We start from the raw sequence: 112,848 nt of genomic DNA, 5'->3' as shown, positions 1-112,848 counted from the left end.
GAGGCGGGGTGCGAGCTGCGTGGCGAAGGCCGCCACCACCAGGGCCACGGCGACCCGCGCGGCCGCGCGCTCGATGCCGCGGGTGACCTTGTCGAGGCCCTTCACCTCGATCTCGACGGTGACGCGACCCTGCTTCAGCCGCACCAGCATCAGGTGGATCAGGGTCGGCAGCTCCGAGGCGGCGCCGTAGAGGCCGACGCCCAGGGCCTCGGCCTTCTGCTTGAGGGCGGAGAGCGAGAACTGCGTCTGCATGCTCGCCCGGACTGTGGGACCGGCGGCGGCGAACAGGTCGAAATTCGGGTCGAGGTGGCGCATCACGCCGTCGGCGGTGACCAGTCCCTTGAACAGGATGGCGAGGTCGGTCGGCATCGCGAGGTCGTTCTCGCGGGCCATGTTCATGAAGTCGGTCAGCACCAGCCCGAGGTTCAGCGGGATCGACGAGTGGCTCTCCACGAAGGACTGGGCCGAGACCTGGAGGCGGGTGAGGTCCGGGTTGCTGGTGCCGGTCCAGTCGAGGAGCACGGCCATGAGGCCGTCGGCGTCCTGCTTGAGCATGGCGCCGATCAGCACGAGCAGCTGCGAGCGCCGCCGCTGCGACAGCCGCCCGATGATGCCGAAATCGATGAAGCCGATCTTGTTGCCGGGCAGGGCCAGCATGTTGCCGGGATGCGGGTCGGCGTGGAACACGCCCTCGATCAGCGCCATCTGCAGGAACGCGTCGGTTCCCTTCTGGGCGAGCAGCTTCTTGTCGATGCCCGCCGCGCGCAGGGCCGCCTCGTCGTTGGGCGGGATGCCGTGGATGAAGTCCTGCACCAGCACCCGCTCGGAGCAGTACTCCCAGTGGATCTTCGGGAAGACGATGTCGTCGCGGTCCTCGAAGATCTGGGCCAGCAGCTCGCAGTTGCGCGCCTCGTTGAGCAGGTCGAGCTCGCCGTTGAGGCCCTCCGCGAGGTGGCGCATCTGCTCCCGCGGCTGGTAGCGGGCCATGTCGGGCCACTCGTTCTCGACGATGCGGGCACCGTGCGCCATGAGGCGCAGATCCGCCTCGATGATCTTGCGCAGGTTCGGCCGCAGCACCTTGACGATGACGTCCTCGCCCGAGTGCAGCCGCGCCCGGTAGACCTGGGCGATCGACGCCGAGGCGATCGGGTTGGTGTCGAACTCGGCGAACACCTCCATGGGCGAGGCGCCGAGATCGAGCTCGAGCTGCGGGCCGATCTGCTCCCACGTCACCGGCACGACCTGGCTGTGGAGCTTCTGCAACTCCTCGGTCCAGGCCGGCGACAGGAGGTCCGGCCGGCTCGCCAGCACCTGCCCGAATTTGATGAAGGTCGGCCCGAGCGCCTCGATCGCCCGGCGCAGCCGCTCCGGCTCGGACAGGCGCGTGACGTCGACCCGGGGCTGGCGGCGCGGCAGGAGCGGCAGGTAGCGCAGGCCGAGCCGGTCCACGACGCGGGTGACGCCGAAGCCGATGAGGATCGTCGCGATCTCCGACAGCCGCTGGCGGTCGCGGGCGGCAACGAAGGCTGTCTTCAGCATGAATGGAGCGATCCGGTCGGACGGGATTGGGCGTCCGGACAGCACGAGCATAAGGACTTTTTTGCGGTCGCGAACCCCGGTCCCACCCCGCCGCTTCAACTTAAGCGGCGCAGAGCGGGGCCGGAATGCGCGCGGTCGGGGGCGTCGGCCGCCGTCAGTAGGCCGGCTCCAGCCCGCTGGTCCGATAGGCCTCGGCCGCCTGCGGCGTCGTCAGCCCGGCGAGGAATCGGGCCGCGCCGTCCCGGTCCGCCGCGCCGCGCAGGATCGCCGCCGCGAAGGTCGTCATCTCCTGCACCGGGTCGGGGAGGGGGCCGACGACCTCGATGCCGGGCACGACCATCAGCTCGCTGATCTGCTGGACGGCGATGTCGGCCTCCCCGGAGACCAGCTTCTCGGCCGTGAAGCCCTGCGGGATGATCGTCGCCCGGGCGTTCACCGCGTCGGCGAGGCCGAGCCGCGGCAGCAGGCCGGCGAAGTAGATCCCGCTGGCGCCGGTCCGCGAGTAGGCCACCGACCGCGCCTCCACCAGGGTGCGCTTCAGCGCCTCGACGGTCGCGATGTCCGGATGCGGAGCCCCGGCCTTGACGGCGATGCCGTAGCGCGAGCGCACCACGTCGACCCGGCTCTCGGGCTCGACGCGGTCCTCGGCGACGAGCCGATCCATGGCGTCCGACAGGACGAGCACCGCGTCGGCGGTCTCGCCCTCGGCGAGGGTCTTCATGATGACCGTGGTCGGCGCCCAGTGGATCGCCGTCCGGCCCCCCGCGGCCTCGAAGGCCGGGACGACGTGGGCGTCGAAGGCGCCGCGCACCACCAGGGCGCATTTGAGGCGTGTCTCGGGTCGCTCGCTCGGCATGGTGTGTCCAGTCTCTCGTCTCGGGAGGAGCGGTCGGGTGGCCGCGCCGAAGAAGCGGTCCGTCACCGCGGCGGCACGGCGCGGGAATAGTCGATCGCCGTGAACCCGCCGCCCTGGTAGCGCTCCACCACCGGGTTGCCGCTGGTCTTCCCCTCCAGCGCCGCCGCATGGGCATCGGCGCTGTCCTGCGGCGTCCAGCCGATGACGGCGCGGCCGTCCTTCCGCCACCAGGTCATGCGGCTGTTGTTCGAGGCGCCCCAGATCACCACCGAGCCCGTCGGGCCGAGGTCCGGGGCCAGGGTGGCGCGGGTGATCAGCCGGGTCAGGTCGGCGTAGGACAGCCACGTGGCGAGCATCCGCGCGTCAGTCGGCTCCGGGAAGCACGAGCCGATCCGCAGGAAAACGCTCTCGACCCCGTGCTTGTCGCGGTAGAGGCCGCCCATCAGCTCGCCGTAGGCCTTGGACAGGCCGTAATAGCCGTCGGGCGCGAGGCCGCAATCGTCGTCCAGCACCTCGGACCGCGGGTGGAAGCCGATCGCGTGGTTCGACGAGGCGAAGATCATCCGGGCGCCCTCGCGCCGGGCCGCCTCGTAGGCGTGGTAGAGGCCGCGGATGTTCGGGCCGATCACGGTCTCGAACGGGTGCTCCACCGAGATCCCCCCGAAGTGGAGGATCGTGCCGCAGCCCTCCGCCAGCCGGAGGATCGCCGGCCCGTCCTCCAGGTCGGCGACCTGGAAGCGCGCCCCCTCCGGCAACGGGTCGGGGAAGGGGACGCGGTCCGTGAGCCGGAGCGTCCAGCCCTGCGCGCCGAGCGCGCGGGTCAGGACGCGCCCGAGGGCGCCGGAGGCTCCGGTCAGGAGGACGGGTTTGGGCGGGACGGTCTCGGGGCTCATGGGACGCTGCTCCAGATTCCGGCGGACTTGATCGGACAGCCTCGGTCAGACGGGCTTGGCCGCGGCGAGGGGGCCGGCTTCCGCCGGGTTGCGCGGCCGCCGCACGAAGATCGCCATCGCGACGACGCCGGCCGCCGCGATCAGGGCGGCGATCACGAAGGCGCTGGCGTAGCCCCCGAGATACTGCACGGCCAGTCCCGTGGCAGTCGGCCCGATGATGCCCGAGATGTTGCTCAGGAGGTGGATGAAGCCGCTGACGCCGCCGACCCGGGCCTCGGGCACCAGCTCGTGGATCGTCGCCCAGCAGGATTGCACCGAGCTGGTCAGCATCAGCACGGCGAGCGCGATCAGCGCGACCGCCATGGCGGTGCTGGTCGCGGCGTTGACCATGATCAGGGCCACCCCCGCGATGGCGAGCGGCACGATCGTGGTGATCTTCCGCGCGGCGAGCTTGTCGCCCATGCGCGTGTAGACGAAGTCCGCCACCACGCCCCCGCCGACATAGCCGACGAAGCCGCAGGCCCAGGGGATCGACGCCACGAGCGCCATCTCCTTCACCGGCATGTGCAGCGCGTCGGTGAGGTAGCTCGGGAGCCACGAGAGGAAGATGTAGAGGGTGTAATTCACCGCGAACATGCCGAGCCCGAGCGACAGGGTGCTCGGCAGGAACAGGTACTCCTTCAGCGAGCGGGCATGGTCGGAGGGCGCGAGGTGCGTGACCGCCCGGCTGCGCTCCACGAGGGCGATCTCCTCCGGATGGACCCGCGGGTTGTCCTGCGGCCGGTCGGTCATCAGCATCCGCCACGCCACGACCCAGAGCAGGCCGACGGCGCCGATGGCCACGAACGCCACGCGCCAGCCGTACTGGATCGCCAGCAGGCCGACGACCGGCGCCGCGATGGCGCTGCCCACCGTCTGGCCCGAGAAGGTGAAGCCGATGGTCCGGGCGGTCTCCTCGCGGGGGAACCACGTGGTGATGGTGCGGTTCGTGGTGGAGTTCATCGGCCCCTCGGCGAAGCCGAACAGGGCGCGGACGATGAACATCTGGGCGAAGCCGGTCACCGCCCCTGTGAGCATGCACAGGACCGACCAGGAGGCCGCCGCCCAGCTGTAGACGCTGCGCGGCCCGTAACGGTCGGCGAGCTGCCCGCCCACGAAGGCGAACAGCGCGTAACCGAAGAAGAACGTGCTGAAGATCACCCCCAGCTCCGAGGGCGACAGGTTCAGGTCCTGCTTGACGAAGGGCGCGGCGACGCCGAGCGCCGCTCGGTCCATGTAGTTGATGATACCGGCGATGAACAGCAGGAACGCGATCAGGAACCTGTAACGCTTGGCGAACATGGGCATCCTCCAGAATATTTATGATTTTCTTTTCTTGTTTGCTTGGTGCGGCCCGGCGGTCAGAGGTCACGTCTCGACCGCCGCCGGTTCCGCCTCTCTTGCCCCTTCGAGGGGCATGGTCGGGCCCGCGCGCGGCGCGGGCCTGAACGCGTCGGCGCCTCCTACAGGAACGCGATCGTGCAGGGACTGAGGCTCGGGCGCGAACCGGTCCGAGTGAGGTCTCCGCTCTCGGGATCGATGGCGAAGGCGACGAGGCAGTCGCCCTGCTCGTTGGTGACGAGCAGGTGGCCTCCGTCCGGTGCCAGGACCATGAAGCGCGGGTCGCGGCCGCCGGAGGACGTCCAGCCCGCGGGTTCGAGGCGCCCGGCTGGGTCCGCCCGGAACCGCGCGATCCCGTCCTGTCCGCGGTTCGACGCGTAGACGAATCGTCCGTCGGGCGTGACCGCGATGGCCGCGGCGGTGCTCGCGCCGAAGAAGTCCGGCGGCAGGGTCGAGACGAGGTGCAGGGGCGTCAGTGCTCCGGCGTCCGCGTCCCACCGGCAGGTGGCGACGCCCGAGTCGAGCTCGTTGACCAGGAAGGCGAGTGGCTCGTGCGGGTGGAACGCGATGTGGCGCGGGCCGGCGCCGGGACGCATCGCGGTTTCCGAGGCGATGGCGAGCTGCTCATCCGCGAGTTTCAGGACGAAGACGCGGTCGAGGCCCTTGTCGGGAACGATGACGTGGCGACCGTCGGGTGACAGGACCACGTGGTGCGGGTGGGCGCAGGCCTGCTCGGTCCGGTGCGGGCCCGGCTCGCCCGGGAGCGGCAGCACTTGGCACGCGGGCTCCAGGCCGCCATCGGCGCGCACCGGCATGAGGGCGACCGATCCGCTGGCGTAGTTGGCCACGATCAGGAACCGACCCCCGGGGGCGAGGGCCTGGTGCACGCTGTTGGTTCCGCCGGTGGCGGCGCTGCCGAGGCCGCGCAGGGTGCCGTCGGGCTCCAGCGCGAAGGCGCTCGCCGCCTCGCCGTCGCCCTGGACCGTGTAGAGGATCGCGCGCGCCGGGTCGGTCACCAGGAAGGACGGGTTCGCCAGGTTCTCGACCCGGCCTAGATGCGTCCAGTCGCCGAGGTCGCGACCGGTCCGATAGATGTCGATGCCCCGGCCGCGCGCCCGGCGCCGCTCGGTGGTGAAGCAGCCCACGAAGGCGAGGCCGCGGGGGGCGGGGTCGGTCATGCGGAGCATCCGGATCGGGGACGGGGCTGCGGGGGCAGCCGGCGGGATCGACGGTGCGGGGATGCCGGGCGCCCGGGTGCGGCGGCCCCGGCGTCCCGGGCGGCTGTCCCGCTGCCGCTCGCCGGCGCGCCGCGCGTGTCCGGGAAGCCGATCATGGTCGATCCTCCCGCCATCGGCTCAGGCCCGCCGCGGGGTGCGGCGCAGGAAGTCGGGATTGAGTTCGGACAGGCGGTTCACCCCGATCAGCGCCATGTCGCGGTTGAGTTCCTCCCTGAGGATCCGCATCGCGTGCTCGACCCCCGCGGCGCCGCCGAGCGCCGCGGCGAACATGAAGGGCCGGCCGAGCAGGACGAAGTCTGCGCCCAGCGCCAGCGCCTTCATCACGTCGGTGCCCCGGCGGATGCCGCTGTCGACGATGATCTTCAGCCCGCCCTTCCGGGCGGCGATCTCCGGCAGCACGTCGAGGGGGGCGACGGCGTAGTCGAGCTGGCGGCCGCCGTGGGTCGAGAGGATCACGCCGTCGGCGCCGCAGTCCCGCGCGATGTCGACATCCTCCGGCGCCAGCAGGCCCTTCACCAGCAGGTTGCCGGACCAGCGCTTGCGGATCGCCTCCAGGTTCTTCCACGAGAGCTGGTCGCGGGCGATGGTGTTGCGCACCGCGCCCTGGGACATCATCGGCGGCCCGCGCTCGGCCTCGGTGTTCTCGAAGTGCGGGGCCCCGTGCTTGAGGAAGGTCCGGGCGACGGTTCCGAGCAGCCAGCGCGGGTGGGTGGCGCTCTGCCACGCCACCTTCGGCGTGACCTTGATCGGCATGGAGAAGCCGCTACGAATGTTGTGCTCGCGGTTGCCGAGGGTCGGCGTGTCGGCGGTGACCACGAAGGTCCGGTAGCCGGTGGCCTCGACCCGGTCGAGGAGGCGGTCGATCCGGTTCTGGTCGCCCGGCAGGTAGCCCTGGAACCAGGCCTGCGGGTTCTGGGCGTGGACGTCCTCCAACCTGATCAACGAGGAGGCGCTCAGGCACATCGGCAGGTTCATCCGCCGGGCCGCCTCGGCGAGCACGAGGTCGCCCCGGTAGGCGATGAAGGCGGCCCCGCCCAGCGGCCCGATCCCGAACGGCGCCGCGTAGGTCTGGCCGAACAGCGTGGTGGCGGTGTCCCGCGCCGAGGTGTCCCGCATCAGGCGGGGGACCAGGGCGTAGTCGGCGTAGGCGCCGCGGCTCTGCGCCAGGGCCGAGCCGGTCTCGACCCCGCCGGCCACGTACTGGAAGATCATCGGCGGCAGGAGCTTGCGGGCGCGCCGCTCGAAATCGTCGAGGGCCAGCAGGTCGCGGAACCGGTAGGGCGTGACCGCGTCGCTGCGCTTCAGGCTGGTGACGATGGCCTGCGGAGCCGCGATGCCCGGCGCCGCGGCGTCCGCGCCGCCGACTGTCGGCGCGGCGCGCTCTGGGGCTCCCAGTCCGGAGGCCGGCCGGTCGAGCGTCGCCATCGGATCCTCCTGTGGGCCGCCCGATCGAGCGACTTCTTGAAAGCGCTTTCAGATAGCCAGCGCCCGGGTAGGGTGTCAATATACTGCCGGTTCGGCCCGCTTCTGCTGGCCGGGCATCGCCGCGTCGCGTATCCGGGGCCGACGCGCTGCCCCGCGGGGCCGTTCGGGAGAGGGATCGATCTCAGTGCTGGACCTGCCGGAGGAGATCCTCGAGCCACCGACGCGCAGCCCGGTGGCCCGGGACGTCGCCCGCCGCGCCGGCGTCTCGACCGCGACGGTGTCCCGGGTGCTGAACGGCTCCGCCGGCGTCCGGGCCGACAAGCGCGCGGCGGTGATGCGGGCCGCGCAGGATCTCGGCTTCGTCGCCAACGGCGCGGCCCGGGCGCTCTCGACGCGCCGCTTCATGGCCGTCGGCGCCGTCGTGCCGAACATCGAGAACGAGGCCTTCGTGCGCGTCCTGTCGAGCTTCCAGGACCGGCTGCGGCAGGCGGGCTACACCCTGGTGGCGGCCAATGCCGGCTATGACCTGGAGGACGAGCTCCGCGAGGCGACCTTCCTGCTGGAACGCGGTGTCGACGGGCTGATGCTGGTCGGCGACATCCACCACCCGGACCTCCACGCCCGGATCGCCCGCGCCGGCATCCCGATGGTGCAGACCTTCAGCCTGTCCCGCGAGCGCCCCTGCGTGGGCTTCGACAACGCCGCCTCGGCGGCCCGGGCGGCCAACTACCTGATGGATCTCGGCCATCGCCGGATCGGGGTGATCTCGGGCCTGCGCAAGAACAACGACCGCGGCGGCGCCCGGGTGACGGGCATCGCGGCGGCGCTCGCGGCCCGCGGCCTGCAGCTCGCCCCGGAGCACGACGTGGAGATCTCCTACGGGATCGGCGGCGGCCGCGACGGGTTCCGCCAGATGCTGGCCGGCGGCCCGCCCCCGACCGCGATCATCTGCGGCACCGACCAGATCGCCTTCGGGGCGATGATCGAGGCGCGGACAAGGGGGCTCTCCATTCCCGGCGACCTGTCGGTGATCGGCCACAACGATTCCGACTTCGCGCCCTTCCTTGACCCGGCGCTGACGACGATCCGCATCCACTCCGCCGAGATCGGCCACGCCGCCGGCGACCACCTGATCGCCCGGATCCAGGGGCGGCCGATGGTCCGTCTCACCGAGATCGACGCCGAGCTGATCCTGCGCGCCAGCACGGCTCCGCCGCGGCGTGCCGACGCCTGACCTGCGCTATCTTGCCACCCAGTTGAAATCGCTTACAACATGCGGACCGGCCCCGTCCGGCTCCGTAGACTCTCCGGAACACAGCATGGCTCCCCGCATCGTCCTCCTGCACGCGACGCCGGTCGCCATGGCGCCGATCCAGGCCGCCTTCGCCGAGCGCTGGCCGGAGGCCGAGACCGTCAACCTGCTCGACGACGGCCTGTCCCTCGATCGGGCGAAGGAGCCGGGCGCGATCTCGGAGGCGATGATCGAGCGCTTCGTGCGGTTCGGCCGCTACGGCCACGACATGGGCGCCGACGGCATCCTGATCACCTGCTCGGCCTTCGGTCCGGCCATCGACCGGCTGATCGAGACCGTGCCGGTGCCGGTGCTCAAGCCCAACGAGGCGATGTTCCGCGCGGCGATCGCGCAGGGCGCGCGCATCGGCATGCTGGCGACCTTCGGGCCCTCGGTCGGCACGATGACGGACGAGTTCGAGGAGTTCGTCGCCGAGTCCGCGCGCCCGGCGAGCCTCCGGACGGTCCTGGTGGACGACGCGATGGCGCGGCTGCGCGCCGGCGACGCCGAGACCCACAACCGGCTGATCGCCGAGCGGGCGTCGGACCTGCGCGACTGCGACGCGATCATGCTCGCGCATTTCTCCACCTCGCGCGCGGCCGAGGGCGTGCGGAAGGCCGTCGACGTCCCGGTGCTGACCGCGCCCCACGCGGCGGTGGATCGGATGCGGGCGATGATCGAGACCGGCGGGAGCGCCTGACCCATGAAGCTCGGTGCCTACAAGGATCGTCTCAGCGGCCATTGCGGCTTCCTGTTCACGGAGCTGCCGCTGGCCGAGCGCTTCGCGGCGGCGGCCCGTGCCGGGTTCCGCGCGGTCGAGCATCCCAACCTGTTCGGGACGCCGGCCCGGGAGGTCGCGGGCTGGCTGGAGCGGGCGGGCGTGCCGCTGGTCCAGACCGGCTTCCCGGCAGGGGACGCCGCCAAGGGCGAGAAGGGCTTCGCGGCGCTGCCCGACCGGATCGATTACTTCCGCTCCACGATCGAGCCGACCCTGGACTACGTCGCGCAGCTCGGCTGCCGGATGGTCCACCCGATGGCGGGCGTCCGGCCCGCGGGAGTCGAGCGGGCGCGGCTCTGGGACACCTATCTCGACAACCTCGCCTTCGCGGCCGACGCCGCGGGCGCGCGCGGCATGACGGTGATCGTCGAGCCGATCGGTCCCGGCTCGATCGCCGACTACGCGATCGACGACCCGCTGCTGGCGGTCGAGGCGATCCGGACGATCGGCCGCGACAACGTCAAGCTGCTGTTCGACGCCTATCACTGCGTGTGTCTCGGCCATGACCCGGCGGCGCTGATCCGCGCGCACGCGCCGCTCATCGCCCATGTCCAGATCGCCGACGATCCCGGGCGGCACGAGCCGGGGACCGGCACGATCGCCTTCGACCCGATCTTCGCCGCCCTGGAGGAGGTCGGCTATTCCGGCTTCGTCGGCTGCGAGTACCATCCCGCGGCCGGCACCGAGGCGGGGCTCGGCTGGATGCGGGCGGCAGCGGCGTAGCGCCGGGGCCTCAGAACCGGGCGGCGACGCCGCCGATGATCGTGCGGGGCTGCCCCGGCGTCGCGTAGCGGTTCTGGAACGCGCGGTCGTAGAACGTCGCGTCGAACACGTTGTCGACGTTGAGGTAGATCCGCACGCCCGGCGCGATCTGGTAGTACGAGATCAGGTTGACCAGCGTGTATTGCGGCAGGTTGAAGGTCGCGAGTGCCGTCCCCGCGGCGCGTCGGCCGACGAAGTCGAGGCCGCCGCCCAGGCCGAGCCCCTTCAGGTCGCCGCTCTGGAACTCGTAGACGGTCTGGAACGCGAGGCTGTTGGCGGGCACGTTGGCGATGCGCGTGCCGACCGGCAGGGTGTTGTCGCGGGCGACGGCCGCGTCGACGCGCGTGTAGGTCCCGATCACGCGCCAGCCCGGGGCCAGGTAGCCGGCGGCGGTCAGGTCGAAGCCGCGGCTGCGCACCGTGCCGGTGGCCACGCTGAAGTTCGGGTCGACCGGATCGGTGCTGAGGACGTTGGAGCGCCGGATCTCGAACAGGGCGGCGGTGGCGTCGAGGCGCCCGTCGAGGAGGCTGACCTTCGCGCCGGCCTCGTAGCCCTCGCCCTCCTCGAACGCGAAGGGCCGGCCGCTGCGATCCGTGCCGATATTGGGCCGGAACGAGCGCGCGTAGTTGCCGTAGAGCGCGACCGTGTCGGTCAGGTCGTAGAGCAGGCCGAAGCGCGGCGTCGCCACCAGACCCTGTAGGCTGGTGATGCTCTTCGTGAGGTTGTTCGTCGAGACCAGCCCGAGGTCCTCGACCCGGACGCCCAGGAGAGCGTGGAGGCGGGGCGTGAGGTCGATCTGGTCCTGCACGTAGCCGGCGTAGCTCTCGGTCTTCTGTAGGAAGTTCGTGACCCGCGCGGTGATCGGCGGCAGCGGCTGGCCGTAGCGCGGCGCCAGCAGGTCGAGGAGGAACGGGTTCGTCGCGACGTTCGAGCGGTTGAACACCTCCCGGTAGCGGTAGCTGTCGTATTCCAGCCCGAGCAGGAGCGTGTGGCGGAACGGGCCGGTCTCGAACTTCCCCGCGAGATTCGCCTGCAGGTCGAGGTCGGACCACGTCAGGTCCCGCCATTCCAGGGTTCGCCGCTGGGTCCGGCCATCCGGCAGCAGGCCGATGGCGCCGACGCCGTAGCCCGACAGGTTCCCGCCGAGCACCTGGGCGCCGACGTTCAGCACCCAGTCCTGGTCGAACCGGTGCTCGACGCGCAGCTGGCCGAGGGCGTTGTCGACATGGGCCGGCGGCAGGCCCGGCTCGCCGATGAAGCGGCTGCGCGGCAGGGCGCGCACGTTGCCCCCCAGCGGGACGATGCCGCGGTCGAAGGTCTGCGCCGTGCTGACGAAGTCGCCCTCCAGGGTGACGGTCGTGTCCGTCGTCGGCTTCCAGGCGATGACCGGGGCGAGGGCGTAGCGGTCGCTGGTGACGAAGTCCCGGAAGCTGCCGTTGTCCTCGACGGCGCCGGTGACGCGGGCCAGCACCTGCCCGCTCTCGTCGAGGGCGCCGGTGGCGTCGAAGGTGCTCCGCTTGGCGCCGAAGCTGCCGTACTGCGTGCCGACCGTGAGGGAGCGCGCCGCCAGCGGCTGCTTGGTCACGATGTTGAAGGTGCCGCCGGGATCGCCGCGGCCGTACAGGAAGGCCGAGGGGCCCTTGAGGACCTCGATGCGCTCGATGGAGACGATGTCGGGGCTGTTGGGGTAGCCGCGGTTGATCGGGAACCCGTTGCGGTAATACTCGCCGGTCGCCACGCCGCGGATCGTGAACTCGGTCAGGCCGAGACCGCCGAAATTGTTGCCGCGGCCGACGCCCGCGAGGTCGAGGGCGCTGTCGATCCGCGTCGCCGCCGCGTCCTCCAGCACCGCCTGCGGCACCGCCACGATGGTCTGCGGCACCTCGCGGACGGGCGTGTCGGTCCGCGTGGCGCTCACCGCCCGCGTGGCCCGGTAACCGTCGACGCGGGACGTCCCGTCGCCGGTCCCCGCCACCGACAGCTCCTCCAGCTGGACTTCCTGGGAACTGTCAACGGCAAGTTGAGCCCAGCCCGGAGACGGGAGCAATACCGGAGTGAGGAAGAGGGAGATTCTGGCTGCGCGCCCGGAAACGCCGCGCGAAGCCCGCGTGCAAGACCTTGCACAGTTACGCCGTACCACGATGTCGACCATTCTGTTTCGAGTGGCGCCAGATACGGTGCGGAAACATTCACGGTCAAGCTCGATCGTCGGCGGAACATCCAGGCTAGATTTTGAATAACTATAATCTATGCGGGATCGACGGTCCGCCCACACGGGGCGCGCGAAGACCCCGTCGCCGCCCGTTCGACCGGTGAGGGAAGGGGAAGATCGCTCCGGCGCACGGGCTCTCAACACGCCGGGTCGCGGGGCATCTGCACAGACGACGCCTCTCACGTCGTCCGAGCGATCGTGACCGGTTCGCGCGCCGCCCAGACAGGGCGGAGCGGGACCTGTTCCCGGTCAGGCGCCGCCGAGCAGCCGCGCCCGGCGCTCGAGGACCGTGGGCCAGACCTCGGGATTGACGAGCCGCGGCGGCGTCTCGCCCCGGAGCAGGCCGACGATCTGCTCGGCCCCCCAGGCGGCCACGTTGCGCCGCGCCTCGTGGGTGACGCCGGCGGTGTGGTAGGTCGCCACCACGGTGTCGAGCTGCAGCAGGGCCGCGTCGAGGGACGGCGGTTCCGGCGACCAGACATCGAGGCCGGCGCCGGCGAGATGGCCGGCGGTGAGCGCGGCGGCGAGCGCCGCCTCGTCGTGGACCCCGCCCCGGGCGGTGGTGATGAACAGCGCCCCCGGCTTCATCGCCGCGAAGGACGCGGCGTCGAAGCTGCCCCGGGTGGTGTCGTCGAGCGGGCAGTGCAGGGATACGATGTCGGACTCGGCGAGCAGCCGCGCCCGGTCCACCGGCTCCGCGCCGCGGGCCCGGATCTCCGCGTCCGAGAGCAGGGGATCGTGGGCGAGGACCCGCATGTCGAAGCCGCGGGCCAGCTTGGCGACCTCCCGGCCGGTATGACCGATCCCGATGAGGCCCAGGGTCGCGCCGCCGATCTCGTGGCCCATCAGCGATTCGCGGGTGAAGCCGCGCGCGGTCCGGAGCAGGCGGTCGGAGACGCAGATCTTGCGCGAGACGGCGAGCATCAGGCCGATCGCCAGTTCCGCCACCGAGCGGGCATTGCCGCCCACTTGGTTCACCACCGCGACGCCGGCCCGGGTGCAGGCGGCGGCGTCCACCGTGTCGAAGCCCGCCCCGGCCGACGAGACCGCGAGCAGGTTGGGGCATTCGGCGAGCAGCGCGTCGGTCACGTGCCAGCGGCGCGGCAACTCGTCCCGCGCCGGCGAGACGTGGAGGACGTGGACCCGCGCCAGCAGCGCCGCGAGCGCGTCGTCCGGTCCCTGCAGGTCGCCGACCTGAAGGTCGATGTCGGGCTCGGCCCCCAGGCGCGCGTCGAAGACCGGATTGATCCAGACGTTGAATCGGCAGACGCGCTTGGGGGCCGACACCCGGTTCAGCCCTTCACCACCGCGTCGATCGCGTCGATGACGTGGTCGATGTTGTGGGTGTTGACGGCGGCGACGCAGATCCGGCCCGTCTCCAGGGCGTAGACCTCGTGGTCCTCGCGCAGGCGGGTGGCCTCGGCGGGGCTCAGGCCCGTGTAGGAGAACATGCCCTTCTGCGCCTTGATGGCGTCGAAGCCGCGCTCCGGGTGGCGCTGCTGCAGGCTGTCGGCCATCCGCTCGCGCATGGCGCGGATCCGGTCGCGCATCTCGCCGAGTTCCCGCTCCCAGTCGGCGCGCAGCTCCGAGTCGGTGAGCACGATCTCGACGATCGCCGCGCCGTGGGTGTGCGGGTTCGAGTAGCTCGCCCGGACGAGGCGCTTGGCGAAGGCCTCGACCTTGGCCTTCGCGGCCGGGTTCTCGGCCACGATGGTGAGCGCGCCGACGCGCTCGCCGTAGAGCGAGAACGACTTCGAGAACGAGGAGGCGACCAGGAATTCCTGGCCGGACTCGGCGAACAGGCGCACCGGCTCGGCGTCGGCGTCGAGGCCGTTGCCGAAGCCCTGGTAGGCGATGTCGAGGAACGGGATCAGGCCGCGCTCGGCCATCAGGGGCACGAGGTCCCGCCACTCGTCGAGGCCGAGATCGGCGCCGGTCGGGTTGTGGCAGCAGGCGTGCAGCACCACGATCGAGCCCTTCGGCAGATCCTGGAGATAGGCCTTCATGGCCGGGTAGTCGGCGCCGCCGGTCTCGGCCGAGAAGTAGGGATAGTCGACCACGGTGAAGCCGGCCTGGCCGAACAGCGCCTTGTGATTCTCCCAGCTCGGGTTGCTCACCGCCACGGTGGCGTTCGGGTAGAGCTTGGCCAGCAGGTCGGCGCCGGTCTTCAGCGCGCCGGTGCCGCCGATGCTCTGGAGCGTCGCGGCCCTGTTCTGGGACAGGATCGGCGCGCCCTTGCCGAACAGGAGTTCCTGGACCGCGTCGCGGAACGGCTTGGTGCCCTCGATCGGCCGGTAGGTCTTCGGCAGGCCCTTCTCGATCCAGCGCTTCTCGGCGGTCTGCACGGCGCGCAGGCGCGGCACCTTGCCGTCCGCGTCCGTGTACACGCCGACCACGAGGTTGAGCTTCTTGGGGCTCGGGTCGGCGTTGAAGGCCTCGAACAGGCGCATGATCGGGTCGAGCGGCGCGTCCTGGATGCCGGCGAACAGCGAGGTCATGATCGTCAATCGTCCCAGAGGGTCTCGGCCGGCGACGCGTGGAAGGGCGCCGGCACGCCCGGCGACGGGCCGGGCCGACGCCCTTATTCCGCACATCGCGCCCGCCCGCCAGCGCTTCCGCGCGCATCAGCGTCCCGATCCGCTCAACGATCTGCGCGACGGTGCGCCCGACGATAGTCTGGGCGATCCGGGGGCGGCGCCCTTCCGGTCGGGGCGGAGACGGTCCTAGAGTGCCGCCATGATCCGTCGCCTCCTCCCGTTCCTCGCCCTTCTCCTCGCGGCCGCCCCGGCCGTCGCGCAGGCACCGGTGCGGATCGGCCTGTCGGCGCCGCTGACCGGTCCGGATTCCGCCTTCGGCCAGGGGCTCCGGCAGGGCGCCGAACAGGCGGTGGCCGACCTCAACCGCGTCGCGGGCGGCCGCCCGCGCTGGGTCCTCGTCCCGGCCGACGACGGCGGCGACGCGCGGCAGGCCGTCGCCGTCGCGAAGAAGTTCGCCGCCGACGGCGTGCGCCTCGTCGTCGGGCCGCTCGAATCCGGGGCGGTCGCGGCCGCGGCGCCCGTGTACGAGGAGGCGGGCGCGGTCATGGTCGCGCCGGGGGCGGCCTACGGGCCGCTGACCGGGCGGGGCCTGTGGAACCTGTTCCGCCTCGGACCGAGCGACGCCCAGCAGGGTCGGGCGGCCGGGGCCTACCTGGCGAAGGCCTTCGCGGGGCGCCGGGTCGGGATCCTCAGCGACCGCTCGACCTTCGGCCGCGGCCTCGCCGACGCGGTGGCGGCGCGGCTGAAGGAGGCCGGCATGCCGGAGATGCTGTTCGACGGCTTCCCTCGGGGCACCCGCGACCTCGCGGACCTCGTCGCGCGGTTGAAGGCGGCGCGCCCCGACGCGGTGTATTTCGGCGGCCTCGCGCCCGAGGCCGCGACCCTGCTCCGCGCCATGCGCGAGGCCGGCCTCGGCGCGACGCTGGTGGCGAGCGACGGCATCCTCGACCCCGCCTTCGCCGCCGCGGCCGACGGGGACGGGGAGGGGACGGTCATGACCCTGGTTCCCGATCCGCCGCGCCTGCCCGAGATCCGCGGCGCCCGCCCGGCGCCGCGCTCGCCCGAGGCGGAGAGCGTCGCGGCCAACGCCTACGCGGCCGTGGAACTCCTGGCGCAGGCGACCGAGCGCGCCCGCGCCGCCGACCCGAGGACCGGCCGCATCGCGGACGGCCACAAGGTGGCCGAGGCCGTGCGGACGGGGCCGTCCCGGACGCTGCTCGGATCGGTGGCCTTCGACGCGCGGGGCGACCGCGCCGGAGCACCGATCGCCCTGCGGATCTGGCGCCGGACGCCGGACGGGCGCCTCGACTATGCCGGCAACGACGCGGAGCCCTGAGAGCCGGCGAATCGTGTCGATGACGGAACGTGTTCGGTGTCCGTGACTTGCGGCCGGTTCCCGCGGGGACTACATGCGGGCGGTGCTGCTGAGCTGGCGCGGGCGGTCCCCCGGATCGGATCCGCGCCCTGCGGCGTTTCCCGAGCTCGATGACAGCCGAACACGCATTGCCGGAACGCCTGCTGCCGGACGGTCCGACTGGAGAAGGTGCATGGCGAAAGAAGAATTGATGCAGTTCGATGGTCTCGTGATCGAGATCCTGCCGGATGCGCGCTACCGCGTGCAGCTCGACCAGGGCCACGAGATCGTGGCCTACACAGCCGGCAAGATGAAGAAGAACCGCATCAAGACGCTGGCGGGCGACCGGGTGACGGTCGAGATGTCGCCCTACGACCTCGAGAAGGGCCGCCTCGTGTTCCGCCACAAGGACGAGCGCTCGTCCGGACCCCGCCCGCCGGTGCGCGGCGGTCAGTTCCGCCGCCGTTGACGACCGGGCGCGCGCGCCGGGCTTCCCCGGCCGCGCCCGCCTACCTGCTCTTGACCGTCACGGCGCTGCTCTGGGCCGGCAACGCCGTCACCAGCCGCTGGGCGCCCGGTCACGTGTCGCCCCAGGTCATCACGACGCTCCGATGGGCGGTCGCCTGCCTGGTGCTCATGCCCTTCGCCGCGCGCCGGCTCGCCGCCGCGTGGCCGCTCCTGCGGCCGCACTGGCTGCGCATCCTGCTGATGGGCGGCCTCGGCTACACGGCCTTCAACTGCCTGTTCTACGCGGCCGGTGTGCATACCGGCGCGATCAACCTCGCCCTGTTCCAGGGGGCGATCCCCGTGCTGGTGATCGTCCTGAACCGGCTCGCCTACCGGGTGCCGGTCACGCCGGGGCAGGTCCTGGGCGTGGCGCTGACCCTGGTCGGCGCCGGCCTCGCCGCCACGCACGGCGACCTGTCCGTGCTCACGAACCTCGCCTTCAACCGCGGCGACGTGCTCGTCTTCGGCGCCTGCCTGCTCTACGCGGGCTACACGATCTTCCTGCCGACGCGCCCGAAGGTGCCGGCCCTGGTGTTCTTCGCCGCGATGGCGGTCGCGGCCTTCGTCACCTCGCTGCCGCCGCTCGCCGTCGAGTGGGCGACGGGCCACGCCGTCTGGCCCAACCGCGAGGGCTGGCTGATGGTCGCCTTCGTGGGCCTCGGGCCGTCGCTGCTGGCGCAGCTCTTCTTCATGCGCGGCGTCGAGATCATCGGCCCGAACCGCGCCGGCCTGTTCGTCAACCTCGTGCCGATCTTCGGCGCGATCCTCGCCGTCCTGCTGGTCGGCGAGCCGTTCGGCGCGACGGAAGGGGTCGCCCTGGCCCTGGTGCTGGCCGGGATCGCCTGCGCCGAGCGCCTGAAACCGGCGCCCGCCGCAGAGGCCACTCCGGAAGCCGCCTACTCGCAGACGCGGACGCGGCGGATGTAGACGTCGCCGTAGGCATCGTAGGTCCGGCGGCGCTCGAAGTGGCAGACCGGGCCGTAATCCTCCTCGACGTAGACCGGCGGCGGGGCGCGGTAGACCGGGCGGCCCGGGTAGTAGCCGTTGTTGGCCGACGCGATGGCGCCGCCGACGGCCAGGCCGCCGAGCACGCCGAGGGCGGCCGCGCCGCCGGCGCCGATGCCGTCGCGGGCCTGGGCGGCCGGCGCGAGCGTGGCGAGGCTCCCGACGACAAGGCTCGTCGCGAGAAGGTACTTCATGACATCCCCCTGAAAGCAGGCGATTCGTGCCGATCGATCGGCACAGAGCTGCTAGCACACCCGAGCTTTGGGGCGTTTGTTCGGCCGCACGTGCCGGCTTGACGTGAGGTGCTCCGCCGCACCAAACCCGGGGGCGAGCCGGAGGGCGAGCGAGAGGAGCGGCGACCGTCATGGTGACACGGGGCTTCGTCGGACGCAGGCAGCCGCCCGAGACCGGCGCGCGCCTGCCGCCGGGTCAGTATCTCACCGACGATTTCCCGATCCTCCAGATCGGCCCCAACCCGACCGTCGACATGGCCACGTGGCGCTTCACGCTGCGCGAGGGGTCCCGGCCGATCAAGGCGTGGAGCTGGGCGGAGTTCGAGGCGCTGCCCCGCACCACCTGGCGCGGCGACATCCACTGCGTCACCAAGTGGTCGAAGTTCGACACGACCTGGGAGGGCGTCAGCTTCGACGACATCCTGGCCGATGCCGGGATCGCGGCGCCGACTGGCTACCTCCTGGCGGAATCCCATGACGACTACACCACGAACGTGCCGGTGGCCGACCTCGTGGGCGGCCGCGCCCTGGTGGCGACGCGCTACGAGGGCCAGCCGATCCATCCGGATCACGGCGGTCCGGCGCGGCTGTTCGTGCCACATCTCTACTTCTGGAAGAGCGCCAAGTGGGTGAAGGGCCTCCGGTTCACCCAGACCGACACGGCCGGCTTCTGGGAGCTGCGCGGCTACCACATGTACGGGGATCCCTGGCGTGAGCAGCGCTACATCGGTGACTGAGGCGGTTCCTGAGGTGGTGACTGACGCGGTGACGGACACAGTGACTGACCCGGCGTTCGAGCCCATCGTCTTCCGCTGGCACGAGGCGGAGATCACCGCGATCGCGCCGGTGACGCCGCACGTGAAGAGCGTCCGGCTGCGCTGCGGCCTCGCCGAGTCCTACCGGGCCGGGCAGCACGTCGATGTCCGGCTCACCGCCGAGGACGGCTACCAGGCGCAGCGCAGCTATTCCATCGCCTCGGCGCAGGACGGCAGCGGCACCCTGGAGCTGATGATCGAGGCCCTGCCGGACGGCGAGGTCTCGGGCTGGTTCTCGCACTGCGCCGAGGTCGGCGACCGGGTCGAGCTGCGCGGGCCGATCGGCGGCTCGTTCTCCTGGGACGGGTCTGACGGCGGGCCGCTGCTCCTGGGCGGCGGTGGGTCCGGCGTGGTGCCGCTCCTGGCGATGCTGCGGCGGCGGGCGCAGCACTGGCGGGCGATCCCGGCGGCGCTGATCTACTCGGCCCGCACCCGCGCGGAGGCGATCGCGGTCGCCGAGCTGGAGCGACTCGCCGAGACGGATCCCAACTTCTCCCTGCATCTCGCCACGACCCGCGAGCCCGGCGGCAAGCGGATCGACGCGCCACTCGTCGCCGACGCCCTGGCGCGGATCGGGGCGCCCGGGAAGGTGTTCCTCTGCGGCTCGAACCGGTTCGTGGCCGCGGCCTCGGACCTGATCCTGGCGCAGGGCGTCGCGCCGGGCCTGATCCGCACCGAGCGCTTCGGCGCCTGAACGAGGCTTGGCGCTTTCCGGTCGAGGATCTCGGCTCTGTCGTCTCTGCGAGCGGAGCGAAGCAATCCAGAGTGCGCCACGTTCTCCAACGTCGCGCCGCCCCGGGTGGCTTCGCTGCGCTCGCGATGACGGAGCGGGTTGCGCCGCCCGAAGCGTTCAGCCGGAAGCCGAATCAGGGGCTGAAGATCAGCACGAGGTAGACGAAGAACAGCACGAGGTGCACCGCGCCCTCCAGCACGGTGGTGCGCGAGCCCGAGAAGGTCTGGGCGCTGAGGATCAGCGTCACGGCCAGCAGGGTCATCTCGGTGGGCTTGAGGCCGAGCACCACGGTCTGGCCGGTGAGCAGCCCGATGGTCAGGATCGCCGGCACGGTGAGGCCGACCGTGGAAGTGGCCGCCCCCAGGCACAGGTTGATCGCCCGCTGGAGCTCGTTGCGGGCCACCGCCTTGAGCGCCGAGATCCCCTCCGGCGTGAACACGATGGCGGCGATCAGCACGCCGCCCAGCGCCGTCGGCGCGCCGAGCGCCGCGATGCCGTGATCGAGGATCACCGCGAGGCTCTTGGCCAGGATCACGATCGGCAGGACGTTGGCGAGCAGCAGGCCGACATGCTTGGCGACGCTGCCGCCCGAGACCGGATCCGCGCCGTGCGGCGGCTCCGTCGCCTCGGGGATCTCCGCGTCGATGAAGAACTCGCTGTGGCGCCCGGTCTGGATCAGCAGGAACACGCCGTAGAGGGCGAGGGTGAACACCGAGAACGTGACCGCCTGAAGCGTCGTCAGGGTCCCGTCGCTGGTGGAGCTGGTGAAGTTGGGGATGATCAGCGCGATGGTGGTGAGCGGGATGATCACCGCCATGAAGGCCGAGGCACCCTGGAGGTTGTAGCGCTGCTGGTGGTGGCGCAGGCCGCCGACCAGGAGGCCCAGCCCGACGACGCCGTTCAGCACGATCATCAGCACCGCGAACATCGTGTCGCGGCCGAGGGTCGGCGCGTCCTTGGCCGACAGCATCACGGCGGAGATCAGCGCCACCTCGATGATGACGATGGCCAGCGTCAGGACCAGCGTCCCGAGGGGCTCGCCGAGGCGGTGTGCCAGTTCTTCGGCCTCGTGCACTACGCCGAAGGCGGCCCAGACGATCACGGCGAGCAGCCACGCGAACAGGCCCCCCGCGAACAGGGGCTGCGACAGGTCTCCGAGCCAGTCCTTGCCGAACCACGTGAAGGCGAGAACCGTCGCCCAGGCTACCGCCACCCGCAGGGCTGCCATCATGATGAACGTGTACTCCGCTCGGTTCGCGTCGGGCCTCGACGTGCGCGATTCACGGGAGCCTTAGCAGGTCGTCGGACCAGTGTCGGCGTCGACGGCCGATCGGCCGCGGGTCCATTCGCGCGCCGATGAGGCGTGCCGGATCCCGGATCGAGCGCGCGCAACCGCCCCATGCTGCGACGGGAGTGGTCAGTCGGCCCGGTTGGCGTTACCTTCCAGGCACCCGAATAAAGTCCGGCGCCTGATTCCCCCGCCGCGCGATGGCGCGCTGCCGGGCGCGGCACGGCCGTTGAGAGTTCCCGAAGCTTGCCTTTCCCGACCCTGCCCGCCCCCCTCGCGCGGGCCCTGAGCGACCGCGGCTACGCCGACCCGACGCCGGTCCAGGCCGCCGTGCTGGAAGCCGCCGCCGGCTCCCGCGACCTCCTCGTCTCGGCCCAGACCGGGTCCGGCAAGACCGTGGCCTACGGCCTCGCCATGGCCAGCATGCTGATCGGGGAGGCCGAGCATCTGCCGCCCCCGGCGGCGCCCCTCGCCCTCGTGATCGCCCCGACCCGGGAACTCGCCCTGCAGGTCCAGCGGGAGCTGTCCTGGCTCTATGGGCCGGCCGGAGGCCGTGTCGCGGCCTGCGTCGGCGGCATGGATCCGCGCCGGGAGAGCCGGATGCTCGCGGACGGCACCCACATCGTGGTCGGGACGCCGGGCCGCCTGCGCGACCACCTCGAGCGCCGCAACCTCGACCCGACGGCGCTGCGCGCCGTGGTCCTCGACGAGGCGGACGAGATGCTCGATCTCGGCTTCCGCGAGGACATCGAGTTCATCCTCTCGGCGACGCCCGCGGAGCGGGCCACCTACCTGTTCTCCGCGACCCTGCCGAAGGCGATCGAGACGCTGGCCGAGCGCTACCAGCGCGGGGCCCTCCGGCTCGCGATCAAGGGAGAGACCAAGGGCCACGCCGACATCGCCTACCGGGCGGTGCGGATCATGCCGCGGGAGACCGAGCACGTGGTGCTCAACCTCCTGCGCGAGGCGGACGCCAAGACCGCGATCGTCTTCTGCAACACCCGCAACGCCGTCCGGCACCTCCAGGCCAGCCTGACCGAGCGGGGCTTCTCGGTGGTGGCGCTCTCGGGCGAGCTGGGGCAGGGCGAGCGCAACGCCGCCCTCCAGGCCCTGCGCGACGGCCGCGCCCGCGTCTGCGTCGCCACCGACGTGGCCGCCCGCGGCATCGACCTGCCGTCGCTCAGCCTCGTCATCCACGCGGATCTCCCGCACGACGCCGAGGTCATGCAGCACCGCAGCGGCCGCACCGGCCGCGCCGGCCGCAAGGGCACCTCGGTGCTGCTGATCCCCAATTCCCGGCGGCGCCGGGCCGAGCAGATGTTCGCCATCGCCAAGGTGAGCCCCGAATGGTCGGGGCCGCCCTCGGCCGACGAGATCCGCCGGCTCGACGGCGAGCGCATGCTGTCCGACCCGCTCTTCGCCGAGCCGCCGGCCGAGGAGGACGTCGCGCTGGCCGAGACGCTGCTCGCCGGCAAGAGCCCGGAAGAGCTCGCCGCGCTCCTGGCCCGCGTGTACCGCACCCGCCTGCCGGCCCCCGAGGAGGTCAGCGATCCGGGCGAGGGCCGCGCCCCCCGCGGCGAGCGTCCGCCCTACGACCCGATGGACCCGGAGCGGATCGCCGCCATGGGGCCGGCGGTCTGGTTCCGGCTCAACCTCGGCCGCCGCGACAACGCCGACCCGCGCCGGCTGCTGCCGATGCTGACCCGTCGGGGCGGTATCGGGCGCCAGGAGATCGGCGCCATCCGGATCTTCGACCGCGAGACCAAGTTCGAGGTGCGGGGCAACGCGGCGGCGCGCTTCGCCGAGGCTTTCGCCCGCAACGGCTCGCCGGAGATCCAGGTCGAGGCGCTCGCGGGCGATGGGGCGCCGGCCGAGCGCAGGGGGCCACCCGCCGGGCCGAAGGGATTCGCGAGCCCGCGGGCCGGCAAGCACCAGCGCAAGGCCGAGCGCACCGGGCCGAAGGGCGACAAGGCCGGGCGCCAGACGGGCCGGGCCTGAGCGCCGGCCCCGGCAGACGTCCGGCCCCGTGAGCGGGGCCGGCGCGGCGGCTCAGAAGACGTTCTTGACGGCGTCGCCGAGGGCGTCGACGCTCTCCTTCAGCTTCCGCCCGGCCGGCGCCAGGGACGGGAGCTTGATGCCGAGCACCTCGGTGTCCTCCGCCTCGGCGGGCTCCGCCTGGGCAACGGTGGCGGCGCCCTTCGCCTTGTCGGCGGTCCGCGTCGGCGCGGGCGTTTGGCGGGTCGCCGCCTTGGGCGCGGGCTTCTCGGGGCGCTCGATCTTCTCGGCGCGCTCCGTCCTATCCGATTTCCCGGAGCGCTCCGTCTTCTCGGCCCGCTCCTTCTTCTCGGGACGCTCGGCCTTCTCCGCGCGCTCCGTGCTCTCCGCCACCGGCTTCGGCGCGGCCGGCTCGACGAGCTCGCGGGCCCGGACCGTCTCGGAGGCGCGGGGCGTCTGAAGCGCGGCCGTGCGGACCGGCGCCAGAGGCGCGACTTCCCGCGCGGCCGCGACCGGCGTGACGGGCGTCGGAACCGGGATGCGCTGCGTCGGCGCGACGGGGGCGGCGGCGACCTTCGCGGGCTGCGGAGCCGCCGGCCGCGGGGCGTCGGGCGCGGGCGGCGTCGGCGCGGGCGTGATCGCCGCGAACGCCTCCGGCAGCGACACCATCCTGAGCGCCGGTGTCTCCGGCTTGGCGGGCTGCGCCGGGGCGGCCGCCGCCTGGACGGAGCCCTTGATGGCGGGCAGCCCGTCCTTCAGCTCCGGCCAGTCCGCGGCCTGCCGGGACGCGACGATCTTCACGGGGGTCGGCGCCGCCAGGCCGGCCATCACCGTCGAGGCGGCGACGCCGAAGCCGACCAGCGCGCTCGCGCCAGCCACGCTGAACAGCACGACCTTGAGGTTCAGCGACGACCCGGGCTTGGCCGACGGCGTCCGGTCAGGCCGGGTCTCGGACGGGTCGAGGTTGAGATCGATCATAGGCCGGGGTCTCTGACACGATACACGCCGCGCGCGACCGGGCTCCCCTTCACCGGCCGCCACACTCCGAGGATTCGAAGGTGGTTCGACTCTGGTGGCGATAGAGGAGCTGCAATACGGCGCAATGATGTCGGTCCGAATTGCCTGCCCAGCCAGTCCTGGCGCGGCTATCCACAAGATTACGCCGCGCCGCTTAAGAATCGGTGTTCGCCCCGTCCGCTGCACTGGGGGCGGGGCGGCCTGAGCACGTCCGGGGCGCCACTCTGCCGGCCGCCCGCGGCGGGCGCCATGGACTTCGCCGGCGCGGTCGCTATGCGTCAGCGCGTGGATACCCGCCCGAACCTGTCCCCGCGTACCGAGACGGCCGAAGCGCCGGACGCTCCCCGGCTCCGCCGCTGGCCCTGGTCGGCGTGGTCCACCCGCGCGCGGCTCGTCGCGGTGGTCCTGCTGATCGACGCCTTCGCGGCCGTGATCTCCTGCGCGGTCATCGTCCTGAACGCCCGGTCGGCCGTGCGCGTCGAGACCCGCGCGTCGCTCGCGACCGTCGAGTCGCTGGTGGCCGACACGATCCGCCTGTCCGACACCGCCGCGCCCGACACGCTGCTCCAGACCCTCGACCTGCGCTTCAAGGTCCTCCGGCACGTCCGGGTCGCCGTGCTCGACGCGGACGGCGACGAGGTCGGCCGGCCGCTGCCGCCGCCGCGCGCCGACCGGGAGGCGCCGCGCTGGTTCGCCGACCTGATCATGCCGCCGATCGAGCGCCACGCCCTTCCGATCGTCGTCAACGGGCGGCGGCTCGGCACGGCGCAGATCACCACGCAGCCGATGGACGAGATCGACGAGATCTGGGGCTACGCCCGGGCGCTCTCGCTGACCACCCTGGCGATCAACGCCGCGATGCTGATCGCACTCTACATCGCGCTGGGCCGGATCCTCGCGCCGCTGCGGCGGCTCGGCGCCGGCCTGACCCAGCTGGAGCACCACGACTACACCGCCCGCCTGGAGCCGCCCGGCGCCCGGGAGCTGGCCGTGATCGCCGAGCGGTTCAACAAGGTCGCCGAGGCCCTGGGCGAGGTCCGGGCCGCCAACGGCCGCCTCAACCGCCAGCTCCTGACCGCGCAGGACGACGAGCGCCGCCGGACGGCCCTGGAGCTGCACGACGAGTTCGGCCCGTGCCTGTTCGCCCTGGAGGCCAACGCCGCCTCGATCGGCCGCATCGCCTCCGGCGCGGCCGAGCCGAGCCGCGAGAAGCTCGCCGCCCGGGCGGCCGAGATCAGCGCGATCGTCGGGCAGGTCCAGACCGTCAACCGGGAACTCCTGAACCGCCTGCGGCCGCACGGCCTCGGGCAGGCGCCCCTGGCGACCTGCCTCGACCTGCTCCTGCGCGGCTTCGGGCAGCGCCATCCCGGCATCACCTTCGCGGGCCGCTTCGACGGGCTGGCCCGGGGCTACGGCGACCTCGTGGACCTCACGGTGTTCCGCTGCGTTCAGGAGAGCGCCACCAACGCCGTGCGGCACGGCGCCGCGACCCGGGTGGAGGCCGAGGCGGCCGAGACCGGCGGCCGGATCGACCTCACCATCCGCGACAACGGCACCGGAATCCCGCCGGAACACGGTACCGGGCTCGGTCTGTCGGGGATGCGCGAGCGCGTGGAGGCCCTCGACGGCACCTTCGCCCTTGACAATGCCGGCCCCGGGGCGATCGTCCGGATCACGATCCCCGTTCCGCCCGACCGGGGCGACGAGAACAACACCGCGCCGAGCGCATGAACGCCATCGCATCCCAGATCGACGCCGCCGCCACGCGCCTGCCGGTTCTCGTCATCGATGATCACCCAATCGTCCTGCAGGGCTGTCGACGCGTGCTGGAGGATTCCGGCGTCGAAACCATCGCGGAGGCGACGACAGTCGTCGGCGGCTACCGGATCTTCCACCGGCTCCGCCCGCCGGTCGTGATCTGCGACCTGACCTTCCAGGGCAGCGGCATGGCCGGGCTCGGCCTGATCCGGCGGATCCGGGCGGTCGCGCCCGAGACGCGCATCCTGGTCTTCAGCATGCACAACGACCCGGTGATCGTCGCCCGCGCCCTCGAGGCGGGGGCCCTGGGCTACGTCCTCAAGGACCACGCCTCGGCCGAGCTGTTCGAGGCCTTCGCCAAGGTCCGCGTCGGCGAGGTCTACCTCGACCGGCGCCTCGCCACCGAGGTGGCGATGCTGCGCGCCGACGCACGCCGCGCGCCGGAATCGCAGCTGACTCCCCGCGAGCAGCAGATCCTGGCGCGCCTCGCGCAGGGCCGCTCCTACGGAGCCATCGCGGCCGACCTGTCGGTGAGCTACAAGACCGTGACGAACGCCTGCTCTCAGATGCGCCAGAAGCTCGGCGTGCGCACCCTCGCCGAGCTGATCCACGTCGCCGTCACCCACGCGCAGCGGCAGGGCTAAGCCGTGGCATTTCCCGGACCTGACGACGCCTTCTCCCGGGAGGCCTGGGCGCGCAACGCCGCCGCCTACGAGACCATCCGGTCGATGCCGTTCAACGCCGAGCTCGCCGCCGGCACGCTGCCGCAAGACCGGTTCCGGCACTACATCGTGCAGGACGCGCACTACCTGATCGGCTTCGGCCGGGCGCTGAGCCTCGCCGCCGCGAAGGCGCCGGATCCGGACACGATCGTGCAGTTCTCCCGCGCCGCGCAGGAGGCGATCGTGGTCGAGCGCGCCCTCCACGGCGGCTTCTTCCGCGACTACGGCATCGGGCCGGAGACCTTCGCGGCCACGCCCCTGACGCCGGCCTGCGACCACTACGTCAGCTACCTCACGGCCACCGCCTACGCCGAGCCCTACGCGGTCCTCTGCGCGGCCCTGCTGCCCTGCTTCTGGATCTACAAGGCGGTCGGCGACGACATCTTCGCCCGCGCGGCGCCCGACAACCCGTATCGCGCCTGGATCGACACCTACGCGGGCGACGATTTCGCCGCGGCGGTCGCGGCCATGATCGCCGCCACGGACCGCGCGGCGCGGGACGCGTCGGAGGCCGAGCGCGCGCGGATGCACCGGGCGTTCACGCAGGCCACCCGGCTCGAGTGGCAGTTCTGGGACAGCGCCTACCGCGACGCGGCCTGGGCCCTGTGAGCCGCCCGGCGCGCCCGTGACCGCGCCGGACGCCAGCCGCCGCGATCTCGTCGCCGCCGCGCTCGCTGCAGCCCTCGCCGCGCCGCTCCGTCCGGCCCTGGCCGCCGCCGGCGATCCGGCGCCGATCCCGCCGGATCGGCCCGTCCGGATCGCCATGCTGGTCTATCCGGGCCTCACCGCGCTCGATCTCGTGGGGCCGCAGACCTTCCTCGCCGGCCTCGCCCCCGGCAGCCTCCACCTCGTCGGCGCGGAGCCCGGCCCGGTGACGAGCGACACCGGCCTCGTCCTGGTGGCGACCCACGGCTTCGCGACCTGCCCGGCGGATCTCGACGTCCTGTTCGTCCCCGGGGGCGACGGCACCCCCGCCCAGATGGGCGACGCCGCGCTCCTCGCCTTCCTGCGCGACCGCGCCGCGCGGGCCGGCTGGATCGCCAGCGTCTGCACCGGGTCGCTGATCCTCGGGGCGGCGGGCCTGCTGCGCGGCTACCGCGCGACGTCCCACTGGAGCGTGCGCGACGCGGTGCTGCCGCTCCTGGGCGCCCGGCCGGTGGCCGAGCGCGTCGTCTTCGACCGCGACCGCGTCACCGCGGCTGGGGTCTCGGCGGGGCTCGATCTCGGGCTGGCGCTCGCCGCGCGCCTGCGCGGGCATTCCTACGCCCGCACCGCGCAGCTCGTCGCCGAGTACGCCCCGGCGCCGCCCTTCCGCGCCGGCACGCCCGCCGAGGCCGGGCCCGCGACCGTCCGAGCGGCCGAGGCGATCCTCGCGCCGCTGGTGACGGGGGCGGAGGCCGCAGCGCGCCGGTGAGCGCCGCGCCGGCGATGCAACCGGGCCACGGTCCGGCGCGACGTGCGGCGGCGTGCTTGACGGCGCGCCGCCGGGGCCCGAACTGTTGCGGTGCACGATCCCCCGGAGCCGCCATGTCCCTGATCGCACGCCTGCGCGCCTACGCGGCCGAGGCTCTCGGCGTCGGCACGCAGGAGACCGTGGACGAGACGCATCTCGCGGCCACCGCGCTCCTCGTCCACGTCGCCCGCGTCGACGGCATCCTGGCGCCGGCCGAGAGCGAGCGCCTCTCGCGCCTCGTGCAGGGCCACTACGCCGACGGTCCGGACGCCGCGCGGGCGCTGATCGAGCGCGCCGCCGCCATGGATTCGGAGGTGCGCGACGTGGCGAGCCTCGTGGAGATGATCCCGCACGAGGCCGATCGGTCCGAGCGCGAGGAGCTGCTGACCATGGCGTGGTCGGTGGCGGCGGCGGACGGCAACGTCGACGAGTTCGAGGAGGCGCTGGTCGAGCGCCTCGGCCGCCTGCTCGGCTTCGACGAGGCCGCCATCGCGGCGGCCCGCCGCAGCGGACAGCAGGGCGTCGCGGCCGCGTAGTCCCGGCCGCCCGCGATGATCGCCAGTCTGGCCCTGATCCTGCTCGCGCAGCTGCTGGGCGAAGCCCTCGCGCGCGGCGCGGGCGTCCCGATCCCGGGGCCGGTGATCGGCATGGGCCTGATGTTCGCGTTCCTGCTGCTGCGCGACAATGCCCGCCTCGGCCTGCCGCGCGTGCTGCCGAAGCCGCTGACCGACGGGACGCTCGAGACGACCGCGCGCGGGCTGCTGATGAACCTGTCGCTCCTGTTCGTCCCCGCGGGCGTCGGCGTCGTCGGCCGCCTCGACCTGCTGCGGGCACAGGGCGCCAAACTGGCCCTCGTGCTGGTCGTCTCGACCGCCCTGTCGCTGCTGGTCACCGTCCTGGTGTTCCGCGCCGTCGCCGCCCTGGTCGAGCGGCGCGGGACCGACGGGGAGCCCTGACGGGTGGCCGGCGACTTCTCGCTCTGGGTCTACCTCGCCAAGACACCGCTCCTGTGGCTGACGGTGACGCTGACCGCCTACGTCCTGGCGGACCGGATCGCCGCCGCGACCGGCCGGCACCCGATCGCCAACCCCGTCCTCATCACCGTCGTCCTGGTGGGGGCGGTCCTGGCCGTCACCGGCACGCCCTACGGGGCCTATTTCGAGGGCGCGCAGTTCGTCCACTTCCTGCTCGGGCCCGCCACCGTGGTGCTGGCGATGCCGCTCTACGAGCGGCGGGCGACCGTCCTGCGCGCCCTCGCGCCGATGCTGGCGGCCCTCGCCGCCGGCTCGGCCACCACCCTCGCCGTGGTGATCGGCCTCGCGCGCCTCCTCGACATCCCGCAGCCGATCCTCGTCTCGCTGGCCCCGAAATCCGTGACCTCGGGCGTCGCGATGGGTATCGCGGAGGCGCTCGGCGGCGACCCGACGCTCACCGCCATCCTGGTGATCCTCACCGGCATCATCGGGGCGATTCTCGTGACGCCGATGATGAACCTCCTGCGGATCCGCGACATGCGCGCCCGCGGCTTCGCGGCCGGGCTCGCGGCCCACGGCATCGGGACGGCCCGCGCCTTCCAGGTCAGCGAGGTCGCCGGCACCTTCGCGGGCATCGCCATGGGGCTCAACGCCTTCCTGACGGCGATCCTCGCGCCCCTGGCGCTGCACCTGCTGTTCTGAGCACCTGCTGTTCTGAGCACCTGCTGTTCTGAGGCCTCAGGCGTCCAGCCGGTCGGCCACGGCCTCGGCGAGCGACAGGCTGGAGGTCAGGCCGGGGCTCTCGATCCCGAACAGGTGCACGATCCCCGGCAGGCCGTGCTCGGCCGGCCCGTCGATCCGGAAGTCGGCCGCCGCCTCGCTGGGCCCGGTCAGCTTCGGCCGCAGGCCCGCGTAGTCCGGGTACAGCGCCCCGTCGGGCAGGCCGGGCCAGTAGCGCCGGATCGCGCCGTAGAAGGCCTCGGCGCGCGCGGGATCGACCCGGTAGTCGAACCCGTCGACCCACTCCACGTCGGGCCCGAAGCGGGTGCGGCCGGCGAGGTCGAGGGTGAGGTGGATGCCGAGGCCGCCGTCGATCCGCGGCGCCGGGTAGATCAGCCGCGAGAAGGCCGGCTTGCCGGTGCAGCCGAAATAGTTGCCGCGGGCGAGGCGCAGCGTCGGGACGCGCTCGGCCGGGTAGCCCTCCGTGCCGGCGGCCAGGGCCGGGGCACCGAAGCTCGCGGCGTTGACCACCGCGTCGAAGGCCATCGTGCCGGGCTCGGCGCCGCCGAACGCGGCCCGCCACTGCCCGTCCCGCCGCGCCAAGCCCTCGACCGGGGTGCGCAGGGCGAGCGCGCCGCCGTGATCCTCGATCGCCCCGAGCAGGGCGAGCATCAGCGCGTGGCTGTCGACGACGCCGGTGCGTGGCGAGTGCAGCGCCACCGTGCAGGCGAGATTCGGCTCCAGCTGCCGGGCGGCGCGTCCGTCGAGGAGTTCGAGGCCCGGGACGCCGTTGGCCTCGCCCTGGCGTCGGATCGCCGCGATCTTCTCGGCCTCCGCGTCGTCGGACGCGACGATCAGCTTGCCGCACGCGCGATGCGGGACGCCATGACTCGCGCAAAAGTTGTATAATTGGCGGGCGCCCTCGACGCAGTGATGCGCGCGCTCGGATCCGCCCGGGTAGTACATGCCGGCGTGGATCACTTCCGAGCTGCGGGACGAGACACCCGTTCCGAAGGCGTCCTCGGCTTCCGCCACGATGACGGCATGCCCGCGCAGCGCGAGTGCCCGCCCGATGGCGAGTCCGACGACGCCGGCTCCGACGACCAGGGCCTCCATGTCTTCGCGTTCTCCAACGCGCCCGGTTGGGCAGGTGAGTCCTCAATACCGCACTTGAGCCGGAACAACGACGCGCCCGTTGATTCGTCGTTGACCCTAAATCTCAATCCTAAGTAGAAATATCGGCGCGATAAATGCGCGGCTCGGTTGTAGCGGCAGCGGACTGGCCCATAATGAGGCCATCCGCCGCCTCCGGCCGAGGCCGAGAACGTCTCAGGGACATGCACCGGCCGTCGGCGGCGAAGAGCCCGACGGAAACCGACGAGAGCCACATCCGAAACACGTAGAATCGAGGTGACGACCATGCAGATGACATCGCCGAGCGTCGAACTCGCCGCAAAGATCCTGAGCGCCTACGTCACGCGCAACAGTGTCCCGGCGGGAACGCTGCCCGACCTGCTCTCCGAGGTACACCGCTCGATCACCGCCCTGGACCAGCCCGCAGAGCCGCAGGTCCGGCGGCCGACCGAGGCGCAGATCCGGGCCTCGATCCGGCCGGACACGCTCATCAGCTTCGAGGACGGCAAGCCCTACAAGGCCCTGCGGCGTCACCTGACGATGCGCGGCCTCACGCCCGAGGCCTACAAGGCCAAGTGGGGCCTGCCCGTCGATTACCCGCTGGTCTCGGCGGTTTACAGCGCCCGCCGCTCGACGATCTCCCGCCAGATCGGCGAGGGCCAGCGCCTGCGGATGCAGCAGGCCGCGGAGTAAATGAGCGTCGGTCGCCGGCGCGCGAGCCCGGCGACCGGTCCTCACGGCCAACCCGGGTTCTGCGCCTCGGCGGCGGCGGTCGCCACTTCCTGGATCAGAAGGGCCACGAGCCCGGACCATCCGGTCTGGTGCGACGCGCCGACCCCGCGGCCGCTGTCGCCGTGGTAGTACTCGTAGAACAGGACGTGGTCGCGGAAATGCGGATCCTCCTGCTCGATCCGGCTGTCACCGTAGACCGGCCTGCGCCCGTCCGGGCGGCGGGTCGAGAGGCTGATCAGCCGCCGTGACAGGTGGGCGGCGATCTCCCGGAGCGCGTAGGTCCGGCCCGACCCGGTCGGCGCCTCGACCCGGAAATCCGGGCCGTAATAGTCGTGGAAGCGGTTCAGCCCGGCGATGAGCAGGTAGTTGACCGGCATCCACACCGGTCCCCGCCAGTTCGAGTTGCCGCCGAACAGCCGCGAGCGCGACTCGGCCGGCTCGTAGGCGAGCCCCAGGTCCCGCCCGTCCCAGGCGAAGCAGAACGGCTTGTCCGCGTAGACGCGGGACACGGCGCGCAGCCCGTAATCCGAGAGGAACTCGTTCGGGTCCAGGGCGCGGTGGAGCAGCGCCTTCAGCCGGTGCCCGCGCAGCAGCGACAGCAGCGCCGTCTGGCCCTCGCCGGGCTCGTTCCAGCGCGAGACCAGGGTCGCGAGGTCCGGGCGGTTCTTGAGGAAGAACACCATCCGGCTGCGCAGGGACGGCAGCCGCGCGAGGTCGCACTCGTTGATCACCGCCACCGCGAAGATCGGGATCAGGCCGACCATGGTCCGGGCGCGGATCGGGAGGCGCTGCCCGTCGCGCGTCTCGATGACGTCGTAGAAGAAGCCGTCCGGCTCGTCCCACACGCCCGCCCCCGTGGCTCCGGCGATGAGGAGGAAGTGCTCGAAGAACTTCTCCGCCATGTCCTCGAAGGTCGGGTCGTCGAGCGCCAGCTCGATGGCGATCCGCATCAGGTTCAGCGCGTAGGTCGCCATCCAGGCCGTCGCGTCGGACTGGGTCAGCGTGGCGCCGTCGCCTACCGGCTTCGACCGGTCGAAGATCCCGATATTGTCGAGGCCGAGGAAGCCGCCCTGGAACAGGTTGCGGTCGTCGGAATCCTTCCGGTTCACCCACCACGTGAAGTTCAGGGTGAGCTTGTTGAAGATCCGCTTGAGGAAGGCGTGGTCCGGCTGGCCGGTGAGCGCCCGGTCCAGCTCGAACACCCGCCAGGCGGCCAGCGCGTGGACCGGCGGGTTGGCGTCCCCGAAGCCCCACTCGTAGGCCGGCAGCGCGGCGTTCGGGTGGGTGTAGGCCTCGTCGACCAGCAGCAGGAGCTGGTTCTTGGCGAAGTCCGGGTCGATGAGCCCGAACACGATCGCCTGCAGGGCGAGGTCCCAGGAGGCGAACCAGGGATACTCCCAGGCATCCGGCATCGAGATGATGTCGTTGGCGCGCAGGTGCGACCAGTCGCTGTTGCGGCCGTGCCGCCGCTCCGGCGCCGGCGCGGGCTGCGCCGGGTCGCCGGCGAGCCACTCGCGCACGTCGTAATGGTAGAGCTGCTTCGACCAGAGCATGCCGGCGAGCGCCTGCCGCTGCACGAGCCGCATCTCGGGATCGGCGATCGGCGCCTGGAGCGCCCCGTAGAAGTCGTCGGCCTCCCCCTCGCGGGCGGTGAAGACGGCGTCGAAATCCGCGAAGGGCGCGCCCGGCGCGGTCTCGGCGCGCAGGCGCAGGCGCACGGTCCGAGTCTCGCCGGGGCCGAGATGCAGGTCGTAGCGGGCGGCGCACTTGGTGCCGGACAGGGCGTTGACGGCGGCCCGGTCGCCGCCCACGACGCACCGGTCGATCCCGTCCTTGTAGAAGCCCTCGGCGGGGCCGCTGCCGAACAGCCGGTGCGTGTTGGTCTCGTTCTCGGTGAACAGCAGGTCGCCCGCGCCCTCGGCGAAGAACCGGAAGGTCGGCATCTCGGGGTGGCGCGCCCAGACCGAGCCCTCCGACCCGGCCGTCAGCTCCGGCTTCGGCGTGCCCTGCTTCCACGACCACGTGTTGCGGGCCCAGAGCTGCGGCAGCAGCGTCAGATCCGCCGCGTCCGGGCCGCGATTGGTGACGGTGACCCGCATCAGGATGTCGTCGGGGGCGGCCTTGGCGTATGCGACCTCGACGTCGAAGTAGCGGCCCTCGTCGAACAGGCCCGTGTCGAGGAGCTCGAATTCCGGGTCGTCGAGGCCGCGCCGCGCGTTCTCCTCGACCAGGCGTCCGTACGGGAAGGCGGCCTGCGGGTACTTGTAGAGCATCCGCATGAAGGCGTGGGTCGGGATCCCGTCGAGGTAGTAGTAGAGTTCCTTGACGTCCTCGCCGTGGTTGCCCTCCTGGTTGGTCAGGCCGAACAGCCGCTCCTTCAGGATCGGGTCGCGCCCGTTCCACAGCGCCAGGGACAGGCACCAGTTCAGGTGGCGGTCGCCGAAGCCGCCGATCCCGTCCTCGCCCCAGCGATAGGCGCGGGACCGGGCGTGGTCGTGGGGCAGGTAGTCCCAGGCGTCGCCCTTCGGGCTGTAATCCTCCCGCACCGTGCCCCATTGCCGGTCGCTGAGGTACGGCCCCCAGCGGCGCCACGCCGGATCGGAGCGGGCCTCCACGAGACGGCGGCCCTCGGCGGTCTCGAAGAGGTGCGGCGGCACGCCGTCGGGCTTGGTCATACGCGCGCTGCTCCTGCCCCCGCGGATCCGTACCGGATAAAGCCGCGACGCCGGCAGGGAAAGTCAACGCCCCGCCGCGACCGGATCGCCGCGGGGGATCGCGCGACGCGCGATCACACGATGCGGATCGACAGGTCCGGCAGGCCCTCGATGGAGCCGGCGAGCACGTCCCCGCGGACGACCGGCCCGACATTCTCGGGCGTTCCCGAGAAGACGATGTCGCCCGCCTTCAGCTCGAAGGCCCGCGACAGCTCGGCGATCTGCTCGGCGACCGACCAGATCATGTCCGACAGGTCGGCGTCCTGCCGCACGGTGCCGTTCACGGCGAGCCGGATGCGGCCGCGCGCCGGATGGCCGACCCGGGCGACCGGCAGGATCGGCGTGATCGGCGCGGACTGGTCGAAGCTCTTGCCGATCTCCCAGGGCTTCTTCTGGTTGCCCATGCCGCGCTGGAGGTCCCGGCGGGTCATGTCGAGGCCGGTGGCGTAGCCGTAGACGTGGTCGAGCGCCTGCGCGGCCGGGATGTCGCGCCCGCCCGACTTCAGCACGGCCACGAGCTCGATCTCGTGGTGGTAGTTCTGGGTGAGCGACGGGTAGGGGTGGTCGGCGACGCCGCCCGCGACGACCTGCACGGCGTCCGCCGGCTTCTGGAAGAAGAAGGGCGGCTCGCGCGACGGGTCGGAGCCCATCTCGCGGGCGTGGGCCGCGTAGTTCCGGCCGATGCAGTAGATCCGGCGGACCGGGAAGACCTGCGCCTCGCCCTGGATCGGGATCGTGGCCTGCGGCAGCGGGAACAGCAGGCCCGGCTGCGCCTCGGCGGCGGCGGCGGGGCCGAGGCCCGCGGCGGCGCCGGCGGCCACCACCCCGAGAGCGCGGCGTCGACTGATCGTTGCCATGGCCGTGTCCCTTCACCTTGATCCGCGCGCCGCGCGGCGCAGGCGGGCGATACGACCGGGCGGGACCGGCCGCCAGCGGATCCGCGGCCGGGATGGAGAGGCTCAGGCGGTCCGTGTCACCCGGATTCCCTCCGGGTCCGCCGCGACGCGCAGCCCGGTGTAGTCCGCGATCGTCGGATGACCGGTCCGCACCGGCTCGTGATGGGTCGCGGTGACGACCACGACGGCCGCATCCGCGGCCTCGGCCGCCCGGATGCCGGCCGGGGCGTCCTCGAACACGAGGCAGTCCGGCGCCGCGACGCCGAGGCGCCCGGCCGCCAGGAGGAAGCAGTCCGGCGCGGGCTTGCCCCGCGCCACGTCCTCGGCGGCCACCAGAAGGTCGGGGACCGGCATTCCGGCCGCCGCGAGGCGGCGCTCCGCCAGCCGCCGGGGCGCCGAGGTGACGATCGCCCAGCGGTGGCGCGGCAGCGCCTCCAGGAAGGCCCGCGCCCCCGGGATCGCCACGATGTCGTCGACATCCGCCATCTCGGCCTCGGTGATCGCGGCCGCCTCGGCCACGGGATCGACGCCCGGCAGGTTCAGCCGCCGGATGGTCTCGACCGACTGCACGCCGTGGATCGTCGGCAGGAAGGACGCCGCGTCGAGGCCGTGCGCCTCGGCCCAGCGCGACCAGATCCGCTCCGCGGAGGCGATCGAGCTGATGATCGTCCCGTCCATGTCGAACAGGAGCGCCGCCAGGGGGCGCGACGGGAGGGCTGACTCGGGCATGGGCGAGGGCTAGGCCGGCGGCGCCGTCCCGGCAACCGGCCCGCGCGCATGGCCGCGTCTCGCGCGTGGCCGGGCCTCCGGGACGCCTTCGCCGGCGGTCGCGGCAGGCCCGCCCGCTTCACGGGCCGATGCCTTTGGTGTAGCGCGGGGGCAATCCCGGGCCGTCGGCGGCCCTGCAGAAGCGAATATCGACCGACCATGCCGAGCCGCATCGACGCCACCTTCGCCCGCGCCCGCGCGGAGAACCGGTCCGTCCTCGTCACCTACGTGATGTCCGGCGATCCCGATCCCGCGACCTCGCTCGAGGTCCTGAAGGCGCTGCCGGGCGCCGGCGCCGACATCCTGGAATTCGGCCTGCCGTTCACCGACCCGATGGCGGACGGCCCGGCGATCCAGGCGGCCGGCCTGCGGGCGCTCAAGGCGGGCCAGACGGTGTCGGGCACCCTCGACCTCGTGCGCCGCTTCCGCGCCGGCAACGACACCACGCCAATCGTGCTGATGGGGTACTACAACCCGATCCACACCTACGGCGTCGACCGCTTCCTCGACGACGCGCTGGCGGCCGGCGTCGACGGGCTGATCGTCGTCGATCTCCCGCCCGAGGAGGATTCCGAGCTGTGCCTGCCGGCCCTCGGCAAGGGCCTCGCCTTCATCCGCCTCGCCACGCCCACCACCGACGAGCGGCGCCTGCCGGCCGTCCTCGCGAACACGGCGGGCTTCGTCTACTACGTGTCGATCACCGGCATCACCGGGACGGCGACCCCGGATTTCGGCAAGGTCTCCGAGGCGGTCGCCCGCATCCGGCGCCACACCGAGCTGCCCGTCGTCGTGGGATTCGGCGTCAAGACCGGCGCCCACGCGGCGGCGATCGCCGAAGGTGCCGACGGCGTCGTGGTCGGCTCCGCGCTCGTGGACGCCCTGGTGCGCTCCCTCGACGGCGAGGGCCGGGCGCAGGCCGGAAGCGTCGAGGCCGTGACGGAGCTGGTGCGAGAACTCGCCGCGGGCGTGCGATCGGCGGGCGTCGGGCGGGCCGCCTGACGGGCGGACCGGGCACCCCTGGCGGCGGCGCGCGCCGCACCTGATATCTGCGCGGGCTTGAAGCGGACGGACGCAAGTCGATGGTCGAACCGATGAACTGGATCTCGGAGGTGGTGCGCCCCCGGATCAAGACCTTGTTCAAGCGCGAGACGCCCGAGAATCTCTGGGTCAAGTGCCCGGACACGGGGCAGATGGTGTTCCACAAGGAGGTGGAGGCCAATCACTGGGTCATTCCCGGATCCGAGCATCACCTGAAGATGGGCGCCCAGGCGCGCCTGAAGATGATGTTCGACGAGGGCACGTGGATCGACGTGGCCCTGCCCGAGGTCACCCCCGACCCGCTGAAGTTCCGCGACGAGAAGCGCTACGTCGACCGGCTCAAGGAGGCCCGGGCCAAGACCGGCCTGCAGGACGCGTTCAAGATCGGCTTCGGCCGGGTCGGCGGCCTGCCGATGACGCTGGCCGCGCAGGAATTCGGCTTCATGGCCGGGTCGCTCGGCATGGCGGCGGGCGAGGCCTTCGTGCGCGGCGCCGAGACGGCGCTGGAGAAGCGCACGCCCTACGTGCTGTTCGCGGCCTCCGGCGGCGCGCGCATGCAGGAGGGGATCCTGTCGCTGATGCAGATGCCGCGGACCACCGTGGCGGTGCGCCGGCTCAACGCGGCCCGGCTCCCCTACATCGTGGTGCTGACGAACCCGACCACGGGCGGCGTCACCGCCTCCTACGCGATGCTGGGCGACGTCCACCTCGCCGAGCCCGGCGCGCTGATCTGCTTCGCGGGACCGCGGGTGATCGAGCAGACGATCCGCGAGAAGCTGCCCGACGGCTTCCAGCGGGCGGAGTACCTGCGCGAGCACGGCATGGTCGATCAGGTGGTCCACCGGCACCAGCTCAAGGAGACGATCACGCGTCTCTGCAGCCTCCTGACCAACGTGTCCCAGGCCGGCGCGCCGGCCGCGGCCTCCGAGGCGGCCTGAGCCCGGCGATGGCCTCGTCCGACGCCCTGATGGCGCGCTTCCTGGCGCTCCACCCCCGCACCATCGACCTGTCGCTCGGGCGCATCGAGCGGCTGCTCGCGCGGCTCAACCATCCCGAGCGCCGCCTGCCGCCCGTGATCCACGTGGCCGGCACCAACGGCAAGGGCTCGACCATCGCGTTCATGCGGTCGATCCTGGAGGCCGGGGGCCTGGCCGCCCACGTCTACACCTCCCCGCACCTCGTCCGCTTCCACGAGCGGATCCGCATCGGCGGGATCGGCGGCGGGCATTTCGTGGACGAGGACCGGCTGGCCGACGCCTTCGCGCGCTGCGAGAGCGCCAATGCCGGCGAGCCGATCACGATGTTCGAGATCACCACGGCCGCGGCGTTCCTGCTCTTCTCGGAGAGCCCGGCCGACGTCCTGCTCTTGGAGGTCGGCCTCGGGGGCCGGCTCGACGCCACCAACGTCATCGACCGGCCGGCCTGCGCGGTGGTGACGCCGATCGGCCGCGACCATGCCGAGTATCTCGGCGACACGGTCGAGTCGGTCGCGACCGAGAAGGCCGGGATCTTCAAGCGCGGCTGCCCGGCGGTGATCGCCGCCCAGGACTACGCCGAGGCCGACGCCGTCCTCTGCCGGCGCGCGGAAGCCCTCGGGGCCGGGCCCGTGCTGGTGGGCAACCAGGACTTCTCCGTGCACGAGGAGCGCGGCCGGCTCGTCTACCAGGACGAGACCGACCTGTTCGACCTCCCGCGGCCGCGCCTCGCCGGGCGCCACCAGCTGGTCAACGCCGGAACCGCGATCACCGCGCTGCGCGCCGCCGGGTTCGGCGACATCGGGATCGCGGCCCTGGAGCGGGGCCTGACCGAGGTCGAGTGGCCGGGCCGGCTGCAGCGCCTCGGCCGCGGCCGGCTGGCCGCCCAGCTCGATGCCGGCACCGAGCTGTGGCTCGACGGCGGCCACAACATCGACGGCGGCCGGATCCTCGCGGCCGCCATGGCGGATCTCGGCGAGAAGAGCGACGTGCCGCTCGTCCTCGTGGTCGGCCTGCTCGGCACGAAGGACGCTGACGGGTTCCTGCGCAACTTCGTGGGCCTGGCCCGGGCCCTGGTGGCCGTCCCGATCACCGGGACCATGGCCGCGCGCCCGGCCGAGGAGGTGGCCCGGATCGGCGAGGATGTCGGCCTCAAGACCTACGCGGCGCCGAGCATCGAGGCGGCCCTCGCCCTCGTGCGGGACATCGCCTTCGAGCGCCCGCCGCGAATCCTGATCTGCGGATCGCTCTACTTGGCCGGCATGGTTCTCGCCGCCAACGACACGCCGCCGGTCTGAGTCGTCTCCAGTCTGGGAGCGCCGCGCGCGGCCGCTGTATCAAGTGGCCGGGAACCGGAGACCTGTGAAATCCGGATTCTGCATTCGAAAATCCGTCGAATCGCCGCAATCGCCCGGACGGACACCCGTCCACGGCCACGCTTTCCTCCCGCTGTGGCAGCTAAGCTACATCCTCGCGGGGCCCGATCGCATAGTTTCACCGGCGATCGGGCTTATGCTGGGGATCACAGTAATGAAGAAGCTTCTCACCTCTCTCGCGGCGTTCACCGCGCTCACGGCCGCCGCTTCGGCCGCCGACCTGCCGCGCCGCGCCGCGCCGCCGCCGGTGTTCACCCCCGTTCCGGTGTTCACCTGGACCGGCGCCTACTTCGGTATCAACGCCGGCTACGCGTTCGACGCCAGCAGCAACTCCACCCGCGGCTTCGTCCAGACGCCCGGCAACCCGGTCGCTCTGGTTCCGGGCGGTCTCGTCCCCTACCAGGCCCTGCTGCCGAACGGCTCGTCGCTGGTCTACAGCAACGACAGCCGTGAGGGTTTCTCGGGCGGTGGCCAGGTCGGCTACAACTGGCAGCTGACCCCGGGCTCCGGCGCCGTGATCGGCTTCGAGGCTGACGCCCAGTACCTCGACTTCGGCCGTCGCGCCCGCTTCGCCACCAACGCCGTGGCGATCAACCCGGGCTTCATTCCGGTCAACGGCACGCTCAACACCATCGACTTCTTCGGCACCGTCCGCGGTCGTCTCGGCTGGGCCTTCGACCGGACCCTCGTGTACGCCACCGGCGGTTTCGCCTACGCCACCGGCACGGATGACGGCGCTCGCGTCGGCCTGCAGAACTTCGCCGGCCGCCGGAACGACTTCAAGACCGGCTGGACGGTCGGCGGCGGTGTCGAGTACGCCCTGCCCACCGACTCGTTCCTGAACTTCTTCCGCTCTTCGGCCGTCACGCTGAAGGTCGAAGGTCTGTACGTGAACCTCGACAACAACAACGGCCGCGCCCAGGCGCCGCTGGTTGGTGCTGCGATCTCCCCGGTCGGCCTCGTGCCGGTGTACTCGCTCGCCGGCGCCAGCCGGAACGAGAACGCCTTCGCCGTCGTCCGCGCCGGCCTGAACTACAAGTTTGGCTCGTACTGAGACGGAATACGGGATCCCGGGCCAAGCACCGGGATCCCGAAGTAAAAAACTTGGGCTCGAAACCGAGAAAGCCCGGCCTCGCGGCCGGGCTTTCTTTTTGTCGTTCGGAACCGTGTGGCCGGTTCAGGCGGTCTGGGCGCCGATCCAGCGCGACAGGTCGCCCTTCGGGGCGGCGCCGACCTTCTGGTCCACGCGCTCGCCGTTCTTGAAGAGCAGCAGCGTCGGGATCGAGCGGATGCCGTACTGGGCGGCGATCTGCGGGTTCTCGTCGACGTTGACCTTGGCGATCTTCACCTTGCCCTGCAGGTCGGTCGCGATCTCCTCGAGGGCCGGGCCGATCTGACGGCAGGGGCCGCACCACTCCGCCCAGAAATCCACCACGACGGGCTCGGCGGACTTGAGAACGTCCTGCTCGAAGCTCGCGTCGGTTACTTTCACCGTCGCCATAACGTCACCTTTCGGAATCCGCCGCCCGTCGGGCGGCGTCGAACGGGCAGAGGCCCGCGCGGTCCGGTCAGAATTGGCGACGGCCCGGCGCCCGGTCAAGAAGTCCGGTCGCCGGGGGAGGGCGGGGGTGCCCGAGACGCACGGCTCTCTCGGTGAATCGCCCCACCGCGACGTGCGCTGGCGCATGCGGACCGCTTCCGGGCACGCGCCCCGGGGCACGGGTCACGCCTCGATCCCGATCCGGTCCAGGGCCGTCGCGACGTCGTCGGAATCGAGGGCGCGGATCACCGGCCCCGAGGTCCAGACGAGAATCGGCCGGATCGTCCGGCCCGGGTAGATCTGCGCGAGGAGGCGCGCGTAGAGGGCGATCTGGCCGGCCTCCGCGGCCGGCAGCGGCGCGCCGGGCTCGGGCGGCCGCCCGGTCTTGAAGTCGGCGAGGTGCACCGTGTCCGCCGTCACGGCGAGGCGGTCGACGCGCCCCTGGACCACCCTCTCTGCCCCGCCGGCACGGACACGCCCCGACAGCGCCACCTCCGCGCGGGCGTCCCGGGCGAAGAGCGGCGCGAGGTCGGGGGCGTCGATGATCCGGAGGACCGACCGGACGATCGCGGGAGCGGCCGCGCGCGGCAGACCGGGCGCCCGGGCCTGCACGAAGGCGCGCCCGGCCGTCTCCCGGCGGTCCGGCTCGACCCGGGGCAGGTGCTGCAGCAGGGCGTGTGTCAGGATCCCGCGGCGCCGGGCCTGCGCGTCGGCGAGGCGCGGCGGCGGCACGCGCGTTCCGTCCGCCGCCTGCAGGGCGCCGGACGGGTTCAGGGCCTCGGGGGTCGGTTCCGGCGGCACCGGGCCGCGCAGCCAGTCGGGCTCCGGCCCGGCCTCCGCTCTGGCCGACGCGGCACCCGCGGCGGGGGCGGGATCCGGCGGGGCGCCGTCCTGCCAGAGGGTCGCGGGCCCGTAGGGGAGTTCCAGCGCCCGGCCGGCGCCGAGTGCCGCCTCCAAGCCGGCCTGGATCATCCGGCACCACGCCGCCTCGGTCTCGCGCTCATGGCCGCGGAAGGGCGCCACGATCAGCCGGTCGGCCGCGCGGGTCATGGCGACGTAGAGCAGGCGGTTGTGCTCCTGCCGGGCCTTGGCGAGCAGGGCCGCCCGCGCCGCGTCGGTGGCGGCGCAGTCCTGCGTCCGCCCGCCCGACCAGACCGGCGGGAGCGCGATCTCCGTCGCCGGGAGCGGCAGCAGGGGCGGATCGTTGCGGCCGAGGGGCTCGCACCCGTCGAGGATCACCACGACCGGCGCCTCCAGGCCCTTAGCGCCGTGGACCGTCATGACCCGGACCTCGTCGCGGCCCGATTCGAGGTCGCGCTTGACCGTGTGGCCGGCCTCGGCCCCGACGTAGCGGGCGAGGAAGCCGCCCAGCGACGGAGCGTCCTCGCCGGTCTCGGCCTGGGCGGCGGCGGCGAGGAACACGTCGATCGCGTCCCCGGCCTCGCCGCCGAGGCGGGCGACCAGCTTGGCCCGGCCGCCCTGCGGCCCGAGGAGCCGGGCGTAGAAGCCGAACGGGCCGTGGAGCCCCGCCAGGGCGATCCAGCCCGACAGGGCCTCGAGCCCGCGCCGCGCGGCCGCGTCGCCCGCCGCGGCGTGGCGGTGCAGGGCATCCTCCAGGGTCTCGGCGAGGTCGCGGCGGGCGGCGATCCGCACGAGGTCGTCGTCGGTGAGGCCGACGAGCGGCGTCTTGAGGGCGGTGGCGAGGGTCAGGTCGTCGGCCGGCAGGAGGCCCGCCCGGCCGGCGGCGACCAGGTCGGCCACCGCGATGTGGGCGGAGACCTCGAGCCGGTCCTGCCCGGCGACCGGGACGCTGAGCCCCTTCAGGGCGCGGATCACCTCCTCGAAGGCCGGCCCGCGCTTCCGGACCAGGATCAGGACGTCCCCGGGGCGCCAGATCCGGCCGGTCGCGTCCCCCGCGGTGGTCCAGGCGCGCACCGCCTGCGCCACTCGCCGGGCGGTGACGATCGCGGGAGCGCTGGTCTCGGGCGCGTCCACGGGGGCGGTCCAGGCATCGGGCTCCGCGGCCGGCTCAGGCTCGGCGATCGGCCACAGCTCGACGGCGCCGGGCGCGCCCGGCCGGGCGCTGGCGTGCACGGTCGTGCGCACCGTGTCCTCGAACGACAGGCCCTCGTTGTGGGCGTCGAGGGCGAAGACCGCGTCGACGGCGCGCAGGACGAGGCCGGTCGAGCGGAACGACAGGGTGAGCGGCACGTCCTCGAAGGTCAGTCCGGCCGAGCGCGATTCCGCGATCCAGGACGCGCGGGTCAGGGCGAATTCCCGCGGCTCCGCGCCCTGGAAGCCGTAGATCGACTGCTTGGGGTCGCCCACCGCGAAGCGCGTGCGGCTGCCGGACCGCGCGCCCTCGCCGGCGGCGAATTCCTGCGTGATCGCCCGCAGGATCGCCCACTGCTCCGGATTCGTGTCCTGCGCCTCGTCGACGAGGACGTGGTCGATGCCGCGGTCGAGCTTGTACAGGACCCAGCCGGCGCCGACGCGGCCGAGCAGGTCCAGCGCCTTGTGGATCAGGTCGTCGAAGTCGAGGGCGCCGAGGCGCGCCTTCTGCGCCTCGACGCGGCGGTGGATCTCGGCGGCGATCTGGAACAGCGCCTGCGTGCGGGCGTGGGCCCGGGCGGCGCGCAGGCGGTCGAACAGAGGATCCAGCCGGTCCCGCTCGGCGAGCAGCGCCGCCTTGGCGCCGGCCGGCACGCCCTTGGTCCCGAGGCTGCTGTCGGCCTTGGGCTCGTCCTTCTGGGTGAAGAAGACCGCGCGATAGAGCGCGAGCGCCTCGGCCCGGTCGGGAAGGTCCGCGGAGCGGAGCCGCTCGGCCTCGGCGGCTTCGAGCGCGTCGGCGAGCTTCTCGTCGTTGGCCTTGCCGGTGCGCAGCGCCGCGACCAGCGCGGCGCGCTCCTCCGGGCGGCACCCGGGACCGCCCTCGAGGATCCCGGCCTCGATCCGCTCGGCGGATTCCTCGGCCGCCAGCCCCAGCGCCCCGTGCAGCCGCCCGAAGGCCCGCTCCAGGCCGGCGGCGTCGCCGATGAAGCTCCGCGCCCGCATGGCCGCCCGGATCGCCGCCCGCAGGGTGTCGCCCGTGGCTTCCGGCGTGACCCGCGCGAGGGCCGCGCTGAGCGGCGTGTCGCCGTTCGCGACGGCGTCGGCCAGGACGTTGGCCATCTCGATGTCGAACAGTTCCCGGGCCTTGGCCTCGTCGAGCACCACGAAGCGGGCCGGCACGTTCGCCTCGAAGGGGAACATGTGGAGCAGCCGCTCGCACAGGGCGTGCAGCGTCTCGATCTTGAGGCCGCCCGGCGTCTCGACCGCCCGGGCGAAGAGGCGGCGCGCCAGGCGCAGGCGCTCGGGCCCGGCGCGCTCGCCGGTGAGCTCGGCGAGTTCGGCGGCGAGGGTCTCGTCGTCCAGCGTGACCCAGCGGCCGAGCAGCCGGAAGACGCGGATCGCCATGTTGGCCGCGGCGGCCTTGGTGAAGGTCAGGCAGAGGATCCGGCCGGGCGGCGCCTCGTCGAGGAGCAGCCGGACCACCCGGTCGGTGAGGACCTTGGTCTTGCCCGCGCCGGCATTGGCCGAGACCCAGGCGGAGGCGCGCGGGTCGGCCGCCCGACGCTGGTTGGCGCGGGTCAGGTCGTCGACGACGAAGGGGGCGGGGGCGTGCGGGGTGACGCTGCTCAACGGTCCGGTCCGGCTCGGCTGCCGGCTCTCTCTACAACAGAAACGCGCCCGCGGGCCCGCCAAGGCGTCACACCGGCCCTCGCGGGATTGCCCCGGGCGCGGCGCCGTCCCATGGATGCAGACGATCCCTTCCGCGCACACCGAACACGCCCGTGACCCAGCCGACATCCGAGCCGGCGCGCCCGCCGATCCGCTTCCGCGGCCGCTCCTTCATGGCCACCGTCCTGGCGCCGATCCCCCCGGTCGCCGACTGGTTCGGCGACCTCGACGCCCTCAACCGCCGTGCCCCGAACTTCTTCGCCGGCCGGCCGGTGATCCTCGACCTGTCCGGATTGCGGCTCAACCGCGAGGATCTCGACGGTCTGCTCGCCGAGCTGGCCGCCCGCAACATCCCGATCCTGGGGATCGAGGGCGCGGCGCCGTCGCTCCTGGATTCCGCGACCCCGCCGGCCCTGTCGGGCGGGCGCCCCGCGGGGGAGATCGCCGCCCCGGACGAGTCGGCCGCGGACGTGCCCGCGCCGGCCGAGCCGCAGGCCAGAGAGACGGCCCGCTCGCTGATCCTCGACGCGCCCGTGCGCTCCGGCCAGACCGTCCTGCACCTCGAGGGCGACGTCACGGTGCTGGGCGCCGTGGCGTCGGGCGCCGAGGTCATCGCGGGCGGCTCGATCCACGTCTACGGCGCCCTGCGCGGCCGCGCGATCGCGGGCGCAGCCGGCAACCCGACGGCGCGGATCTGGTGCCGGCGGTTCGAGCCGGAGCTGGTCGCGATCGACGGTCTCTACCGCGCCGCCGACGACCTCGACCCGGCCTTCCGAGGGCAGGCCGTGGAGGTGCGACTCTTGGAGGACTCGATCAAGCTCAGCCTGTTCGAGCGAGGTTGAGGGGGGCCCGACGGTGCCGTCCGGGCCGTCGGTTAACGAACTTTCCCGTCCCCGCGGAACCCGCGGTGACCGAGGCCGATCCCCCCGCGACCTTCGCGGCCGAGGGCGTGAGACCGTCCTCCGCTGCCCCGATACAAGGATCCCGGCAGAATTTGCCGACCGGATCAGAAACTTAACCCTTCGGTAACCATACCCGCCGTCAATGGTCCGGTAAGGACTCTTAACGGGCGGACATGAGCGACACCCTCCCCGAGCCGATCGACCCGGAGACCGCCACAGCGGCGGCTCCTTCCGCGCCCCGGCCGCTCAGCCTGCGCGGGCGGGCTTTCAAGGCCCTGGCCCTCTCCCCCGAGCCGCCGCTCCCCGAGTGGCTCGCGGGCCTCGACGCGGCGCTCAAGCGCTCGCCGACCCTGCTGAAAGGCCGGGCCGTCATCCTGGACTGCGCCCAGCTCAAGCCCGAGCCGGACGCGCTCGAGACGCTCATGAACGAGCTCAAGGCCCGCGGCATCGCGGTCCTGGGCATCGAGGGGGCCGACGCGGTGGTGGACGGCCTGCCGCCGCTGCTGGTCAAGGGGCACCCGTCCGAGACGATCGAGATCCCGAGCGTCCCGGCCGAGCCGGAGCCGCAGGTGGTCACCTCGATCACCGTCGAGGGCTCGGTCCGCTCCGGACAGAGCGTCATCAACCCGACCGGCGACGTGACCGTGATGGGGTCCGTCTCCTCCGGGGCAGAGATCCTGGCCGGCGGCTCCATCCACGTCTACGGCGCCCTGCGCGGTCGCGCGATCGCCGGAGCCGCGCGCAACCCGCGCGCACGAATCTACTGCCGCAAATTCGAACCCGAGTTGCTGGGGATCGACCGCCTCGTGCGGACGGCGGAGGACATGGGCACGGCCCTGCGCGGCAAGGCCGCCCAGGTCTGGCTCGATGGCGGCAACATCCGAATGGCAAGCCTGGATTAAGGGAGATCGACGCGTGGCAAAGGTTCTCGTCGTCACATCGGGCAAGGGCGGCGTCGGCAAGACGACGACGACCGCGGCCCTCGGAGCGGCCCTGGCCCAGGGCGGGCAGAGCGTGTGCGTCGTCGACTTCGACGTCGGCCTGCGCAACCTCGACCTCGTCATGGGCGCCGAGCGCCGGGTCGTCTACGACCTCATCAACGTGGTCAACGGCGACGCCAAGCTCCCGCAGGCGCTGATCAAGGACAAGCGGCTCGAGACCCTGCACCTGCTGCCGGCCTCGCAGACCCGCGACAAGGACGCGCTCACCGATGAGGGCGTGGCCCGGGTGATGGACGAGCTGCGCGCGAAGTTCGATTGGGTGATCTGCGATTCCCCCGCCGGCATCGAGCGCGGCGCCCAGCTCGCCATGCACCACGCCGACGTGGCAGTGGTCGTGACCAACCCCGAGGTCTCCTCGGTGCGCGACTCCGACCGGATCATCGGCCTCCTCGATTCCAAGACCGCCAAGGCGGAGAAGGGCGAGGACATCGAGAAGCACCTGATCCTCACCCGCTACGACCCGATGCGGGCCGACCGCGGCGACATGCTCAAGACCGAGGACGTGCTCGACATCCTGTCGATCCCGCTGCTCGCGATCATCCCGGAGAGCCAGGAGGTGCTGCGCGCCTCGAACCTCGGCTGCCCGGTGACGCTGAACAACCCGCTCTGCGCCCCGGCGCGGGCCTATGCCGACGCGGCCCGCCGGCTCAAGGGCGAGTCCGTGCCGATGAGCCTGCCGGTCGAGCGCAAGTCCTTCCTCGACAAGCTGTTCATGCGGAGGGCGGCGTGAGCATCCTGGGACTGTTCCAGAAGCGCAGCTCCGGCGCGGTCGCCCGCGACCGCCTGCAGCTGATCCTCGCCCACGAGCGCGCGGAGTCGGGTCGCCCCGACCTCGTGATCCAGCTCCGGGAGGAGATCCTGGCGGTGATCGCCAACCACGTCGCGGTGGAGCCCGACAAGGTGAAGGTCACCCTGGAGCGCGGCGAGGGTGTCTCGACCCTCGGCCTCGACATCGAGCTTCCGCTCGGTGCCTCGGGCAAGCTCGACGCCAAGCTGGCCGCGAAGCTCGCCGAGGTCGCCGCCAAGAAGGGGGCCGCCAAGCCGGCCTCCTCCAAGAAGGCCGCTTGAGCCGGGCGGGGAGCGTCCCCGCCGGCACGGAGATCCACGCGCCGCGCCCGGTCCGCCGGGTGCGGCTTCGTCGTTCCTTCCACGAACTCCGGTCCCGACTCTCGACCGGGCGCCCCGTCGCGCCATCTCGGAAACCCGGGGGAGGCCGATGAGAGGATCGCCATGCCGAGCGCCACGACTGACGACGGGATACGGCTCCACTACGAGGAGAGCGGCCAGGGGACGCCGCTGATCTTCGTCCACGAGTTCGCCGGCGATCACCGCAGCTACGAGGCGCAGCTGCGCCATTTCGGCCGGCGCTACCGCGCGGTCGCGTTCAACGCCCGGGGCTACCCGCCCTCCGACGTTCCGGAGGCCGTCTCGGCCTACGCGCAGGCGCGCGCCGCCGACGACATCCTGGCCGTCCTTGACCATCTCGGCGCGCCGAAGGCCCACGTCGCCGGCATCTCCATGGGTGCCTTCGCGACCCTGCATTTCGGCCTGCGGCACCCCGACCGCGCGCTGTCGCTCTGCCTCGGCGGCTGCGGCTACGGCGCGGAGCCCGAGCGGCAGGCGCTGTTCCGCGCCGAGGCGGACGCCACCGCCGCGATGCTCCTCCGCGACGGCATGGCGGCCTTCGCGGAGCGCTACGCCGTCGGGCCGACGCGGGTGCAGTTCGAGACCAAGGACCCGCGCGGGCACGCCGAGTTCAGGCGGATGCTCGCCGAGCATTCGGCCCTCGGCTCGGCCAACACCCAGGCCGGCGTGCAGAAGGGGCGGCCGTCGCTCTACGATCTCACGGACGAGCTGGGGCGCATGACCGTCCCGACCCTGATCGTTGCCGGCGACGAGGACTGGCCCTGCCTCACCCCGAGCCTGATGCTCAAGCGGGTCATCCCCTCCGCCGCCCTCGCCATGCTGCCCAATACCGGCCACGCCCTCTCGGTCGAGGAGCCCGACGCCTACAACCGCCTGCTGGACGACTTCCTGGCGCAGGTGGAGAGCGGCCGCTGGCCGATGCGCGACCCCCGGGCGATCTCGGCGACGATCACCGGGATCAGGGGCTGACCGGCGCGCGGGGAATCAGCCGGAAGCGCGCCGGGCGATCGGGCTGGGTCGTCACGACCGCCTGGGGCAGCACCGGCTCGCGCTCGTCGAGCACCAGCCGGAACCGCTGGAGCACCCGCGCCAGGGAGAGGACGGCCTCGCTCAGGGCGAACTGCGCGCCGATGCAGACCCGCGGGCCGGCCCCGAAGGGCAGGTAGGCGAAGCGCCGCGGGGCCTGGGCGCCGGGCAGGAAGCGGCCCGGATCGAACGCGTCCGGGTCCGGCCAGAGCGACCGGTGGCGGTGCAGCACCCAGGGGCTCACCATAACGATGTCGCTCGCCTTCACGGCGTGACCCGCCACTGTGTCCGGGCCCAGCGCCCGCCGGACGACCACGAAGGCCGCCGGGTACAGGCGCAGGGTCTCGTCGATCACCGCGCGGGTGAGCGGCAGCCGCCCGTCGCTCTGGCAGCCGGTGGGGTCGGCGAGGTCGGCGGCCCGCGCCTCGGCGGCGACCCGCTCCTGCACCTCCGGGGCGAGGGCCAGCAGGTAGGCCGCCCAGAACAGCGTGCCGGCCGTGGTCTCGTGGCCCGCCAGGATCATGGTGGCGACCTGGTCGCGCAGCTCGTCGGGCGTGAAGGCGGCGCCGGTATCGGGATTGCGCGCGGCCGCGAGCAGGTCGAGCAAATCGCCCGAGCGGGACCTGTCCCCCTCGGCCCCCCGGCGCGCCGCGATGATCCGGTCGAGGAACGGGATCCACCGGCGCCGGAAGCGGCGGCGCGACCAGTCGAGGGGCACCGGCCAGCCCGGGGGGGTGACGATGTCGAGGAGGTGCGGCCGCCCCATCCGCTCGGCGTACTCGGCGATGAACTGGCGCAGCTCGGCGCCGTGCTGGTCCATCCCCACCGAGAACATGGCGCGCCCGGCGATCTCGAGGGCGAGCCGGTAGAAGGACGTGAACAGGTCGACCGGCCCCGCTGCGGCCTCGGCGGCGATGCGCTCCATCCCGTCGGTCACGGCGGCGGCGATGTGGGGCACGAGGCCGTCGATCGCCCGCGGCGTGAAGGCCGGCGCCAGGGTGCGCCGCTGGTGCCGCCACGCCGAGCCCTCGCTGATCAGGAGCCCGTCACCGAGGATCGGGCGCAGGATGCGGGTCGTCCCGGTGGTGCGGGCGTAGTTCGCCTGATTCTCGACGAGCACCCGGCGGATCGCCTCGGGGTCGTTCAGCACGAAGCTCGACCGCCCGAGCAGGCCCCGGCGGGTGACCGGCTCCTCGAAGGCGCGCCGGGGGAAGCCCGCGAGCGCGTTGTCGCGGATCGACCGCAGGTAGGCGGGCAGCGGCAGCTCGCGCTCGGGCGGGGCGCGGTGCGGCGGCACCACGCGCGGCGTCCCGGCGAGGCTCGGGATCGTCCGGTCCGGGGTCGCGGTGGCGTCCGAGAATGTTGGCATGGGGTGCCATCCTGTGCCGGAGACGGGCAGCCCTGTAAACCGCCGGCCGCGCCCCGCGCGGACCGGTCACGCTTACGTCATTCCGCCGCCGCGCGCAGGCGCGCTTCGGCACTCCGGTCGGCACTCTGGATCGGCAGGCGCGCGGGGAACCGGGCCGGGTCGGATTCCGGCGACAGGCTCGCCACGAGGCTCGCCCGGGGCAGGGCGGTCTCGGTCACGTCGAGCAGCGTGTCGACGCCCCGCTCCAGGTGCTCGTCCACCCGGTCGACCACGAGGATCTCCGGCTCGCGCAGGATCGCCCGCGCGAGGCCGACCCGCACCCGCACGCGCTCGGCGAGCGCCTGCCCGCGGTTGCCGACCTCCTTCTCGAGGCCGCGCCGCTGGATCGGCCGCTCCAGGTCGAACTCCCGGAACACCGCGCGGGCCTCCTTCTGGATCAGCGCCTCGCCGTGCATCCGCGCCGTGTCGATGCGGCCGAACAGCAGGTTGTCGAGGACGGTGCTGCGCGGGTTGATCCGGTTGGGGTCGTAGGATTCGACGTCGCAGCCGTCGTCGCCGTGCATGAAGCCCTGCACGACCGCCCGCGCGCCGACCATGCGCTTGGCGAGGGTCTCGTCGAGCAGCCCGAAGCGCATCCGCGGCTCGACATAGGCGAGGGCCAGCGCCAGGAAGGCCACGCTGTCGGTCTCGCTCAGCCGCCCGTCCTCGGGCAGGCGCGCGAGCCGGCGCAGGTAGTCGGGCAGCGCGTCCGGGGTGATCAGCGAGAACCGCCGGAACAGCGGGTGGCCCGGCGGCACGTCGGCGAAGATGTCCTTGAGGTTGCTGGCGATGGCGACGCCCATCCGGTCGAGCTCGTCGAGGAGCTTCACCTTCTCCAGCGCGTCGCGGAACAGGGGGACGCCGGCGAGGCGGCGCGGATCCGTCAGCGTCGGGTCGCGGGGGACGCCGAACAGCAGGTTCTCCCCGACGGTGGCCTGCTCGTTGTAGTGGCCCCGGGCGAAGGGGATCACGAGGTCGGCGAGACCCTTCTGGGCGAAATGCTCGCGCAGGTGCTCCCGCGCCGCGATCATGCGCTGGCCCACCGGCGTGTCGTGGGCGACCGAACTCAGGGCGCCGAGCCCGAACCGGTAGAGCTCGTCGCCGAGGTCGAGCCGGCCGAGCAGGTCGAGCAGGCGCTCGTCGAGCTCGTCGGCATCCCGGACGCCGAGGCGCTTGAAGTCGATCCAGGGGTCCTCGACGCTGTCGCAGGGGTTGCCGGTCTTCACCGCCTCGTTGATCCGCGCCTTGCTGAGGTCGAGGCTCTTGGTGCGCAGCGGGTGCACGCGCAGCCCGTAGAGGACGTTGTCGCGCAGCGTCCCGGGGAACAGCACGGGCTGGACGCCCGCGTAGGCGATGCGCCGCGCGTGGTCGCGGCGCGGCAGCGTCGAGAGGTCGTGCTCGCCGATCCGGACCGTGCCCCCGGGCGGCGACTGGAGCCCGGCGAGCACGCGGACGAATTCCTGCGCGATCGCCCCGGGCGGGACCAGGGCGACCTGCCCGGGGAGGCGCACCTCCGCGTCGCCGACCTCGATCAGGGAGCCGCCCTGCGGATCGCGCAGTTGCAGGCCCTCCAGCCGCAGCGGCCCGCCGAGCCGGGGCGCCGCGCGCTCGGATTCGTGCTCGGCCGGCAGGAGGCGCTGCGGGCCGAAATGCGCCGCCACGGTCTCGTACTTGACCTCGACGTCGAGGCGCTGCTGATCCCAGTCGATCAGCTCCTTGAGGGGCGGCGGCAGGTCCCGGTAGGCGGCCAGGACCGCCACGAGCTGGCCGATGTCGAGCTGGCCCTTCAGGGCGAAGTAGCCGCCGATCGCGTAGAACAGGAACGGCGTCACCTGCGCGAGCAGGTTGTTGAGGTATTTGACCGCGAACTTGCGGCGGTAGATCCGCAGGCGCAGGTCGTAGAGCCGGTAGAGGCGGCCGCCGATCTCCGCGCGTTCCCAGCGGCCGGTGTCGTTCAGCGTCACCGCCTGCAGGCCGTCGAGCACCTCGGCGACGCGCCCGGCCAGGGCGCGGGACGCGATCTGGCGCTGGCGGCTGAGACGGATGATCTCCCGCCGCAGCCGCGGGATGACGGTCATCTGCACGGCGACCATGCCGCCGGCCGCGATGCCGAGCCAGATGTTCTGCATCATGATGAAGGCCAGCGCCGTCGCGGCCTGCGTGCCCAGGAACACCGGCACCACGATCGCGTCGCCGATGAAGGAGCCGATCGGCTCGACCTCGTCCCGGATGATCGTCGCGGTCTCGGAGGATTTCACCTCCCGCTGCGTCTCCGGGGAGAAGCGCAGCATCAGCGAGAACAGCTGGAACCGCAGGCGGCGCAGCATCCGCTCGCCGAGAATGCCCTTCTGGAGGTTGATCCAGAACTTGAACGCGCCGTTGATCAGGACGAGGCTGAGGAACAGCGTCGACAGGCTGAGCAGCAGCTCGAACCGGTCGAGCTGGAACCCCTCGAACAGGTGCGTCTTGCCGCCGCCCAGGAAGGCGGGCCACTCGACGGTGAGCTCGAGGAACGGCGCGGTCGCCTCGCCGTGCGCGTAGGCCTTCCCCGTGATCGCGTCGTTGACGATGCGCTTCGGCAGGTCGAGCGAGGCGAAATAGAACGGGAGCGACGCCAGCACGACGGCGCAGATCCGGAGCTGCGCGACCTTGGAGTAGCGCCAGATATACGGGAACAGCCGCGGCTCAAGCGCGCGCATCGTGTCCTTCCGACGAAAGCCCGCCCTGGCGGCCCGACGGCCGAATCGCCGCAGCCGGACGCCTGATCCTGGTCGATACGCTACCCGAGGGATCCGGTTTCATCCAATACAGCCCGATAGGCGCGGATTCCCGCCGGCCGCGGTGTCATCGCGCCGTCATATAGGGCACTCGGCGCCGGATCCCGACGCCGATCTTCCCCCAGCAATCCCGGTCACGCGAGGCCCCCATGACTTCAGCGGCCTTGCCCAAGCGCGCGCGTCCTTATATTGCGACGCAACCACCACGACTCCGTACCTGAACCGGCGCGGACGGCCGCGCCGCGCGGCCGCCAGGGAGCCGGCACAACCCGTTTCGGGCCGCCATGAAACTGCGCAACATCGCCATCATCGCTCACGTCGACCACGGCAAGACGACCCTCGTCGACAAGCTGCTGGCCCAGTCCGGCACCTTCCGCGAGAATCAGCGGGTCGAGGAGCGGGCGATGGACTCGAACGACCTCGAGAAGGAGCGTGGCATCACGATCCTCGCCAAGGCGACCTCGGTCGTCTGGAAGGACACCCGCGTCAACATCGTCGACACCCCCGGCCACGCCGATTTCGGCGGTGAGGTCGAGCGCATCCTGTCGATGGTCGACGGCGTGATCGTGCTGGTGGACGCCGCCGAGGGGCCGATGCCCCAGACCAAGTTCGTGGTCGGCAAGGCGCTCAAGATTGGCCTGCGCCCGATCGTGGCGATCAACAAGGTCGACCGTCCGGACGCGCGGATCAACGAGGTCGTGAACGAGGTGTTCGACCTGTTCGCCGCCCTCGACGCCACCGACGAGCAGCTCGACTTCCCGATCCTCTACGGGTCGGGCCGCAACGGCTGGATGGCCGACAGCCCGGACGCGGACCCGTCGGTCGGCCTCGAGCCGCTGTTCGACCTCGTGCTCAAGCACGTGCCGCCGGCCCGGACCGAGGAGGGGCCGTTCCGGATGCTCGGCACCCTGCTCGAGGCCAACCCGTTCCTCGGCCGCATCATCACCGGCCGGATCGCCGCGGGCTCGGTGAAGCCGAACCAGCAGATCAAGGTGCTCGACCGTCACGGCAAGGTCGTCGAGACCGGCCGCGTGTCGAAGATCCTCGCCTTCCGCGGCCTGGAGCGCGCGCCGATCGACATCGGCGAGGCGGGCGACATCGTGTCGATCGCCGGTCTGATCAAGGGCACCGTCGCCGACACCTTCTGCGACCCGCAGGTCGAGACCCCGATCCAGGCGCAGCCGATCGACCCGCCGACCGTGACGATGTCGTTCATCGTCAACGACAGCCCGCTCGCCGGCACCGAGGGCGACAAGGTCACGAGCCGCATGATCCGCGACCGCCTGTTCAAGGAGGCCGAGGGCAACGTCACGCTCAAGATCGAGGAGGCGGCCGACAAGGACAGCTTCTACGTCTCGGGCCGCGGCGAGCTGCAGCTCTCGATCCTGATCGAGACCATGCGCCGCGAGGGCTTCGAGATCGCCGTGTCGCGGCCGCGGGTCGTGTACGAGCGCGACGAGGCCGGCGGCCTGCTGGAGCCGATCGAGGAGGTCGTGATCGACGTCGACGAGGAACATTCCGGCGTCGTCGTCCAGAAGATGTCCGAGCGGAAGGCCGAGATGCTGGAGATGCGGCCGTCCGGCGGCAACCGCCTGCGCCTCGTCTTCCACGCCCCGACCCGCGGCCTGATCGGCTACCAGGGCGAGCTGCTGACCGACACCCGCGGTACCGCGATCATGAACCGGCTGTTCAAGGCGTACGAGCCCTACAAGGGCGAGATGCCGGGCCGGCGCAACGGCGTGCTGATCTCCAACGACCAGGGTGAGGCCGTGGCCTACGCCATGTGGAACCTGGAGGACCGCGGCCCGATGATGATCGAGCCGGGCTGGAAGGTGTACCAGGGCATGATCGTCGGCGAGCACAACCGCGAGAACGACCTCGAGGTGAACGTGCTCAAGGGCAAGAAGCTCACCAACATCCGCACCACCTCGAAGGACGAGGCCGTGCGCCTCACTCCGCCGATCCGGATGACCCTGGAGCGCTCGCTGGCCTGGATCCAGGACGACGAGCTCGTCGAGGTGACGCCGAAGTCGATCCGCCTGCGCAAGGCGATCCTCGACCCGAACGACCGCAAGCGGGCCGAGCGGTCGAAGGAGAACGCCGCCTGAGGCGCGCGACCGTCACCGATCGTGAACGACCGGCAACCGGGCGCTCAGGCCCGGTTGCTGATGTGGCCCTTATTCCTGGCCGCTCTCGGACCCATCGAACCCTTATGCCGGGGGCAATACTTCGATGGGGCGGACTCGAGAGGCCCGCGTGAACCCCGTGACACCGATGCCCGTCGCGCTGAACCCGCTTCCGTCGCTCGCGCAGGCCGCCGCCGCGCCGCCCTCATACCTCGTCGGCCAGGACGGCGAGGGTCACTGGGTCGCCGTCGAGACCGGTGGGCGTGCCGGAGGCATCTTCCGCAGCCGCCAGGACGCGATCCGCTACGCCTGCGTCGAGACCGGCTGCCGTCCCGGCGACGTCCCGCTGGCTTCCGGGCCGATCCCCTTCCGTCTCTCCTGAGCCGCGCGCCGCCGCGCGGGGGATGCCGCCGCGGCGGCATCCCGGTCGCGTCAGCTGCCCCCGGGATCGGTCTCGTCGTTCTGCGTTCCGCCGGCGGGCGTCCCCTGGCCGGGCTTGCCCTCCGTCTTCTCGTTCGGGTCCTTGACCGCGTCGGGGGCGACGTTCTTCGGCTTGTCCGGCTGCGCGCCGGTCTCGCGACGCTCGGTCATTCCCGATTCTCCCGCTCCGCCCGGTAGTGCCCGCCCGCGACCTTCGTGTCGGCGGCCGGACCCCGCGAGGCCTTCTGGTCCGAGTGGCCGCCCGAGGAGCCGCCGACCGCCGGCGGCGCGCGCCCGGGCTCTCCGGCCGCGCCCCATCCCTCCTTCGGTTCGGTCCGCGGCGCCTCGCCGGAGCCCATGTCGGTGATCGCCGCCTGATCGGCCGTCTGATGGCCGCCCCCGGCGGGCGGGCTCCCGCGCGAACCGACCTTGTCGTCGGGCTTGCGGGTGACGGTCCCGGATTCGCTCGTCGGCCTGACCATCAGCGCTTCCCGTCGTCCTGGCCGACGGCGGCGGTGGCGCGGTCGATCGCCTCGCCGAGATCCGTGTCGGACCGCGCCTTGTCCTCCATATGGCCGAGCTTCTCGCGCGGCGTCTCGGTCTCGTTGGCCACCGCGGCCTCGGCACCCTCCCGCGCGGGTCGTCCGGTCTGGTCTGTCATGGCTCGCCTCTCTGCCTCTTCGGGGGACAACGGAGGCGGCCGGGGAGGGTTGCGCGAACTGGGCGACCGGAGGCGGTCGGTTCAGGTCTCCGGCCCGACGATCCGGGGCAGGACGGCCTGCATGAGGCGCCGCGCCGCATCCTCCGCGGCCCCGCGATCCGATGCCCGCGCCTCGATCGTCAGCAGATCGCCGTCCCGGAGGATCACCGCGGTCGCCCCGGCGCCGCCGTCCAGCGCGTACACGCTCAACCAGCCGATCGCCGGGCCGGCGGGCAGTGCCGAGAGCCGGCAATCCGGATTGCGCCGCACGCAGAGCGCCTCGAGCGCCGCGAGGGTCGTCCTGCCCGAGCGGACCCGGGCCTCGGTCCCGTCCGTCAGGCGCCCGAGCCGCAACGCGATCGTCGGGGCGCCCGCGCAGGCGGCGCAGTGCAGGCCGAGCTGCCCGGCCTCCGCCCGCGCCGTGGCCGCCGGTCCGAGCGCCGTTCGGGCGGCTTCGGCCAGGCCGGTCAGGTCGTGGACCGCGAAGCCCTGGGCCATCGCCGCCTGAGCCCAGAGGCCGAACACGAGAAGCAGGAGGCCGCGCATGAGATCGTCACTGTCCGTTCGCCGGCCGGCGTTAGCGGAGAGTTTTTCTGGAGTCCAGGCACGGCAGATCGAAGTGTTGATCCGCAAATTGCGCCCAAAACTCAGTATTGTGCTGCGAATAAGTTTTGAGAGAGACAGATAATGATCAAAGAAAAATGATTTTATGACTGTGATCTAATGAAAAATTTCGTGGGTCGCGACGATCGTGTCCGTCCCCGGCGGACCGGAAGCGTGCGCGGATCCACATCGCCGCGATCCGCGCCGGTGCGATTCGATCGGCGCTCCGTAGGGGAGCGGCCCGAAGGCCGCTCCGATGGCCGGTTCAGCCGATCCCGTCGAACAGCGCCGAGGAGATGTAGCGCTCGGCGAACGAGCAGGCGACCGTCACGATCCGCTTGCCCTGGAACTCGGGGCGCTTGGCCAGCTCCAGCGCCGCCGCGACGTTGCCGCCGGTGGAGATGCCGCCGGGGATGCCCTCCAGCCGGGCGAGCGCCCGGGAAGTCTCGAACGCCGCCTGGTTGGTGACCTTCAGGACGCCGTCGAGGATGTTGGTGTGCAGGTTGTCGGGGATGAACCCGGCGCCGATGCCCTGGATCTTGTGCGGGCCGGGCTGGCCGCCGGAGATCACCGGGCTGTCCTCCGGCTCCACCGCGAAGACCTTCAGGTTCGGCAGGCGCGGCTTCAGCACCTCGCCGACGCCCGTCACGGTGCCGCCGGTGCCGACGCCGGCCACGAACGCGTCGAGCTGGCCGCCCGTGTCGCTCCAGATCTCCTCGGCGGTGGTCTTCCGGTGGATCTCCGGGTTGGCCGGGTTGGAGAATTGCTGCGGCATGACCGAGCCCGGGATCTCCTTCAGGAGCTCCTCGGCCTTGGCGATCGCGCCCTTCATGCCCTGCGCGCCCGGCGTGAGCGCCAGCTCCGCACCCAGGAAGGCGAGCATCTTGCGCCGCTCCAGCGACATCGTCTCGGGCATCACCAGGATGAGCCGGTAGCCGCGGGCCGCCGCCGTGAAGGCGAGGGCGATGCCGGTGTTGCCCGAGGTCGGCTCGACCAGCGTGCCGCCGGGCTGGAGCTTCCCGGAGGCCTCCAGGGCGTCGATCATGTTGACGCCGATGCGGTCCTTCACGCTCGCGATTGGGTTGAAGAACTCGAGCTTCAGCAGGATCTCGGCGTCGACGCCGTGCTCCTTGGGCAGCCGGTTAAGGCGCACCAGAGGGGTGTTGCCGATCGTCTCGGTGATCGAGCCGTAGACACGGCCGTGGCCGACCTTCGCCGGTGCGTTGAGGGTATCGGCCATCGCGGAACTCCTGCTCGTGGTGACGGATCGGACAGATGTCGTATCCGGGATAGGCCCCGCCAAGGGATCGCCCTCGCGTGGGGAGGCTTGACCGGCCCGGACGGGAGGCTGCGATATCGCGTTGCCGCGGCCGGAGCAATCGGGCTAAGTGCCGTTGCCGAAAGTTCTTTCCGGAATTGGGCGAACTTTCGCGGCGGGGTGGAAGACCTTTATTGAGCGGCCCGTTCCTGATGGAATTCTATTCTCCAGCCCGTCCGGCCGCGGCCGGCGCTGCCCGACCATCCTGCCCGACGGGCGGACGGGGCCTCCCCCTTCGGCCGACTCGTCGGGCCGCTCTTCTGGCGGGCCTCGGGCTGATCCTGGCGCGGCCGGCGCGGGCCGCCGAGGCGCTCCGCGTCGTGCTCGCCACCGCGACGCCGGGGGGCGGCTTCCCGGCCTTCGGGGAGGCCTTCGCCGGCGCGGTCGCGGCCGCGGACCCGGCCCTGACCGTCGAGCGGCGCGCCACCGGCGGGTCGTCCGAGAATGTCGGCCTCCTCCGCGCCGGCCGCGTCGATCTCGGCCTCGTGCAGGGCGAGTACGCCTACCCGGCCCTCGCCGAGGGCGGCGGCCTGACCGTCCTGGCGCCGATGTACCCGACGCCGGGCCTGTTCGTGGTGCCGGCGACCAGCGCGATCCGCTCGGTGGCGGACCTGCGCGGGCGCAGGGTCGTGCTCGGCACGCACAAGTCCGGGCTGACCGTCATGGGCCGCAGCGTCCTCGGCGCCTCGGGCCTCGATCCCGAGCGCGACATCAGCCCGATCCTCCTCGACCGGGCCGGCGACGGCCCGGCCCTGGTGCGCGAGGGCCGCGCCGACGCGCTCTGGGGCGGAGGCCTCGATTGGCCGGGCTTCCACGCGCTGGCCGCGGATCCGGGCGGGGCCCGCTTCTTCGGACCGTCCGAGGCAGCCATCGCGCGCCTCGCGCAGCCCGGCGCGGCGACGCGGCGCCTCACGGTTCCGGCCGGCAGCTTCGCCGGGCAGGCGGAGCCGATCGCGACGGTGGGGTCCTGGAGCTTCGTGATCGCGCGGCCCGGCCTCGACGAGGAGACGGCCTACCGGATCGTCCGGGCGCTGGCGCGGACGGATCTCACCGAAGCGCAGCCAAGGAACCTCGTCGGCCTCGTCCCGGCGGACCAGGTCAATCCAGGCACCGCCCGCGTCCTGCGCGAAGCCGGCGTCACGCTGCGCTGACGGCGCGGGGGCTCAGCGGAACGAGGCGACCCGGCGATCGCGCTTCCGCTCGGCGGCGGGCTGGTAGGCGATCTCGGCGTGGTGGGTGCAGTACGGCAGGCCGGTGATGGAGCGGGCGCCGCAGAAGCGGAATTCCGGCGTCGTCGGGTCGCCGAGGGGCCAGCGGCACATGGATTCCCGGAGGTCCATGATGGTGACGCGCTCCGACACCGCGAGGGCCACGGGCGCGGGCGCCGCGGCCGGCGCGGGCGCCGGGAAGTCCGGGGCCGGACGGTGGGCCAGGATCGCGACCGGCTCGGGCGCCTGCGTCTCGACCACCGCGATGGCGGTCTCGATCTCGACCGTCTTCGACGGCGGGACGGCGGTGGCGGCTTCCTCGCCGCCGCGGGCGCGACCGGCCAGACCCAGGCGGTGGACCTTGCCGATCACCGCGTTGCGGGTGACGCCGCCGAGTTGCGCCGCGATCTTGCTGGCGCTCTGCCCGTCTTCCCACAGGCGGCGCAGCAGCGCCACGCGATCGTCCGTCCAGCCGAGACCCGCTTCCATCATCCCCTCCGCCCCCTGCGGCTCGGCCGCGTTCCCGAAGGCCAGTCCGCGTCTTCCAGGCAGACAGAAGCCGTTATCCCGGCCGACCGTGTCGCCGCGCAGACCGCGCCCCCGCGCACCGGCTGCCGCATCGCGTGCGACACCCTGTCTCGCCAGGCCACGGGGGAACCCTAGCGCGGCGCTCGCGAACGTTGCAAGGGCGGGCGGTCGCCGGGCACGGGCCGCCGCGACGCCTGTCCACCGGCAATGACCCAGGCCGGCCCGGGTCGGCCGTGTCCGGCGCGATCCTGCGCGGCCCCGGCGCAGTCCCGCCGGTGACCGGTACGGCGCCGCACCGTCCGGGCCGCCGGCCGCAGCGGCCACGCTTGCGCCCCGATCGCGTGGGATCGTGACCCCACCGCAACAGCGCGGCCTTATCGTTCCTCCGAAGCCGGCTAAGACGGAACAGGCGATACGGCCAAGCTCGTTCCGTGTGGCAGAGTGGGCGCGTTTCGCGGTTCGAGGAAGTGACGATGGGTGTTCGTCAGGTCAGCCTGCGCATGGCGATGGCGTTCGGGCTGGCGGGTCAGGTCGCGGCCTGCGGCAGCGTTCCGCGGACCCCCTACAGTGCCGAGCAGGCGGCCTTCGCCACCGTGCCGGGCATCCCCGGCGCGCGCGTCTTCGCGGACGCGTCGGTGGACACGATCGCGGCGCTCGCCGCTAATCCGGAGCGGCGCCTCAAGGGCTTCACCTACCTGGCCCTGTCGGGCGGCGGCGGCGACGGCGCCTACGGGGCGGGCGTGCTCAACGGCTGGACGGCGTCCGGCAAGCGGCCCGAATTCACCCTGGTCTCCGGCGTCTCGACGGGCGCGCTGATCGCGCCCTTCGCCTTCCTGGGCCCGGCCTACGACCCCTACCTGACCGAGTTCTACACGAGCGGCGTCGCCAGCGAGCTGGTGGCCTCGCCGAACCTGGCCAACGTGCTGTTCGGCTCGGGCCTGTTCGGCGACGGGCGCCTGCGCAACCTCATCGACCGCTACGTCACGGACGACCTCCTCAAGGCCGTGGCCGAGGAGCACGCGAAGGGCCGGCGCCTGCTGGTCGTCACGACGAACCTCGATTCCCAGCGCGCGGTGATCTGGAACATGGGCGCCATCGCGGCGAGCGGGGTGCCCAACGCCCGCCAGCTGTTCCGCGACGTGCTGGCGGCCTCGGCCAGCATCCCGGCGGTGTTCCCGCCCCAGTTCATCGACGTCTCGGCCGGCGACGCGCGCTTCCAGGAGATGCATGTCGACGGCTCGGTGGTAACCCCCGTCTTCACCCTGCCGCAAACCCTGCTGCTGCGCGACGGGCGGATCCGCACCGGCGGCAAGGCCGAGATCTACGTGGTGATCAACGGCCGCCTGGAGCCGGAATTCGAGGTCACGAAGGACAACACGCTCTCGATCGTCGAGCGCTCCTTCACCACCGCGAGCCGCGCCCGCTCCCGCGCGACGCTGACGGCGACCTACGCGCTGGCCCGCACCAACGGCATCGGCTTCAATCTCACCTACATCGACGAGAACGGCCCCAAGGCGTCCGCCGCGAAGGGCTTCGACACCGCCTACATGCGGGCCCTGTACGAGGCCGGTTACGAGAAGGGCCGGACCGGCACCTTCTGGCAGCACTCGATCCCGGCGGCGCCGGTGCTCAAGGCGACCGCCAGCGCCGTCGCGAACTGACCGCCTAACGGTCCGCCGCGCGCCCGGCTCGGGCGCGCGGCGAATGGCGCGGGCGGACGACGCGCCTACTTGCCCAGGATCTTCGTCACGAGGCGGCCGAGCGGCGTCGCCGTGCTGGCGTTCCGGTCGTCCCGGTCGACGGGGCGGTTCTCGTTGCCGAGGATCTTGGTGACGATGCGTCCGATCAGGTTCATGGGTCGGCCCTCCGGTATCGCGCCCAAATGGCGCAGCTTCCCCAACAACGGGTCAGGCGCGGGCCGTGTTCCAGCCCGGCGCCCGATCGGGCGCCTCAGACCTGCATCAGGCGGATGTTGTTGGTGTTGCCCGCCGTGTGGAACGGGATGCCGGCGGTGACCACGATGACGTCGTTCGGCCGCGCGAAGCCCTCGTCCTGGGCGTGGTGGCAGGCCTTCGAGGTCATCTCCTCGTAGCTGTCGACGTCCTCCGTCAGGACGCTGTGCGCCCCCCAGAGCAGGCTCAGCCGCCGCGAGGTCGCGACGTTGGGGGTCAGGGCCAGGATCGAGGCCGCGGGCCGCTTGCGCGCGACCCGGGCGGCCGTCGTCCCGCTCGCCGTGTAGGCGACGATGGCCGCGGCGCGCACCGCCTCGGCGAGGTCGGCCGTGGCGGTGGCCACCGCGTGGGGCGGCGTCTCCTCCTCACCCGGCTCCGAGGCCGCGACGATCGAGTGGTAGAGCTTGTGGCCCTCCACGCTCCGGATGATCCGGTCCATCATCGCCACCGCCTCGACCGGGTAGCGGCCGGTCGCGGATTCCGCCGAGAGCATCACGGCGTCGGCGCCGTCGTAGATGGCGGTGGCGACGTCCGACGCCTCCGCCCGGGTGGGCGCCGGGGCATTGACCATCGAGTCGAGCATCTGGGTCGCCACCACCACGGGCTTCACGGCGAGCCGGCAGGCCCGGATCAGCTCCTTCTGCCGCCCCGGCACGTCCTCGTGCGGGATCTCGACGCCGAGATCGCCGCGGGCGACCATCACGGCGTCGGAGAGCCGGATGATGTCGTCGATCCGCTCCAGCGCCTGCGGCTTCTCGATCTTCGACATGATGCCGGCGCGATCGCCGATGATCCCCCGCGCCTCGATGACGTCGGACGGCTTCTGGACGAACGACAGGGCGACCCAGTCGACGCCGAGATCGAGCCCGAAGGCGAGATCCGCCCGGTCCTTCTCGGTCAGCGGCGACAGGTCCAGCAGCGTGCCCGGCAGATTCACGCCCTTGCGGTTCGAGATCGGACCGCCGGTGACGACCTCGGCGGTGATGGAGGTCCGCTCGGGTCCGGTGACCCGCACCCGCACCCGGCCGTCGTCGATGAGGAGTTCCTGGCCCGGCACGACGGCGTCGAAGATCTCCGGGTGGTGCAGCGGCATCGCCTGCTTGTCGCCGTCGGCGCCCTCGAGGACGAAGCGCACCGTCTCGCCGGCCTGGAGATCGAGCCGTCCGCCCTGGAGCGTGCCGATCCGGATCTTCGGGCCCTGGAGATCCTGCAGGATGCCGATCGGCCGGCCGACCTCCTTCTCGAGGGCGCGGATGGCCGCGTGGACCTTGGCGTGATCCGCCTGGAGGCCGTGGCTGAAATTGAGCCGGAACGTGTCGACGCCGGCGAGGAACAGGGCGCGGAGCTGGTCTGGGGCGGAGCTGGCGGGACCGACGGTGGCGACGATCTTGGCGTGGCGGTGACGGCGCATGCGGGTCTCGGCCTCCTGAGGCTGCCTCTGGGAATCGAGCCGGGCGCTCGGTCGCGCCGACGGCGCTCACATCGGTCCGCGACGGCCCCGCGGCGAGGCCTCGCGACGCCCGGCGGGCGATTTTTCGCGCGGCGGGCCGATTCGGCGGGGAGCTATCTGGCCGCCTCGCGGGCGATCCCGGCAAGCCCGGCGTCGAACACGCCCGTGATGTCGGCGACGGCGTCGGCATCGCTCATGCCCTCGGCGTCGAAGGTCGCGCTCCAGATCACCGTGGAGCCCGCGCCGTCGCGACGGACTGCCAGCGTCGCGTTGTAGGCGCGCACCGGCAGGGGCCCCTGGATGAAGCTGTAGCTGTAGCTCATGCCGGTCTCGTCGCGCGCGGTCTCGACCTCGGCGATCGTGCCCTTGCCGCCCTTCACCACGAGGCCGCGGATCTGCGCGCGGATGCCGTCATCCTCGTCCTCGCCCGACAGGATGCAGCGCTGGACCTGCGGGTGCCAGTTCTGGATCGCGCAGAAATCGCCGACCAGCGCCCAGACCGCGGCGGGCGGAGCCGGGATGTCGCGGCTGCGGGTGACCTCCAGGGCGCTGGCCGGTCCGGCGGCCAGGACGGCCGCGCCGATCGCCGTCAGGGAAGCGGGATGCATCACGGGTCGGTCTCCGGGCCGCCGGGCTGATGTGACGCGACTTGGGGCGCCGCCGGGCCGCGGCGAGCCCCGGGGCCGCGACGGACCGCGTCTCGAAGGTGTCGCTGCCGGCGCGGTATGCTACGCCGCGCCCGTCAGGATCACCGGAGATGCCCATGGACGATCGCGCCGCGCCGAAGCGGCCCGCGACCCGGAGCGGCGCCGCGCGCGCGGTCCTGGCGACCGGCGCCGCGCTCGTCATCGGCACGGCCATGCCGGCGCTCGCCGCGGGGCCGGACCCGTCGCCGCCGGCCGCGCCGCAGGCCTTCGAGGCCTGCCGGGCCGACCTGATCGCCTGGGTCACGGCCCGCGCCGTGCCGCAGGGCCTCGCCGAGGCGCAGCTCGCCGCGCTCACCCCCGACCCGGACGTGATCGCCGCGACCCAGAGCCAGGGCGAGTTCGTCCGTCCGATCTGGGACTACATCGAGGCCAGCGTCACGCCGGCCCGCGTCGAGGCCGGTATGCGCAAGCTCGCCGAGCACGCCGACACGCTCGCCGCCATCGAGGCCAGGTACGGGGTCGACCGCCACATCCTAGTGGCGTTCTGGGGCGTCGAATCGAGCTACGGCGCCGTGCTCGACAACCCGGCGGTGGTGAAGCCGGTCGTCCGCTCGCTCGCGACGCTCGGCTGCAGCGATCCCGCCCGGGCGACGTACTGGCGCGACGAGCTGGCGGCGGCGCTCCAGATCCTGGCCTGGAACCAGGCGCCCCTCGACCGGATGCAAGCGGGGCTGACCGGGTCCTGGGCCGGCGCCATGGGGCACACGCAGTTCATGCCCAGCGTCTACCAGCGCGAGGCGGTCGATTTCGACGGCGACGGCCGGCGCGACATCTGGACCTCGGTGCCGGACGCCCTCGCGTCGACGGCGAACTACCTGCGCAGCCACGGCTGGAAGCCCGGCGCGGGCTGGGGCGCCGAGGCGGTGCTGCCCGAGACCTTCGACGCGGCGCTCGCCGACGAGACGACGGTCCGCACCGTCGCGGCGTGGCGGGCGCTCGGCGTGAGACCCGCCCGCGACCGCGCCCTGCCGGACACGGCCGAGGCGACCCTGATCCTGCCCGCCGGGATCCGCGGCCCCGCCTTCCTGCTGCAGCCGAACTTCGCGGTGATCCTCCGCTACAACACGGCCCTGTCCTACGCGCTGACCGTCGCGCTCCTGTCGGACCGCCTGCGCGGCGACCCGGGCCTGGTGCACGACTGGCCGCGGGGCGACCGGCCCCTCACCGGCGACGAGCGGCGCGACCTGCAGACCCGGCTGACGGAGCGCGGCTTCGCCACCGGCGGGGTCGACGGCAAGATCGGCCCGAAGACGCGGGCGGCGCTGCGCGCCTTCCAGGGGTCGGTCGGCCTGCCGCCGGACGGTTACGCCGACGCCGCGCTGCTGGACCGGGTCCGGGCCGCGCCCTGACGGGCGCTCACGCCAGGAAGGCGGGCTCGTCCCGGGCCAGAACCCGCTTGACGCTCTCCAGGTGGAGGCGGGCGCTCTCGGCGCGCCCGGCCGCCTCCTGGGCCGCCACGCGCTGCACGATCGCCTCGGGCACGGGCTTGAGCGCGCGCCCCGTGCTCATGGCCAGGACCTGCGCCTGCGCGGCGCGCTCCAGGTAGTAGAGGTCGTCCCAGGCCTCCGCGATCGTCTCGCCCAGCACCATCACGCCGTGGTTCTTCAGGAACACGACGTCCGCCTCGCCGGCGCTCTCGGCGATCCGCCGGCCCTCGGACGAATCGAGCGCGAGACCGTTGTAATCCTCGTCCACGGCGATCCGGCCGTAGAAGCGCAGCGCCGTCTGGCCCGCCCACATCAGGGGCTCGCCCTCCAGCATGGCCAGGGCCGTGGAATAGGGCATGTGGGTGTGGAACGCGGCCCGGGCGCGGGGCTTCAGCCGGTGCAGCTCGGCGTGGATGTGGAAGGCGGTGGCCTCGGGCTGGCCGTCGCCCTCGAGGACGTTGCCGTGGAAGTCGCAGAGCAGCAGGCTCGACGCGGTGACCTCCGCGAAGGCGAGGCCGTAGGGATTGACCAGGAACAGGTCGGGCCGCTCCGGCAGCACCGCCGAGAAGTGGTTGCAGATCCCTTCTTCCAGGCCGTTGCGCGCGGCCCAGCGCAGGCAGGCGGCGAGGTCGATCCGGGCGCGGCGCACGCTGTCGGCGTTCAGGGGCTCGTTGCTGCGGGCGGGCGGGGTTCCCGGGGCGGTAACGGCGTGCGCCATGCGTGCGGGCTTTCCTGTGTCGGGGTTCGGGCCGGGGACTCGACCGGTCCCGCACTCTAGACGCTCGCTCGCCCCTGCGCAGCCGCTCCGCGCTCAGGCGCGGCCGTCCGTGACGCCGCCGACGAGGTTGAGGCCGAGCAGGAAGTCCGACGCGAAATCCGTGCGGATGACCGGCTCGCGCGGGACCGCCTCGCGCAGGAGATCGCGCTCGGCCCGCCGCGCCGCGACCGCTTCCGCCACCGAGACGCGCCGGAACGACAGGCTCGCCCCGCCCCGGACCTGCGCCAGCCGCCCGAGATCCGGCCCGATGACCGTGGCGATCTTCGGGTAGCCGCCGGTGGATTGCCGGTCGGCCATCAGGATGATCGGCAGGCCGTTGCCGGGCACCTGGATCGCCCCCATGGCGACGCCGTCCGAGACGATGTCGTGCCCCTTGGCGTGCCTCAGCGGCGTGCCGTCGACGAAGCAGGCCATCCGGTCGCCCCGCGGCGAGACCGTCCAGGGACCGGCCAGGAAGGCCTCGACCTGGTCGGGCGCGAAGTAGTCGTCCTGCGGGCCCAGCACGACCCGGATCTCCCGGCCGTCCCGGGCGAGCCAGGGCGCGACGAGCCGCTGCGGCGCTCCGTCCGACGTCCGGCCCTCGGCGACGGGGAGGCGGTCGCCCGCGGCGAGGCCGCGCCCGTCGAGGCCGCCGAGCCCCGAGCGGGTATGGGTCGCCGCCGAGCCGAGGACCGGCGCCACGTCGAGCCGCCCGGCGACCGCGAGGTAGCCCCAGGCGCCGGCATCGCCGGCCCGCACGACGAGGGTCTGGCCGGGCTCCAGGGCGAGCGCGACCGTGTCGGGCAGGGGCACGCCGTCCAGCGCGACGCGGAAGCCCGGCGCCAGCAGGGCGAGCCCGACGGCGCCGTCCTGCGCCGAGACGGTGATGCCGCCCGTGGAGATCTCGATGGCGGTGGCGTCGAGGGCGTTCGACGCCGCCCGGTTGGCCGCGGCGTGCATCAGCGGGTCCATCGGGCCCGCGGCCGTGATGCCGTAGCGCAGGTAGCCGTGCCGGCCCCCGTCCTGCAGGGTGATGCCGGGCCCGGCGGAGTCGATGACGAGGGCGGGCATCAGCGCGCCTCCCCGCGGCGGGCCACCGGCTCGCCCGCCGCCTCGCGCGCCGTGAGGGCGTCGAAGGTCGCGGCATCCACGGGCTCGAAGCGGATCAGGTCGCCGGCGCCGACGAAGAAGCTCGGGTCGCGCTCCGGCGCGTAGAGGCGGGACGGCGTCGCGCCGATCACGTACCAGCCGGTCGGCATCGGCACGGTCGCCACCGCGGCGAGGCCGCCGCCGATCATGATCGCGTTGCGCGGGTGCGGCGGCCGCGGGCTCGCCCGCCGGGGCACCGCCAAGGGCTGCGGCAGGCCGCCGAGATACGCGAAGCCCGGCGCGAAGCCGTACATGTAGACCCGGAAGGTCGTGGCGGCGTGGGTCGACACCACAGTCTCCGGGCTCAGGCCGCTCCGCTCGGCGACCTGCGCGACGTCCTCCCCGTGGGGCGCGTCGTAGCAGCAGGGCAGGGTCCACAGGGTCGGGCGGGCCGCCCGCGCGGTCGCGCCGGCCACCAGCGCCCGGACCCGTTCGGCGAGCGTCCCGCGGTCGAGCACCAGCGGGTCGTAGTGCAGCATCAGGGAGCGGTAGGTCGGCACGCGCTCGCGCAGCCCCTCGGGCGGATCCGCCCCGAGGGCGTCGTCGAGGGCCAGGACCCGGTCGCTGATCGCCGGGTCGACGGTGCTGCCGAACTCGACCACGAGGGCCGCCTCGCCGGCGTCGAGGAGCCGGGGCTCGTCCAGCGCCGCGCTCACGGCCGGAACGGCGCCAGCGTGACGCCCGCGCCCTCCAGCCGGGTCCGCACCGCCCGCGCCGTGGCGACGGCGTGGTCCGAATCGCCGTGGACGCAGATCGAGCGGATCGGCGTCGGCAGCGCTTGGCCGTCGGCCGTGAGGATCGCGCCCGCCTCGACCATGCGCAGGACGCGGTCGGCCGCCTCGCCGGCATCGGTGATCATCGCGCCGGGCTGGCTGCGGGGGATCAAGAGGCCGGTCGGCGTGTAGCCGCGATCGGCGAAGATCTCCTGGTGAACCTCGAGGCCGCAGGCCTCGCCCGCCGGCACCTGGGCGGTCAGCGCGATGGCGAGCAGCGCGAGCTCCCGGTCCACCGCGCGGACCGCGCGTGCGATGGCGTCGGCCACCGGCCGCTCCTCGGCGGCGACGTTGGCCAGCGCCCCGTGCGCCTTCACGTAGGTGATGCGGTGGCCGGCATAGGCGGCGAGCGCCTGCGCGGCGCCGATCTGGTAGGCGACGAGCCGCTCGATCTCGGCGGGGCTGTAGGGCATCCGCCGCCGCCCGAAGCCCCAGAGATCCGGGAAGCCCGGATGGGCGCCGACCGCGACGCCGCGCTCCTTCGCCAGCGCGAAGGTCCGGGCCATGATCTCGGGGTCGCCGGCGTGGAGGCCGCAGGCGACGTTGGCCGAGGTGACGATCCCGAGGATCGCCGCGTCGTCGCCGCAGGCGTAGGCGCCGTAGCCCTCGCCGAGGTCGGAATTCAAGTCCACGCTGGTCATCGCCGCCGCTCCGCGTGCCGATCGGGTCTCATAGGGCCGCAACGGGTTCCGGCTCGGCCGGATCCGCGCTGCGAGAATCGAGCGCGCGGCCCGCCGTCTCCGGCAAGAGAAGCGCCGCGACGATCACGAGGCAATAGGCGCCCGCCGCCACGACGCCGATGGCGATGCCGAGTGTCAGCGAACCGCTGAGGTGGCCCACCACGGCCGGGCAGATCGCGCCGGTGGCGCGGCCGAAATTGTAGCAGAAGCCCTGCGCGGAGCCGCGGATCCGGCTCGGGAACAGCTCGCTCAGGAAGGCGCCCATCCCGGAGAAGACGCCGGAGAGGAAGAAGCCCAGCGGGAAGCCGAGGATCAGCATCACCGGGTCGGTGATCGGGATCAGCGTGTAGGCCAGGACGAGGATGCCGGCGCAGAAGCCGAACAGGACGAAGCCCAGGCGGCGCCCGATCCGGTCGGAGAGCCACGCGCTGGTCAGGTACCCGACGAACGACCCGAAGATCAGCATCAGCAGGTAGCCGCTGGTGTTCAGGACCGAGAGGTTGCGCTCGGTCTTCAGGTAGGTCGGGAGCCATGTCGTCACGGCGTAGTAGCCGCCCTGCATGCCAGTCGCGAGGAGGCTCGCCAGCACGGTCCGGCCGATCAGCGGCCGGGAGAAGATGTCGAGGAAGCTGCCGGTGTCGCCGACGTCCCGCATGGCGGCGCGGGTCTGCCGGTAGACCTCGGGGTCCTCGATGTTGCGGCGGATCCAGAAGATCAGCACCGAGGGGAGGGCGCCGAGCCAGAACAGGATCCGCCACGCCACCGCCGGCTCCGCCAGGGCGAACACGGCCCAGAAGGCGATCGCCGCGCAGGCCCAGCCGACCGCCCAGCTCGACTGGACGAGCCCCACCGCCTTGCCGCGGTAGCGGGCCTGGATCGTCTCGGCGATCAGCACCGAGCCCACCGACCACTCGCCGCCGAAGCCGAAGCCCTGCAGTGCGCGGGTCACGAGCAGCTGCTCGTAGGAATGGGTGAAGCCGCTGAGCACCGTGAACAGGGTGAACCACGCGACGGTGCCCTGCAGGACGACGACCCGGCCGTAGCGGTCGGCGAGGATCCCGGCCGCCCAGCCGCCGATCGCCGAGGTCACCAGCGCGGCGGTGGCGATGTTGCCGGCCTCGACCTTGGTCAGGCCCCAGACCACGACCAGGGTCGGGATCAGGAACGTGTAGATCATGTAGTCGAACGCATCGACGCCGTAGCCCGCGAAGGCCGCGCCCAGGACCCGGCGCTCCGCCGGACTCGTGTCTTTCACCCACATGGCGCAACTCCTTTGCGGACGGGCCGCCGCGCGGCCGGGATGGTCACAGGAACGGCAGGTCGCGGTTGAGGAGGTCGGTGATCAGCATGTGACCGGGCGCGTGGGTGATGCAGAGCGGCAGCCGCGCCGCCATCGCCACCGCCTGGGGGGTGACCCCGCAGGCCCAGAATACCGGGATCTCGTCCGGCTCGATCGGCACGGGGTCGCCGAAATCCGGCCGCGCGAGGTCGCGGATGCCGATCAGGCCCGGGTCGCCGAGATGGATCGGCGCCCCGTGGACCGCCGGCATCCGGGCCGTCACCTGCACGGCCTTGATGGCGTCCGCCGCCTTCATGGGCCGCATGGAGACGACGAGCGGACCGTGGAACGGGCCCGACGGCTGGGTGGAGATGGAGGTCCGGTACATCGCGACGTTGCGGCCGAGGGCGACGTGCCGGAGCGGGATGCCCGCCTCGATCAGGCCGGCCTCGAACGAGAAGGAGCAGCCGAGGACGAAGGTGACGAGGTCGTCCCGCCACACGCCGGTCAGGTCGGGCAGCTCGGCCACGAGCGCGCCGCCCTCGTAGACGCGGTAGCCGGGGACGTCGGTGGCGAGGTCGAGATCGGTCCCCAGCGTCGGCAGTGCGCGGTCGCCGGGCCGCGAGACGCCGAGGATCGGGCAGGGCTTCGGGTTCTGCTGGCAGAAGCGGTGGAAATCCTCCGCCATGGCCCGCGGCAGGATCATCAGGTTGCCCTGCGCGTGGGCGGGGACGAGACCCGAGGTGTGGCCCCGGAACCGACCCGCGCGGATCGCGCGTCGCGCGTCCGCCGCGTCGGCGAAGACAGGTGGCGCGCCATCGGCGCCCGCGTGCTGGCTCACCGCGTTGATCTCCCTGGCTGGTCGTCGCGCGCCGGAGCGGCCGCGTCGGCCGTCCGTATTCCGCGAGATCCCGATCGCTTCAGCGATTCATTTCCTGCGGCAACGATCCCATCGCGCCGCGGGGCACGCCAATCGTGATTGCGAATGGGGCGCGATAAACCGGACTTATCGGCCGGCGGCCCAGGTCTCGGCGGCCCAGGCCTCGGCGACGTCTTGGGCGAGGCGGGCCGCGTCCGCCACGAAGTGGTGGGCCGGCCGCTTGGTGTGCATCGCCGTGAAGGTCAGGTCCGAGAGCTGCGGCTCGGCTGGCAGGACGCGCAGGGTGCCGGCACGCAGTTCGGCCTCGACCACGGCCGGGGGGATCACGCAGATCCCGAGGCCCTCCACGCCCATCTTCACGATGGTGGCCAGAGAGGCGCTCGTGTGGATCTGGCTCGGCAGGAGGTTCTCCTGCAGGACGAGGTCGCGCAGCTCGACGTAGGGGCTGGTGTTGCGCGGGTAGGTGATGAGCGGGTGGTGCAGCAGCGCGCCGAGGCTCAGGGGCTCGTCGTCCGGCAGCAGGCCAGGCGCGGCGATCCAGGCGACGGGGGTGCTGAACAGGGGCCGGTTGGCGAAGCTCGGCAGGGTGATCGGGCCGACGAGGAGGGCGAGGTCGATCTCGTCGGCGACCAGGGCGGCCTGCATGTTCGGCGAGATGTCGACCGTGATGTCGACGCCGATCCCGGGATGGGTGGCGCGCATCCGCTCGATGAAGCGCGACAACCACAGGTGCACGATCGTCTCGGATACGCCGAGCCGCAGGGTGCCCCGCGTCCGGCCGGTCTCGTGCAGAGCCGCGCTCATCTCGGTCTGGAGCGCCAGGAACCGCTCCGCGAAGCCGAGGAGCAGGCGTCCCCGCTCCGTCAGCGCGACGTCCCGGCTGCGGCGCTCGAACAGAGTCCCGTACTCGTGCTCCAGGGCCGCGATGCGCTGGGAGACCGCCGGCTGCGTGGTGTTCACCTTCTCACTGGCGCGGCGAAAGCTCGAGAGTTTCGCGACCCAGTAGAACACCTCCAAGCTGCGGAAATCCGCCATCCCGCGATCGTCCCGCCTCGCCGTCGTGCCCGGCCATATCGCGCCGCGGAGCGCGCGAGCGCAAGCGCGCGGCCGCCGCTCGCCGCTAGAGGTTCGACACGCTCGTGGCCGGACGGGCCGGGCGCATGTGCGCGAGCAGCAGGCGCGCTTCCGCGACGAGGGGATGGTCCAGGTACCAGAGGCCGCAGGCCCAGCCGGCGATCCCGGCGGCGATCGCGGCCGCGAGGCTCGGGAGCGGCGTCTCGGCCGACCATCCCCAGGCCGACATCACCAGGACGGCGGGCGCGACGGCGATGGCGGTCAGGACGGCGGCGTGGAGGTAGATGGGGGCGTAGTCGCGCCGGAACGTGTCGGTCATCCGCTCGAGATGCGGCCGGTAGAGGCCCACGGCCAGGAGCGCCTCGCCGACCCGTGCCGCGCCCGCGCCGCCGAGTCCGAACAGGCAGCCGATGCTGAACATCACGAGGCCGGCGCCGTGGCGCAGGAACTCGAACCGCGCCTGCAGGGCGGTCTGATCCCGGATTAGGAACACCTCCCAGGTCATGCTGAGCGAACTCAGCACGATCGCCGCCAGGGACAGCAGGCAGAAGGGCAGCGCCGCGCCGTCCCAGCCCGGACCGAGCAGGACGCGCATGATCGGCCCGGCCAGGACGGCCGCGCCCGCGAAGGCCGGCCAGAGCAGCACGGTGATCATCCGCAGCGTGTGGAGGTAGCAGGTGCGCAGGGACTGCCCGTTCCGCTGCTGGTTGGCGAGGTCCACGAAGGTGATGCGCGTGATCACCACGTGCAGGTGGTCCCACATCAGGGTGTTGAGGCTCGCCGCGCGGGAGTACAGGCCGAGGGCGCTGAGCCCGAGCATCCGCCCGAGGACGAGGTCGCCCATCCGGCCGGCGATTCCCGCAACCCCCGCGATGGCGAAGAGCCGGCCGCCGTAGGTCAGGATCTCGCGCCAGCCCGCGAGGCCCATGCGCAGCGACACGTAGCGCAGGCCGAGGCCGTTCGCCGCCAGCGCCGCCGCGACGGCGCCCGCGGCCTGCCCGTAGGCCTGGCTCATGTAGCTGAAGCCGAGGAGCGCCAGCGCCAGCATCGCGCCGCTGGCGACGAGACCGCGCAGCATGTTGACGAGGGCCACGCCGCGGAAATTGCCGTGCCGCTCGATCATGGCGGCCGGGCGGAACTCCAGCGCGCCGACCAGCGGCACGACGGCGAGGATGGCCAGGGCGCGCTGGACCTCCGGCTCGCCGAGGAGGACGCTGCCGAACACGCTGAAGGCCAGGATCAGGAGCGCCGCCGCGCCCGACAGGATCAGGTTCACCGTGAACACGCTCGCCAGCAGGGCCCCGTCCACCCGGTCCGCCCGGACGATGTAGCTCGACAGGCCGCAGGAGCGCAGCGTGGACAGCAGGCCCGCGATCGCGGCGGCGAGGCTGAAGATGCCGGTCTCGTGGGGCGTCAGCAGCCGCGCGAGGGCCAGCGAGGTGCCGAACTGTGCCAGGAACAACCCGCCCTGGCAGAATCCCATCCAGGCCAGGCTCCGGCGCTTCGAGAACGCGGGCGGCGCCGTCGCTTCCGGCCCCTCTCGGAGTTCTGCCATGGGATCCTTCGGACGCGACAGGGTGGCGGCGGCGCTGGCGGCGGCCAGGGCGCGATCGGTCGGGACGGCTTAACAGTGCCCGGTGGACCGCGGCAGCTGGCCAATCGGAGGACCGTGCCCACGCCCGATGGCCGAGGTCAGGTCGGGCCGCCGTGCAGATCAGGCGCTGCAGAGAGGCCCGAGAACTCGCCCGCTCCCGAGTCCGGGAATCCGATTTGACTGTATCGGGCGCACATGTCCGTGATCTGCCCGCGTCACGAATCGGCACGTAATATATTCATCTAACTGAGCGCACTTCGAGCCCCGTTCACGCTGGCAGCACCGTATGCCGAGGCCGAACGAAGATTTCCGAATGTGCAAGCAGCGCGCGGCACGGCCGGGATGATCCGATGTTTCGGCCGAAGACCTCGCGGAACAACTTAGAGGTCCGGTCGAGAGGCCCGACGGGTCGCATTCCGTCACGGCGCGCGCGTGCTCTATTCCGCGTTATCGCCGATGGAACAGTAAATCTCCGCAAGATGTTCCCGGCTTGACGGGTTGGTGAGATCGAATGCGCGAGATCATTATCCGATGCCGGCGCGGATCTGGACTTTCCTATAGCCCGTCAGAGGATCGAGGTGGCCGTCGCTGTGCGTCGACGACTCCGGATATTGCGCCGCCACAACTGCATGACATTCGGTTCCGCATCCAAAAGGCGTAGTCGCCCCTACGGCGCACGGATCGAGGAAGTGCAATAATATTACTATACATTGTCTGTGACTTGTTTTAGAAGGTCGCAATTCTGGCAGTATTTATGGAATAATGCCAAATGAAGATCAGCTTCATCGTATGTACTCGCAACCGTGTAGCGTCCCTTCTGCAGACGCTCGACTCGGTGGTCCGCGCGATCGAGGCCGCGCCCGAAGCTGAGGCCGAGATCATCGTCGTCGATAACGGGTCCGAAGACGGCACGGACGCGGCGTTGAAGCGCTGGTCCGCGTCAATCTCGATCGATCGACGCGACGTTCTGCTCCTCGCGCAGGCGCGCCCAGGTGTCGCCGGGTCTCGGAACGCCGCGATCGCGCGCGCGTCCGGAGACATCATCGCGTTCATCGACGACGATTGCGTCGTGTCGGGCCAGTATCTGCGAGATCTGATCGCGCACTATGCCGGCGACACGGAAAGCGTCATCCGCGGTGGCCGTGTCGAACTGGGATCGACCCAGGACATCGACTTCACCACGAAGACCGAGGCCCTGGCCAGCCGGCTGACGTACCCGGCCCATCCCGGCGGCTTCGTCCACGGCTGCAACATGACCTGCAGCCGGGCCGTCATCGAGCGGATCGGCGGATTCGACGCGGCGTTCGGCCCCGGGGCGACGTTCCGCGCGGCGGAGGACACGGACTTCATCTACCGCGGCTGGGCGGCCGGCGTGGCGGTCGAGTACGTGCCCGACATGAGCGTCAAGCATTTCCACGGGCGCCGGGACCCGCGCACGATCGACCGGCTGCACTGGAACTACCAGTTCGGCAACGGCGCGCTCTACGCCAAGCACATCGGCCGCAGCCCGTGGCTGATCAAGCACCTGTACTGGTCCGCCCGCAACGCCGCCCGCGAACTGGTCGGGGGCCCGTGCTTCGACGCGCAGCTCGGCCTGACGTGGCGCGCCATCGTGACCGCCAATCTGAGCGGCGTCCTGGCCTTCGCCTGGCACAGCGCGCGGACGCTGCTGACGCGCCCGCCCGCCCGGGCCTAGGGCGCTCCGGGCCGGCGGGAGGCGCGGGAGCGCGGCCCGCTCAGCGGGCCGGCGCGCCGCCGGGCCGCGCGAGGCGCGTCCGGCCGAGCATCCGGAGCGTGACGCGCCGCCCGAGCTTCATCGCCGGGTAGAGAAGCCGCGCGCGTCCGGGGCTGCGCAGCAGCCGCGCCAGGAGCCGGCTCGCCGCGCCCCGGTCGTCGCTGAGGCGCGACAGCAGGACGAGGGCGTCCGCGCCGTAATAGAGGTCCAGGCCGTGCCGGACGACCATGCCCTCGTCGAGGTCGTACCCGCGCCGCGCGATCTCGTCGACCAGGGGACCCCCGCTCCGGGCGTCCACCAGGGCGACGGTGCCGACCGACCGGCGCAGGGCCATGAGGTGCACGTAGTTGGAGCAGAACGGGCATTCGCCGTCGTAGACCACCGTCAGGGCGGCCTCGGTCGAGGGGGCGGTCATGGCGTCAGGTCGATCCTGTGCTCGGCTTCGGACACCACGCGGCGGACGGGGACGCCGTCCTGCAGGCTGAAGCAGACGGATTCGCGCCGGTACACGTAGGCGACGATGTCGGCCATGGCGAGGGTGTCGAAGCCGGCGGCATACTGGAGCGGGACGAAGAAGTGGTGCGGATAGACCGCGTAGGGGAACAGGCCCGTCCTGTCGCGGATCGCGCTGACGAGGCGGTGGTAGCCCCGGACGTAGGCGTCCAGCGCCGGCCCGTCGATCTCCGACTTCGAGTATTCCTGGCCCAGGCCGTCCGGCGCGGTCAGGACGGGAACGTCGCAGGTCGTCGAGGCCGTGACCTTGCGGAAGACCTGCGTGCCGCCGTTCGGGTTGTCGAGGGCGAAGGCGTTCGCCGCGTCGGGCGCGCCGTAGGCCATGTGGGCGAACGGGTAGGAGTAGAAGGTGAAGAAGTTGGTCGGCACGTAGTGCCGCTGGCCGGTCCGGTCGACCGCCTCGAAGTACATCTTGTTATTGGCCAGGGTGTCGTACCAGCCGAGCCAGGCCTGGGTCATGAACGTGTTGCCGGTCAGGATGAACAGCACCGACAGGATCCCGACCGAGACCGGGGGCCGCTCGTAGTGCCGGCTCACGACGACGGCCGCGATGGCGAGGTTCAGCATGATCCAGGGGGCGAAGTTGGCGCCCATGAGCACGATGATCGACAGGTGCATCACGTCGAAGCCGAGGAGCAGCAGCAGCAGCCAGCGGCGCGGCATGAGGATCCCCACCAGGGCGATGCCCTGGCCGACCAGGATGAGCGTGTTGGTCAGCGCGCTCGAATGGCTCAGGATCGTGCGCATCGCCTCCACCAGCACGGGCCAGCCGGCGTAGGGGACGTGGTTGTTGTCGAGGCCGACGATGAAGATCTTGCCGGGATCGTTGTTCAGCAGCCACGAGAACGGCCCGTCGTCGAGCGTGACCTTGGCCAGGAATGACGAATAGTAGTTGCCGAGGTGGATGCTGATCGCCGCCGCGATCAGCACCTTCGAGAACATCGCGCTGGCCGACGCGACGTCCGACCGCGCCGCGGCGCCGAGCCCGCGCCAGTCGCGCAGACGCGCCGTCCCGTGGGCGATCAGCAGGCCCGCGACGAGGCAGAAGCTCACCTCCGCGAGCGGCACCACGTCGATGATGTGCCCGTGCCAGAGGCCGGTCACCCGGATGACCGCCTGCTTGCTCCAGACCAGGTAGGTGGCGCTGATCAGGGCGAGCGAGGGCCAGCGCAGGCAGAGCACGCCGCCGGCCACGGCCGCGACCCACAGCACCGCGATGGCCGTGACGGCGACGGTCGCCTTCGCCCCGGGCAGAATGACGGGGAAGAGCGGGTAGTGGATCAGCGCGTAGCCGCCCGCGATCACGCCGATCATCTGCAGCAGCCGGACCGACGCGAGATCGGCGGCGGCGAAGCGCACCCGCGTCATCGCGAGGGCCAGCGCCACGGGCAGCACCACGCCGTAGTAGTTGTTGATCGCCGTGACGCCGTGCGAGACCTTCAGCAGGACCAGCAGGGCGCCGATCTGCGCGAGCAGGATCAGGTAGTAGCGCGCCCGCTCCGCCACCGGTCGGACGAGGCGTCGCAGGGCGGTGTCGAGGGCCTTGTCCGGGCCGGTGATCGGGAGCGTGCTGCTCATCGTCTGTCTTCCGCCGCGCTGGTGCGACCGCCGCTGCGCGCAGCGACGACCTCTCATCCTCAAGGGCCCGCTTTGACGGGGCGGCCAGCGGCCGAACGGGGTCCGCCGTCATGCGGGCGTCTCGAGGAGGACCCGCCGCGGACCTGTCCTGCCGCCCCGGGCTCCTGCCTCGCCGGAGAGCTTGGCACTTCACGGGGGTGTGAGAGGCTGCAAAGAGGGCGATCGCCCCTACGCCTTTCGGCTACCCCGACCGTCCCGGCCCCCGGGCTCTACCCGCCGCTGCGCGCGGTGGGACGGGCGTCAGCGCGGCGCCTGTCCCGCCAGCGGTGAGGTCTCGTCGACGAATGTCAGCTTGGCGGCGACCCGCTCCGCCAGGACCCGGCGGCGCGCGGCGAAGAGGGGCTTGAGGATCGGGTTGCCTTTCAGGAAGGCCGCGATCCTGGAGCGGGACGTGAAGATGGTCGACTCGAAAGGTTTCCGCGAGACGGCGTTCGGGACGAGCGCGCGACCGCATGTCAGGGCGCCGCGCTCGAAGAAGTAGGCCCAGTTGTCCGACGTCACCGCGACCGGGCGGTTGGCCCGCAGGATCCCCTCGGCCGCCGACCGGGTGATCACGTAGGCTGCGGCCGTGCCGAGGCTGCTCATGTCCATGGGCAGGCACAACCGGTATTCTCCGATGGTGACGGTGTCGACCGAGCTGAACGGCCCGACCGTCTCGGCCCAATTGAAGAGCAGGACGACGTCGCCCGGCCGCAAGGCGGCCTCGATGCCGGCCACGATCTGATGGATCTTCGGCGGCAGAACGACGTCATCCTCGACGATGAGCGCGTGCGGCAGGTCGAGCGCGATCATCCGCTCGTAGGCGCTCATGTGGGACAGCGCGCACCCGATCTGACCGGCCGTCAGGTCGGGTTGGAACGGGGCGTTCGGATCCGGGACCGGGCCTTCATAGCCGGTGATCTCGCAGCGCGGCCCCCACACCTCGGCAAGGTGCCGGGATAGGTAGGCGTGCCGTTCGCGGAACCGGGGCAGGGAGATCCCGAAGCAGTACATCGTAGTCACCTCTGATGGGGCCCGTCGGGCCGGCCGCGTTCGGCGGCCGTGATCCTTCCCGACCGCGTCCTCCGGCTCCGGCCGTCCGGATCTGCGCCGGGGTCCGGACGGCGCTCGGGCCTGCGAGCTCAATCGCGGGCGGCCGGGTCGCTCCCGTCGACGGTCGGCGACCGCACCACCGGCAGGATCGCCGCCAGCAGGAGCTGGTGGAGACCGTGATTGACGAAGAGCGGGCACTCGAAACAGACCAGGACGAAGAGCTGGCTCATGAACAGGATCGGCCACGCCTCGACGTAGCCGGAGGAGCGCGCGAAATGGGCGATCACCCGGCGCGCGGTGTCGAGCAGCGCGGCCGTGAAGAGGACCAGGCCGACGATCCCGAACGCCACGGCCGTGTCGATGAAGTTGTTGTGGAAGAACCACAGCTTCTGCTTCATGACGAAGTGCAGGTAGGCGGCCGTGGTGAGCGGGCTCTCCCAGTAGGCCTTGTAGCCGATGCCGATGAGCGGCTCCCGCCAGAACTGGTCGAGGCCGAACTGCCAGAGGATGGTGCGGCCGGTCAGCGTGGTGTCCTTGCCGAGATCCGACAGCACGCTCGCCGAGATGTCGGCGCCCCGCGCGGCGACGACGAGGATCCCGACGCCCGCCAGGGCGATGGCGATGCCTAGGCAGAAGCCCGTCACGTGCTTGCCCTGGCGCCACGCGAAGATCGCGGCGAGCGGCAACAGCCCCGCGGCGGCCGCTACCAGGGCGGTGGCCGAGTGCGTCGACACGAGGAGCGCCAGGGCCAGGCAGAATCCGAACGCGGTCAGGAGACGGTTCCAGCCCTGCAGGAACAGGCAGGCCGCGCAGAGGATCTGGAGGCTCGACAGGGATCCGAGGACGTTCTTGTGTGAGTAGATCCCGGCCCAGTTGCCGTCCGTCCCGCGCGTCAGGGCGGGCGCCGCCACCGTGAGAAAGGCCGACAGGAGCTGTCCCGCCAGGAGGCCCAGGAAGACGATCCTGACGAGGCGGGACAGGCCCATCGTCGTCCGCAGGGTGATGCCGGCCACGATCGTCGCGAGCAGCTGGAGCCCGTGATAGGCCGAGAGGCCGGGCGTGAGGGACCACAGGGCGGACGCGATCGCGAGGAGCGGCCAGCTGAGCAGCAGCAGACGGCTGCCGAACAGGGTGGCGGCGAGGTCGCGGCGCATGACCAAGAACGCGAAAGCGATCAGGTCGCTGCCGATCCAGATCGCCTTGTCGATGCCCGGCAGCTTGATCTGCTCGCCGACCACCGGGGCGAAGAGGAACAGCACGATCCACGCGGCGGCGGCCACGCCGAGCCGCGGCATGGCCTCGGCCCCGCCATCGCCCGGTGCGCCCGAATGGGCCCAGCGGTGATCCGTTCCGTACGGCCCGCCCGGTGACCAAGCGAGGCCGCCGGCAGGACCGTGTCCGAGGCCCGTCAAGTGTCGTGGAAACGCCATCGCTCGATCTCAGACGTCCCGGGTGAGGCGGTGTCCCATCCGCCCCGCGGCCTGACACCGCTCGAGGCTGCCGCGGACACGCCCCCTCGCGAGTCGACGCTATCCGGGCATCCCGGCTCAAGAACTCGACCACACGAGGTAGCGGCGGCGCGGCGCTCGGGGACGACCGGATCGATGCGCGGTCCCGCCGGGCCGGATGAAACAGCTCGGCCGGGCCCCGTGGGATAAGATGCCGCACCGAAGATCGGCCGCCGCGACGTGAGCGGCACGGTATCTTCAGCGCCAATGTCTGAATTCATACATTTATCCGCGTCGAAGGCACCGAAATCCGGTGTGCGGCCCGCTCTCAATCGAAGATCTGGGCAGTCGCGACGGAACTCACGGGACGATTAGGCACTTGGGAGATCGATAAATCCTGGAGGAGCGTTTGATGAAGGTCTCTCACCTGGCCGGCGCGGTTGCGCTTCTGGCCCTCGCTGCCGGGCCCGCCCTCGCGGCCCCGTGCAACACCGGAACCACGAAGTCGAACAGCCCCGATCAGCAGGCATCGAATCCCAAGAGCTCCGACGTCGACAAGTCGAGTAAGAATCTCGCTGGCGGCAACCAGCCCGCGTCGCCCGGCACGGTCGGTGCCATGAACAACGTGGGCGCCAACCAGACCGCCGACCGTCAGGCGCAGACGGACGCCGGCTCCAAGTCGAACTCGACCGATCCGGCCGCCGCGAACCTGGCCGGCGGCAACCAGCCGGCGTCGCCCGGCACGGTCGGCGCCATGAACAAGGCCGCCGCCGATCGGCAGACCGCCCCGGTCTCCGGCAACGATTGCTGATCCGAACCGACATAATCCCAGCAGACCGGAAGCCCGCCTCGCACCGTCGAGGCGGGCTTTCGCGTTCCCGAGCACCCGCGAGGCCCGACCCACGACCGGAACCGAGCGTGACAGTTTGAGCTGGCCGAGTTCGGGTGTATTCGGCACCGAAACCGGGTAGATTCGGCAATCGGTCCAGGGGAGGAGAGCGACGTGCGTGGTCGCCGAGCGCTGCTGCTCATCGGAGGGGTCCTGCTCGCGGCGGCCGGTCTCGCGGTCACGCCGACGGGCGAGCGCCTCCGGGCCGATGCCGGCCCGATCGTCGCCGAGGTGCGGGCGCGCGTCGCGGCGCTGATCCCCGAGCGGCGGGACAGCCTGTCGGCGGCGGCGCAGCTTCCCGCGCCGCGCACCGCCATCGAGGACGGCCGGACCTTGGTCCGGCTGACGCCGGCCGAGCGCGCCCGGATCGGTCTCGTCGCCGAGGCGCGTCCCGCCGTCCTGCACCCCCAGGAATTGACCGCCTACGGCAGCGTCCTCGACCTCGCCCGCATCACCGAGCTGACCAACAGCTACGCCGGCGCCGTGGCGGCGCTCCAGACGGCCCGCGCCCGGGTCGAGGTCTCGGCCAGCGCCGCCCGCCGGGCGCGGACCCTCGGCGCTGGCGTGGTGGCGGTGGCGCAGATCGAGACCGCCGAGGGCACGCTCCTGACCGATCAGGCGTCGGTCACGGTGGCGGAATCGCAGTTGCGCACCTTCGCGGCGACGGCGCGCCAGGAATGGGGGCCGGTGCTCGGAAAGGCGATCATCGAGCGGTCGCCGCCGGTGACGCGCCTGATCGAGCGGGCCGATTTCCTCATGCAGGTGACGTTGCCGCCGGGTGAGACCCTGCCGGAGGCGCCCAAGGCCGCCTTCGCCGAGGTGCCGCCGCAGAGCGAGCGGGTCGCTCTCCGGCTGGTCTCGCCGGCGACGCGGACCGATCCGCGGATCCAGGGGCAGAGCTTCTTCTATCTCGTCTCCGGCGACAGCGGTCTCCTGCCCGGGACCAGCACGATGGCGTTCCTGCCGGCGCCGCGCGCGGTGAAGGGCGTCCTCGTGCCGGAGGACGCCGTCGTCCACGGCGAGGGCGGCACCTGGGTGTATCGCGGGACCGGCGACGGCGCCTTCGTGCGTCACCCGGTGCGGCCGGACGCGCCGATGTCGGCCGACGCCTTCGTGGTCGAGGATCTGGCGGACGGCAGCGAGATCGTGCTGCGGGGCGCGCAGGCGCTCCTGTCCGAGGAGATGAAGAGCCGCATCCGCGTCGTGGGCGACGACGATGACTGAGCCGCCCGCTGCCGCCGGTCGCGGCGGTCCGCAGGCGGCCCTCGTCGGTTTCGCCGTCCGGCTGCCCAGGGTGGTCCTGGCGCTCGCCTGCGCCGTCCTCGTCTTCGGGCTCTACGCCCTCTCGGGGGCGCGCTACGACGTGTTCCCGGAATTCGCGCCGCCGACCGTGACCATCCAGACCGAGGCGCCGGGCCTCGATTCGGAGCAGGTCGAGGTGCTGGTCACGCAGCCCGTGGAGGTTTCGGTCGGCGGCCTGCCGGGCCTGGAGACCCTGCGCTCCACCTCGATCCAGGGCCTGTCGGTGATCACCGCCGCGTTCCGGTCCGGCAGCGACGTCGACCGCATCCGCCAGCGGGTCAACGAGCGCCTGGCGGCGCTCGCCGGCCGCATGCCGGCCGGCGTGGCGGCGCCCGCCATGACCCCGCTGACCTCCTCGACGCTGACCGTGCTCCTCGTGGGTCTCACCTCCGAGACCCGCGACGCCATGGACCTGCGCCAGGTCGCGGAGTGGACCGTGCGGCGGCGGCTCCAGGCGGTGCCCGGCATCGCCCAGGTCTCGATCTACGGCGGCGGCGTGCGCGCCCTGCAGATCCAGGTCCGCCCCGACGACCTGATCCGCTTCCAGATCGGCCTCAACGACGTCCTCACGGCCGCCCGCAAGGGGACCGGCGTGCGCGGGGCGGGCTTCGTCGACACGCCGAACCAGCGCGTCCTGCTCCGGACCGAGGGGCAGTCGCTCACCCCGGAGGCGCTCGGGCAGATCGTGCTCCACAACGACGGCGGGGCGAGCGTGGTGCTCTCCGACGTGGCGACCGTCACGGCCGCGCCCGAGCCGGCGATCAGCGCGGCCCTCGTGGACGGCAGGCCCGGCGTGCTGCTGATGGTCGGCGCGCAGGTGGGCGTCGACACCCGCGCCGTGACCGCCCGCCTGGAGGCGGCCCTCGACGAGCTGCGCCCGGTCCTGAAGCGCGACGGCGTGAGCCTGCGGGCCGACCTGTTCCGGCCGGCGAACTTCGTGGACGTGGCCACCGGCAACGTGATCGAGGCGCTGGCGCTCGGCGGCGTGCTGGTGGTGGTCGTGCTCCTCGTCTTCCTCGCGGACTGGCGGGCGGCCCTGATCAGCGCGACGGCGATCCCGCTGTCGCTGATCGCCGCCGCCCTCGCCCTCCAGGCCTGGGGCGAGAGCCTCAACACGATGACCCTCGGCGGCCTCGCCCTCGCCATCGGCGAGGTCGTCGACGACGCGGTGATCGGCGTCGAGAACGTCGCGCGCCGGCTGCGGGAGTCGCGGGGCGGACGCCGCGGCCTGCCGCGCGTGGTGCTCGCCGCGATGCTGGAGGTGCGGACCTCGGTCGCCTACGCGACCCTCGCGGTGATCCTGATGTTCCTGCCGGTCCTGGCGCTGACCGGCGTCGCCGGCCGCCTGTTCGGGCCGCTGGCGCTCGCCTACATCGCGGCCGTCGTCGCCTCGCTCCTCGTGGCGCTCACGGTCACGCCGGCCCTGGCGCTCCTGCTCCTCGGTGGCCGCATGGCGCGCGACGCCGGCGCCGCGCCGCCCGATCCGCCCGTGGTGCGCTGGAGCCGCGCCGCCTACCTGCGGCTGCTTGCCGGGATCGGGCGGGTCCCGCGGGTCGCCATGGCGGGCGCCCTGCTGGTCACCCTCGCGGGCGCCGCCGTCCTGCCGACCCTCGGCGCGGTGTTCCTCCCCGACCTGAAGGAGGGGCACATGATCCTGCACATGGTCGCCATCCCCGGCACCGCGCTGCAGGAATCGGAGCGGCTCGGGACGCTGATCACCGGCGACCTGAAGGAGATCCCCGGGGTGCGCGCCGTGGCGGCGCAGATCGGCCGAGCCGAGGCCGCCGAGGACACCGCCGGGCCGCACTACAGCGAGATCCACATCGACCTCGAGCCCGGGCTCGACGGCGCCGCCCAGCGCCGGGTCGAGGGCGCCATCCGGCAGCTGATCGCCGGCTTCCCGGGGGCCGCCTTCTCGCTCAAGACCTTCCTCACCGAGCGCATCGAGGAGACGGTCTCGGGCTTCACCGCGCCGGTCGTGGTCAACGTGGTCGGCAGCGACCTCGACCGGATCGAGGCGGCCGCCCGCTCGGTGGCGCAGGAACTCTCGGAGGTGAAGGGCGCCCGGGACGTCCAGCAGGCCTCGCCGGCCGGGCTGCCGCAGGTCACGGTGGCGCTGCGCCCGGTGGACCTGCGGCACTGGGGGCTCGACCCCGTGGAGGTGCTGGAGGCCGTGCGCACCGCCTACCAGGGCGACACGGTCGGCCAGACCTATCGCGGCAACGCCGTGTTCAACGTGCTGGTGATCCTCGACGCCCGCGTGCGGGACCGCCTCAGCGCGGTGGGCGACCTGCCCCTGCGGACGCCGGGCGGGCGCTACGTCCGGCTGTCGCAGGTCGCCGACGTCTACGAGAGCGCCGGCCGCTACCAGGTCCAGCATCTCGGCGCACAGCGGGTGCAGGCGGTGACCGCCAACGTCGCCGACCGCGACGTTGCGGGCTTCGTGGCGGCGGCCAAGCGCAAGATCGCCCGCGAGGTGCGGCTGCCGGAGGGGGTCTACGTGACCTTCTCGGGGGCCGCCGAGGCGCAGGCGGCCGCCCGCCGCGACCTGCTGGTCCATGCCGGGATGGCCGGCTTCGGCATCGTGGTCCTGCTGGCGATCGTCACCGGCTCGGCGGCGAACCTGCTCCTCGTCCTCGTCAACCTGCCCTTCGCCTTCGTGGGCGGCGTCGCGGCCGTGGCGCTCACCGGCGGTGTGCTATCGCTGGGCTCGATCGTCGGCTTCGTGACCCTGTCGGGCATCTCGCTGCGCAACAGCGTGATGCTGATCGCCCATTATGAGCAGATGGTCACCCGGGACGGGCGCGCCTGGGACGCCGCCACGGCGGCGGCGGGCGCCGCGGACCGGATGGTGCCGATCCTGATGACGTCCCTGGTGACGGGCCTCGGCCTGCTGCCGCTGGCGCTCGGGGCCGGGGAGCCCGGCCGCGAGATCGAGGGCCCGATGGCCCTCGTGATCCTCGGCGGCCTGATCACCTCGACGGTGCTGAACCTGCTGGTCCTGCCGGTGATGGCGCTGCGCTACGCCCGGTTCCGGCGCGCGGACCCCGCGGATCTGGAACTGACCGCGGTCGGGTCCTGAGGCCGCGGTTCGCCGGCGGCCCTACCACCAGCTCGCGCGGGTCTCGGGCGCGGGCGGCCGGCTGCTCGTCGCCGGGCGCAGGGAGTGGTCGAGGGCGGCGAGCACGCGGCGCACGGCCTCCTCGTAGGTCGCCGCCACCGGTTCGCGCGGCCGGGCGAGCGCGACCGGGACGGTCTCGTCGAGGCGCCCGGGCCGCGGGCGCATCACCACCACCCGGTCGGCCAGGGTGACGGCCTCCCCGACATCGTGCGTGACGATCAGGATCGTCGGCTTGGACTCGGCCCAGAGACCGAGGAGCTGGTCGTGCAGCCCCTTGCGGGTGAAGGCGTCGAGGGCCGAGAACGGCTCGTCGAGGAGCAGCACCCGCGGCCGCGCCACGAAGGCGCGGGCGATCGCCACGCGCTGCTGCTGCCCGCCGGACAGCTCCCGCGGCCAGCGACCGCCGTGCTCGGCGAGCCCGACGCGCTCCAGGGCGTGGGCGACGCGGGCGCGGCGCTCGGACCGGGGCAGGTCGGCGAGGCCGAAGCCGACATTGCCGGCCACGTCGAGCCAGGGCAGCAGGCGCGGCTCCTGGAAGACGACGCCCACGCTCGGATGGGGCGCGCGGATCGTCTCGCCGTCGACCGCGACGGCGCCCGCGCTCGCGTGGTCGAGCCCCGCGATCAGCCGGAGCAGGGTCGTCTTCCCGCAGCCCGAGCCGCCGATCAGCGCAACGATCTCGCCCTGCTCGACCGACAGGTCGATGCCCGCGAGCGCCTGCGTGCCGTCCGCGTAGGTCTTGGAGAGGTCGTCGACGGTCAGCACGGGCGTCTCTCGGCGGGCGTGGCGTGGGGATCGCGGCGCGGGGCGGCCTCCCGGTCCGCGGTGCGCGTCCGCACCGGAGACGCGGTCACAGGCTGTCCCGCACGGTATCCTGCCACCGGGTCAGGGGGGCTGTCAGCGTGACCAGGGCCATGTCGGCCGCCTTGCCGACGAGGGCGAAGGCGATGATCGCCGCCACGATCTGATCGGGCTTGCTGAACTGCTGCCCGTCCACCAGCAGGTAGCCGAGCCCCTCCGAGGCGCCCATCAGCTCCGCCGCCACGACGAACAGGAAGCCGAGGCCGAGCCCCGTGCGCAGGCCCACCAGGGTCGCCGGCAGCACGGCCGGCAGCAGGATCCGGCGGGCGAGGGCGAGGCGGGACAGGCGGAAGATCCGACCGACCTCGACCAGCTTGCGGTCGACCGAGGCGATCGCACCCGAGACGCCGACATAGACCGGGAAGAACACCCCAACGGCGATCAAGAGGACCTTCGGCGTCTCCAGGATGCCGAACCACAGGATGAAGAGCGGCACCCAGGCGAGCGACGGGACGGCCCGCAGCGCCTGCAGGCTCGGGTCGAGGAGCCAGCGCAGCGGCGGGACCGTGGCGACGAGGGCGCCGGCCAGGATCCCGGCCGCCGCGCCGCAGAGGAAGCCGAGGCCGACCCGCACGAGGGTCGCCTCGACATGCATCCAGAGATCGCCCGAGACGGCCAGGGCCCAGAGGGTCGCGGCGATCCGGCTCGGCGGCGGGAGCAGCCGCCCCGACGCCGCGCCGCTCGCGACCGCGATCTCCCAGCCGATCGCCAGGACGAGCGGCAGCAGCAGACCCAGGCCGGCGCGACCGCCCCGCCGCAGAAGCGGCACGCGGCCGCTCACTGCCCGGCGACGGGATTGAAGCGCGTGTCGAGCAGCCCGTCGACGGCGGCGGACACGTCGGTGCCCGCCGGGATGATCCCGGCCTGCTGCAGGGCGGTGCCGGCCGCCTTGATCGACTGCGCCTGGGCCGGGCCGATCGCCGGCTGGGAGAGGTCGGTCCGCTCGAGCTGCCGGGCGATCACCGGCTCGGGCAGCTTGGTGGCCGCCACGAGGGCCGCCGCGAGCGCCTGCGGGTTGGCCAGCGCGTAGGCGCGCGCCCGCTCGTAGGCCGCGATCACCGTCCGGACGAGGTCGGGATGGGCGGTGGCGAAGTCCTCCCGGACGTCGAGCAGGCCCCAGGTGTTCGCCGCGGCGTCGCGGTAGACCAGCACGTCGCCGTTCTCGATCTCGGCCGCCGCCATCATCGGGTCGAGGCCGGCCCAGGCATCGACGTCGCCGCGGTCGAGGGCGGTCCGCCCGTCCGCGTGCTGCAGCAGCACGAGCTTGGCGTCGCGCTCGGTGAGGCCGGCGCCCTGGAGCGCGCGGATCAGGAAGATGTGCGGATCGGTGCCCCGGGTGACGGCGACGCGCTTGCCCTTCAGGTCGGCGGGCTTGGTGATGCCGCTGTCCTTGCGGGTCACGAGCGCCGTCCATTCGGGGCGCGAGTAGGCGTAGATCGCCTTGATCGGGTTGCCGTTGATGCGCGCCACGAGGGCCGCCGCGCCGGCCGCCGACCCGAAATCGATGGCGCCGGCGTTCAGGAACTCGAGGGCCTTGTTGGAGCCGAGCGACTGGACCCAGCGGACCTTGATGCCCCGCGGCGCCAGCGCCTCCTCCAGGAAGCCCTTCTCCTTCAGGAGCAGGCCGACCGGGTTGTAGGTCGCCCAGTCCAGGCGGATCTCCTTCGGGTCGTCGGCGCGGGCCTCGCGCGGCGCGAGCGCGCCGAGGCAGGCCAGGGCGAGGCCGGCGGCCAGGAGGGATCGGCGGGTGGAGCGCATGGTCGGGCCTGATGTCGTGGCGAAACGGAGGGCGGGGTGCGGGGCCGGCGCGGGGCAGGGGATCCGCGCCGCGGCGCGGTCCCGAGCGGTCTCGTCCGGGCGGCTGGGTTCAGGGACGCGGCGCCGTCGGCGAGACGATCGGCCGGGCGCATCCGGCGCGTCCGAGACCCGGGACCGCCCCGATCGCGCGATCCGCGCCGACACATCCCCCGGCTGCGGGATCACGCCCGGTCCGCCCCTGCGTCTTCATCGTACCTGCGCGGCCCTCGGCGTGACTGTGAATACAAGATCCTGTCGGCCGGTCGCGGAGTCAACAAAAGGGCTTTCTCTACTTCACGGCGTCGAAGCAAGAATTTTCGGTCGGCCGACCCAGGACGAGAAGAAATTACGCGTCCGCGCGCGCGAGGAGCGGCGTCTGTCCTCCCGGGCCGCGCCGCGGCCACGCTGGAGCCGCGCGGCCCGCACTCACGTGAGACCGCGGCTGCGGGCTGACGGGTCGTTCCGGCGCCCGAAGGCGCACCAGGATGGCGGCTGCCACGACGGCTGAACCGACGGCGCTCGACTGTCGGAAGCGATCCTCGCCCGCGCCAGGACTGTAACCGTTGCCGCATCGCCGAGCGACGTGCAGAGTTCGATGTCTCCGGCACGGGGGGAACTCTGCCATGGTCTCGAGAATCGTCGTGATCGGCGGCGGCTTCGCCGGTCTGTGGGCCGCCGCCGCCGCGGCGCGCGCCCGGACCGAGTTCGGTCTCGGCGACCGCGTCGCGGTCACGGTGATCGCGCCGGACCCGTTCCACGTCATCCGGGTCCGCTGCTACGAGACCGATCTCGGCGCCCTGCGCGTGCCCCTCGACGACGTTCTCGGGCCGATCGGCGTGGAACGCCGCGAGGCGCGCGCGATCGACATCGACCCCGCGGCGCGCACGGTCACGGTCGAGTCCGCGGCGTCGTCCGCCGCGTCGTCCGCCGCGTCGTCGGGCGTCGTCGAGACGCTGGCATACGACCGCCTCATCCTCGCCGCCGGAAGCCTGCTGTGGCGCCCCGAGATCCCGGGAATCGCGGGCGCCTTCGATGTCGACACCTTCGCGGGGGCCCAGGCCCTCGCGGCGCATCTCGATCGTCTCGGTGACCCGGGCGGGCCGGATGAGGCCGGCCACTGGACCGCCGTCGTCATCGGCGGCGGCCTGGTGGGACTGGAACTCGCCTGCGAGCTGCCCGCCCGGCTCGCCGCTGCCAGGGACCGGGCCGGGGCCACGGGTCCGGTGCGGACCATCCTGATCGATCACGCGCGCGAGGTCGGGAGCGCCATGGGCGCGGCGGCCCTGCCGGGGATCCGCGAGGCCTTGCGCGATGCCGGCGTGACCTGCATCGGCGGTGCGCGGGTCGGTGCGGTCGATCGCGCCGGGGTCACGCTGGCGGACGGGACGCGCCTGCCGGCGTGGACGAGTGTCTGCGCCACCGGCATGCGGGCGAGCCCGCTGGGCGGCACGCTCGGCCTCCCCCTCGACCCGCTCGGGCGCCTGCCCGTCGACGCCTTCCTGGCCGTCCAGGGGCTCGCTGGCGTCTACGCGGCCGGCGACATAGCCTCGGCTGCGGCGGACGATGCCGGTCATCGCACGGTGATGTCGTGCCAGCACGCCCGGCCGATGGGTCGGTTCGCGGGTTTCAACGCCGTCTGCGATCTCGCCGGCCGGCCGGAGCGGCGGCTGCGCTTCGCCGCGCCCGACTACGTCACCGTGCTGGATCTGGGCGCCTGGGGGGCGGTCTACACCGCCGGCTGGGATCGCGGCACGCTGGTCTCGTCGGGCGCCGCCGCGAAGGCGACGAAGCGGATCATCAACGGCACGCGCATCTATCCGCCCCTCGACCGCGACGCCGCGTCCATCCTGGCCGCGGCCGCGCCGATCATCCAGGCCGCGCCCGCGACGCAGGCCGCGCGATGATGCCGGCCCGAGCGCGGCCGGTCCGGGAGTCCGGTCGTCGGCGGTCGATATCCTGCCGAAACCGCTCGAAGCGCCTCGGAGACTGGAACCGAACCGGCGGAAGATTGTCGAGCCTTCCCGTCCGGGCCTGCCGAGACTGATCGGGCCGCCACGAACCGTCCGGGATTCGCGCCGCCGCGCCGCCGATTAACCACCCATTAACCATACCGGAGATTGTATTAGCTATTGCCAAAATCCCGCCAGGGTAGAGCCATCATGGTCGCGGCCCCCACAGCCACGTGGTCCCACATCCTCTCGCAGGTCGCCGACAGCCTGGACCGCTTCGTCGAGGGACCGTCCGCCGAGATCCTGAAGCTCAAGCCGACCTTCGACACGGTCGAGGGGCCGGCCGCGCTGTCCGCGCCGCGCATCGAGCCCGTCGCGCACCCGCCGATCCTGCCGGACCCCGCGGTCAACGACGCGGGCCCCGCGCCGGTCCCCTGCGAGTCCGAGGCGGTGTCGGACTGGATGAGCACGCTCGACATCATCACCGGCATGGCCGGCCGCGCCGAAGCGCAGAAGCAGCGCCTGCAGGAGCAGAGCATGTCGCACGAGGCCGCCCTGGCCGCCGCGCAGCGCGCGCTGGCGGAGACCCGGCACCGCCTGCAACTGTCCGAGATGCGCGTCCGCGAGGTCGAGGCCCGCGCCGATATCCGGCTGCAGCGCGTCCAGGCCGAGGCGGACGCCCAGGTGCAGGACATCCGCGCGGAGGCCGAGGCGCGCGTCCGGACGATCCGCGCGGAGGCCGAGGCCTGGGTCCGGGCCGCCGAGGAGCAGGTCCGCGTCGCCGACCTGCGCGCGGAGACCGCGGAGAAGTGGCTCGGCCGGATCGACGCGGCCGCCAAGGCGCTCCTTCTGGGCGGCCACGTGAGCCGCGGGCCGGCGGGCGCCTGAGGTCGAGTGCCGGGGCCGGACCATGGCCGCGTCGGGCACCCGGCCCCTCCGCGGCGCCGCTTCGGGCCGTCCGCCGGGACCCGTTTCCGGACGCGCTCCGCGCCGAGGACGGAGCGCCGCGGTCTCCCGCGCGGTCGAGGCCGGCTCGCCGATCCGCGGGTGGACCGTACCGATCCGGTCTGTCGCCGTCGCGGCACTCGCCCTGGCGCTGCCCCTCTGCGGCTGCGTCTCCGGCCGCGCCCCGTCCGCCGACATCGCCGTGGCGGAGCTTCCGACGGCCGCGCCGGCCGCGGCGCGGCCGCCCGATCCAGCCCTCGACCCGGCCATCGTCGCGGATTCGTCCGGGTGGCGCCTGCGGCTCACCCACCTCTGAGGCGCGGCCTTCCCGGCACGGCCGATCTCCTCGGCGGCCTCCGCGCCCGCTCAGAGTCCGAACGTCACCCGACCGCGTTCATCGATCCGCCAGGCCGGGTTCCAGGCGATCTCCCAGGCATGTCCGTCCGGATCGCTCAGATATCCGCGGAATCCGCCGTGGGGCGGTTCGTCGGCCGCGCGCAGGAGCGTCCCGCCCGCCGCGACGAGCCGCGCGATGGTGGGCGCGACGTCGCCGCGGTTCGGGACGTTGTGGGCGAGGCAGAACGCGCTCGGGCTCGGTTCGCTCGCGCGCCGCATGTCCTGGTCGAGGTTGGGGTTCTGCCAGGTTCCGAGCATGAACCCGTTCATCTGGTAGAAGACGATCTCGTCGTTCTCGAACACGGGAGCCCAGCCGAAGCCGTCGCCGTAGAAGGCGCGCGACCGGCCGAGCGATGAGACGCCGAGCGTGATGACCGAGATCTGCTGCTGCATCGTCGGATCCTAGCATCCGACACGGGCGCGTCGCGCGAAATCTCGAAGGCCTTGCGCCGTCGACACGATGCCAATCGGCCAGCGCACGCGGTGGACGGGCCCATTGTCCGGCCGCGCGCTCGGCGCCGACGCGCCGCTCTCACGATCCTCGGTCTTACAGTATGTTCACGTCGTCGAAGGGCAATTGTCAGCTAGGCAGCGCAACCCGGGAAGCGGTCAGGGATTGACGAGGGGGAGCAGACTTGAAGAGCTCTCAGGCCCCGGCAGGGGCGATTCACTGCAGAGAGTCGAGACGATGATCGATCCTGGCACTTTCCGCGAAGCCATTCTCGCTGTGGTTGTTCTTGGAGGAGGGGCTCTCGTGGTCGAACAGTACATCCGCACCCGCGCCTGGCCGCGCTCCCGGCAGAATGGCCCGGATTGCGGGGAGCGCACGCGCTGAGCCGCGCGCGATCCCGAACGATCCGGCGACGGAGCGGAGATCTCCGAGGCGGTCGGCACGAACCTCGAGGATCTCCGCGGCGGCGCGCGCGGGAGCGTCCGCCCGGATCGCGGCTGCCGCGCGGCGGCCGTGACGGAGGTCGACCGGGTTCGTCCGATACTGCCGGACGTCGCAGGTCGTAAGCAACGCGGTCCACGAATATTGCTCGCCGACCGCGTCGTCGCCTATTCTCGACGCTGAAGGGCCCGCCAGGACCGGCCGGCGAATGAGGGCGCGAACATGGGCGCGAACCGGCGACACGCGGTCCCGGACTTCTCGGGCTACCCGGACCTCGTCGTGATCTATCTCGGGATGAAGGTCCGCACCCTGGCCGGCGTGAAGACCCTGCTCGGCTTCGGGCCGCGGATCGACAGGGTCGGCGCGGCGCGGCCAGAGGGCCTCCTGCACTACGAGAACAACATCATCTTCAGCCTGCGCCCGCTCCATGTCGGCATGCGCTGGTACTGGCGGGACATGGACAGCATGGTCGCGTGGTCCAAGTCCGAGCCGCACCGGATCTGGTGGCGGGATTTCCTGCGCGACACCCGCGGCGTCGGCATCTGGCACGAGACCTACCACATGCGCGGCGGCATGGAGGCGATCTACCACGACGTGGCCGAGCCGGTCGGATTCGCGGCCTTCATGCCGATGCAGGAGGCAAGGGGCTCGCTGGCGGCCCGGCACGGGCGTTACGCCTCGTCCGACCTGCGCGACCTCCCCGCCGACAACGCGCCGGACGCCGCAGTCCCGCGCTGAGGCTCCGGCCGCCCGGCCGGAGTTCCGGTGCGGCGGATGAGCCGTGTGCGACGCGGGGTCCGCCCGTGCGCACGGTTCGGCTGGACACCGGCCCGCGCGGAAGGCACGGAGCGGATCAGGCACGATGACGGTCGGTTCGATGAGACAGGGTACCCTGCGCCTCGGCGCGTTCTTCTACGCGACCGGCCACCACGTCGCGGGCTGGCGCCATCCCTCCAGCGAGGCCGACGGCGGGCTCGTCCTGGAGCGCTATGTCGGCTGGGCGCAGCGCGCCGAGGCCGCGAAGTTCGACCTCATCTTCCTGGAGGACGGGAGCGGGATCCGCGACCTCGACCTGCGGTCGAGCGAGCGCACCGCGCGCTCGACCCATTTCGAGCCGCTGACGCTGCTGTCCGCCCTCGCGGCGGTGACGCGCCGGATCGGTCTCGTCGCCACCACCTCCACCAGCTTCAACGAGCCCTTCAACGTCGCGCGCCGGTTCGCCTCCCTCGACCATCTCAGCGGCGGGCGCGCCGGCTGGAACCTCGTGACCTCCGCGACCGACGCGGAGGCGGCGAATTTCGGCGGCGACCGGATCGGCCGTCACGCCGACCGCTACGAGCGCGCCGAGGAATTCGCGGACGTGGTCCTCGGCCTCTGGAACACCTGGGACGACGGCGCCGTGATCATCGACCGCGCGAGCGGCCAGTTCTCGAAGCCGGACGGCTTCCGCCCGCTGGATCACCGGGGCAAGCATTTCGAGGTCCGCGGTCCGCTCAACATCTCGCGGACGCCGCAGGGCCAGCCCGTGCTGGTGCAGGCCGGCGCTTCCGGGCCCGGCAAGGACCTCGCGGCGCGGACCGCCGAGATCGTCTTCACCGCGAACCAGACGCTGGACGAGGCGGTCGAGTTCTACGGCGATCTCAAGGGACGCATGCCCGGCTTCGGTCGTGCGCCGGATGATCTGAAGATCATGCCCGGCCTGTTCCCCGTCGTCGGGCGCAGCGAGGCCGAGGCGCGGGCGAAGTTCGAGGCGCTGCAGGACCTGATCGACCCGGTGGTCGGGCTGGCGCTGCTCGGTCGCATGATCGGCGGCCACGATCTGTCGGGCTACGATCCCGAGGGGCCGGTGCCGGAGTTGCCCGAGACCGAAGGCATCAAGTCCCGCCAGCAGCTCATGTTCGACCTCGCCCGCCGCGAGGGCCTGACCCTGCGCCAGCTCTACCTGCGCATCGCCGGCGCGCGCGGCCACTCGCAGATCGTCGGCACGCCGGCCCAGATCGTGGACGAGATGGAGGCGCGGTTCCGGGCCGGCGGGGCGGACGGCTTCAACATCATGCCGCCGACGCTGCCCGGCGGCCTCGACGACTTCATCGCGCTGGTCCTGCCGGAGCTGCGGCGGCGCGGCCTGTTCCGCACCGAGTACGAGGGCCGGACGCTGCGGGACCATCTCGGCTCGCGCCCGCCGGCCGGGTTCGGCCCCGGTCGGGCCGCGGTGTAGCGGCGGGCCTCTTCCCGGGTCCGATCGGGCGAGGCGTCGCGACCCCCTGCGGCGTCTCGGCCCGCATCATGATTGCGCACAAGCGATCCCCGCTGTGGTACAGCCACGCCACGAGGGCCGAAGGCCGCCATCGGCGAGTCGTGACAGGGGCGACCGGGCATTGACGGATCAGCAGGAACGCACGCGTTTCGAAGCGGAATTCGCCCGCACCGACGCGAGCACTGACCCCTTCGTCTCCGCCGTTCGGGCGACGCGGATGCCGATGCTGATCACCGATCCCCATCAGCCGGACAACCCCATCGTCTTCGTCAACGCCGCCTTCTCCAAGTTGACCGGGTACGGCCACGACGAGATCATCGGCCGGAACTGCCGGTTCCTTCAGGGGCCCGAGACCAGCAAGGCCGACATCGCGAAGATCAGGGCGGCGATCGCCCGCCGCGTGCCGATCGAGATCGAGCTCCTGAACCACAAGAAGAACGGCGAGCTCTTCTGGAACCGGCTGCTGATCTCGCCGGTCTTCGATCGCGACGGGGAGCTCACCTACTTCTTCGCGTCGCAGTTCGACGTGACGCTGGAGCGGGAGAAGCTCGCGCGGATGCAGCGCGACCGGGAGGCGCTCGAGCAGGAGATCGAGCGCCGCACCAGCGACCTCACCCGCAGCGAGGAGCGGCTGCGATTCATCCTGAAGGCCGGACGTTTCGGCTCGTGGACCCTCGATCTCGCCGACATGCGGCTCGTGGCCTCCGAGACCTGCAAGGAGAACTTCGGGCGGGTGCCGGGCGAGGCGTTCAGCTACGAGGACCTGATCGCCGCGATCGAGCCCGAGGACCGGCCGCGCATGCAGGCGGCGGTGCAGACCTCGATCCGCGAGCACAGCGACTACGACATCGAGTACCGGGCGCGCACGCCCGGCGGCGAGCTTCGCTGGTTGCAGATCCGGGGTCAGACCTTCTACGACTCGGTCGGGCAGCCGCTGAGCATGGCCGGCGTCTCCATCGACGTGACCGAGCGCAAGCGCGCGGAGGAGCACCGCGCCCTCCTGGCCGACGAGCTGAACCACCGGGTGAAGAACTCGATGGCGACCATGCAGTCGATCGCGCACCAGACCCTGCGCAACGCCGCCTCCTTGGAGGAGGCGCACAGGACCCTCGACGCGCGGCTGCACTCGCTCTCGGCGGCCCACGACGTCCTGACCCGCCAGAGCTGGATCGGGGCCACGCTCGACGTCATCGTGGAGGGCACCCTCCAGGCGTTCCGGGGCGGGGCGGGACAGCGCTTCCTGATCAACGGACCGGAGGTGTGGCTGACGCCGCGCCTGACGCTCGCCTTCACGATGGCGCTGCACGAACTGGCGACCAACGCCGTGAAGTACGGCGCCCTGTCGAACGACCGTGGGCGAGTGGTCCTGAACTGGGACGTGGTCGACGGGGCGACGCCGGCCCGTCTCTGGTTCCGCTGGGAGGAGGTCGGCGGACCCGCGGTGACGGCACCGGCCCGCGGCGGGTTCGGCACGCGCCTCATCGAGCGGGCGCTGGCCGCCGAGATGGGCGGCTCGGCCGAGATCGAGTACCGCCCCCGCGGCGTGGTCTTCACGCTGGACGCGCCGCTGCCCGACCGCGCGCCCGCCGCGGCGGAGGTGGCGGGCTGAGGATCGCGTCCCGCGGGCCCGCCGCCGGTCAGGTCATGCGGGTCAGGACGGTCTCTTTCCAGAGCCTGCGGTGCAGGAACGCCATCGCGGCGTGGCCGAGCACGACAACGAGGAGCGTGAAGCCCAGCCAGTAGTGGAACAGGTCGGCGGGCAGCATCATCCACTCGATCTTCGTCTCGCGCGCCGGCATCACCGGGATGCCGTAGGGCGCGAAGGGCTTGCCCGATCCGTACTGGCGCAGCAGCGCGAGGCTCGGGACCAGGACCATCAGGAGATAGATCAGGCCGTGACCGGCCGCGACCGCGCGCCCCGGCGCGCCCGGATGGGCGGGGCGCCGGTGAAGGTTCGCGAGGCCCCACACCCCGCGCAGGAGCACGAGCACGAACAGGGTGAAGCCGAGGGTGAAGTGGCTGCCGCCGACGAGGCGGGTGAGCGCCGCATCGCCGATCGTGACGTAGAGCAGCGCCCCGGTGAATTGCCAGGCGAACAGGGCCGCCATCACCCAGTGGAAGCCGCGGCTGACGCGGCCGTACCGCTCCGGCGTGTCCAGCCAGACGGTCCGCGATGCGGTGGCGTGGCCGCTCTGCCCCGTCACGCGGCGTTCTCGGTCCAGAGGTCACCGGCCAGGCCGTCCCCGCGCAGGATCTCGGAGGCCGCGCTGGTGAGCGCGTGATCCGGTCCCGGCTGGCGCAGGTAGGTGGCGAGATCGCGCGACAGCCGCTCCAGCGGATGGCCGCGCAGGAAGCCCTGGAGGCCGACCGAGCGCTGGGCCAGCTGGAGGATGTCGAGGCCGGCGCGCTCGACCGCGAGGCGGACCAGGTTGATGTAGGCGACGACGCGCTCCGGCGGCATCGCCGCGTCCGACGCGATCTGCGCCCCGCGCTCGACCCAGAGACGCGCGCCCTCGACCGCGATGGCGCCCTCGCCGAGGCGCGCCAGCTGGTGCGGATCGCTCCCCCGGCCGAGGCGGCGCAGATGGCCGCGCCAGGCATCGAACACGGCCTCGATGCCGCCGAGCTGCACCGCCGCGAAGCGCCACGCGCCGCCCGAGAAGGCCGGCTGCCGGAAGTAATCGTCGGGCTGGCCGAGGATATCGTCGGCCGCGAAGGCGAGGCCGGTGAAGTCGATCGTGCCGGTCGCCGAGGCGCGCATGCCCTGCGCTCGCCACGCCGAGAGATCGGACCGCGCGCCGGCGTCGAGCGGCACCACCATCATCGCCGTGCCGCCCTGTCCCGGATGCCGGGCGGTGACGAGGGCGCGGGTGACGAAGCCGGCGCCCGACGCGAAGGTCTTCACGCCGCGGAGATGGCCGTCGACGTCCGAGGCCTCGATCGTGAGGCCGCCTTCCCCCGGCTCGGTGTTCCAGACACCGAACAGGTGGCCGGCGCGCGCGTCGGCGAACAGGCGGACGCGCTGGGCGGGTGAGCCGTACCGGGCGACGAGCTGGAGGGCGTTGACGTGACCCTCGTAGAGCCGGCCGAGAGCGAGGCTTCCGTAGCCGACCAGCCGCAGAACCTCCGCCAGGGCACCGGCGCCCGGCTCCGTGCCGAGGCCCGCGCCGCCGTGATCCACCGGCACGGGCGCGGCGAGCAGCCCGAGGCGGGCGAGATCGGCGATGTCATCCAGTGGGAAGCCGTCGTCGTGATCCTGGGCGTCGGCGCGCGCGGGCGCCGACGCGGCGATCGCGCGCGCGGCCGCCTCGGAATCGTAGACGGGATCCAGGCGGGTCCACTGATCCATGCGCCTGACTCCTCTCAGAGCGCCACCGCGTCGACATCCAGGCGAATGGCCGCTGAGGGGCGGTTGCCCACGGTCGCGCGCTCGGGTCTCGTCACGTATGGGCCCCCATTGCCCGCAGAAGATGCGGAAGATCCTAAAAAACTAACCTAAGACTGAGCCATCCTTTCCCCGGCCGCGGCTGCGACCAATGCGACCGTCGTCGATCCGGGCTGCTCTCAGTTCAGCGTCCGGTTGGCGCGCAGCCGCGCCACGGCCAGATCGACGAACGTCCGCACCTTCGCGGGCGCGTGCCGGCCTTCCGGGTACAGGACGTGGACCGGCAGCGGCGCTTCCTCGTAGTCGGCGAGCACGATCTGTAGGTGGCCGTCCCGCAGGTCCGGGCCGATCTGGTAGTTCAGGACACGCGCCAGCCCCCAGCCCGACCGTGCGGCGCCGATCGAGACCTCGTTGGTGTTGCCCTCCAGAGTGGGGCGGACGACCACCCGCTCGTTCCGGCCGAACCGCCACTCCGGCGACGCGAAGGCCCCGGTGGAGACGGCGATCCGGTGGCGCTTGAGATCCGCCGGGGTCGCCGGCACGCCGTGCCGCGCGAAGTAGTCCGGGGCGCCGCAGATGACGTGGCGCACCGACCCGACTCGAGCGGCCGTGAACCCGGAATCGGTCAGGTGGCCGATGCGGATCGCCACGTCGATTCCCTCCTCCACCATGCTGACCGGCCGGTCGACGAAGAGGGTCCGCGCCACCATGGTCGGGTAGGTGTCGAGGTAGTCGGTGACGATCGGGAGCACGTGCATCCGTCCGAACAGGACCGAGGCCGTCACCGCGAGCGTGCCCGACGGCGTCGCGTTGGAGCCGGCCGCCGCCGATTCCGCCTCGGCGATGTCGGCCAGGATCCGCCGGCAATCCTCGTAGTACCGGCTGCCCGCTTCCGTGAGCTTCACGGAGCGGGTCGTCCGGATCAGGAGGCGGGCGCCGATGGTCTCCTCGAGCGCCGCCACGGCGCGCGTCACGGCCGGCGGGCTCATGTGCAAGAGGCGGGCGGTCTGCGCGAAGCTCGCCGTTTCGGCGACCTTCGCGAAGATGCGCATGGCCTGCCACCGATCCATAGCCTCGCTCCGGGTTCTCGCGGCCGGGTCGCGACGCTCACGCCCGATCCGGCCCGCCGCGTCGGCGTCCCGGCCGATCGGTCAGAAGCCGAAATGGCTCAGGCCCGGATGGTCGTCCGGCCGGCGCCCGAGGGGCCAGTGAAACTCGCGGTCCGATTCCGCGATCGGCAACGCGTTGATGCTGCTGTGCCGATAGCGCATCAGCCCGTCCTCGGCGAGGCGGACCTCTGTGATCGCGCTCTGCGCGTCGAAGGGCGGCGGCGGCGGACGGGACAGGACGGGCTCCTCGTCCTCGGGGAAGGTTCAGCCCGGCTCCGGTAGCGGCGCAGGATGATCCGCCGGCGCCGGTCCCGCAAGGCGGAACACGGCGCGGGCCGCGCAGTCGCGCGCGTCACAGTGCGAGCTGCACCCGGTCCGTGCCCTCCGCGGGCACCGCGGAGCAGATCAGCACCTCGTCGTCAGCCACCGGTGCGCTCGGTTCCCTCGGATAGGTCACCGCGCCGGCGAGCAGCTTGGTGCGGCAGGTCCCGCAGCTGCCCTCGCGGCAGCTGAACTCCGGTGCGAGACCCCGCGCCTCGGCGAGGTCGAGGAGGCTGCCCGAATCCGGCGTCCAGCGCGCTTCCTTGCCGGTGTCGAGGAAGGCGACCTGCACCGTCTCCGTGGAGGCCGGCGGGCGCGGGGGCGCGGCCGCCGCCGTTCCGGTGTCGCGGATGAGCCCCGAGGGACCGAACGCCTCCGCGTGAATCCGGTCGTCCGCCACGTTGTAGCCGCGCAGGCCGTCATAGAGCGCCTGGGTGAAGGCCGACGGGCCGCACAGGTAGAAATCGTAATCCGCGAAGGCCAGGAACCGCGTGAGCAGGGCCATGTCGATCCGGCCCGCGGCCTCGTAATCGACGCCGGCCGTCGCATCGGAGACTTCGCTCAGGACGCGCACGATCCGCACGGCTCCCTGCGCCGCCGCGGCGAGTTCGGACAACTCCCGGTCGAAGGCGCGCTCGGCGCGGGTGCGGGCAGCGTAGACGAGCGTGGTCGGTCGGATCTTGCGGGTGCGCAGGCCCTCGTAGACCACGTGCCGGAGCATCGCGAGGAGCGGCGTGATCCCGACGCCGCCGGCGAGCAGCACGGCCGGGCGCGCCGCGCTCGCATCGAGGGTGAAGCCGCCGCCGGGCGCGCGCGCCTCGACGATGTCGCCGACCCGAACTCGGTCGTGGAGGTGCCGCGAGACGGTGCCGTCGCGCTTCACGCTGATCCGGTAGGTCGGGTCCGAGGGTGCGACCGAGAGCGTGTAGGTTCTTATGACCGGCGCGTCTGCCCCCGGCAGCGTGACGCGGATCGGCAGGTGCTGGCCCGCGCGGTGCGGGAGCCGCCCGGCCCCGTCGTCCGGGGTCAGGTGGAAGGACCGGATCGTGCGGCTCTCGTCGACGATCTCGGCTACCCGGAACGGCCGCCACTGCGTCGCGCGCTCGGCCGCCCGGACGCGGTCGGCGGCCTCCGCCCAGTCGCCGGTCATCAGCGCGTTCGGCGACCAGCCGTCCGGCCGGAACGACCAGCGCAGCGGCAGGGCACCGCGTCGGCGGATTACCCGGCGCGGCCGGAAGCTCCAGAGCCGCTCGGCGCCCTGGAAGGCCGCGATCTCGGGCGAGTCCAGGATCACCGCGGCGTCGCCGGTCAGCTGCAGGAGATCGCCCGTCTCGAAATCGGTGAAGACCAGGCCGGCCCTGCTGTTCAGGAAGATGTTCCCGAGCGTGGCGAAGAACAGGTTGCCGGCGAAGTCGGGGATGGTCAGCGTGCCGTCCGCGGCGACGCGGACGAACCCCGCCTTGCCGCCGCGATGCGAGACGTCGACCTGGCGCCGGCCCTCCCGGTCGGCGTAGGAGGCCACGAAGAACGTGTCCGCCGCCGCGATCAGGCCGCGGGCTGCCGGGTCGAGCTCCGCGCTCTCCTCGGCGGGGGCCGGAGCGGGGGCGCCCGGCTCGCCGACGAAGCTCATGTCGCGCAGCTGGATGTATTGCGGGCAGTTCCCGAAGCTCTGGTCGACTGCGAAGTGCAGGACTCCGCCGGCCGTGGAGCGGACGAGGCCGTTGACGCGGTTGCGGCGGCGGCTGTCCAGCGCGATCCCGAGGAGGCCGATTGCGTCGCCGTCGCCCGTGCCATCGGACGCGGGGTCGGCCGGGTCCGGCCGCGCGGCGATGTCGAGGGTCGTGGCGGTCGGCGAGGAGATGAAGCCGGGACGGCCGGCCAGGAGCGTGGCCCAGGCGTCGCCCTGCCGGTCGACGCTGCCCAGCACGATGAAGGGGATCTCCGCGAAGAAGGCGCGGTGCTGATCGGGCATGAAGTCCCGCACCACCCGCTGGCCGACCACCGCCATCCGGTCGGCGGCGCCGACCGTCTCCTGGATGGACGTCTCGCCGGCATGCCATGTCGGCAGCGTCGCAAGGGTCTGACCGTCAGCCATCTTCGCGCCCTCCATCTGCATCCGCCCCCGGGCGCGGGTGCGCCCGGGGCCTTCCGGTCACGCCGCGGCCGTGAGGCCCGCGGGGGTCTGGGCGAAGGGGACGAAGCCCGGCAGGCCCTCGATCCGGCGCAGGAAGGCCTCGACCCGCGGGTAGCCCGACAGGTCCACGTTCCCCTCCGGGGCGCGGGCGAGGTAGCTGTAGACCGCCACGTCCGCGACGGTCGGCCGCTCGGCCGCGAGCCAGTTCCGGCCATCGAGATGCGCCTCGAGCCGCCCCAGGAGCGTGTGCGCCCGGGCGATCACCTCCTCCGGATGGAACGTGGCGCCGAACACCGTGATCAGCCGCGCTGCCGCCGGCCCGTAGGCGAGTTCGCCCGCCGCGACCGAGAGCCAGCGCTGGACCGCCGCCGCGGCGCGCGGATCCTCGGGCAGCCAGTCGGATCGGCCGAGCCGCTTCGCCACGTAGACGAGGATGGCGTTGGAATCGGAGACGATCACGCCGTCGTCGTCGAGCACCGGCACCTGACCGAACGGGTTCATGGCCAGGAAGGCCGGCGTCTTGTGTCCGCCCGCCTTCAGGTCGACCTCGATCAGCTCGTGCGGGGCCTCGACCAGGGAGAGGAACAGGCGGGCCCGATGCGCGTGGCCGGAGAGGGGATGGTGGTAGAGCTTCATGACCGTGGATCTCCGTCGCGGGCCGGGATCGCCCCGGGCCGTGTGAGGAGAATGCCGCCGCGTTTGGGCGAGCAGAATAGGCGTTCTCCGCAGTTCATCATTCCGTAAATCGGAATAATTGCGGGGGCCAACGGTGCCGAGCGATCCTGCGCCGGGCTGGCGCGGCCGTCATCCGCCTCGCCTCCGCGGGTACAGGCGCCGCGGAGGGGCCTGGCGCGGGCGCTGATCAGCGACCCGGGAAGCAATCATCAAGACGCCGGCTCCGAAAAGACTGCGCGGGACTTGACACCGAGGCCATTACCGAGGAGCCTAGTTTTCAGGCGCGGGGCAAAGCTGCCCAGTTTCGCGCCAATACGTCACCATCTTTCACGGCGATGCCGCCCGCAGTGCTTCCGCACTGGCGGGCTTTTTGCGTTCTGAAGGATTGCATGGGCCTCAGCCATCACCGCATCGGCATCCTGTTCTCCGCGGACGGACCCTACGGTCTCGTCGGGCGGGCGATGCTGAACGGCGCGCTCCTGGCGGTCGACGAGGTGAACGCGCGGGGCGACTGCGTCCTGGAGCCGGTGATCCGCGATCCGCAGGGCGCCCTCGCGGGCTACGTCGCCGGCGCCGAGCGGCTCCTCGACGCGGGGATCCGCCACGTCGTCGGCTGCTACACCTCGTCGAGCCGCAAGGAGATCATCCCGATCTTCGAGAAGCGGGACGCCCTGCTCTGGTACCCGTCGCATTACGAGGGCTTCGAGACCTCGGCGAACGTGGTCTACACCGGGGCGGCGCCGAATCAGCACATCGTCCCGCTGGTGCGGCACCTCCTCGCCCGGGGCGGCCGCACGGCCTTCTGCGTCGGCTCCAACTACATCTGGGCCTGGGAGAACAACCGGATCCTGCGGGAGACGCTGGCGATCGCCGGCGGTGACGTCGCGGGCGAGCGCTACCTCGCGGTGGGCGAGACCGCCTTCGATCAGGTGATCGCGGCGATCCTGGCCGCGAAGCCGGACTTCGTCTTCAACACGCTGATCGGCATCTCGGCGTACCGCTTCTTCCGCGACTTCCGGAGTGCCTGCGCGGCGCGCGGCATCGACCAGGCGCGGACCATGCCGGTGGCGAGCTGCAGCCTCGCTGAGCCGGAACTGGAGGCGATCGGGCCGGAGGCGGTCGACGGCCACCTGTCTTCCAGCGTCTACTTCACGTCGATCGACACGCCCCGCAACCGCGCCTTCATGGCGGCCTACGCGGCGCGTTTTCCCGAAGGCCCGACCCCCTCGGCGGATGCGGAATCCTCGTACATCGCGGTGCATCTCCTGGCGCGGGCGCTGGCGCGTGCCGGGACCGAGGATGCCGCGACGGTGCGCCGGGCGGCCTGCGCCGACGAGTTCGAGGCGCCCCAGGGACCGGTGCGCCTCGACGAGACGACCCTCCACGCCTGCCTGACCCCTCGGATCGGCCTCTCGACGGCGGCGGCCCGCTTCACCATCGTGGCGCAGGCCGAGGCGCCGGTCGCGCCGGACCCCTACCTGGTGCGCAGCGATCCGCGCGTCGTGCCGGTGAGCCGGCGCCCGCACCTGAAGGTGGTGCCATGACGACGCCCCGGCTGATCCAGAATTTCAGCGGTGCGCAGGCCCTGCTGATCGCGCCGCCGAGCACCGCCACGGACGTCCTGGCGAGCACCCTGATGAAGCTCGGGCTCACCGTGGCCTCGGTCGTCCCGGCCGGCGAGGCGCCGTGGCTCGATTTCGAGATCCTCGACCCCGAGCACCACATCGTCATCGTGGACGGCGACCTGCCACTGCCGGGCCTCGCGGCGAGCGCCGTGCCCGACCTGCCGCCGGTCCCGGTGGTCGGGCTCGTGGGCGTCGAGGCGCCGAGCCGCCTCAAGGGGCTGCTCCAGCTCGGCGCGACCGGCCTGCTGCGCAAGCCGATTCACGGCGCCTCGGTCTACGCCGCCCTGTTCCTGGCGGTGAACGAGCACAACCGGCGCCGTCTCCTCGAAGAACGGCTTGCTCGCCACGAGGAGCGGAGGCGCGGTCGGCGCCACGTCGTCAAGGCGATCCTCCGGCTGATGCAGGAGCACGGCCTCGACGACGACGCGGCCTACGAGACGCTGCGGCGCGACGCCATGCGCGCCCGGCAGCCCCTGGAAGCCTACTGCGAGGCGCTGGTCCGCGCCCGTCCGTCCGTCGCCGCGCCGGCCCTCTCGCCGCGGCTGGCCCGATCCTGAAGCACGCACTCCACCCCGTAGACGAGGACGACCCGATGACGAGAACGCCCCGCGGATCCCGCCTGTCCGCCCTCGCGGCCGCCCTGCTCGCGAGCGTATCCCTGGCCGCCCCGGCGGCGCGCGCCGCCGACCCGATCAAGCTCGGTGTCCTCGAGGACCAGTCCGGCGACTTCGCGGTCGCCACCATCGGCAAGGTCCACGGCATCCAGCTCGCCGCGGACGAAATCAACGCCGCGGGCGGCATCGCCGGGCGCAAGCTGGAGCTCGTGATCTACGACACGCAGTCCGACAACACGCGCTATCAGGAATTCATGCGCCGGGTGCTCCAGCGCGACAAGGTCAACGCCGTCTTCGCGGGCTTCTCCAGCGCGTCCCGCGAGGCCTACCGGCCGATCGTCGACCAGCTCGACGGCTTCGCGTTCTACAACAACCAGTACGAGGGCGGCGTCTGCGACGGCCACATGGTCGTCACGGGCGCGGTGCCGGAGCAGCAGTTCTCGACGCTGATCCCGTGGATGATGGAGAAGTTCGGCAAGCGGGTCTACACGATCGCGGCCGACTACAATTTCGGTCAGATCTCGGCCGAGTGGGTGCGCAACATCGTCAAGGAGAACGGCGGCGAGATGGTCGGGGAAGAATTTATCCCCCTCGGCGTGTCGCAATTCTCGCAGACGATCCAGAACATCCAGAAGGCCAAGCCCGACATCCTGATGACGCTGCTCGTCGGGACGGCGCAGGCCTCCTACTACGAGCAGGCGGCGGCCGCGAACCTGAAGGTGCCGATGGGCTCCTCGGTCAATATCGGCCAGGGTTACGAGCACAAGCGCTTCCAGCCCCCCAGCCTCGCCAACATGTACGTGACCACGAACTACATCGAGGAGGTCGACAGCCCGTCGAGCAAGGCGTTCCTGGCCAAGTGGAAGGCGAAGTTCCCGAACGAGCCCTACGTGAACCAGGAGGCCGAGAACTCCTACCTCGCGGTCTACCTCTACAAGCAGATGGTGGAGCGGGCGAACGGCTCGACCAAGCGCGCCGACCTGCGCAAGGTCATCGCGGCGGGCGACGTCTGCGTGGACGCGCCGGAGGGCAAGGTCTGCATCGACCCGAAGAGCCAGCACGCCTCCCACACGATCTACCTCGCGAAGGTCGACGAGAAGCACGCGATCTCCTTCCCGAAGACCTGGGACAACATCCAGCCCTACTGGCTCGGGAAGGCCGGCTGCGACCTGACGCAGAAGGATCCGATGGCGCAGTACACGCCGAGCAACCCGCCGAAGCCCTGACCTGCCGGGTCGGTCATCCGCGCGCCGCGGCCCCGGGCCGGAGACGACGCGACATCGCCGGGGCTGAGGCCCCGGCCCACAGCCATCACGATCGGGCCTCCGGATGGATCTGCTGACTCACGCCTTCACGTTCCTCTACCAGATCGGCGACGCGTTCTCGTTCCTGGTCCTCTCCGCCTGCGGCCTCGCGGTGGTGTTCGGCATGATGGGCGTGATCAACCTCGCGCACGGCGAGCTGATCATGTGCGGCGCCTACGTCACGGCGGCGTCCACGCGGGCCGGGCTGCCGCTGCCGCTGGGCATCCTGGCCGGCGCACTCGTCGCCGGGGCCGTCGGCATGGTGATGGAGCGCCTCGTCATCCGCCATCTCTACGGGCGGCCCCTCGACACGATCGTGGCGACCTGGGGCATCAGCCTCGCGGCGACGCAGGGCACGCTGATCCTGCTCGGCTCCAGCATGCCGGGGATCGGCACGCCGCTCGGCAGCTTCACGGTCGGCGGCTACTCCTACTCGACCTACCGCGTGGTGCTGATGGTCGCCGCCGTCGCGGTGCTGGCCGGGCTCTACCTCGCCTTCAACGCCACCCGCTTCGGGACGCTCGCCCGCGCCACCATCCAGGTGCCGCACATGGCCGAGGCCCTCGGCGTCGACACCCGCACGGTCTACGCCCTGACCTTCGGCCTCGGCGCGGCGCTGGCGGGCCTCGCGGGCGGGCTCTACGCGCCGACCATGACCATCGTGCCGACCATGGGGACGACCTTCATCATGGAGGCCTTCGTCACCGTGGTCGTGGGGGGCGCCGACATCTTCCTCGGCACGGCGCCCGCGGCCCTCGTGCTCGGGACGGTGCGGGCGCTGCTCACGACGTGGCAGGGCCAGCTCTTCGGGCAGATCGGGCTCCTCGTCGCGGTGATCCTGGTGATCCGGGTGCTGCCGCGGGGCATCTCGGGCCTGATCCTGCGCGAGCGGGCCTGAGGCCATGGCGATGATTCCGGCCATGTTCTCGGCGAAGACCCTGCTCCGGCGCCTCGAGGGCCCGCAGACCCTGGGGCGCGGCCCGGCCTTCTGGACCGCCTTCGCGCTCGCGGTGGCGGCCGCCGTGGCCTACCCGTGGTTCGCGGACGGCTACACGGTCGGCAACACGGCCTACTTCTTCTGCTGGGTGTTCATGGCGCTCGGCCTGTGCCTGATCTGGGGCTACGGCGGCGCGCTCAGCTTCGGCCAGACCGCCTTCTTCGGCCTCTCCGGCTACGCCTACGGCGTGCTCACGCTCAATGTCGGCGCGGCCTACGGCTTCACCCTGGCGGCCCTGGTGCTGGCGGTCGCGCTCTCGGCCGTGATGGCGGCGCTCCTCGGCTACTTCCTGTTCTTCGGCCGTATCGGCGGGGTGTTCCTCGGCATCATCACCCTGTCGGTGACGCTCGCCCTGGAACGCTTTATGGCGCAGACCGCCGGCCCGGAATGGAAGATCGGGGCGGCGCGGCTCAACGGCTACAACGGCATGAGCGGCATGCCGCCCCTGACGGTGCCGTGGCCCGACGGCGACGTCGTGCTGTTTCCCGACGTCACCCTCTACTACGGGCTCCTGGGCCTCCTGATCGTCGTCTACCTCGCGCTGCGCATCCTGGTGAACGCCCGGTTCGGCAACGTGCTGGTGGCGATCCGCGAGAACCCGGAACGGGCCGAGATGCTCGGCTACGACGTGCGGCGCTACCAGCTCGCCGCCTTCGTGATCGGCTCGGCCCTCGCGGGGCTGAGCGGCACCCTCTACACCGCCTGGGGCCAGTACATCACGCCCTCCAGCATGGGGCTCACCGCCGCCGCGCTGCCGGTGATCTGGGTCGCGGTCGGCGGCCGCGGCGACCTGACGGCCACGCTCATCGGCACCCTCGTGGTCCTCGGCGGCTTCCAGGCGCTGACGATCTACGGCAGCCAGTACGCCCTGGTGGTGATGGGCCTGCTCCTCGTCGTGGTGGTGCTGGCGGCGCCCGACGGCCTCGTGGTGGCGGCCATGCGCGGGCTCGGGCGCCTCCGCCGCCGGGAGGCGGGCCGATGAATCCGCTGCTCGAGACCCGCGATCTGAGCAAGCATTTCGGCGGGCTGCACGTCACCAACGACGTGAACTTCGCCCTCGCGGCGGGGGAGATCCACTGCCTGATCGGGCCGAACGGCGCCGGCAAGAGCACCTTCTTCCGCCTGCTGCTCGGCGAGTACACGCCGGAGCGTGGGCAGATCCTCTACGCCGGCGAGGACATCACCGCGCTCAAGCCCTTCGCGCGGATCCGGCGGGGCATGAGCGTCAAGTTCCAGGTGCCGGGCATCTTCCCGAGCCTGTCGGTGGCGCACAACCTGGAGATAGCCCTGCAGCACCATCTCGAGGGCGCCTCGCTCGGTGCCGAGATCCGCCGACTGCTCGCCTTCCTCAATCTCACCGCGGCGGCCTCCGACCGCGCCGGCAACCTCAGCCACGGGCAGAAGCAGTGGCTGGAGATCGGCATGGCGATCAGCCTCAAGCCGCGCCTGCTCCTCCTCGACGAGCCCACCGCCGGGATGTCGCCGGACGAGACCTTCGCCACCGGCGAGATGGTGCAGGCGCTCAACCGCGACGGCGTCGCCGTGCTGGCCATCGAGCACGACATGGCCTTCGTCCGGCAGATCGCCCAGCGGGTGACCGTGCTCCACGTCGGGCGCATCTTCGCCCAGGGCACCACCGACGCGATCATCGCGGACGAGCGGGTCGCCGCCATCTACCTCGGGGAGGCGGACGCGCCGCCGCTTCGGAGCGTCGCCGATGCCTGAGCCGCTCCTCGCGACGACCGGCCTCCGCGCCGGCTACGGCGGCAAGCCCGTGCTGCAGGGCGTCGACCTCGCGGTCCGGCCCGGCGAGATCGTGGCGGTGATCGGCCGCAACGGCGTCGGCAAGTCGACGCTGATGCGCAGCCTCGTCGGGCTCCTGCCCGCCTCCGCGGGCGGGATCGCGTTCCGCGGCGCGGCCGTCGAGGGGCTCGCCGCCCACCGGCGCGCCCGCCTCGGCATCGGCTACGTGCCTCAGGGCCGCGATGTCTTCCCGCGCATGAGCGTCGTCGACAACCTGACGGTCGGCGCGTCGCTGCTGCCGAAGGGCGAGCGGCCGGATTACGAGCGCGCCTTCGGGCCTTTCCCGATCCTGCGGGAGCGGCGCGGGCAGCGGGCGGGGACACTCTCGGGCGGCCAGCAGCAGCAGCTCGCCATCGGCCGCGTCCTCGTCGGCGGGCCTGCGCTGATCCTCCTCGACGAGCCCTCCGAGGGCATCCAGCCCTCGGTGGTGCAGCAGATCGGCCGCACCCTGGTCGATCTCAACCGCCGCACCGGGGTGACGATCGTGTTCGTGGAGCAGAACCTCGACCTGATCCGCGCCATGGCCCAGCGCAGCTACGTCATGGACAAGGGCCGGATCGTCGCGGAGCTGACGGCCAGTGACCTCGACGACCGCGACCTCGTGCGGCGCCACCTCGCCGTCTGACGACACGGCAGACAACCAAGGGAGAGACGACCATGCAGTGGCTCGACCAGTCCATCATGGCCCGCAAGGGCGTCGCCGGCGGCAAGCCCGGCCGGGAGCACACGATCACCGAGGCCGAGCAGGGCCGCTACCACTACGTGTACGGGCCCTTCGCCGAGCCGGTGCTGACCGTCGATCCCGGCGCCGTCGTCACCGTCGAAACCCACGACGCCTTCGAGGGCAAGATCCGCCACGAGACCGACAGCCCGACGCAGATCCTGAACTTCCCGTACCTCAACCCGCAGAACGGGCCGATCTACGTCAACGGCGCCGAGAAGGGCGACTGCCTCGCGGTGGCGATCCGCTCGATCCGGCCGCGCGGCCCGCAGCCCTGCGGCACGACGCTGATCATGCCGGAATTCGGCGGCCTCGTCGCCACCGGCGACACCGCGCTCCTCAATCCGCCGCTCCCCGAGAGGGTGCGCAAGCTCGAGGTCACGGCCGAGAAAGGCGTGCGCTGGAACGACCGGATCACGCTGCCCTACCAGCCGTTCATCGGCACGATCGGCACCTCGCCGGAGATCGAGGCGATCTCCTCGCTGCAGCCGGATTATTACGGCGGCAACATGGACCTGCCGGACGTGGGCGTCGGCGCGGTGATCTACCTGCCGGTGAATGCGAAGGGCGCGCTCCTCTACCTCGGCGACTGCCACGCCGCGCAGGGCGACGGCGAACTCTGCGGCGTCGCGGTGGAGCACCCGACCCACACGACGGTGCAGATCGACCTGATCAAGGGCTGGACCTTCCGCTGGCCGCGGCTCGAGACCGAAGACTTCTACATGACGATCGGCTCGTCCCGGCCGATGGAGGACGCGGCGCGCATCGCCTACCGGGAGCTGATCCGCTGGCTCGCCGCCGATTTCGGCTTCGACGAGATCGACGCCTACATGCTGCTCACGCAGTGCGGGCGCGTGCGGCTCGGCAACATGGTCGATCCGAAATACACGCTCGGCGCCTCGATCACGAAGGCGATCGCCCACGCCTGACCGGCGACGGAGGAGGACGGCATGGATCTCGGGCTCAGAGGCCGCCGCGCGCTGGTGACCGGCGGCACCAAGGGCATCGGCGCGGCGATCGTCGACCTGCTGGCCGACGAGGGGGCGGCGGTCGCCCTCTGCGCCCGCAACGCCGCGGAGGTCGCCGGCAAGGTGGCGGCCCTCCGCGCCCGGGGCGTGGCGGCGACCGGGCGCGCCGTCGACGTCGCCGATTCCGCCGCGCTGCGCGGCTGGGTCTCCGAGGCTGCGGAGGAACTCGGCGGCCTCGACATCGTGGTGCCCAACGTGAGTGCCCTCGCGGTCGGCAGCGACGAGGCGGCGTGGCGCAGCGGCTTCGCCGTCGACATGATGGGCACCGTCTCGGCGGTCGAGGCGGCGATGCCTTACCTCGAGCGCTCCGAGGCCGGCGCGATCGTCGTCATCTCCAGCGTCTCCGGGCGGGAGATCGACTTCGCGGCCGGTCCCTACGGCGCCTTCAAGGCGGCGCTGATCCACTACGCGCAGGGGCTGGCCTTCCAGCTCGCACCCCGGAACATCCGCGCCAACTCGGTCTCGCCCGGCAACACCTACTTCTCGGGCGGCGTCTGGCACCAGATCGAGACCGGCAACCCGGCGCTGTTCGCCGAGGCGCTCCGGCTGAACCCGACCGGCCGGATGGCGCGGCCGGAGGAGGTGGCCCGCGCCGCCGTGTTCCTGGCGAGCCCGGCCGCGAGCTTCATCACCGGCACCAACCTCGTGGTCGACGGCAGCCTGACCCGCGGCGTGCAGTTCTGACGCCGACCGGCCTCGCCCCGCACCGGGACACCTGCGACGTCCGAAGCACACCCGGCGCGTTCAGTACGGTCGTTCAGCGACGAAGTCTGGAGATCGCGAGGACTCACCACACTTGCGACGCATTTCGGCCGCTCTCGACTCTGTAAAGACAAGCTTGCCACGCGCGCTGGCACGCGGCACTCTCAAGCTTGGCCGTTCGCGCGGCGGTGGCACGCCGCGCAGTCGCGCCGGGCTGCAGGACAGGGAAGTCCAGGGCGATGATGACGGACGATCGCGAGGCCGGCGGGCTCGACGGGCGCGGGCGCCTCGGATGCGAGGCGGGAGTTCTCAGCCGCCGGTCGTTCCTGGCCGGCTCGGCCCTCGGGATCGGCGCGCTCTCGCTCGGCGGGTGCGGGACGACCGACACCCTGCTCATGGCCGAGGCGGCGAAGACCTACGGGCCGATGCCGAACGAGAAGTTCCCGATCCCGGCGGTCGACGTCAGCAAGGTCAACCCGAAATACTACCGGCGGACCGTCCAGTACGCCTCGTCGGAAGCGCCCGGCACGATCGTGGTCGATCCCGCCAATTACTACGTCTACCGCATCGAGGGTGACGGCACCGCCACCCGCTACGGCGCCAATGTCGGCCGCCAGGGCTTCCTGTGGAACGGGAACGCCTATGTCGGCCGCAAGTCCGAGTGGGCGACTTGGACCCCGCCCAAGGAGATGATCCGGCGCCAGCCCGAGGCCGCGAAATACGCCCGCGGCATGCCCGGCGGCCTCGACAACCCGCTCGGTGCCCGCACGCTGCACCTCTACCAGAACGGCGCCTATACGCTCTACACGATCTACGCCAGCAGCGACGCCGAATCGATCGGCACGGGCATCACCAGCGGTTGCGTCGGCCTGCTCAGCCAGGACATGATCCACCTCTACGCGCGCACGCCCGTGAAGACGAAGGTGGTCGTGCTGCCGGCCTGAGGGCGGGCAGCGCCCGCGCCGTCCCCGCTTCCCGGCGCCCCCGACATCCTGCAGGATCGGGTCCCCTGAGGTCCGACAGCGCGCCGGGAGCGCCCGCATGGCCTACGCGACGACGATCGAAGGCACACGCTTCACCTTCCCCGACCTGCGCAGCCTGCTCGCCAAGGCTACGCCGGAGCGCTCGGGCGACCAGCTCGCCGGGCTCTGCGCCGACGGGCCGGTCGAGCGCTTGGCCGCGCAGATCGCTCTCGCCGACCTGCCGCTCAAGACCTTCCTGGCCGAGGAGCTGATCCCCTCGGACCAGGACGAGGTCTCCGACCTCATCGCCCGCCGGCACGACACGGAAGCCTTCGCGCCGGTCTCATCCCTGACGGTGGGCGCCTTCCGCGAGTGGCTGCTCGCGCCCGCCGCCGACGCGGACGCCCTCTCTGCCCTCGCGCCCGGCCTCACGCCCGAGATGGTCGCGGCGGTCTCCAAGATCTGCCGGCTGCAGGACCTCGTCGCGGTGGCCGCCAAGCGGCCGGTGGTGACCCGCTTCCGCTCGACCCTCGGCCTGCCCGGGCGCCTCGCCACCCGCAACCAGCCCAACCACCCGACCGACTCGTCCGAGGGCATCCTGCTCTCGGCCCTCGACGGCCTGCTGATGGGCTCGGGCGACGCGGTCATCGGCGTCAACCCGGCGACCGATTCCCTGCCCGACTACTTCCGCATCGTCGAGCTGCTCGAGACCCTGCGGCTGCGCCTCGACGTGCCGACCCAGCACTGCTGCCTCGGCCACGTCACCGTGGCGATCGCTGCCATGGCCCGGGGCGCGCCCGTCGACCTCGTGTTCCAGTCGGTGGCCGGCTCGCAGAAGGCCAATGCCGGCTTCGGCGTCGACCTCGCCGTCCTGCGCGAGGCCTCGGACGCGGCGCGCGCCCTCGGCCGCTGCCCGGCGGGCGGGCAGGTCATGTACTTCGAGACCGGCCAGGGCTCGGCGCTCTCGGCCGACGCCCACTGGGGCGTCGACCAGCAGACCATGGAGGCGCGCGCCTACGCGGTGGCGCGGGAGTTCGACCCGCTGCTGGTCAACACGGTCGTGGGCTTCATCGGTCCCGAGTACCTCTACGACGGCAAGCAGATCATCCGCGCCGGGCTGGAGGACCACTTCTGCGGCAAGCTGCTCGGCCTGCCGATGGGCGTGGACGTCTGCTACACCAATCACGCCGATGCCGACGGCGAGGACATGGACGCGCTCCTGACCCTGCTGTGCGCGGCCGGGGTCAACTTCGTCATCACGGTGCCGGGGGCGGACGACGTGATGCTGAACTACCAGTCATTGTCGCACCACGACGCGGTCTACGCCCGCGAGACCCTGGGTCGCCGTCCGGCCCCGGAATTCGAGGCGTGGCTGCGGGCCGTGGGCATCACGGACGGGCAGGGCCGGCTGGCCAGCGCGACGGGCGCGCT

The 112,848-nt window shown here is 72.2% G+C and carries 103 protein-coding genes (1 of these 103 only partly in view); 51 read left to right on the top strand and 52 right to left on the bottom strand.

Going from position 1 to position 112,848, the window contains the following annotated elements; translation table 11 throughout:
* The 6 genes from BM419_RS17590 to BM419_RS17565 all read right to left on the bottom strand — a co-directional run.
* Positions 1-1,539, bottom strand: partial view of an ABC1 kinase family protein gene (locus tag BM419_RS17590; protein ID WP_020093008.1) — the 5' portion only. Its footprint begins 93 nt before the window's first position; 1,539 of the gene's 1,632 nt are visible here — the first part of the coding sequence; its start codon is at positions 1,537-1,539; its stop codon lies beyond the left edge, outside the window.
* 154 nt (positions 1,540-1,693) lie between these two features.
* Positions 1,694-2,395 carry a molybdate ABC transporter substrate-binding protein gene (locus BM419_RS17585; RefSeq protein ID WP_091927189.1) on the bottom strand — a complete coding sequence of 234 codons (702 nt, stop codon included), beginning with the start codon at positions 2,393-2,395 and terminating at the stop codon, positions 1,694-1,696.
* A 62-nt stretch (positions 2,396-2,457) separates the two neighbouring features.
* Complete coding sequence (locus BM419_RS17580; protein ID WP_091927188.1) at positions 2,458-3,288, bottom strand: NAD-dependent epimerase/dehydratase family protein; 831 nt, start codon at positions 3,286-3,288, stop codon at positions 2,458-2,460.
* Positions 3,289-3,333: 45 nt separating this feature from the next.
* A complete protein-coding gene (locus BM419_RS17575; protein ID WP_091680479.1) occupies positions 3,334-4,629 on the bottom strand; it encodes an MFS transporter in 1,296 nt (431 codons plus the stop codon).
* A gap of 161 nt (positions 4,630-4,790) precedes the next feature.
* Entirely contained in the window at positions 4,791-5,846 is a 1,056-nt protein-coding gene (locus tag BM419_RS17570) for a lactonase family protein (protein WP_244540793.1), read from the bottom strand.
* 177 nt (positions 5,847-6,023) lie between these two features.
* On the bottom strand, positions 6,024-7,331 hold the full coding sequence (locus tag BM419_RS17565; protein WP_091927186.1) for an alpha-hydroxy acid oxidase: 1,308 nt from the start codon (positions 7,329-7,331) through the stop codon (positions 6,024-6,026).
* Positions 7,332-7,515: 184 nt separating this feature from the next.
* Between BM419_RS17565 and BM419_RS17560 the strand changes: the two genes are divergently transcribed.
* The 3 genes from BM419_RS17560 to BM419_RS17550 all read left to right on the top strand — a co-directional run bounded on the left by BM419_RS17560 (position 7,516) and on the right by BM419_RS17550 (position 10,123).
* Positions 7,516-8,565 (top strand): LacI family DNA-binding transcriptional regulator, encoded by a 1,050-nt coding sequence (locus BM419_RS17560; protein WP_091927185.1) that lies wholly within the window; start codon positions 7,516-7,518, stop codon positions 8,563-8,565.
* Positions 8,566-8,650: 85 nt separating this feature from the next.
* Positions 8,651-9,322 carry an aspartate/glutamate racemase family protein gene (locus tag BM419_RS17555; protein WP_091927184.1) on the top strand — a complete coding sequence of 224 codons (672 nt, stop codon included), beginning with the start codon at positions 8,651-8,653 and terminating at the stop codon, positions 9,320-9,322.
* Between the two features lie 3 nt (positions 9,323-9,325).
* The gene (locus BM419_RS17550; protein WP_091927183.1) at positions 9,326-10,123 is read left to right on the top strand and encodes a hydroxypyruvate isomerase family protein; all 798 of its coding nucleotides are present in this window, start codon (positions 9,326-9,328) and stop codon (positions 10,121-10,123) included.
* Between the two features lie 10 nt (positions 10,124-10,133).
* On the opposite strand, the gene BM419_RS17545 is transcribed toward BM419_RS17550, so the two are convergent.
* From BM419_RS17545 to BM419_RS17535, 3 genes are all read right to left on the bottom strand, one after another.
* Positions 10,134-12,137, bottom strand: coding sequence for a TonB-dependent siderophore receptor (locus BM419_RS17545; RefSeq protein ID WP_091927182.1), 2,004 nt, complete (start codon positions 12,135-12,137; stop codon positions 10,134-10,136).
* Positions 12,138-12,623: 486 nt separating this feature from the next.
* The gene (locus BM419_RS17540; RefSeq protein ID WP_091927181.1) at positions 12,624-13,661 is read right to left on the bottom strand and encodes a hydroxyacid dehydrogenase; all 1,038 of its coding nucleotides are present in this window, start codon (positions 13,659-13,661) and stop codon (positions 12,624-12,626) included.
* Positions 13,662-13,666: 5 nt separating this feature from the next.
* Positions 13,667-14,872, bottom strand: a complete 1,206-nt coding sequence (locus tag BM419_RS17535; protein WP_091927180.1) for an amino acid aminotransferase — start codon at positions 14,870-14,872, stop codon at positions 13,667-13,669.
* Positions 14,873-15,110: 238 nt separating this feature from the next.
* Between BM419_RS17535 and BM419_RS17530 the strand changes: the two genes are divergently transcribed.
* The 3 genes from BM419_RS17530 (at position 15,111) to BM419_RS17520 (ending at position 17,699) form a co-directional block, all read left to right on the top strand.
* Positions 15,111-16,247: a branched-chain amino acid ABC transporter substrate-binding protein gene (locus tag BM419_RS17530; RefSeq protein WP_091927179.1), complete on the top strand. Its 1,137-nt coding sequence runs from the start codon at positions 15,111-15,113 to the stop codon at positions 16,245-16,247.
* A 211-nt stretch (positions 16,248-16,458) separates the two neighbouring features.
* Complete coding sequence (infA, locus tag BM419_RS17525) at positions 16,459-16,734, top strand: translation initiation factor IF-1 (protein ID WP_012320343.1); 276 nt, start codon at positions 16,459-16,461, stop codon at positions 16,732-16,734.
* Complete coding sequence (locus BM419_RS17520; protein WP_091927178.1) at positions 16,731-17,699, top strand: DMT family transporter; 969 nt, start codon at positions 16,731-16,733, stop codon at positions 17,697-17,699. The genes infA and BM419_RS17520 overlap by 4 nt, the downstream gene beginning before the upstream one ends.
* On the opposite strand, the gene BM419_RS17515 is transcribed toward BM419_RS17520, so the two are convergent.
* Positions 17,669-17,971, bottom strand: coding sequence for a hypothetical protein (locus BM419_RS17515; RefSeq protein WP_012320341.1), 303 nt, complete (start codon positions 17,969-17,971; stop codon positions 17,669-17,671). The two genes, BM419_RS17520 and BM419_RS17515, sit on opposite strands and share 31 nt — an antisense overlap.
* Before the next feature lie 170 nt (positions 17,972-18,141).
* Here BM419_RS17515 and BM419_RS17510 point away from each other — a divergent pair, with 170 nt between their 5' ends.
* Together BM419_RS17510 and BM419_RS17505 are read left to right on the top strand one after the other, a co-directional pair.
* Positions 18,142-18,747, top strand: a complete 606-nt coding sequence (locus tag BM419_RS17510; protein ID WP_091927177.1) for a sulfite oxidase-like oxidoreductase — start codon at positions 18,142-18,144, stop codon at positions 18,745-18,747.
* 40 nt (positions 18,748-18,787) lie between these two features.
* Positions 18,788-19,519: an FAD-binding oxidoreductase gene (locus tag BM419_RS17505; protein WP_175556324.1), complete on the top strand. Its 732-nt coding sequence runs from the start codon at positions 18,788-18,790 to the stop codon at positions 19,517-19,519.
* A gap of 172 nt (positions 19,520-19,691) precedes the next feature.
* Here the strand turns inward: BM419_RS17505 and BM419_RS17500 are convergent, their stop codons facing one another.
* Positions 19,692-20,789, bottom strand: coding sequence for a calcium:cation antiporter (locus BM419_RS17500; RefSeq protein WP_042671759.1), 1,098 nt, complete (start codon positions 20,787-20,789; stop codon positions 19,692-19,694).
* A gap of 303 nt (positions 20,790-21,092) precedes the next feature.
* Here BM419_RS17500 and BM419_RS17495 point away from each other — a divergent pair, with 303 nt between their 5' ends.
* Entirely contained in the window at positions 21,093-22,844 is a 1,752-nt protein-coding gene (locus BM419_RS17495; protein WP_091680498.1) for a DEAD/DEAH box helicase, read from the top strand.
* Between the two features lie 51 nt (positions 22,845-22,895).
* Here BM419_RS17495 and BM419_RS17490 read toward each other — a convergent pair whose 3' ends face one another.
* Entirely contained in the window at positions 22,896-23,819 is a 924-nt protein-coding gene (locus BM419_RS17490; RefSeq protein WP_091927176.1) for a hypothetical protein, read from the bottom strand.
* A 288-nt stretch (positions 23,820-24,107) separates the two neighbouring features.
* On the opposite strand from BM419_RS17490, the gene BM419_RS17485 reads away from it, so the two are divergent.
* The 7 genes from BM419_RS17485 (at position 24,108) to BM419_RS17455 (ending at position 29,467) form a co-directional block, all read left to right on the top strand.
* On the top strand, positions 24,108-25,589 hold the full coding sequence (locus BM419_RS17485; RefSeq protein WP_091680502.1) for an ATP-binding protein: 1,482 nt from the start codon (positions 24,108-24,110) through the stop codon (positions 25,587-25,589).
* Positions 25,586-26,260 (top strand): response regulator, encoded by a 675-nt coding sequence (locus tag BM419_RS17480; protein WP_012320334.1) that lies wholly within the window; start codon positions 25,586-25,588, stop codon positions 26,258-26,260. Before BM419_RS17485 ends, BM419_RS17480 begins: the two co-directional genes overlap by 4 nt.
* 3 nt (positions 26,261-26,263) lie before the next feature.
* Positions 26,264-26,947, top strand: coding sequence for a thiaminase II (tenA, locus tag BM419_RS17475; protein ID WP_091927175.1), 684 nt, complete (start codon positions 26,264-26,266; stop codon positions 26,945-26,947).
* Between the two features lie 16 nt (positions 26,948-26,963).
* The gene (locus tag BM419_RS17470; RefSeq protein WP_175556321.1) at positions 26,964-27,752 is read left to right on the top strand and encodes a DJ-1/PfpI family protein; all 789 of its coding nucleotides are present in this window, start codon (positions 26,964-26,966) and stop codon (positions 27,750-27,752) included.
* 113 nt (positions 27,753-27,865) lie between these two features.
* Positions 27,866-28,327, top strand: a complete 462-nt coding sequence (locus tag BM419_RS17465) for a tellurite resistance TerB family protein (RefSeq protein WP_020093031.1) — start codon at positions 27,866-27,868, stop codon at positions 28,325-28,327.
* A 15-nt stretch (positions 28,328-28,342) separates the two neighbouring features.
* Positions 28,343-28,747, top strand: coding sequence for a CidA/LrgA family protein (locus BM419_RS17460; RefSeq protein WP_020093032.1), 405 nt, complete (start codon positions 28,343-28,345; stop codon positions 28,745-28,747).
* Positions 28,748-28,750: 3 nt separating this feature from the next.
* Positions 28,751-29,467: an LrgB family protein gene (locus BM419_RS17455; RefSeq protein ID WP_091927174.1), complete on the top strand. Its 717-nt coding sequence runs from the start codon at positions 28,751-28,753 to the stop codon at positions 29,465-29,467.
* 36 nt (positions 29,468-29,503) lie between these two features.
* Here the strand turns inward: BM419_RS17455 and BM419_RS17450 are convergent, their stop codons facing one another.
* The gene (locus tag BM419_RS17450; RefSeq protein WP_091927173.1) at positions 29,504-30,601 is read right to left on the bottom strand and encodes an NAD(P)/FAD-dependent oxidoreductase; all 1,098 of its coding nucleotides are present in this window, start codon (positions 30,599-30,601) and stop codon (positions 29,504-29,506) included.
* A 303-nt stretch (positions 30,602-30,904) separates the two neighbouring features.
* Between BM419_RS17450 and BM419_RS17445 the strand changes: the two genes are divergently transcribed.
* Entirely contained in the window at positions 30,905-31,312 is a 408-nt protein-coding gene (locus BM419_RS17445; RefSeq protein ID WP_026604910.1) for a Ros/MucR family transcriptional regulator, read from the top strand.
* Positions 31,313-31,353: 41 nt separating this feature from the next.
* On the opposite strand, the gene BM419_RS17440 is transcribed toward BM419_RS17445, so the two are convergent.
* The 3 genes from BM419_RS17440 to BM419_RS17430 all read right to left on the bottom strand — a co-directional run bounded on the left by BM419_RS17440 (position 31,354) and on the right by BM419_RS17430 (position 35,690).
* Entirely contained in the window at positions 31,354-34,026 is a 2,673-nt protein-coding gene (locus BM419_RS17440; protein WP_091927172.1) for an MGH1-like glycoside hydrolase domain-containing protein, read from the bottom strand.
* Between the two features lie 113 nt (positions 34,027-34,139).
* The gene (locus BM419_RS17435) at positions 34,140-34,922 is read right to left on the bottom strand and encodes a fumarylacetoacetate hydrolase family protein (protein ID WP_091927171.1); all 783 of its coding nucleotides are present in this window, start codon (positions 34,920-34,922) and stop codon (positions 34,140-34,142) included.
* Between the two features lie 102 nt (positions 34,923-35,024).
* Positions 35,025-35,690, bottom strand: a complete 666-nt coding sequence (locus BM419_RS17430) for an HAD-IA family hydrolase (protein ID WP_091927170.1) — start codon at positions 35,688-35,690, stop codon at positions 35,025-35,027.
* A gap of 198 nt (positions 35,691-35,888) precedes the next feature.
* Here BM419_RS17430 and trpA point away from each other — a divergent pair, with 198 nt between their 5' ends.
* From trpA to BM419_RS17410, 4 genes are all read left to right on the top strand, one after another.
* Positions 35,889-36,728 (top strand): tryptophan synthase subunit alpha, encoded by an 840-nt coding sequence (gene trpA / locus BM419_RS17425; protein WP_091927169.1) that lies wholly within the window; start codon positions 35,889-35,891, stop codon positions 36,726-36,728.
* An 80-nt stretch (positions 36,729-36,808) separates the two neighbouring features.
* On the top strand, positions 36,809-37,705 hold the full coding sequence (accD, locus tag BM419_RS17420; RefSeq protein WP_056533173.1) for an acetyl-CoA carboxylase, carboxyltransferase subunit beta: 897 nt from the start codon (positions 36,809-36,811) through the stop codon (positions 37,703-37,705).
* Between the two features lie 8 nt (positions 37,706-37,713).
* On the top strand, positions 37,714-39,039 hold the full coding sequence (locus BM419_RS17415; protein WP_020093041.1) for a bifunctional folylpolyglutamate synthase/dihydrofolate synthase: 1,326 nt from the start codon (positions 37,714-37,716) through the stop codon (positions 39,037-39,039).
* A gap of 232 nt (positions 39,040-39,271) precedes the next feature.
* Entirely contained in the window at positions 39,272-40,171 is a 900-nt protein-coding gene (locus BM419_RS17410; protein WP_091680517.1) for an outer membrane protein, read from the top strand.
* Positions 40,172-40,294: 123 nt separating this feature from the next.
* On the opposite strand, the gene trxA is transcribed toward BM419_RS17410, so the two are convergent.
* A complete protein-coding gene (trxA, locus tag BM419_RS17405; protein ID WP_010682902.1) occupies positions 40,295-40,618 on the bottom strand; it encodes a thioredoxin in 324 nt (107 codons plus the stop codon).
* A gap of 222 nt (positions 40,619-40,840) precedes the next feature.
* Entirely contained in the window at positions 40,841-44,338 is a 3,498-nt protein-coding gene (gene addA / locus BM419_RS17400; RefSeq protein WP_091927168.1) for a double-strand break repair helicase AddA, read from the bottom strand.
* Between the two features lie 212 nt (positions 44,339-44,550).
* Here addA and minC (BM419_RS17395) point away from each other — a divergent pair, with 212 nt between their 5' ends.
* The 5 genes from minC (BM419_RS17395) to BM419_RS17375 all read left to right on the top strand — a co-directional run bounded on the left by minC (BM419_RS17395) (position 44,551) and on the right by BM419_RS17375 (position 48,395).
* Positions 44,551-45,219 carry a septum site-determining protein MinC gene (gene minC, locus BM419_RS17395; protein WP_244540797.1) on the top strand — a complete coding sequence of 223 codons (669 nt, stop codon included), beginning with the start codon at positions 44,551-44,553 and terminating at the stop codon, positions 45,217-45,219.
* Between the two features lie 233 nt (positions 45,220-45,452).
* Positions 45,453-46,181 (top strand): septum site-determining protein MinC, encoded by a 729-nt coding sequence (minC, locus tag BM419_RS17390; protein WP_020093045.1) that lies wholly within the window; start codon positions 45,453-45,455, stop codon positions 46,179-46,181.
* Between the two features lie 13 nt (positions 46,182-46,194).
* Positions 46,195-47,010: a septum site-determining protein MinD gene (gene minD / locus BM419_RS17385; RefSeq protein WP_020093046.1), complete on the top strand. Its 816-nt coding sequence runs from the start codon at positions 46,195-46,197 to the stop codon at positions 47,008-47,010.
* Entirely contained in the window at positions 47,007-47,348 is a 342-nt protein-coding gene (minE, locus tag BM419_RS17380; RefSeq protein ID WP_042672278.1) for a cell division topological specificity factor MinE, read from the top strand. The genes minD and minE overlap by 4 nt, the downstream gene beginning before the upstream one ends.
* A 162-nt stretch (positions 47,349-47,510) precedes the next feature.
* Entirely contained in the window at positions 47,511-48,395 is an 885-nt protein-coding gene (locus BM419_RS17375; protein WP_091927166.1) for an alpha/beta fold hydrolase, read from the top strand.
* Here BM419_RS17375 and BM419_RS17370 read toward each other — a convergent pair.
* Together BM419_RS17370 and BM419_RS17365 are read right to left on the bottom strand one after the other, a co-directional pair.
* Positions 48,385-49,821: a cytochrome P450 gene (locus tag BM419_RS17370; RefSeq protein ID WP_091927165.1), complete on the bottom strand. Its 1,437-nt coding sequence runs from the start codon at positions 49,819-49,821 to the stop codon at positions 48,385-48,387. The genes BM419_RS17375 and BM419_RS17370 overlap by 11 nt on opposite strands.
* Positions 49,822-49,898: 77 nt before the next feature.
* On the bottom strand, positions 49,899-52,559 hold the full coding sequence (locus tag BM419_RS17365) for an ABC transporter ATP-binding protein (RefSeq protein ID WP_091927164.1): 2,661 nt from the start codon (positions 52,557-52,559) through the stop codon (positions 49,899-49,901).
* Positions 52,560-52,921: 362 nt separating this feature from the next.
* On the opposite strand from BM419_RS17365, the gene typA reads away from it, so the two are divergent.
* Both typA and BM419_RS17355 read left to right on the top strand, forming a co-directional pair.
* On the top strand, positions 52,922-54,745 hold the full coding sequence (gene typA, locus BM419_RS17360; RefSeq protein WP_020093051.1) for a translational GTPase TypA: 1,824 nt from the start codon (positions 52,922-52,924) through the stop codon (positions 54,743-54,745).
* 166 nt (positions 54,746-54,911) lie between these two features.
* A complete protein-coding gene (locus BM419_RS17355) occupies positions 54,912-55,145 on the top strand; it encodes an RAG2 PHD domain containing protein (RefSeq protein ID WP_082558088.1) in 234 nt (77 codons plus the stop codon).
* 50 nt (positions 55,146-55,195) lie between these two features.
* Here the strand turns inward: BM419_RS17355 and BM419_RS32425 are convergent, their stop codons facing one another.
* The 5 genes from BM419_RS32425 to cysK all read right to left on the bottom strand — a co-directional run bounded on the left by BM419_RS32425 (position 55,196) and on the right by cysK (position 57,726).
* Positions 55,196-55,354, bottom strand: a complete 159-nt coding sequence (locus BM419_RS32425) for a hypothetical protein (protein WP_020093053.1) — start codon at positions 55,352-55,354, stop codon at positions 55,196-55,198.
* Complete coding sequence (locus BM419_RS17350; protein ID WP_020093054.1) at positions 55,351-55,665, bottom strand: hypothetical protein; 315 nt, start codon at positions 55,663-55,665, stop codon at positions 55,351-55,353. The genes BM419_RS32425 and BM419_RS17350 overlap by 4 nt, the downstream gene beginning before the upstream one ends.
* Positions 55,665-55,844, bottom strand: coding sequence for a hypothetical protein (locus BM419_RS17345; protein ID WP_091927163.1), 180 nt, complete (start codon positions 55,842-55,844; stop codon positions 55,665-55,667). The genes BM419_RS17350 and BM419_RS17345 overlap by 1 nt, the downstream gene beginning before the upstream one ends.
* Positions 55,845-55,925: 81 nt before the next feature.
* On the bottom strand, positions 55,926-56,429 hold the full coding sequence (locus tag BM419_RS17340; protein WP_091927162.1) for a hypothetical protein: 504 nt from the start codon (positions 56,427-56,429) through the stop codon (positions 55,926-55,928).
* A 322-nt stretch (positions 56,430-56,751) separates the two neighbouring features.
* Complete coding sequence (gene cysK / locus BM419_RS17335; protein ID WP_070999936.1) at positions 56,752-57,726, bottom strand: cysteine synthase A; 975 nt, start codon at positions 57,724-57,726, stop codon at positions 56,752-56,754.
* Positions 57,727-57,938: 212 nt separating this feature from the next.
* Here cysK and BM419_RS17330 point away from each other — a divergent pair, with 212 nt between their 5' ends.
* The gene (locus BM419_RS17330) at positions 57,939-58,955 is read left to right on the top strand and encodes a TAXI family TRAP transporter solute-binding subunit (RefSeq protein WP_244540792.1); all 1,017 of its coding nucleotides are present in this window, start codon (positions 57,939-57,941) and stop codon (positions 58,953-58,955) included.
* 12 nt (positions 58,956-58,967) lie between these two features.
* On the opposite strand, the gene BM419_RS17325 is transcribed toward BM419_RS17330, so the two are convergent.
* On the bottom strand, positions 58,968-59,501 hold the full coding sequence (locus BM419_RS17325; RefSeq protein ID WP_020093059.1) for a GcrA family cell cycle regulator: 534 nt from the start codon (positions 59,499-59,501) through the stop codon (positions 58,968-58,970).
* A gap of 512 nt (positions 59,502-60,013) precedes the next feature.
* Between BM419_RS17325 and BM419_RS17320 the strand changes: the two genes are divergently transcribed.
* The gene (locus BM419_RS17320; RefSeq protein WP_175556320.1) at positions 60,014-61,201 is read left to right on the top strand and encodes a patatin-like phospholipase family protein; all 1,188 of its coding nucleotides are present in this window, start codon (positions 60,014-60,016) and stop codon (positions 61,199-61,201) included.
* A gap of 65 nt (positions 61,202-61,266) precedes the next feature.
* Here the strand turns inward: BM419_RS17320 and BM419_RS17315 are convergent, their stop codons facing one another.
* From BM419_RS17315 to BM419_RS17305, 3 genes are all read right to left on the bottom strand, one after another.
* On the bottom strand, positions 61,267-61,395 hold the full coding sequence (locus BM419_RS17315) for a hypothetical protein (protein ID WP_012320301.1): 129 nt from the start codon (positions 61,393-61,395) through the stop codon (positions 61,267-61,269).
* 95 nt (positions 61,396-61,490) lie between these two features.
* The gene (gene pyk / locus BM419_RS17310) at positions 61,491-62,903 is read right to left on the bottom strand and encodes a pyruvate kinase (RefSeq protein WP_091927160.1); all 1,413 of its coding nucleotides are present in this window, start codon (positions 62,901-62,903) and stop codon (positions 61,491-61,493) included.
* Between the two features lie 152 nt (positions 62,904-63,055).
* Positions 63,056-63,550: an SRPBCC family protein gene (locus BM419_RS17305; protein ID WP_091927159.1), complete on the bottom strand. Its 495-nt coding sequence runs from the start codon at positions 63,548-63,550 to the stop codon at positions 63,056-63,058.
* Positions 63,551-63,705: 155 nt separating this feature from the next.
* Between BM419_RS17305 and BM419_RS17300 the strand changes: the two genes are divergently transcribed.
* Positions 63,706-64,998 (top strand): lytic murein transglycosylase, encoded by a 1,293-nt coding sequence (locus tag BM419_RS17300; protein WP_091927158.1) that lies wholly within the window; start codon positions 63,706-63,708, stop codon positions 64,996-64,998.
* Positions 64,999-65,005: 7 nt separating this feature from the next.
* Here the strand turns inward: BM419_RS17300 and BM419_RS17295 are convergent, their stop codons facing one another.
* From BM419_RS17295 to BM419_RS17260, 8 genes are all read right to left on the bottom strand, one after another.
* Positions 65,006-65,794, bottom strand: coding sequence for an aldolase (locus BM419_RS17295; protein ID WP_091927157.1), 789 nt, complete (start codon positions 65,792-65,794; stop codon positions 65,006-65,008).
* A 93-nt stretch (positions 65,795-65,887) separates the two neighbouring features.
* A complete protein-coding gene (locus BM419_RS17290) occupies positions 65,888-66,904 on the bottom strand; it encodes a 5-oxoprolinase subunit C family protein (RefSeq protein WP_091927156.1) in 1,017 nt (338 codons plus the stop codon).
* Complete coding sequence (locus BM419_RS17285) at positions 66,904-67,638, bottom strand: 5-oxoprolinase subunit B family protein (RefSeq protein ID WP_091927155.1); 735 nt, start codon at positions 67,636-67,638, stop codon at positions 66,904-66,906. Before BM419_RS17285 ends, BM419_RS17290 begins: the two co-directional genes overlap by 1 nt.
* On the bottom strand, positions 67,635-68,396 hold the full coding sequence (locus BM419_RS17280; protein ID WP_091927154.1) for a 5-oxoprolinase subunit PxpA: 762 nt from the start codon (positions 68,394-68,396) through the stop codon (positions 67,635-67,637). Before BM419_RS17280 ends, BM419_RS17285 begins: the two co-directional genes overlap by 4 nt.
* A 28-nt stretch (positions 68,397-68,424) precedes the next feature.
* Complete coding sequence (locus BM419_RS17275) at positions 68,425-69,696, bottom strand: MFS transporter (protein WP_091927153.1); 1,272 nt, start codon at positions 69,694-69,696, stop codon at positions 68,425-68,427.
* Positions 69,697-69,739: 43 nt separating this feature from the next.
* Complete coding sequence (locus tag BM419_RS17270) at positions 69,740-70,555, bottom strand: putative hydro-lyase (protein WP_091927152.1); 816 nt, start codon at positions 70,553-70,555, stop codon at positions 69,740-69,742.
* Positions 70,556-70,720: 165 nt separating this feature from the next.
* Positions 70,721-71,629, bottom strand: coding sequence for a LysR family transcriptional regulator (locus BM419_RS17265; RefSeq protein WP_091927151.1), 909 nt, complete (start codon positions 71,627-71,629; stop codon positions 70,721-70,723).
* A gap of 85 nt (positions 71,630-71,714) precedes the next feature.
* The gene (locus tag BM419_RS17260) at positions 71,715-73,223 is read right to left on the bottom strand and encodes an oligosaccharide flippase family protein (RefSeq protein ID WP_244540791.1); all 1,509 of its coding nucleotides are present in this window, start codon (positions 73,221-73,223) and stop codon (positions 71,715-71,717) included.
* A gap of 808 nt (positions 73,224-74,031) precedes the next feature.
* Here BM419_RS17260 and BM419_RS17255 point away from each other — a divergent pair.
* Positions 74,032-74,958 carry a glycosyltransferase family 2 protein gene (locus BM419_RS17255; protein ID WP_091927150.1) on the top strand — a complete coding sequence of 309 codons (927 nt, stop codon included), beginning with the start codon at positions 74,032-74,034 and terminating at the stop codon, positions 74,956-74,958.
* Between the two features lie 40 nt (positions 74,959-74,998).
* On the opposite strand, the gene BM419_RS17250 is transcribed toward BM419_RS17255, so the two are convergent.
* From BM419_RS17250 to BM419_RS17235, 4 genes are all read right to left on the bottom strand, one after another.
* Positions 74,999-75,412: a DCC1-like thiol-disulfide oxidoreductase family protein gene (locus BM419_RS17250; RefSeq protein WP_091927149.1), complete on the bottom strand. Its 414-nt coding sequence runs from the start codon at positions 75,410-75,412 to the stop codon at positions 74,999-75,001.
* A complete protein-coding gene (locus BM419_RS17245; RefSeq protein WP_091927148.1) occupies positions 75,409-77,088 on the bottom strand; it encodes a hypothetical protein in 1,680 nt (559 codons plus the stop codon). The genes BM419_RS17250 and BM419_RS17245 overlap by 4 nt, the downstream gene beginning before the upstream one ends.
* Before the next feature lie 300 nt (positions 77,089-77,388).
* A complete protein-coding gene (locus BM419_RS17240) occupies positions 77,389-78,141 on the bottom strand; it encodes a glycosyltransferase family 25 protein (protein ID WP_091927147.1) in 753 nt (250 codons plus the stop codon).
* 128 nt (positions 78,142-78,269) lie between these two features.
* Positions 78,270-79,475, bottom strand: a complete 1,206-nt coding sequence (locus BM419_RS17235; protein ID WP_091927146.1) for an O-antigen ligase family protein — start codon at positions 79,473-79,475, stop codon at positions 78,270-78,272.
* A gap of 565 nt (positions 79,476-80,040) precedes the next feature.
* On the opposite strand from BM419_RS17235, the gene BM419_RS17230 reads away from it, so the two are divergent.
* The 3 genes from BM419_RS17230 to BM419_RS17220 all read left to right on the top strand — a co-directional run bounded on the left by BM419_RS17230 (position 80,041) and on the right by BM419_RS17220 (position 84,901).
* Positions 80,041-80,439 carry a hypothetical protein gene (locus tag BM419_RS17230; protein ID WP_020093077.1) on the top strand — a complete coding sequence of 133 codons (399 nt, stop codon included), beginning with the start codon at positions 80,041-80,043 and terminating at the stop codon, positions 80,437-80,439.
* 192 nt (positions 80,440-80,631) lie between these two features.
* Positions 80,632-81,741 carry an RND family efflux transporter gene (locus tag BM419_RS17225; protein ID WP_091927145.1) on the top strand — a complete coding sequence of 370 codons (1,110 nt, stop codon included), beginning with the start codon at positions 80,632-80,634 and terminating at the stop codon, positions 81,739-81,741.
* Positions 81,734-84,901 carry an efflux RND transporter permease subunit gene (locus BM419_RS17220; protein WP_091927144.1) on the top strand — a complete coding sequence of 1,056 codons (3,168 nt, stop codon included), beginning with the start codon at positions 81,734-81,736 and terminating at the stop codon, positions 84,899-84,901. The genes BM419_RS17225 and BM419_RS17220 overlap by 8 nt, the downstream gene beginning before the upstream one ends.
* 21 nt (positions 84,902-84,922) lie before the next feature.
* Here BM419_RS17220 and BM419_RS17215 read toward each other — a convergent pair whose 3' ends face one another.
* The 3 genes from BM419_RS17215 to BM419_RS17205 all read right to left on the bottom strand — a co-directional run bounded on the left by BM419_RS17215 (position 84,923) and on the right by BM419_RS17205 (position 87,559).
* Positions 84,923-85,705 (bottom strand): ABC transporter ATP-binding protein, encoded by a 783-nt coding sequence (locus BM419_RS17215; RefSeq protein WP_091927143.1) that lies wholly within the window; start codon positions 85,703-85,705, stop codon positions 84,923-84,925.
* A gap of 85 nt (positions 85,706-85,790) precedes the next feature.
* Positions 85,791-86,570 (bottom strand): ABC transporter permease, encoded by a 780-nt coding sequence (locus tag BM419_RS17210; protein WP_244435397.1) that lies wholly within the window; start codon positions 86,568-86,570, stop codon positions 85,791-85,793.
* An 8-nt stretch (positions 86,571-86,578) separates the two neighbouring features.
* Complete coding sequence (locus BM419_RS17205) at positions 86,579-87,559, bottom strand: aliphatic sulfonate ABC transporter substrate-binding protein (protein ID WP_020093082.1); 981 nt, start codon at positions 87,557-87,559, stop codon at positions 86,579-86,581.
* 662 nt (positions 87,560-88,221) lie between these two features.
* On the opposite strand from BM419_RS17205, the gene BM419_RS17200 reads away from it, so the two are divergent.
* Positions 88,222-89,502, top strand: coding sequence for an NAD(P)/FAD-dependent oxidoreductase (locus tag BM419_RS17200; protein ID WP_091927142.1), 1,281 nt, complete (start codon positions 88,222-88,224; stop codon positions 89,500-89,502).
* A gap of 255 nt (positions 89,503-89,757) precedes the next feature.
* The gene (locus BM419_RS17195) at positions 89,758-90,435 is read left to right on the top strand and encodes a cell division protein DivIVA (protein WP_091927141.1); all 678 of its coding nucleotides are present in this window, start codon (positions 89,758-89,760) and stop codon (positions 90,433-90,435) included.
* Positions 90,436-90,858: 423 nt separating this feature from the next.
* On the opposite strand, the gene BM419_RS17185 is transcribed toward BM419_RS17195, so the two are convergent.
* On the bottom strand, positions 90,859-91,281 hold the full coding sequence (locus BM419_RS17185; protein ID WP_091927139.1) for a VOC family protein: 423 nt from the start codon (positions 91,279-91,281) through the stop codon (positions 90,859-90,861).
* Between the two features lie 274 nt (positions 91,282-91,555).
* On the bottom strand, positions 91,556-92,023 hold the full coding sequence (locus BM419_RS17180; RefSeq protein ID WP_091927138.1) for a hypothetical protein: 468 nt from the start codon (positions 92,021-92,023) through the stop codon (positions 91,556-91,558).
* On the opposite strand from BM419_RS17180, the gene BM419_RS17175 reads away from it, so the two are divergent.
* The 3 genes from BM419_RS17175 to BM419_RS17165 all read left to right on the top strand — a co-directional run bounded on the left by BM419_RS17175 (position 92,003) and on the right by BM419_RS17165 (position 95,646).
* Positions 92,003-92,518, top strand: a complete 516-nt coding sequence (locus BM419_RS17175; RefSeq protein ID WP_020093087.1) for a DUF4188 domain-containing protein — start codon at positions 92,003-92,005, stop codon at positions 92,516-92,518. The genes BM419_RS17180 and BM419_RS17175 overlap by 21 nt on opposite strands.
* Before the next feature lie 139 nt (positions 92,519-92,657).
* On the top strand, positions 92,658-93,998 hold the full coding sequence (locus BM419_RS17170) for an LLM class flavin-dependent oxidoreductase (RefSeq protein WP_091927215.1): 1,341 nt from the start codon (positions 92,658-92,660) through the stop codon (positions 93,996-93,998).
* A gap of 160 nt (positions 93,999-94,158) precedes the next feature.
* Positions 94,159-95,646: an HWE histidine kinase domain-containing protein gene (locus BM419_RS17165; RefSeq protein ID WP_091927137.1), complete on the top strand. Its 1,488-nt coding sequence runs from the start codon at positions 94,159-94,161 to the stop codon at positions 95,644-95,646.
* 28 nt (positions 95,647-95,674) lie between these two features.
* Here the strand turns inward: BM419_RS17165 and BM419_RS17160 are convergent, their stop codons facing one another.
* The 6 genes from BM419_RS17160 to BM419_RS17135 all read right to left on the bottom strand — a co-directional run bounded on the left by BM419_RS17160 (position 95,675) and on the right by BM419_RS17135 (position 101,622).
* A complete protein-coding gene (locus BM419_RS17160; protein ID WP_091927136.1) occupies positions 95,675-96,241 on the bottom strand; it encodes a cytochrome b in 567 nt (188 codons plus the stop codon).
* Positions 96,238-97,386 (bottom strand): acyl-CoA dehydrogenase family protein, encoded by a 1,149-nt coding sequence (locus BM419_RS17155; RefSeq protein WP_091927135.1) that lies wholly within the window; start codon positions 97,384-97,386, stop codon positions 96,238-96,240. Before BM419_RS17155 ends, BM419_RS17160 begins: the two co-directional genes overlap by 4 nt.
* 215 nt (positions 97,387-97,601) lie before the next feature.
* Positions 97,602-98,492 (bottom strand): LysR family transcriptional regulator, encoded by an 891-nt coding sequence (locus tag BM419_RS17150; RefSeq protein ID WP_091927134.1) that lies wholly within the window; start codon positions 98,490-98,492, stop codon positions 97,602-97,604.
* A gap of 81 nt (positions 98,493-98,573) precedes the next feature.
* Entirely contained in the window at positions 98,574-98,768 is a 195-nt protein-coding gene (locus BM419_RS33385) for a hypothetical protein (RefSeq protein ID WP_091927133.1), read from the bottom strand.
* A 115-nt stretch (positions 98,769-98,883) separates the two neighbouring features.
* The gene (locus tag BM419_RS17140; RefSeq protein ID WP_091927214.1) at positions 98,884-100,947 is read right to left on the bottom strand and encodes a 2Fe-2S iron-sulfur cluster-binding protein; all 2,064 of its coding nucleotides are present in this window, start codon (positions 100,945-100,947) and stop codon (positions 98,884-98,886) included.
* A 57-nt stretch (positions 100,948-101,004) separates the two neighbouring features.
* Positions 101,005-101,622, bottom strand: a complete 618-nt coding sequence (locus tag BM419_RS17135; protein ID WP_020093095.1) for a glutathione S-transferase family protein — start codon at positions 101,620-101,622, stop codon at positions 101,005-101,007.
* A 428-nt stretch (positions 101,623-102,050) separates the two neighbouring features.
* On the opposite strand from BM419_RS17135, the gene BM419_RS17130 reads away from it, so the two are divergent.
* The 11 genes from BM419_RS17130 to BM419_RS17080 all read left to right on the top strand — a co-directional run.
* Positions 102,051-103,205 (top strand): transporter substrate-binding domain-containing protein, encoded by a 1,155-nt coding sequence (locus tag BM419_RS17130; RefSeq protein ID WP_091927132.1) that lies wholly within the window; start codon positions 102,051-102,053, stop codon positions 103,203-103,205.
* Positions 103,202-103,843 (top strand): ANTAR domain-containing response regulator, encoded by a 642-nt coding sequence (locus BM419_RS17125; RefSeq protein WP_091927131.1) that lies wholly within the window; start codon positions 103,202-103,204, stop codon positions 103,841-103,843. Before BM419_RS17130 ends, BM419_RS17125 begins: the two co-directional genes overlap by 4 nt.
* A gap of 35 nt (positions 103,844-103,878) precedes the next feature.
* Positions 103,879-105,126, top strand: coding sequence for an urea ABC transporter substrate-binding protein (locus BM419_RS17120; protein WP_020093098.1), 1,248 nt, complete (start codon positions 103,879-103,881; stop codon positions 105,124-105,126).
* Between the two features lie 103 nt (positions 105,127-105,229).
* Positions 105,230-106,102 (top strand): ABC transporter permease subunit, encoded by an 873-nt coding sequence (locus tag BM419_RS17115; RefSeq protein ID WP_020093099.1) that lies wholly within the window; start codon positions 105,230-105,232, stop codon positions 106,100-106,102.
* Between the two features lie 4 nt (positions 106,103-106,106).
* Complete coding sequence (locus tag BM419_RS17110; RefSeq protein ID WP_175556319.1) at positions 106,107-107,183, top strand: branched-chain amino acid ABC transporter permease; 1,077 nt, start codon at positions 106,107-106,109, stop codon at positions 107,181-107,183.
* A complete protein-coding gene (locus tag BM419_RS17105) occupies positions 107,180-107,926 on the top strand; it encodes an ABC transporter ATP-binding protein (RefSeq protein WP_091927130.1) in 747 nt (248 codons plus the stop codon). Before BM419_RS17110 ends, BM419_RS17105 begins: the two co-directional genes overlap by 4 nt.
* Positions 107,919-108,629: an ABC transporter ATP-binding protein gene (locus tag BM419_RS17100; RefSeq protein ID WP_091927129.1), complete on the top strand. Its 711-nt coding sequence runs from the start codon at positions 107,919-107,921 to the stop codon at positions 108,627-108,629. The genes BM419_RS17105 and BM419_RS17100 overlap by 8 nt, the downstream gene beginning before the upstream one ends.
* A gap of 32 nt (positions 108,630-108,661) precedes the next feature.
* Positions 108,662-109,654, top strand: coding sequence for an acetamidase/formamidase family protein (locus BM419_RS17095; RefSeq protein WP_091927128.1), 993 nt, complete (start codon positions 108,662-108,664; stop codon positions 109,652-109,654).
* Positions 109,655-109,675: 21 nt separating this feature from the next.
* Positions 109,676-110,437: an SDR family NAD(P)-dependent oxidoreductase gene (locus BM419_RS17090; protein ID WP_091927127.1), complete on the top strand. Its 762-nt coding sequence runs from the start codon at positions 109,676-109,678 to the stop codon at positions 110,435-110,437.
* 257 nt (positions 110,438-110,694) lie between these two features.
* Positions 110,695-111,399, top strand: a complete 705-nt coding sequence (locus BM419_RS17085; protein WP_091927126.1) for a L,D-transpeptidase — start codon at positions 110,695-110,697, stop codon at positions 111,397-111,399.
* 97 nt (positions 111,400-111,496) lie between these two features.
* A partial coding sequence (locus BM419_RS17080) for an ethanolamine ammonia-lyase subunit EutB (RefSeq protein ID WP_107684775.1) occupies positions 111,497-112,848 on the top strand: 1,352 nt, incomplete at its 3' end.

Source organism: Methylobacterium sp. yr668 (assembly GCF_900116245.1).
Lineage (GTDB): Bacteria > Pseudomonadota > Alphaproteobacteria > Rhizobiales > Beijerinckiaceae > Methylobacterium.
Note: the sequence above shows the minus strand (reverse complement) of the source record. Positions and strands in the feature narration are given on the sequence as shown.

Bases quoted from the DNA above. Each gene is read 5' to 3' on its own strand.
- BM419_RS17585 (WP_091927189.1), bottom strand. From the start codon at position 2,395: ATGCCGAGCGAGCGACCCGAGACACGCCTCAAATGCGCCCTGGTGGTG.
- BM419_RS17580 (WP_091927188.1), bottom strand. From the start codon at position 3,288: ATGAGCCCCGAGACCGTCCCGCCCAAACCCGTCCTCCTGACCGGAGCC.
- BM419_RS17575 (WP_091680479.1), bottom strand. From the start codon at position 4,629: ATGTTCGCCAAGCGTTACAGGTTCCTGATCGCGTTCCTGCTGTTCATC.
- BM419_RS17570 (WP_244540793.1), bottom strand. From the start codon at position 5,846: ATGACCGACCCCGCCCCCCGCGGCCTCGCCTTCGTGGGCTGCTTCACC.
- BM419_RS17565 (WP_091927186.1), bottom strand. From the start codon at position 7,331: ATGGCGACGCTCGACCGGCCGGCCTCCGGACTGGGAGCCCCAGAGCGC.
- BM419_RS17555 (WP_091927184.1), top strand. From the start codon at position 8,651: ATGGCTCCCCGCATCGTCCTCCTGCACGCGACGCCGGTCGCCATGGCG.
- BM419_RS17550 (WP_091927183.1), top strand. From the start codon at position 9,326: ATGAAGCTCGGTGCCTACAAGGATCGTCTCAGCGGCCATTGCGGCTTC.
- BM419_RS17535 (WP_091927180.1), bottom strand. From the start codon at position 14,872: ATGACCTCGCTGTTCGCCGGCATCCAGGACGCGCCGCTCGACCCGATC.
- BM419_RS17530 (WP_091927179.1), top strand. From the start codon at position 15,111: ATGATCCGTCGCCTCCTCCCGTTCCTCGCCCTTCTCCTCGCGGCCGCC.
- infA (WP_012320343.1), top strand. From the start codon at position 16,459: ATGGCGAAAGAAGAATTGATGCAGTTCGATGGTCTCGTGATCGAGATC.
- BM419_RS17515 (WP_012320341.1), bottom strand. From the start codon at position 17,971: ATGAAGTACCTTCTCGCGACGAGCCTTGTCGTCGGGAGCCTCGCCACG.
- BM419_RS17510 (WP_091927177.1), top strand. From the start codon at position 18,142: ATGGTGACACGGGGCTTCGTCGGACGCAGGCAGCCGCCCGAGACCGGC.
- BM419_RS17500 (WP_042671759.1), bottom strand. From the start codon at position 20,789: ATGATGGCAGCCCTGCGGGTGGCGGTAGCCTGGGCGACGGTTCTCGCC.
- BM419_RS17490 (WP_091927176.1), bottom strand. From the start codon at position 23,819: ATGATCGATCTCAACCTCGACCCGTCCGAGACCCGGCCTGACCGGACG.
- BM419_RS17485 (WP_091680502.1), top strand. From the start codon at position 24,108: ATGGACTTCGCCGGCGCGGTCGCTATGCGTCAGCGCGTGGATACCCGC.
- BM419_RS17480 (WP_012320334.1), top strand. From the start codon at position 25,586: ATGAACGCCATCGCATCCCAGATCGACGCCGCCGCCACGCGCCTGCCG.
- BM419_RS17465 (WP_020093031.1), top strand. From the start codon at position 27,866: ATGTCCCTGATCGCACGCCTGCGCGCCTACGCGGCCGAGGCTCTCGGC.
- BM419_RS17460 (WP_020093032.1), top strand. From the start codon at position 28,343: ATGATCGCCAGTCTGGCCCTGATCCTGCTCGCGCAGCTGCTGGGCGAA.
- BM419_RS17450 (WP_091927173.1), bottom strand. From the start codon at position 30,601: ATGGAGGCCCTGGTCGTCGGAGCCGGCGTCGTCGGACTCGCCATCGGG.
- BM419_RS17445 (WP_026604910.1), top strand. From the start codon at position 30,905: ATGCAGATGACATCGCCGAGCGTCGAACTCGCCGCAAAGATCCTGAGC.
- BM419_RS17440 (WP_091927172.1), bottom strand. From the start codon at position 34,026: ATGACCAAGCCCGACGGCGTGCCGCCGCACCTCTTCGAGACCGCCGAG.
- BM419_RS17435 (WP_091927171.1), bottom strand. From the start codon at position 34,922: ATGGCAACGATCAGTCGACGCCGCGCTCTCGGGGTGGTGGCCGCCGGC.
- BM419_RS17430 (WP_091927170.1), bottom strand. From the start codon at position 35,690: ATGCCCGAGTCAGCCCTCCCGTCGCGCCCCCTGGCGGCGCTCCTGTTC.
- trpA (WP_091927169.1), top strand. From the start codon at position 35,889: ATGCCGAGCCGCATCGACGCCACCTTCGCCCGCGCCCGCGCGGAGAAC.
- accD (WP_056533173.1), top strand. From the start codon at position 36,809: ATGGTCGAACCGATGAACTGGATCTCGGAGGTGGTGCGCCCCCGGATC.
- BM419_RS17415 (WP_020093041.1), top strand. From the start codon at position 37,714: ATGGCCTCGTCCGACGCCCTGATGGCGCGCTTCCTGGCGCTCCACCCC.
- BM419_RS17410 (WP_091680517.1), top strand. From the start codon at position 39,272: ATGAAGAAGCTTCTCACCTCTCTCGCGGCGTTCACCGCGCTCACGGCC.
- trxA (WP_010682902.1), bottom strand. From the start codon at position 40,618: ATGGCGACGGTGAAAGTAACCGACGCGAGCTTCGAGCAGGACGTTCTC.
- minC (WP_244540797.1), top strand. From the start codon at position 44,551: ATGGCCACCGTCCTGGCGCCGATCCCCCCGGTCGCCGACTGGTTCGGC.
- minC (WP_020093045.1), top strand. From the start codon at position 45,453: ATGAGCGACACCCTCCCCGAGCCGATCGACCCGGAGACCGCCACAGCG.
- BM419_RS17375 (WP_091927166.1), top strand. From the start codon at position 47,511: ATGCCGAGCGCCACGACTGACGACGGGATACGGCTCCACTACGAGGAG.
- BM419_RS17370 (WP_091927165.1), bottom strand. From the start codon at position 49,821: ATGCCAACATTCTCGGACGCCACCGCGACCCCGGACCGGACGATCCCG.
- BM419_RS17365 (WP_091927164.1), bottom strand. From the start codon at position 52,559: ATGCGCGCGCTTGAGCCGCGGCTGTTCCCGTATATCTGGCGCTACTCC.
- typA (WP_020093051.1), top strand. From the start codon at position 52,922: ATGAAACTGCGCAACATCGCCATCATCGCTCACGTCGACCACGGCAAG.
- BM419_RS17355 (WP_082558088.1), top strand. From the start codon at position 54,912: ATGCCCGTCGCGCTGAACCCGCTTCCGTCGCTCGCGCAGGCCGCCGCC.
- BM419_RS32425 (WP_020093053.1), bottom strand. From the start codon at position 55,354: ATGACCGAGCGTCGCGAGACCGGCGCGCAGCCGGACAAGCCGAAGAAC.
- BM419_RS17350 (WP_020093054.1), bottom strand. From the start codon at position 55,665: ATGGTCAGGCCGACGAGCGAATCCGGGACCGTCACCCGCAAGCCCGAC.
- BM419_RS17345 (WP_091927163.1), bottom strand. From the start codon at position 55,844: ATGACAGACCAGACCGGACGACCCGCGCGGGAGGGTGCCGAGGCCGCG.
- BM419_RS17340 (WP_091927162.1), bottom strand. From the start codon at position 56,429: ATGCGCGGCCTCCTGCTTCTCGTGTTCGGCCTCTGGGCTCAGGCGGCG.
- cysK (WP_070999936.1), bottom strand. From the start codon at position 57,726: ATGGCCGATACCCTCAACGCACCGGCGAAGGTCGGCCACGGCCGTGTC.
- BM419_RS17325 (WP_020093059.1), bottom strand. From the start codon at position 59,501: ATGGAAGCGGGTCTCGGCTGGACGGACGATCGCGTGGCGCTGCTGCGC.
- BM419_RS17320 (WP_175556320.1), top strand. From the start codon at position 60,014: ATGGGTGTTCGTCAGGTCAGCCTGCGCATGGCGATGGCGTTCGGGCTG.
- BM419_RS17315 (WP_012320301.1), bottom strand. From the start codon at position 61,395: ATGAACCTGATCGGACGCATCGTCACCAAGATCCTCGGCAACGAGAAC.
- pyk (WP_091927160.1), bottom strand. From the start codon at position 62,903: ATGCGCCGTCACCGCCACGCCAAGATCGTCGCCACCGTCGGTCCCGCC.
- BM419_RS17305 (WP_091927159.1), bottom strand. From the start codon at position 63,550: ATGCATCCCGCTTCCCTGACGGCGATCGGCGCGGCCGTCCTGGCCGCC.
- BM419_RS17300 (WP_091927158.1), top strand. From the start codon at position 63,706: ATGGACGATCGCGCCGCGCCGAAGCGGCCCGCGACCCGGAGCGGCGCC.
- BM419_RS17295 (WP_091927157.1), bottom strand. From the start codon at position 65,794: ATGGCGCACGCCGTTACCGCCCCGGGAACCCCGCCCGCCCGCAGCAAC.
- BM419_RS17290 (WP_091927156.1), bottom strand. From the start codon at position 66,904: ATGCCCGCCCTCGTCATCGACTCCGCCGGGCCCGGCATCACCCTGCAG.
- BM419_RS17280 (WP_091927154.1), bottom strand. From the start codon at position 68,396: ATGACCAGCGTGGACTTGAATTCCGACCTCGGCGAGGGCTACGGCGCC.
- BM419_RS17275 (WP_091927153.1), bottom strand. From the start codon at position 69,696: ATGTGGGTGAAAGACACGAGTCCGGCGGAGCGCCGGGTCCTGGGCGCG.
- BM419_RS17265 (WP_091927151.1), bottom strand. From the start codon at position 71,629: ATGGCGGATTTCCGCAGCTTGGAGGTGTTCTACTGGGTCGCGAAACTC.
- BM419_RS17260 (WP_244540791.1), bottom strand. From the start codon at position 73,223: ATGGCAGAACTCCGAGAGGGGCCGGAAGCGACGGCGCCGCCCGCGTTC.
- BM419_RS17255 (WP_091927150.1), top strand. From the start codon at position 74,032: ATGAAGATCAGCTTCATCGTATGTACTCGCAACCGTGTAGCGTCCCTT.
- BM419_RS17250 (WP_091927149.1), bottom strand. From the start codon at position 75,412: ATGACCGCCCCCTCGACCGAGGCCGCCCTGACGGTGGTCTACGACGGC.
- BM419_RS17245 (WP_091927148.1), bottom strand. From the start codon at position 77,088: ATGAGCAGCACGCTCCCGATCACCGGCCCGGACAAGGCCCTCGACACC.
- BM419_RS17240 (WP_091927147.1), bottom strand. From the start codon at position 78,141: ATGTACTGCTTCGGGATCTCCCTGCCCCGGTTCCGCGAACGGCACGCC.
- BM419_RS17235 (WP_091927146.1), bottom strand. From the start codon at position 79,475: ATGCCGCGGCTCGGCGTGGCCGCCGCCGCGTGGATCGTGCTGTTCCTC.
- BM419_RS17230 (WP_020093077.1), top strand. From the start codon at position 80,041: ATGAAGGTCTCTCACCTGGCCGGCGCGGTTGCGCTTCTGGCCCTCGCT.
- BM419_RS17220 (WP_091927144.1), top strand. From the start codon at position 81,734: ATGACTGAGCCGCCCGCTGCCGCCGGTCGCGGCGGTCCGCAGGCGGCC.
- BM419_RS17205 (WP_020093082.1), bottom strand. From the start codon at position 87,559: ATGCGCTCCACCCGCCGATCCCTCCTGGCCGCCGGCCTCGCCCTGGCC.
- BM419_RS17200 (WP_091927142.1), top strand. From the start codon at position 88,222: ATGGTCTCGAGAATCGTCGTGATCGGCGGCGGCTTCGCCGGTCTGTGG.
- BM419_RS17195 (WP_091927141.1), top strand. From the start codon at position 89,758: ATGGTCGCGGCCCCCACAGCCACGTGGTCCCACATCCTCTCGCAGGTC.
- BM419_RS17185 (WP_091927139.1), bottom strand. From the start codon at position 91,281: ATGCAGCAGCAGATCTCGGTCATCACGCTCGGCGTCTCATCGCTCGGC.
- BM419_RS17175 (WP_020093087.1), top strand. From the start codon at position 92,003: ATGGGCGCGAACCGGCGACACGCGGTCCCGGACTTCTCGGGCTACCCG.
- BM419_RS17170 (WP_091927215.1), top strand. From the start codon at position 92,658: ATGAGACAGGGTACCCTGCGCCTCGGCGCGTTCTTCTACGCGACCGGC.
- BM419_RS17155 (WP_091927135.1), bottom strand. From the start codon at position 97,386: ATGGATCAGTGGACCCGCCTGGATCCCGTCTACGATTCCGAGGCGGCC.
- BM419_RS17150 (WP_091927134.1), bottom strand. From the start codon at position 98,492: ATGGATCGGTGGCAGGCCATGCGCATCTTCGCGAAGGTCGCCGAAACG.
- BM419_RS17140 (WP_091927214.1), bottom strand. From the start codon at position 100,947: ATGGCTGACGGTCAGACCCTTGCGACGCTGCCGACATGGCATGCCGGC.
- BM419_RS17135 (WP_020093095.1), bottom strand. From the start codon at position 101,622: ATGAAGCTCTACCACCATCCCCTCTCCGGCCACGCGCATCGGGCCCGC.
- BM419_RS17130 (WP_091927132.1), top strand. From the start codon at position 102,051: ATGGGCCTCAGCCATCACCGCATCGGCATCCTGTTCTCCGCGGACGGA.
- BM419_RS17125 (WP_091927131.1), top strand. From the start codon at position 103,202: ATGACGACGCCCCGGCTGATCCAGAATTTCAGCGGTGCGCAGGCCCTG.
- BM419_RS17120 (WP_020093098.1), top strand. From the start codon at position 103,879: ATGACGAGAACGCCCCGCGGATCCCGCCTGTCCGCCCTCGCGGCCGCC.
- BM419_RS17115 (WP_020093099.1), top strand. From the start codon at position 105,230: ATGGATCTGCTGACTCACGCCTTCACGTTCCTCTACCAGATCGGCGAC.
- BM419_RS17110 (WP_175556319.1), top strand. From the start codon at position 106,107: ATGGCGATGATTCCGGCCATGTTCTCGGCGAAGACCCTGCTCCGGCGC.
- BM419_RS17105 (WP_091927130.1), top strand. From the start codon at position 107,180: ATGAATCCGCTGCTCGAGACCCGCGATCTGAGCAAGCATTTCGGCGGG.
- BM419_RS17100 (WP_091927129.1), top strand. From the start codon at position 107,919: ATGCCTGAGCCGCTCCTCGCGACGACCGGCCTCCGCGCCGGCTACGGC.
- BM419_RS17095 (WP_091927128.1), top strand. From the start codon at position 108,662: ATGCAGTGGCTCGACCAGTCCATCATGGCCCGCAAGGGCGTCGCCGGC.
- BM419_RS17090 (WP_091927127.1), top strand. From the start codon at position 109,676: ATGGATCTCGGGCTCAGAGGCCGCCGCGCGCTGGTGACCGGCGGCACC.
- BM419_RS17085 (WP_091927126.1), top strand. From the start codon at position 110,695: ATGATGACGGACGATCGCGAGGCCGGCGGGCTCGACGGGCGCGGGCGC.